At 35.6% G+C, this 115,343-nt stretch carries 106 protein-coding genes and 3 pseudogenes; 80 read left to right on the forward strand and 29 right to left on the reverse strand.

Features of this window, described 5'->3' with window-relative positions:
* Positions 1–90 precede the first annotated feature (90 nt).
* The 26 genes and pseudogenes from recA (at position 91) to BN1066_RS16335 (ending at position 28,992) form a co-directional block, all read left to right on the forward strand.
* A complete protein-coding gene (gene recA / locus BN1066_RS16215; protein ID WP_077320486.1) occupies positions 91–1,140 on the forward strand; it encodes a recombinase RecA in 1,050 nt (349 codons plus the stop codon).
* 541 nt (positions 1,141–1,681) lie between these two features.
* Complete coding sequence (gene rny, locus BN1066_RS16225; protein WP_077320488.1) at positions 1,682–3,244, forward strand: ribonuclease Y; 1,563 nt, start codon at positions 1,682–1,684, stop codon at positions 3,242–3,244.
* A gap of 694 nt (positions 3,245–3,938) precedes the next feature.
* A complete protein-coding gene (locus tag BN1066_RS16230; RefSeq protein ID WP_077320489.1) occupies positions 3,939–4,736 on the forward strand; it encodes a TIGR00282 family metallophosphoesterase in 798 nt (265 codons plus the stop codon).
* 153 nt (positions 4,737–4,889) lie between these two features.
* Positions 4,890–5,150, forward strand: a complete 261-nt coding sequence (locus tag BN1066_RS16235; protein ID WP_021291504.1) for a stage V sporulation protein S — start codon at positions 4,890–4,892, stop codon at positions 5,148–5,150.
* 580 nt (positions 5,151–5,730) lie between these two features.
* Positions 5,731–7,311 (forward strand): tRNA (N6-isopentenyl adenosine(37)-C2)-methylthiotransferase MiaB, encoded by a 1,581-nt coding sequence (miaB, locus tag BN1066_RS16240; RefSeq protein ID WP_077320490.1) that lies wholly within the window; start codon positions 5,731–5,733, stop codon positions 7,309–7,311.
* Position 7,312: 1 nt separating this feature from the next.
* Positions 7,313–7,747 carry a YlbF/YmcA family competence regulator gene (locus BN1066_RS16245; RefSeq protein WP_077320491.1) on the forward strand — a complete coding sequence of 145 codons (435 nt, stop codon included), beginning with the start codon at positions 7,313–7,315 and terminating at the stop codon, positions 7,745–7,747.
* A gap of 293 nt (positions 7,748–8,040) precedes the next feature.
* A complete protein-coding gene (cotE, locus tag BN1066_RS16250; RefSeq protein ID WP_077320492.1) occupies positions 8,041–8,604 on the forward strand; it encodes an outer spore coat protein CotE in 564 nt (187 codons plus the stop codon).
* 562 nt (positions 8,605–9,166) lie between these two features.
* Positions 9,167–11,755, forward strand: a complete 2,589-nt coding sequence (gene mutS, locus BN1066_RS16255; RefSeq protein ID WP_077320493.1) for a DNA mismatch repair protein MutS — start codon at positions 9,167–9,169, stop codon at positions 11,753–11,755.
* 582 nt (positions 11,756–12,337) lie between these two features.
* The gene (gene mutL, locus BN1066_RS16260) at positions 12,338–14,194 is read left to right on the forward strand and encodes a DNA mismatch repair endonuclease MutL (protein WP_077320494.1); all 1,857 of its coding nucleotides are present in this window, start codon (positions 12,338–12,340) and stop codon (positions 14,192–14,194) included.
* 60 nt (positions 14,195–14,254) lie between these two features.
* On the forward strand, positions 14,255–14,704 hold the full coding sequence (locus tag BN1066_RS16265; RefSeq protein ID WP_077320495.1) for a Dps family protein: 450 nt from the start codon (positions 14,255–14,257) through the stop codon (positions 14,702–14,704).
* Positions 14,705–14,728: 24 nt separating this feature from the next.
* On the forward strand, positions 14,729–15,658 hold the full coding sequence (miaA, locus tag BN1066_RS16270) for a tRNA (adenosine(37)-N6)-dimethylallyltransferase MiaA (RefSeq protein ID WP_077320496.1): 930 nt from the start codon (positions 14,729–14,731) through the stop codon (positions 15,656–15,658).
* A gap of 41 nt (positions 15,659–15,699) precedes the next feature.
* A complete protein-coding gene (gene hfq / locus BN1066_RS16275; RefSeq protein ID WP_077320497.1) occupies positions 15,700–15,924 on the forward strand; it encodes an RNA chaperone Hfq in 225 nt (74 codons plus the stop codon).
* A 383-nt stretch (positions 15,925–16,307) separates the two neighbouring features.
* A complete protein-coding gene (locus tag BN1066_RS16280) occupies positions 16,308–17,231 on the forward strand; it encodes an AAA family ATPase (protein ID WP_077320498.1) in 924 nt (307 codons plus the stop codon).
* Positions 17,232–17,366: 135 nt separating this feature from the next.
* Positions 17,367–18,602: a GTPase HflX gene (hflX, locus tag BN1066_RS16285; protein WP_077320499.1), complete on the forward strand. Its 1,236-nt coding sequence runs from the start codon at positions 17,367–17,369 to the stop codon at positions 18,600–18,602.
* Positions 18,603–18,612: 10 nt separating this feature from the next.
* Positions 18,613–19,839 (forward strand): methionine gamma-lyase family protein, encoded by a 1,227-nt coding sequence (locus BN1066_RS16290; RefSeq protein WP_077320500.1) that lies wholly within the window; start codon positions 18,613–18,615, stop codon positions 19,837–19,839.
* Between the two features lie 425 nt (positions 19,840–20,264).
* Positions 20,265–20,663, forward strand: coding sequence for a MerR family transcriptional regulator (locus BN1066_RS16295; protein WP_077320501.1), 399 nt, complete (start codon positions 20,265–20,267; stop codon positions 20,661–20,663).
* Positions 20,664–20,745: 82 nt separating this feature from the next.
* The gene (gene glnA / locus BN1066_RS16300) at positions 20,746–22,083 is read left to right on the forward strand and encodes a type I glutamate--ammonia ligase (protein WP_077320502.1); all 1,338 of its coding nucleotides are present in this window, start codon (positions 20,746–20,748) and stop codon (positions 22,081–22,083) included.
* Between the two features lie 326 nt (positions 22,084–22,409).
* Positions 22,410–22,764, forward strand: a pseudogene (locus tag BN1066_RS20910) (transposase); the annotation flags it as partial.
* 155 nt (positions 22,765–22,919) lie between these two features.
* Positions 22,920–23,147: an ATP-binding cassette domain-containing protein gene (locus BN1066_RS20915; protein WP_245799813.1), complete on the forward strand. Its 228-nt coding sequence runs from the start codon at positions 22,920–22,922 to the stop codon at positions 23,145–23,147.
* Between the two features lie 60 nt (positions 23,148–23,207).
* Entirely contained in the window at positions 23,208–23,456 is a 249-nt protein-coding gene (locus tag BN1066_RS20920; RefSeq protein ID WP_425445299.1) for an ATP-binding cassette domain-containing protein, read from the forward strand.
* Positions 23,368–23,820, forward strand: a complete 453-nt coding sequence (locus BN1066_RS16310) for an ABC transporter permease (protein WP_077320503.1) — start codon at positions 23,368–23,370, stop codon at positions 23,818–23,820. The genes BN1066_RS20920 and BN1066_RS16310 overlap by 89 nt, the downstream gene beginning before the upstream one ends.
* A gap of 556 nt (positions 23,821–24,376) precedes the next feature.
* Positions 24,377–24,727, forward strand: coding sequence for a DMT family transporter (locus tag BN1066_RS16315; RefSeq protein ID WP_077320504.1), 351 nt, complete (start codon positions 24,377–24,379; stop codon positions 24,725–24,727).
* A complete protein-coding gene (locus tag BN1066_RS16320) occupies positions 24,727–25,038 on the forward strand; it encodes a DMT family transporter (RefSeq protein WP_077320505.1) in 312 nt (103 codons plus the stop codon). The genes BN1066_RS16315 and BN1066_RS16320 overlap by 1 nt, the downstream gene beginning before the upstream one ends.
* A gap of 1,171 nt (positions 25,039–26,209) precedes the next feature.
* Entirely contained in the window at positions 26,210–26,458 is a 249-nt protein-coding gene (locus tag BN1066_RS16325) for a hypothetical protein (protein WP_077320506.1), read from the forward strand.
* Positions 26,459–26,803: 345 nt separating this feature from the next.
* The gene (gene iolG, locus BN1066_RS16330) at positions 26,804–27,826 is read left to right on the forward strand and encodes an inositol 2-dehydrogenase (protein ID WP_077320507.1); all 1,023 of its coding nucleotides are present in this window, start codon (positions 26,804–26,806) and stop codon (positions 27,824–27,826) included.
* A 305-nt stretch (positions 27,827–28,131) separates the two neighbouring features.
* Positions 28,132–28,992 (forward strand): manganese catalase, encoded by an 861-nt coding sequence (locus BN1066_RS16335; protein WP_077320508.1) that lies wholly within the window; start codon positions 28,132–28,134, stop codon positions 28,990–28,992.
* A gap of 83 nt (positions 28,993–29,075) precedes the next feature.
* Here BN1066_RS16335 and lexA read toward each other — a convergent pair whose 3' ends face one another.
* Entirely contained in the window at positions 29,076–29,699 is a 624-nt protein-coding gene (gene lexA / locus BN1066_RS16340; RefSeq protein WP_077320509.1) for a transcriptional repressor LexA, read from the reverse strand.
* A gap of 283 nt (positions 29,700–29,982) precedes the next feature.
* Between lexA and BN1066_RS16345 the strand changes: the two genes are divergently transcribed.
* The 9 genes from BN1066_RS16345 to BN1066_RS16385 all read left to right on the forward strand — a co-directional run bounded on the left by BN1066_RS16345 (position 29,983) and on the right by BN1066_RS16385 (position 37,362).
* Positions 29,983–30,621, forward strand: coding sequence for a YneB family resolvase-like protein (locus tag BN1066_RS16345; RefSeq protein WP_077320510.1), 639 nt, complete (start codon positions 29,983–29,985; stop codon positions 30,619–30,621).
* A gap of 370 nt (positions 30,622–30,991) precedes the next feature.
* The gene (locus BN1066_RS16350) at positions 30,992–31,228 is read left to right on the forward strand and encodes a DUF896 domain-containing protein (protein WP_077320511.1); all 237 of its coding nucleotides are present in this window, start codon (positions 30,992–30,994) and stop codon (positions 31,226–31,228) included.
* Between the two features lie 117 nt (positions 31,229–31,345).
* Positions 31,346–33,349, forward strand: coding sequence for a transketolase (tkt, locus tag BN1066_RS16355; protein WP_077320512.1), 2,004 nt, complete (start codon positions 31,346–31,348; stop codon positions 33,347–33,349).
* 697 nt (positions 33,350–34,046) lie between these two features.
* A complete protein-coding gene (sirA, locus tag BN1066_RS16360; protein ID WP_179104420.1) occupies positions 34,047–34,502 on the forward strand; it encodes a sporulation inhibitor of replication protein SirA in 456 nt (151 codons plus the stop codon).
* A gap of 45 nt (positions 34,503–34,547) precedes the next feature.
* Complete coding sequence (locus tag BN1066_RS16365) at positions 34,548–34,769, forward strand: YneF family protein (protein WP_077320514.1); 222 nt, start codon at positions 34,548–34,550, stop codon at positions 34,767–34,769.
* A gap of 492 nt (positions 34,770–35,261) precedes the next feature.
* On the forward strand, positions 35,262–35,966 hold the full coding sequence (locus BN1066_RS16370) for a cytochrome c biogenesis CcdA family protein (protein WP_077320515.1): 705 nt from the start codon (positions 35,262–35,264) through the stop codon (positions 35,964–35,966).
* A 65-nt stretch (positions 35,967–36,031) separates the two neighbouring features.
* Entirely contained in the window at positions 36,032–36,466 is a 435-nt protein-coding gene (locus BN1066_RS16375; RefSeq protein WP_077320516.1) for a Na(+)/H(+) antiporter subunit B, read from the forward strand.
* A gap of 15 nt (positions 36,467–36,481) precedes the next feature.
* Positions 36,482–36,865, forward strand: a complete 384-nt coding sequence (locus BN1066_RS16380) for a response regulator (protein ID WP_077320517.1) — start codon at positions 36,482–36,484, stop codon at positions 36,863–36,865.
* Positions 36,866–36,891: 26 nt separating this feature from the next.
* Entirely contained in the window at positions 36,892–37,362 is a 471-nt protein-coding gene (locus BN1066_RS16385; protein WP_077320518.1) for a CcdC family protein, read from the forward strand.
* A 363-nt stretch (positions 37,363–37,725) separates the two neighbouring features.
* Here the strand turns inward: BN1066_RS16385 and BN1066_RS16390 are convergent, their stop codons facing one another.
* Complete coding sequence (locus BN1066_RS16390; protein WP_077320519.1) at positions 37,726–38,199, reverse strand: DUF2621 family protein; 474 nt, start codon at positions 38,197–38,199, stop codon at positions 37,726–37,728.
* Between the two features lie 251 nt (positions 38,200–38,450).
* Here BN1066_RS16390 and BN1066_RS16395 point away from each other — a divergent pair, with 251 nt between their 5' ends.
* Together BN1066_RS16395 and acnA are read left to right on the forward strand one after the other, a co-directional pair.
* Positions 38,451–39,569, forward strand: a complete 1,119-nt coding sequence (locus BN1066_RS16395) for an ATP-binding protein (protein WP_245799814.1) — start codon at positions 38,451–38,453, stop codon at positions 39,567–39,569.
* A gap of 390 nt (positions 39,570–39,959) precedes the next feature.
* Positions 39,960–42,674 (forward strand): aconitate hydratase AcnA, encoded by a 2,715-nt coding sequence (acnA, locus tag BN1066_RS16400; protein WP_077320520.1) that lies wholly within the window; start codon positions 39,960–39,962, stop codon positions 42,672–42,674.
* A gap of 257 nt (positions 42,675–42,931) precedes the next feature.
* Here acnA and BN1066_RS19690 read toward each other — a convergent pair.
* Positions 42,932–44,496, reverse strand: a protein-coding gene (locus tag BN1066_RS19690; RefSeq protein WP_143695864.1) for an IS3 family transposase whose coding sequence is annotated in 2 segments (ribosomal slippage) — positions 42,932–43,857 and positions 43,857–44,496 — 1,566 coding nt in all. Because the reading frame shifts where the segments join, the coding sequence is not laid out codon by codon here.
* Positions 44,497–44,655: 159 nt separating this feature from the next.
* On the opposite strand from BN1066_RS19690, the pseudogene BN1066_RS21345 reads away from it, so the two are divergent.
* Positions 44,656–44,853 (forward strand): annotated as a pseudogene (locus BN1066_RS21345) (transposase); the annotation flags it as partial.
* Between the two features lie 183 nt (positions 44,854–45,036).
* On the opposite strand, the gene BN1066_RS20925 reads toward BN1066_RS21345, so the two are convergent.
* Entirely contained in the window at positions 45,037–45,582 is a 546-nt protein-coding gene (locus BN1066_RS20925; protein ID WP_077321521.1) for a DUF6434 domain-containing protein, read from the reverse strand.
* A 635-nt stretch (positions 45,583–46,217) separates the two neighbouring features.
* On the opposite strand from BN1066_RS20925, the gene BN1066_RS16420 reads away from it, so the two are divergent.
* The 6 genes from BN1066_RS16420 to BN1066_RS16445 all read left to right on the forward strand — a co-directional run bounded on the left by BN1066_RS16420 (position 46,218) and on the right by BN1066_RS16445 (position 48,898).
* Positions 46,218–46,808, forward strand: coding sequence for a TlpA family protein disulfide reductase (locus BN1066_RS16420; RefSeq protein ID WP_077320523.1), 591 nt, complete (start codon positions 46,218–46,220; stop codon positions 46,806–46,808).
* Between the two features lie 60 nt (positions 46,809–46,868).
* On the forward strand, positions 46,869–47,012 hold the full coding sequence (locus tag BN1066_RS16425; RefSeq protein WP_077320524.1) for an FbpB family small basic protein: 144 nt from the start codon (positions 46,869–46,871) through the stop codon (positions 47,010–47,012).
* 283 nt (positions 47,013–47,295) lie between these two features.
* Positions 47,296–47,526 carry a small acid-soluble spore protein Tlp gene (gene tlp / locus BN1066_RS16430; protein ID WP_077320525.1) on the forward strand — a complete coding sequence of 77 codons (231 nt, stop codon included), beginning with the start codon at positions 47,296–47,298 and terminating at the stop codon, positions 47,524–47,526.
* 164 nt (positions 47,527–47,690) lie between these two features.
* Positions 47,691–47,927, forward strand: coding sequence for a helix-turn-helix domain-containing protein (locus BN1066_RS16435; RefSeq protein ID WP_077321522.1), 237 nt, complete (start codon positions 47,691–47,693; stop codon positions 47,925–47,927).
* A gap of 214 nt (positions 47,928–48,141) precedes the next feature.
* Positions 48,142–48,567, forward strand: coding sequence for an acyl-CoA thioesterase (locus BN1066_RS16440; RefSeq protein ID WP_077320526.1), 426 nt, complete (start codon positions 48,142–48,144; stop codon positions 48,565–48,567).
* Position 48,568: 1 nt separating this feature from the next.
* Positions 48,569–48,898, forward strand: a complete 330-nt coding sequence (locus BN1066_RS16445; protein ID WP_077320527.1) for a hypothetical protein — start codon at positions 48,569–48,571, stop codon at positions 48,896–48,898.
* A gap of 2 nt (positions 48,899–48,900) precedes the next feature.
* On the opposite strand, the gene BN1066_RS16450 is transcribed toward BN1066_RS16445, so the two are convergent.
* The 4 genes from BN1066_RS16450 to plsY all read right to left on the reverse strand — a co-directional run bounded on the left by BN1066_RS16450 (position 48,901) and on the right by plsY (position 51,234).
* Positions 48,901–49,200, reverse strand: a complete 300-nt coding sequence (locus BN1066_RS16450) for a HesB/YadR/YfhF family protein (protein WP_077320528.1) — start codon at positions 49,198–49,200, stop codon at positions 48,901–48,903.
* A gap of 19 nt (positions 49,201–49,219) precedes the next feature.
* The gene (gene yidD / locus BN1066_RS16455) at positions 49,220–49,444 is read right to left on the reverse strand and encodes a membrane protein insertion efficiency factor YidD (RefSeq protein ID WP_077320529.1); all 225 of its coding nucleotides are present in this window, start codon (positions 49,442–49,444) and stop codon (positions 49,220–49,222) included.
* A gap of 17 nt (positions 49,445–49,461) precedes the next feature.
* Positions 49,462–50,388, reverse strand: a complete 927-nt coding sequence (gene folE2, locus BN1066_RS16460; protein WP_077320530.1) for a GTP cyclohydrolase FolE2 — start codon at positions 50,386–50,388, stop codon at positions 49,462–49,464.
* Positions 50,389–50,652: 264 nt separating this feature from the next.
* On the reverse strand, positions 50,653–51,234 hold the full coding sequence (gene plsY / locus BN1066_RS16465) for a glycerol-3-phosphate 1-O-acyltransferase PlsY (protein ID WP_077320531.1): 582 nt from the start codon (positions 51,232–51,234) through the stop codon (positions 50,653–50,655).
* Positions 51,235–51,527: 293 nt separating this feature from the next.
* On the opposite strand from plsY, the gene BN1066_RS16470 reads away from it, so the two are divergent.
* From BN1066_RS16470 to BN1066_RS16595, 27 genes and pseudogenes are all read left to right on the forward strand, one after another.
* Positions 51,528–52,595 carry an ABC transporter ATP-binding protein gene (locus BN1066_RS16470; RefSeq protein ID WP_077320532.1) on the forward strand — a complete coding sequence of 356 codons (1,068 nt, stop codon included), beginning with the start codon at positions 51,528–51,530 and terminating at the stop codon, positions 52,593–52,595.
* Entirely contained in the window at positions 52,592–54,118 is a 1,527-nt protein-coding gene (locus BN1066_RS16475) for an ABC transporter permease/substrate-binding protein (protein WP_077320533.1), read from the forward strand. Before BN1066_RS16470 ends, BN1066_RS16475 begins: the two co-directional genes overlap by 4 nt.
* Before the next feature lie 16 nt (positions 54,119–54,134).
* On the forward strand, positions 54,135–54,551 hold the full coding sequence (locus BN1066_RS16480; RefSeq protein WP_077320534.1) for a CoA-binding protein: 417 nt from the start codon (positions 54,135–54,137) through the stop codon (positions 54,549–54,551).
* 608 nt (positions 54,552–55,159) lie between these two features.
* A complete protein-coding gene (gene parE / locus BN1066_RS16485; protein WP_077320535.1) occupies positions 55,160–57,118 on the forward strand; it encodes a DNA topoisomerase IV subunit B in 1,959 nt (652 codons plus the stop codon).
* A 26-nt stretch (positions 57,119–57,144) separates the two neighbouring features.
* Positions 57,145–59,601 carry a DNA topoisomerase IV subunit A gene (gene parC / locus BN1066_RS16490; protein WP_077320536.1) on the forward strand — a complete coding sequence of 819 codons (2,457 nt, stop codon included), beginning with the start codon at positions 57,145–57,147 and terminating at the stop codon, positions 59,599–59,601.
* Between the two features lie 324 nt (positions 59,602–59,925).
* The gene (locus BN1066_RS16495; protein WP_077320537.1) at positions 59,926–60,561 is read left to right on the forward strand and encodes a TetR/AcrR family transcriptional regulator; all 636 of its coding nucleotides are present in this window, start codon (positions 59,926–59,928) and stop codon (positions 60,559–60,561) included.
* A 57-nt stretch (positions 60,562–60,618) separates the two neighbouring features.
* Positions 60,619–61,761, forward strand: coding sequence for an acyl-CoA dehydrogenase family protein (locus BN1066_RS16500; protein WP_077320538.1), 1,143 nt, complete (start codon positions 60,619–60,621; stop codon positions 61,759–61,761).
* Positions 61,762–61,790: 29 nt separating this feature from the next.
* Positions 61,791–63,440, forward strand: coding sequence for an AMP-binding protein (locus tag BN1066_RS16505; protein ID WP_077320539.1), 1,650 nt, complete (start codon positions 61,791–61,793; stop codon positions 63,438–63,440).
* A complete protein-coding gene (gene accC, locus BN1066_RS16510; RefSeq protein WP_077320540.1) occupies positions 63,437–64,789 on the forward strand; it encodes an acetyl-CoA carboxylase biotin carboxylase subunit in 1,353 nt (450 codons plus the stop codon). Before BN1066_RS16505 ends, accC begins: the two co-directional genes overlap by 4 nt.
* A 19-nt stretch (positions 64,790–64,808) precedes the next feature.
* The gene (locus BN1066_RS16515; protein ID WP_425445284.1) at positions 64,809–65,018 is read left to right on the forward strand and encodes an acetyl-CoA carboxylase biotin carboxyl carrier protein subunit; all 210 of its coding nucleotides are present in this window, start codon (positions 64,809–64,811) and stop codon (positions 65,016–65,018) included.
* Positions 65,019–65,110: 92 nt separating this feature from the next.
* The gene (locus BN1066_RS16520; RefSeq protein WP_077320542.1) at positions 65,111–65,890 is read left to right on the forward strand and encodes an enoyl-CoA hydratase; all 780 of its coding nucleotides are present in this window, start codon (positions 65,111–65,113) and stop codon (positions 65,888–65,890) included.
* A gap of 18 nt (positions 65,891–65,908) precedes the next feature.
* Positions 65,909–67,438, forward strand: coding sequence for an acyl-CoA carboxylase subunit beta (locus BN1066_RS16525; RefSeq protein WP_077320543.1), 1,530 nt, complete (start codon positions 65,909–65,911; stop codon positions 67,436–67,438).
* Positions 67,439–67,953: 515 nt separating this feature from the next.
* The gene (locus BN1066_RS16530; protein WP_077320544.1) at positions 67,954–71,610 is read left to right on the forward strand and encodes a dynamin family protein; all 3,657 of its coding nucleotides are present in this window, start codon (positions 67,954–67,956) and stop codon (positions 71,608–71,610) included.
* 2 nt (positions 71,611–71,612) lie between these two features.
* A complete protein-coding gene (locus BN1066_RS16535; protein ID WP_077320545.1) occupies positions 71,613–72,476 on the forward strand; it encodes a 5'-3' exonuclease in 864 nt (287 codons plus the stop codon).
* Between the two features lie 557 nt (positions 72,477–73,033).
* Positions 73,034–73,681 (forward strand): ABC transporter ATP-binding protein, encoded by a 648-nt coding sequence (locus BN1066_RS16540; protein WP_143695866.1) that lies wholly within the window; start codon positions 73,034–73,036, stop codon positions 73,679–73,681.
* Between the two features lie 214 nt (positions 73,682–73,895).
* Positions 73,896–74,684, forward strand: coding sequence for an ABC transporter permease (locus tag BN1066_RS16545; RefSeq protein ID WP_077320546.1), 789 nt, complete (start codon positions 73,896–73,898; stop codon positions 74,682–74,684).
* Between the two features lie 205 nt (positions 74,685–74,889).
* On the forward strand, positions 74,890–75,306 hold the full coding sequence (locus BN1066_RS16550) for a PH domain-containing protein (protein WP_077320547.1): 417 nt from the start codon (positions 74,890–74,892) through the stop codon (positions 75,304–75,306).
* A 258-nt stretch (positions 75,307–75,564) separates the two neighbouring features.
* Entirely contained in the window at positions 75,565–76,488 is a 924-nt protein-coding gene (gene cysK, locus BN1066_RS16555) for a cysteine synthase A (RefSeq protein WP_077320548.1), read from the forward strand.
* 62 nt (positions 76,489–76,550) lie between these two features.
* Positions 76,551–77,216, forward strand: a complete 666-nt coding sequence (locus BN1066_RS16560) for a CPBP family intramembrane glutamic endopeptidase (protein WP_143695867.1) — start codon at positions 76,551–76,553, stop codon at positions 77,214–77,216.
* 650 nt (positions 77,217–77,866) lie between these two features.
* Positions 77,867–78,397 carry a spermidine N1-acetyltransferase gene (gene speG / locus BN1066_RS16565; RefSeq protein WP_077320550.1) on the forward strand — a complete coding sequence of 177 codons (531 nt, stop codon included), beginning with the start codon at positions 77,867–77,869 and terminating at the stop codon, positions 78,395–78,397.
* A 300-nt stretch (positions 78,398–78,697) separates the two neighbouring features.
* Positions 78,698–78,769 (forward strand): annotated as a pseudogene (locus BN1066_RS21350) (YpzI family protein); the annotation flags it as partial.
* A 193-nt stretch (positions 78,770–78,962) separates the two neighbouring features.
* Positions 78,963–80,081 carry a serine hydrolase gene (locus BN1066_RS16570; RefSeq protein WP_245799815.1) on the forward strand — a complete coding sequence of 373 codons (1,119 nt, stop codon included), beginning with the start codon at positions 78,963–78,965 and terminating at the stop codon, positions 80,079–80,081.
* A 426-nt stretch (positions 80,082–80,507) separates the two neighbouring features.
* Positions 80,508–80,714, forward strand: a complete 207-nt coding sequence (locus BN1066_RS16575; protein WP_077320551.1) for a MerR family transcriptional regulator — start codon at positions 80,508–80,510, stop codon at positions 80,712–80,714.
* 45 nt (positions 80,715–80,759) lie between these two features.
* Positions 80,760–80,969 carry a hypothetical protein gene (locus BN1066_RS16580; protein WP_077320552.1) on the forward strand — a complete coding sequence of 70 codons (210 nt, stop codon included), beginning with the start codon at positions 80,760–80,762 and terminating at the stop codon, positions 80,967–80,969.
* Positions 80,962–81,240 carry a hypothetical protein gene (locus BN1066_RS16585; RefSeq protein ID WP_077320553.1) on the forward strand — a complete coding sequence of 93 codons (279 nt, stop codon included), beginning with the start codon at positions 80,962–80,964 and terminating at the stop codon, positions 81,238–81,240. Before BN1066_RS16580 ends, BN1066_RS16585 begins: the two co-directional genes overlap by 8 nt.
* Positions 81,237–82,169: an ABC transporter ATP-binding protein gene (locus tag BN1066_RS16590; protein ID WP_143695869.1), complete on the forward strand. Its 933-nt coding sequence runs from the start codon at positions 81,237–81,239 to the stop codon at positions 82,167–82,169. The genes BN1066_RS16585 and BN1066_RS16590 overlap by 4 nt, the downstream gene beginning before the upstream one ends.
* The gene (locus BN1066_RS16595) at positions 82,166–82,939 is read left to right on the forward strand and encodes an ABC transporter permease (protein ID WP_077320554.1); all 774 of its coding nucleotides are present in this window, start codon (positions 82,166–82,168) and stop codon (positions 82,937–82,939) included. The genes BN1066_RS16590 and BN1066_RS16595 overlap by 4 nt, the downstream gene beginning before the upstream one ends.
* Positions 82,940–83,383: 444 nt before the next feature.
* Here BN1066_RS16595 and BN1066_RS16605 read toward each other — a convergent pair whose 3' ends face one another.
* Together BN1066_RS16605 and BN1066_RS16615 are read right to left on the reverse strand one after the other, a co-directional pair.
* Positions 83,384–85,903 (reverse strand): DUF4097 family beta strand repeat-containing protein, encoded by a 2,520-nt coding sequence (locus BN1066_RS16605; RefSeq protein ID WP_077320556.1) that lies wholly within the window; start codon positions 85,901–85,903, stop codon positions 83,384–83,386.
* 1,071 nt (positions 85,904–86,974) lie between these two features.
* Positions 86,975–88,516, reverse strand: coding sequence for an FAD-dependent oxidoreductase (locus BN1066_RS16615; protein WP_077320557.1), 1,542 nt, complete (start codon positions 88,514–88,516; stop codon positions 86,975–86,977).
* 119 nt (positions 88,517–88,635) lie between these two features.
* Between BN1066_RS16615 and BN1066_RS16620 the strand changes: the two genes are divergently transcribed.
* A complete protein-coding gene (locus tag BN1066_RS16620) occupies positions 88,636–88,905 on the forward strand; it encodes an acylphosphatase (RefSeq protein WP_077320558.1) in 270 nt (89 codons plus the stop codon).
* Positions 88,906–89,132: 227 nt separating this feature from the next.
* On the opposite strand, the gene BN1066_RS16625 is transcribed toward BN1066_RS16620, so the two are convergent.
* The 11 genes from BN1066_RS16625 to BN1066_RS16675 form a co-directional block, all read right to left on the reverse strand.
* Positions 89,133–89,372 (reverse strand): DUF362 domain-containing protein, encoded by a 240-nt coding sequence (locus BN1066_RS16625; RefSeq protein WP_077320559.1) that lies wholly within the window; start codon positions 89,370–89,372, stop codon positions 89,133–89,135.
* A gap of 565 nt (positions 89,373–89,937) precedes the next feature.
* Complete coding sequence (locus tag BN1066_RS16630; RefSeq protein ID WP_077320560.1) at positions 89,938–90,144, reverse strand: DUF6501 family protein; 207 nt, start codon at positions 90,142–90,144, stop codon at positions 89,938–89,940.
* A gap of 51 nt (positions 90,145–90,195) precedes the next feature.
* On the reverse strand, positions 90,196–91,170 hold the full coding sequence (msrB, locus tag BN1066_RS16635) for a peptide-methionine (R)-S-oxide reductase MsrB (protein WP_077320561.1): 975 nt from the start codon (positions 91,168–91,170) through the stop codon (positions 90,196–90,198).
* Positions 91,171–91,243: 73 nt separating this feature from the next.
* Positions 91,244–91,828, reverse strand: coding sequence for a VrrA/YqfQ family protein (gene vrrA / locus BN1066_RS16640; RefSeq protein WP_077320562.1), 585 nt, complete (start codon positions 91,826–91,828; stop codon positions 91,244–91,246).
* Between the two features lie 1,157 nt (positions 91,829–92,985).
* Positions 92,986–93,864, reverse strand: a complete 879-nt coding sequence (gene vanY, locus BN1066_RS16645) for a VanY-A/VanY-F/VanY-M family D-Ala-D-Ala carboxypeptidase (protein ID WP_077320563.1) — start codon at positions 93,862–93,864, stop codon at positions 92,986–92,988.
* Between the two features lie 473 nt (positions 93,865–94,337).
* On the reverse strand, positions 94,338–94,562 hold the full coding sequence (locus BN1066_RS16650; RefSeq protein ID WP_281250278.1) for a YozE family protein: 225 nt from the start codon (positions 94,560–94,562) through the stop codon (positions 94,338–94,340).
* Between the two features lie 15 nt (positions 94,563–94,577).
* Positions 94,578–95,333 (reverse strand): twin-arginine translocase subunit TatC, encoded by a 756-nt coding sequence (gene tatC, locus BN1066_RS16655; protein ID WP_077320564.1) that lies wholly within the window; start codon positions 95,331–95,333, stop codon positions 94,578–94,580.
* Between the two features lie 105 nt (positions 95,334–95,438).
* On the reverse strand, positions 95,439–95,630 hold the full coding sequence (locus BN1066_RS16660) for a twin-arginine translocase TatA/TatE family subunit (RefSeq protein ID WP_077320565.1): 192 nt from the start codon (positions 95,628–95,630) through the stop codon (positions 95,439–95,441).
* Between the two features lie 14 nt (positions 95,631–95,644).
* Positions 95,645–95,854 (reverse strand): twin-arginine translocase TatA/TatE family subunit, encoded by a 210-nt coding sequence (locus BN1066_RS16665; RefSeq protein ID WP_077320566.1) that lies wholly within the window; start codon positions 95,852–95,854, stop codon positions 95,645–95,647.
* A 168-nt stretch (positions 95,855–96,022) separates the two neighbouring features.
* On the reverse strand, positions 96,023–96,514 hold the full coding sequence (locus BN1066_RS16670; protein ID WP_077320567.1) for a dihydrofolate reductase: 492 nt from the start codon (positions 96,512–96,514) through the stop codon (positions 96,023–96,025).
* A 177-nt stretch (positions 96,515–96,691) separates the two neighbouring features.
* Positions 96,692–97,648: a thymidylate synthase gene (locus BN1066_RS16675; protein WP_077320568.1), complete on the reverse strand. Its 957-nt coding sequence runs from the start codon at positions 97,646–97,648 to the stop codon at positions 96,692–96,694.
* Between the two features lie 197 nt (positions 97,649–97,845).
* Between BN1066_RS16675 and BN1066_RS16680 the strand changes: the two genes are divergently transcribed.
* Positions 97,846–98,889 (forward strand): C40 family peptidase, encoded by a 1,044-nt coding sequence (locus BN1066_RS16680; protein WP_245799816.1) that lies wholly within the window; start codon positions 97,846–97,848, stop codon positions 98,887–98,889.
* A gap of 383 nt (positions 98,890–99,272) precedes the next feature.
* Here the strand turns inward: BN1066_RS16680 and BN1066_RS16685 are convergent, their stop codons facing one another.
* From BN1066_RS16685 to BN1066_RS16695, 3 genes are read right to left on the reverse strand one after another with little or no spacing between them, the layout of a single operon-like run.
* The gene (locus BN1066_RS16685; RefSeq protein WP_342745619.1) at positions 99,273–99,794 is read right to left on the reverse strand and encodes a GNAT family N-acetyltransferase; all 522 of its coding nucleotides are present in this window, start codon (positions 99,792–99,794) and stop codon (positions 99,273–99,275) included.
* Complete coding sequence (locus BN1066_RS16690) at positions 99,778–100,413, reverse strand: HD domain-containing protein (protein WP_077320570.1); 636 nt, start codon at positions 100,411–100,413, stop codon at positions 99,778–99,780. The genes BN1066_RS16685 and BN1066_RS16690 overlap by 17 nt, the downstream gene beginning before the upstream one ends.
* On the reverse strand, positions 100,413–102,083 hold the full coding sequence (locus tag BN1066_RS16695; protein WP_077320571.1) for a formate--tetrahydrofolate ligase: 1,671 nt from the start codon (positions 102,081–102,083) through the stop codon (positions 100,413–100,415). Before BN1066_RS16695 ends, BN1066_RS16690 begins: the two co-directional genes overlap by 1 nt.
* Positions 102,084–102,395: 312 nt before the next feature.
* On the opposite strand from BN1066_RS16695, the gene BN1066_RS16700 reads away from it, so the two are divergent.
* From BN1066_RS16700 to BN1066_RS16725, 6 genes are all read left to right on the forward strand, one after another.
* On the forward strand, positions 102,396–102,596 hold the full coding sequence (locus BN1066_RS16700) for a cold-shock protein (protein ID WP_077320572.1): 201 nt from the start codon (positions 102,396–102,398) through the stop codon (positions 102,594–102,596).
* A gap of 168 nt (positions 102,597–102,764) precedes the next feature.
* The gene (locus BN1066_RS16705) at positions 102,765–104,516 is read left to right on the forward strand and encodes a SulP family inorganic anion transporter (RefSeq protein WP_245799817.1); all 1,752 of its coding nucleotides are present in this window, start codon (positions 102,765–102,767) and stop codon (positions 104,514–104,516) included.
* 556 nt (positions 104,517–105,072) lie between these two features.
* Positions 105,073–105,744: a queuosine precursor transporter gene (locus tag BN1066_RS16710; protein ID WP_077320573.1), complete on the forward strand. Its 672-nt coding sequence runs from the start codon at positions 105,073–105,075 to the stop codon at positions 105,742–105,744.
* 1,086 nt (positions 105,745–106,830) lie between these two features.
* Positions 106,831–106,974, forward strand: coding sequence for a cytochrome c oxidase subunit 2A (locus BN1066_RS16715; protein WP_077320574.1), 144 nt, complete (start codon positions 106,831–106,833; stop codon positions 106,972–106,974).
* Positions 106,975–107,000: 26 nt separating this feature from the next.
* On the forward strand, positions 107,001–107,504 hold the full coding sequence (locus BN1066_RS16720; RefSeq protein ID WP_077320575.1) for a cytochrome c oxidase subunit II: 504 nt from the start codon (positions 107,001–107,003) through the stop codon (positions 107,502–107,504).
* 80 nt (positions 107,505–107,584) lie between these two features.
* Complete coding sequence (locus tag BN1066_RS16725; RefSeq protein ID WP_425445300.1) at positions 107,585–109,192, forward strand: b(o/a)3-type cytochrome-c oxidase subunit 1; 1,608 nt, start codon at positions 107,585–107,587, stop codon at positions 109,190–109,192.
* Between the two features lie 689 nt (positions 109,193–109,881).
* Here BN1066_RS16725 and BN1066_RS16730 read toward each other — a convergent pair.
* The 5 genes from BN1066_RS16730 to BN1066_RS20930 all read right to left on the reverse strand — a co-directional run bounded on the left by BN1066_RS16730 (position 109,882) and on the right by BN1066_RS20930 (position 113,710).
* Complete coding sequence (locus tag BN1066_RS16730) at positions 109,882–111,324, reverse strand: sodium/proline symporter (RefSeq protein WP_245799818.1); 1,443 nt, start codon at positions 111,322–111,324, stop codon at positions 109,882–109,884.
* 1,058 nt (positions 111,325–112,382) lie between these two features.
* Complete coding sequence (locus BN1066_RS20365; RefSeq protein WP_179104421.1) at positions 112,383–112,559, reverse strand: hypothetical protein; 177 nt, start codon at positions 112,557–112,559, stop codon at positions 112,383–112,385.
* A 302-nt stretch (positions 112,560–112,861) separates the two neighbouring features.
* Positions 112,862–113,002, reverse strand: coding sequence for a hypothetical protein (locus tag BN1066_RS20370; RefSeq protein ID WP_179104422.1), 141 nt, complete (start codon positions 113,000–113,002; stop codon positions 112,862–112,864).
* A complete protein-coding gene (locus BN1066_RS16735; RefSeq protein WP_245799819.1) occupies positions 112,995–113,441 on the reverse strand; it encodes an L-2-amino-thiazoline-4-carboxylic acid hydrolase in 447 nt (148 codons plus the stop codon). The genes BN1066_RS20370 and BN1066_RS16735 overlap by 8 nt, the downstream gene beginning before the upstream one ends.
* 86 nt (positions 113,442–113,527) lie before the next feature.
* Entirely contained in the window at positions 113,528–113,710 is a 183-nt protein-coding gene (locus BN1066_RS20930; RefSeq protein WP_245799820.1) for a hypothetical protein, read from the reverse strand.
* A 165-nt stretch (positions 113,711–113,875) separates the two neighbouring features.
* Here BN1066_RS20930 and BN1066_RS16740 point away from each other — a divergent pair, with 165 nt between their 5' ends.
* Positions 113,876–114,742, forward strand: coding sequence for a LysR family transcriptional regulator (locus BN1066_RS16740; RefSeq protein WP_077320577.1), 867 nt, complete (start codon positions 113,876–113,878; stop codon positions 114,740–114,742).
* Positions 114,743–115,343 lie beyond the last annotated feature (601 nt).

Raw genomic sequence — 115,343 nt, forward strand, 5'->3', positions numbered from 1 at the left:
GAAAAAAGGGGAACATTTATTCGTTTTTTGCTTGGCAAATAAACGAAAAGCATGTATGATGGAAATAGATTAATAAAGGAGGGCGACGTTTTGAGTGATAAAAAACAAGCTTTAGATATGGCATTAAAACAAATAGAAAAGCAATTCGGCAAAGGTTCTATCATGAAATTGGGGGAACAGGCTGAACAAAAAGTAGCAACCATACCTAGCGGCTCCTTAGCGTTAGATGTTGCACTTGGAATTGGCGGGTACCCAAAAGGCCGAGTTGTTGAAATATACGGTCCAGAATCATCCGGTAAAACAACAGTAGCTTTGCATGCAATTGCTGAAGCACAACGCCAGGGGGGACAAGCGGCATTTATTGATGCAGAGCATGCGCTTGATCCTACATATGCTCGTGCTTTAGGTGTGAATATTGAAGAGCTTCTGCTTTCTCAGCCTGATACTGGAGAACAAGCACTTGAAATTGCGGAAGCACTAGTTCGGAGTGGTGCGGTTGATATTATAGTTGTAGATTCGGTGGCTGCTCTTGTTCCGAAAGCGGAGATCGAAGGAGAAATGGGAGACTCCCATGTTGGTTTACAAGCTCGTTTAATGTCCCAAGCATTACGTAAATTATCAGGTGCCATTAACAAGTCAAAATCTACAGCTATTTTCATTAACCAAATTCGGGAAAAAGTCGGTGTCATGTTCGGAAATCCTGAAACAACTCCAGGTGGACGAGCTCTTAAGTTCTACTCTTCTGTAAGACTTGAAGTACGCCGCGCAGAAGCAATAAAGCAGGGCAACGATATGGTCGGGAACAAAACAAGAATTAAAGTTGTCAAAAATAAAGTTGCTCCTCCGTTTAAACAAGCAGAGGTTGATATTATGTATGGAGAAGGCATCTCTAAAGAGGGAGAAATCCTTGACATGGGATCGGACTTGGATATCGTTCAAAAAAGTGGTGCTTGGTATTCGTATAATGGAGAACGGCTTGGACAAGGACGGGAAAATGCAAAGCAGTTTTTAAAAGAAAACCAAGAGATAATGGCAGAAATTCATACAGCAATCAGAGAGCATCATCATTTAGATGACGAACCGAAAGAAAAAGAAGAAGATACTGTTGAAGCGTTTAGTCAAGAAAGCTTAGATGTTTAAAATGAAATCTCTTGCTATTCTAGCAGGGGATTTTTTGTTCTTGTCTAAAAAATTATATTCGTTTCTACCTTGTGGATCACTTTTAGCATATCGTCTAGCTTAAGCACTTGCGTGACTAGCAAACTTCGATCTCCTTTCTAGGTAAGTTAACATCAGCTCGAATCTAAAGGAAGGCCGACGAAAAGCGGGCTTGCCTCAGGTGTCGGGCATACTCCTGTTGCAGGGATATGTTTCTTTTGTCCTGCATTTAAAGATTCATCCGTTTTATGCTTTATTGTCACCCCCAAAAAATTAATCAACTTTCTCAATACAAAAAAAGTAGCCTGTTTTCTTTGTATTTTGTTGGTAAATTGTACCATTTATCATGTAAATCAGTAATTAAGTTGTGACGTTTCCTTGACATTCTTATCAGACACAATTAAAATTAAATTTGTATAAATTTATCATTTTCATGATATAATTTATGTTTATTCAACGCATTAAAAATTTTACATGCCGACAATAATTGATGTACAACTTTATAGCAAGAGGAGGTGAAATCATGGACAGTCTTATGCTCATCTCCATTTTGCTTGTAATCCTAATCGTCGGTATTGTTGTTGGTTATCTGATTCGTAGGTCTATTGCTGAAGCAAAAATTTCTAGTGCAGAAACATTAGCAAAACAAATTGTTGATGAGGCACGTCGGAATGCTGAAGCTTCAAAGAAAGAGGCACTTCTTGAAGCAAAGGATGAAATTCATAAACTTCGACAGCAAACAGAGGACGAGCTTCGTGAACGACGTGGTGAGGTTCAGAAGCAAGAGAATCGTCTGATGCAAAAAGAAGAAAATTTAGACAGAAAAAGTGAATCATTAGATAAGCGAGAGCTTATGTTGGAACAAAGAGAACAGTCTTTAACAGACAAACAACAACAAATTGAAGAAATGGAAAGCAAAGTGGAAGCTATTTTACAAGAGCAGCAAACGGAGCTTGAACGCATTTCAGGATATACAATAGACCAAGCTAAGCAAATTATTTTGGAACGAGTGGAAAAAGAGGTTGCACATGATGCTGCTTTAATCATTAAAGAGGCTGAAAATCGTGCAAAAGAAGAAGCTGATAAAAAGGCGAAGAACATTCTATCTTTAGCATTACAGCGTTGTGCTGCTGACCACGTTGCTGAAACAACAGTGTCTGTTGTAAACCTTCCAAATGACGAAATGAAGGGACGTATCATTGGTCGGGAAGGTCGTAATATTAGAACACTTGAAACCTTAACAGGAATTGACTTAATTATTGATGATACACCGGAAGCAGTTATATTATCTGGGTTTGACCCAATTCGTAGAGAGGTAGCTCGTCTAGCATTAGAAAAGTTGGTTCAGGATGGACGGATTCACCCTGCGCGAATCGAAGAAATGGTAGATAAAGCTAGACGTGATGTTGATGATTATATACGTGAGATTGGAGAAGAGACAACATTTGAAGTGGGTGTGCACGGATTACACCCAGATTTAATCAAAATTTTAGGTCGGTTAAAATATCGTACAAGCTATGGACAGAATGTTTTAAAACACTCAACTGAAGTAGCTTACTTAGCTGGTTTACTTGCTGCTGAACTTGGTGAAGATGAAATGCTTGCAAGAAGAGCTGGACTGCTTCATGATATCGGAAAAGCAGTTGATCATGAAGTAGAAGGTAGTCATGTAGAGATTGGTAAAGAGCTCGCAATAAAGTACAAAGAGCATGAAGTTGTTATAAATTCTATTGCTTCACACCATGGCGATGAAGAACCTACTTCGATTATCTCTGTACTTGTAGCAGCTGCAGATGCCCTATCTGCAGCAAGACCTGGAGCAAGAAGTGAGACATTGGAGAATTATATTAAACGATTAGAAAAATTAGAAGAGATCTCTGAATCGTTCGTTGGTGTAGAAAAGTCTTTTGCTATTCAAGCTGGAAGGGAAATTCGAATTATGGTAAAACCAGATGAAATTGATGATGTGGAATCGGTAAGAATTGCACGAGATATTCGCAAACGAATTGAAAGCGAGCTGGACTATCCAGGTCATATAAAAGTGACTGTAATTCGAGAAACACGTGCTGTCGAATATGCAAAATAAAAAGTGGTCCGTTGACCGCTTTTTATTTTGCTTTAAAAAAGGGGCTCTATACTGAATGTGGCGGTTTCTATTATTCCGACAAGGTTTATAATAAACCAAAAAACACACGCCTTTCCCTCTTTTTTGTTAGCCTTAAGTTGTGGAAGAAAAGTAAAAAAGAGGGAAAACGCACAATCATAGAGTAGGGATTAATGTTAAACATGTAGAGGTATGGAATATAGAAAAGGTTTCAATCATGGTTGATAGAACTTCATATCAAAGTTAAAAAACAAAATTGCTCATTCTGTAAGAAACGAACCAAGCAGATTCATAGCTAACGAACAGTCTATTTAGAGGCTAATCTTATCCAAAACAGCTGTAAAAATACTAAAAAAAGGTGGAATCGTGCTGCCAAAGTGAATGAGCCCACGGCTGATAGGTATATTCCACTACTACATTGGACAAAGAACTGTTGTTAAAGATGATAGATGTACATAGCAATTTGACCAGTGATATAGGAGTGTTGGCAAAATGAATTTTCATTAAAAATTATATACTATCGTTTACATAGCTAGAAGCAGCTATTAGCATTGTTAACTGGCTTTTTTTATAGAGCCATAACCGTAATGGAATTGAAAAAAATGGTTTTTATTTTTGACATTTATTGCTTGTTATGAAAAACTGAAGATATGAAGAAAGATAGGATGAGTATAAGATGAAAATATTATTTATTGGCGATATTGTTGGATCTCCCGGTAGAAACATGCTTGAAATCTATTTACCCAAGCTAAAAGAAAAGTATCGCCCAAACCTTACCATTGCTAATGGGGAAAATGCTGCAGCAGGGAAGGGAATCACAGAGAAAATTTACAAACAACTGCTAGAGTGGGGTATACAGGTTATTACAATGGGAAATCATACATGGGATAAAAAAGAAATATATGATTTTTTTCCAGATGCTAAAAATATGATCCGTCCAGCAAATTTCCCAAATAATAATCCCGGTAAAGGAATTGTCTATATTAATATAAATGGAGTAGAAGTTGCAGTGGTTAATTTACAGGGGAGGACTTTCTTACCTCCAAGTGATGACCCTTTTGTGAAAGCAGATACACTAATTGAAGAAGCGAAACAGCGAACCAACATTATCTTTGTCGATTTTCATGGAGAGGCTACAAGTGAAAAACAAGCATTTGGTTGGTATGTAGATGGCAGGGTAAGTGCTGTAGTCGGTACCCACACCCACACTCAAACCGCAGATGAACGGATTTTACCCAAAGGGACTGCATATATAACAGATGTAGGCATGACAGGTCCGTATGATGGTATTTTAGGCGTTGAAAGGGAAGCAGTAATTCAACGTTTCCTAACATCTATGCCAGTTCGTTTTGAAGTCCCTAAAAAGGGAAGAACGCAATTGAATGGGTGTTTTGTAAATATTGATCCAAAGAGCGGAAAAGCAATTAAGATTGAACGAATCTTAATTAATGAGGACCACCCATTTTTGGATTAAAAATTTTTACCAACAGAAGTAGAATTGAAAGGCTTTACAGATTTATTAATTGAATGTTAAGAATTATTAATGCATAATAAAGGTAATAAGCTATCATCTCCACGAATATAGTAACATTAGGACTATAATAGTTAAATGAAGGAGGTACTAGTAATGGAAGTATTAAAAGTGTCAGCAAAATCAAATCCAAATTCAGTAGCAGGTGCACTTGCAAATGTGTTAAGAGAACGTGGCTCAGCAGAAATTCAAGCCATTGGCGCTGGTGCATTAAACCAGGCGGTGAAGGCAGTAGCAATTGCACGAGGATTTGTTGCACCTAGTGGCGTAGACCTCATTTGTATACCAGCTTTTACAGATATTTTAATTGATGATGAAGAACGTACAGCGATTAAATTAATTGTAGAGCCTAGATAAGAATTAATTTCATTTAAAATAAAGTGTTGCGCCTATGCGTAGCACTATTTTTATTGTCTAGGAATTACAAAATTTGTATAACGTTTTAGCAACATTTAGCGCTAGCCCTCGGGTCATTTCCCTTCGAAAGCAACCTAACCGTAGTTCCAGCACTTGTCGAAGCTGACCAAGGCACTTGCGCTATTGTTTTGGAAACTTCGTAGTTTGTCGAGTCACTTCTCATAAATAGTTTATAAAAGAGGCAAGCAGGATGAAGTTATTCTTGTGAGTTTAAATAAATCCTATTAGACAACCACTTTAGTTTTTGTTGTTTAATTTGGATGAAGCCTTTATAATAAACTAATGGATACTAAAGCTTGTTTATCCTATCCAGAGTTAAAAAACGTGATAGACCCCTAATTTTTTATAGTTAGGACCGGATGAGTCTTATTAGATGAAGAAAGATAAAAATTTTAGCACAGAATCATTCGATGTTGCAGTGAGGTTTTTTAAAGTTTTACGAATACGTGCAACTAGGTGGTAAGTGCATTAAGGTTTGATGCCAGCCAAGTTTTCTTTAATTAAAGAAAGGAGTTTTCAAATGAACGAACAACAACGTAAAGAGCAATCACAAATTAAGCAAGTCAATAATCCAACGGACGTAAAATCCGCAGTGGATAATATAAAACGGATCAAAAATACTTCTAGTGATGAAATGATTGCCAAATACTTTAAAACCACATTTGAACCGCCAAATATAAATAAAGCGCGAAAACGAGGCCGTGATGAGGTAAAGGTGCATTATGATTTTGCTATTCCAGAAGATATGCATAACATCGGTAAAGGCAAAAAGTTTCTAATTCGTACGTATGGATGCCAAATGAATGAGCATGATACCGAAGTGATGGCAGGCATTCTAACAGAGATGGGATATGAATCAACTATAGAGACAGATGAAGCTGATATTATTCTACTCAATACATGTGCTATTCGTGAAAACGCTGAAAATAAAGTGTTTGGTGAAATCGGACATTTGAAGCCATTAAAGTTGGAAAAACCGGACCTTATTCTTGGCGTATGCGGATGTATGTCTCAACAAGAGTCAGTTGTTAACCGCATCTTAAAGAAACATCAACATGTCGATTTAATCTTTGGTACCCATAATATTCATCGGTTACCGCAGCTGATTAAAGAAGCGATGTTTGGTAAAGAAAAAATCGTTGAAGTGTGGTCCAAAGAAGGCGATGTAATTGAGAACTTACCAAAGGTTCGCAAAGGAAAAATTAAAGCATGGGTAAATATTATGTATGGATGTGATAAATTCTGTACGTATTGCATTGTTCCTATGACACGTGGAAAAGAGAGAAGCCGTCTTCCAGAGGATATTATTCAAGAAGTTCGCCACCTGGCGGCACAAGGCTATAAAGAGATTACGTTATTAGGACAAAATGTAAATGCGTATGGAAAAGACTTTACCAATCGGACATACGGTCTTGGCGATCTAATGGACGAACTCCGTAAAATTGATATTCCAAGAATTCGGTTTACCACTTCGCATCCGAGAGATTTTGATGATCATTTAATAGAAGTGCTTGCTAAAGGTGGAAATTTACTTGACCATATCCATTTGCCAGTTCAATCCGGAAGTAATGAGATTTTAAAAAAGATGAATCGCAAATATACAAGAGAATCCTACTTAGAACTGGTACGTAAAATCCGTAAGGCAATGCCAAATGCGACATTAACAACGGATATTATTGTCGGATTCCCAAATGAAACGGAAGAACAGTTTGAGGAAACGCTTAGCCTAGTAGAAGAGGTCGGGTTTGAAGCTGCATACACATTTATTTATTCACCACGTGAAGGGACACCTGCAGCTAGGAAAAAAGATAATGTATCTGAAGAGGTAAAGAAACAACGTTTATATCGTTTAAATGAATTAGTAAATACGCAATCTGCTGCTTCAATGAAAAACTATCAGGATAAAGTAGTGAAGGTACTTGTTGAGGGAGAAAGTAAAAAAGATCCAAACATATTAGCTGGCTATACAGAAAGGAATAAGCTAGTTAACTTTAAAGGACCAAAATCAGCAATTGGGCAAATTGTTGATGTCAAAATAACAGAGACAAAAACATGGTCCTTAAGTGGTGTTATGGTAGAAAATACAGTTGGGGTGGAATAACATGGCAGAATATACACGTAAGCAGGTGCTTGACGAAGCAAAAAAAATAGCGGTTATGCTTGCCAATACCGAAGAAATCGAGCGCTTTAAGCAAGTAGAAGCAAAAATTAATGAAAATAAAAAAGTACAGAGTTTAATTACTAAGATTAAAGCATTACAAAAACAAGCTGTAAACTTACAAGCTTACGGAAAAAAAGAAGCATTAAAAAAAGTAGAAGAACAACTCGATATTTTTCAAAAAGAAATTGACGCTATTCCAGTTGTTCAGGAATTTAAAGAGACACAAGTTCTCGTTAATGATGTATTGCAGTTAATCACTGGAACGATTGCAAGAGAAGTTACGAATCATATTATTGAATCAACAGGTGGAAACGTATTGACTGGTGAAACTGGATCAAAACTAAGAAGTAAATCCGGATCCGGTTGCAGCCATTAATAAAAACGGGCAGGGAATCGCTTTAGTTCCTGTCCGTTATTTCATGTTAAGAATAGACGAAATTTCGTGTAATAGTTGATTTAGACGTCCGTTTTTTTGTATGAGGGCTACTAGGAATTTTTTTAGCTACGAGTTTTCTGTAATAATCAAAAACGAAGCCTGTTATGGACATTATATATCACTCGCTTTAGCAACTTCACTATATTCCTTTTCCTCTTTTCCAAAATAGCTATGCACTTTAGGTATTTGTCTTGCATAAAATGACTATGAAAAAAGAGGAGGTAAAGGTAATCATGACTTTTTTAGATAAAGAGTATCGAGAGATTATAACAAAAGCGGTATGTGGTAAAGGTCGTAAGTTTTCGCAGGCAACCCATTCCATCTCGCCATCACATAAACCTTCTAGCATTTTAGGATGCTGGGTAATTAACCATTTATACAATGCCAAGAAGAAATCCAAAGACACAGTAGAAATCGTTGGCAGCTATGATGTTAATATTTGGTATTCATACAACGATAATACAAAAACGGAGGCAATAACGGAAAGAGTAACATACAGTGAAAAGGTTCCGCTTTCTGTTAAAGATGAGAATTGCCTAAGTGATGACTTTGATGTCATTGCCAAAGTTATTCAGCAGCCTAATTGCTTGAATTGTACAATTGAAAATAAAGGTCATAAGATTGCGGTAGAAATTGAACGGGAGTTTAGTGTACAGATTATTGGTGATACAAAAATAGCAGTCCGTGTTGATCCAAAGCGTGAGCATGTTGATGATGATGATGATGAAGTCTGGGATGTAGAACTAACAGATGATGAATTGGAAGATGTGAAACCGGATTTTGTTAATCAAGACTGATGAAATTACGAGGAATGTTGTTCCTCGTAATTTTTTCATTTGTTTATGAACGGAAAACCGTTTCTATATGGTGGATATCTTTTATGAAAACAGCTTCGTCGTTTAGCTTATACACTCAGCGACTAGCAAACTTCGATCTGCTTTCTATGATAAGTCAATATCAGCTCGAATCTAAAGGAAGGCCGACTAAAAGAGCCTTGCCGCGGGAGTCGGAATACTCCTATTTTAGAGATATGTTTTCTTTATCTCGCATGTGAGGCCCGTACTTATCGCATTTGAAAAATCCGCCTATTATTTTGCAAAACTTTAAGAGGAAAAAGGCACCTAAATGCCCGATTGGTTCAAAGGCCTTTAGGTCATACCCTCGCGGTACTAATATTTCGTGTAAAAAGCGTTCCACGAAATGAAGTTTCTCTTTATCTTGTCAGAAGTTCTACAGTTTGTATGTCGCTAAAACACACACTTCTAATTTTTGTTTTGTTCCAAATTGGATTAATCGAATGAAAATACGATTGTATGCTATAATAGCATAAGAATATTTGGGCTTTTTGGAGGATAAAATATGGCAAAACATACACCAATGATGGAACAATATTTAAGAATAAAAGCAGAGCATAAAGATGCCTTTCTCTTTTTTCGTTTAGGTGATTTTTATGAACTGTTTTACGATGATGCTATTCAAGCAGCTAGAGAATTAGAGATTACGTTAACAAAGCGGGATTCAGGAAAGGCAAAGCCAATTCCAATGTGTGGTGTTCCATATCATTCTGCGGATAATTACATAAAAATTTTGATTGATAAAGGCTATAAAGTAGCAATTTGTGAGCAAGTTGAGGATCCAAAGACTGCTAAAGGTGTCGTAAAACGAGAAGTCATCCAGTTAATAACACCTGGTACGGTAATGGAAAAGAATATGTTAAATGAGAAGGAGAATAATTATATTGCTAGTCTTTCTCATTTTGATTCCAGTTATGTGCTAGTATATAGTGATTTATCCACTGGAGAAAACCAAATTGCGGTCTTTGAACATGGTTGGGATAGCGTAATTCATGAATTATACAATCAACCGATTAAAGAAGTTGTTGTATCCTCTCAATTGCCTGAGGAATTACAAAAACAATTAAAAATGCGACTACAAGTTACGCTTTCCTATCAAGATGAAGTAAACTTTAATGGGGAATACCGTCACTTATGCGAAAACTTACATGATGAACGGCTATTAACTGCATTTAGCAGATTATTAAATTATATTCAGCATACACAAAAGCGTTCACTTGATCATATGCAACAAGCAAAAATTATTGAACTTAAAAACTATCTATCGTTAGACATGTTTTCTAAGCGCAATCTAGAGCTTACTGAAACATTAATAAAAAAAGAACGTTATGGCAGCTTGCTTTGGGTGCTCGATAAAACGGTAACTGCGATGGGAGCGCGGATGTTAAAAAAGTGGCTGGAGCGGCCATTATTGAATCCGACCCAAATGGAAGAAAGGCTGGAGGTTGTTGATGGATTTTATCGGCAATTTATGGAACGAGATGTATTAAGAGAAACATTAAAATCAGTTTATGATTTGGAACGTCTCGCCGGTAGGGTTGCTTTTGGAAATGTCAATGCACGCGACCTTCAGCAATTAAAAAAATCATTACAAAAAATACCAGAAATTAGAGTGTTATTACAGCAATTTGCCCAAAAAGAAATTCAACAATTAGCAGATCAATTTCAAGTATCTCCTGAGATTGTTGATTTACTTGAAGCAAGCATCGCTGATGATCCACCTCTTTCGATCAAAGAAGGAGATATCATTAAAGATGGTTATAATGAACAATTAGATACATATCGCGATGCTTCAAGAAATGGAAAGCAGTGGATTGCAGAGCTTGAACAAAAGGAAAAGCAGGAGACAAATATTAAATCCTTAAAAATTGGCTATAATCGAGTATTTGGTTATTATATCGAAGTTACTAAAGCAAACTTGCATTTGCTTCCTGAAGGACGATACGAACGAAAACAGACATTAACGAATGCCGAAAGATTTGTTACACCAGAGTTGAAGGAGAAAGAACAACTCATTTTAGAAGCAGAAGAAAAAAGTGTTGAATTAGAGTATCAATTATTTATTGAAATTCGCGATCGCATTAAAGAATATATTCCAGAGTTACAACGATTGGCAGAAGAAGTAAGTTATGTTGATGTATTACAAGGATTTGCTACCGTAAGTGAAGCAAACAATTATGTTCGTCCTACATTTGACGAAGAACATCTTTTTATTAAGCAAAGCAGGCATCCGGTCATTGAGCAAGTGATGGATGATGGATCATTTGTACCAAATGACATTGAACTTGATCATAATAAACATATTTTGCTTATTACAGGTCCAAATATGTCTGGAAAAAGCACGTATATGCGCCAGTTAGCGTTAACTGTAATTATGGGACAAATTGGCTGCTTCGTACCGTGCGAATCAGCACAACTTCTTGTTTTTGACCAAATTTTCACGAGAATTGGAGCAGCAGATGACTTAGTTGCAGGACAAAGTACGTTCATGGTAGAAATGTTAGAAGCAAATCATGCAATTACAAATGCAACCGATAGAAGTCTTATTTTGTTTGATGAAATCGGTAGGGGAACAAGTACGTATGATGGAATGGCTTTAGCACAAGCAATTATTGAATATATTCACAACCATATTCATGCTAAGACGCTTTTTTCAACGCATTACCATGAACTTACAGATTTGGAGAAAACCTTGCCAAATTTAAGAAATATTCATGTTCGTGCAGAAGAACATGAAGGAAATGTCGTTTTTCTCCATCAAATTAAAGAAGGGCCTGCTGATCAAAGCTATGGTATCCATGTTGCTAAATTAGCGGATTTACCACAGACCTTAATTTCAAGAGCCGGGAAAATTTTAGCAGAATTAGAAGGAAAAGAGCAGAAAAATAAACAACAGGAAGTAGCAGCTACGACAGAACAAACGGCTCAACTCTCCTTTTTCGTTGAAGATTCGAAAGAAAAGAAAGAACCAAGCACTTCCAAACTGGAAGCAATCGTTGTAAAGGAATTAAAAGAATTAGACCTGTTTGGCATGACACCGATAGATGCAATGAATGAACTCTATCGTTTGCAAAAGAAGGCTCGTAAAAGTTAGATGAAATAGTAGAATGACAAGTCAGCAATTTGTGAGAACCAAAAGGTAAAAGTGCCTTAATCAGCCCTGATAAGTGCTGGAACTCCAATAGAGGAGACTGCCTACAAGGGGCTAGTCACTTTCGTGTGCATAAGCTAGACAAAGCACTTTCAAGATAACCGCATGTAAAAAAACGAAGATGGTTTCTTAGATACTGAAAAATGGACTTTCTCGCCTTTTATCATTGTTGATTTAAATGCGCAAGGAATTTACCGGTTGCTGTGGGGACTCGCGCTCTTGTTCCATATTTATCCCGCATGTAAGGTGCCGTAAGACTTCCATTTCAAAATCTTGAGTTGATACAAGAGGTCTAAGTGTGAGAAAACGGCACCTAAATGCCTGATTCGTTCAAGGGCCTTTAGGTCATACCCTTGTGGTACTAACATTCCGTGTAAAAAGCGTTCCACGGAATGAAGTTTCACTCTACACCATAGGAAAGTATAAAATTTTAGGGTTTATAGTATAAGAAAAAACTACAGCTTTCGCTAAAGACTTGGCGAGAAGCCAAGTTTTTTCCAGTTTTTAGAAGGAAGGGATGTTTGCATGAAAATAATTCAGATGCCAGATGCGCTCGCCAATAAAATCGCAGCTGGGGAAGTTGTAGAGCGACCGGCTTCTGTAGTAAAGGAACTTGTTGAGAACAGCATCGATGCAAACAGTACATGGATAAAAATTGATATTAAGGAAGCAGGCCTTGAGGAAATCAAGGTGACAGATAATGGAGAAGGAATGTCCGAAGAAGATTGCGAAACCGCTTTTTTACGCCATGCCACGAGTAAAATTAAAAGTGAAACAGATTTATTCCATGTCCATACGCTGGGATTCCGTGGGGAGGCACTTGCTAGTATTGCTTCTGTAAGTAAAGTAACGATACAAACTTCAACTGGTGAAGAAGCAGGAACTTATTTAGCTCTGGAAGGAGGAAAAGTAACCGAAAAAAAGAAGGCATCAGCAAGAAAGGGCTCCGAAATTACGGTAACCGATTTATTTTATAATACGCCTGCTCGTTTAAAATATATGAAGACCATTCATACCGAGCTTGGTCATATTACTGACTTAATCAACCGGCTGGCTTTATCCCATCCAGAAGTGCGCTTTGAAGTAACACATAATGGAAGGGGGATTTTTCGAACAGCCGGAACCGGAGATTTATTACAGGTTATTTCTCAAGTTTATGGTATGAATGTAGCCAGGCAGATGCTTGATGTTAAACATGAAACGCTTGATTTTAGTATCGAAGGGTATATTGCGAAGCCGGAAGTGACGAGAGCTTCGAGAAATTACATCTCGACAATTATAAATGGGCGATATATTAAAAGCATTCCTTTAAATAAAGCGATCATTCAAGCGTATCATACATTACTTCCAATTGGCCGTTCACCCATTGTTGTCTTATTGATTCAAATGGACCCGATTTTAGTCGATGTTAATGTTCATCCAACGAAACTGGAAGTACGTTTTAGTAAAGAGAAAGAACTGTTTCAAGCAATTGAACTAGCCATAAAAAGTCGCTTTAAAGAGATTTCTTTAATTCCCGAAATGGAGCAGAAACCTTTACCTAAAGTAAAGACGGTTCAACATAGCATGGATTTTAGTAAACCAACATCACAACTAAGAAATAATGATCATTGGCAACAGACGATATATGAACCGACTACATCCTCTTCTTTTATGGATAAGAAGATAGAAGAGCATATAACAGCGACAGAACAAGAACCGTACTTATCCGAACCTGTTATAGAACAAGAGCAATATACAGCGAGTAACGATGAAGTTAAAATCGACGAGACAATTCATGAAACGAGACCGGAAGAACCACGCGTCCCAATTATGTATCCAATTGGGCAGCTGCAAGGAACGTATATTTTAGCGCAAAACGAAAATGGTTTATACATGATTGATCAACATGCGGCACAAGAACGAGTGAAGTATGAGTTCTTCAAGAAAAAACTAGGGGCGCCAATCAATGAACTGCAGGAATTATTAATTCCATTAACATTTGAATTTTCCAAGCAGGAATCTATTTGGATTGAACAGTATAAAGAAGAACTAAAACAAGCAGGAATCTTTTTTGAATCATTCGGTCACCAAACATATATTGTTCGTTCACACCCAAATTGGTTTCCAACCGGATATGAGGAAGATATTATCCGGGAAATGGTCGAACAAATAATGAGTGAGGAAAAAATAGATGTTGAAAAAATTCGTGAAGAAGCAGCAATTTTAATGTCTTGCAAGCGGTCAATAAAGGCAAATCATTATTTAAATCAAGACGAAATGTTTCAACTGCTTGAACACTTGCGACAGACCGAAGATCCATTCACTTGTCCGCATGGCAGACCAATTATTGTTCACTTTTCCACGTATGAATTGAAGAAAATGTTTAAACGAGTGATGTAACTATGTATAAAAATAACCACATCTTTCCAATACTAAGAAAAAATAGAGAAGGTGTGTGCTATGGAAAATCAAACACTTGTAAATTTTTTAAATCAACTCCTTTCTAATCAATTTGTATTGTATGTAAAATTACATCGTTATCACTGGTTTATTCAAGGGAAAAACTTCTTTGTATTACACAAACAATTTGAAGACATGTATGACCAAATAGCTCAAGATTTAGATGAAGTTGCTGAGCGAATTTTAATGATTAATGGAAAACCATTAGCAACAATGGTGAAATATATTAAAGAGGCGACGTTAGAAGAGGCTTCTGCTGATGATAAAGAACATGAAATCATTCAACAACTAGTTTCAGACCTTCAGCAAATGGTATCGGAAATTCAAGATCAAGGTTTACCAGAAGCAAGCCGTCTACATGACAGTCCAACAGAGGATTTACTTATAGGTATACAGGGAAATCTGGAAAAATATATTTGGATGCTTAGAGCTTATTTACAAGATAAATAATGCAGTAGAATTAGGGGAATACGAATGAAAAATAAAGTCATTGCAATAGTGGGCCCTACCGCTGTAGGTAAAACAAAATTAAGTATAGAAGTAGCCAAACGATATAGCGGTGAAATTATTAGTGGGGACTCTATGCAGGTTTATAGAGGAATGGATATTGGTACTGCGAAAATAGCGAAAGAAGAAATGCAAGGGATTCCTCATTATATGATTGATATAAAAGATCCCGATGAACCTTTTTCTGTTGCCGATTTTCAGCAGTACGTTACCCATTATATTGATATCATTACAAAAAAAAATAAGCCTCCCATTCTTGTTGGTGGCAGTGGTTTATATGTTCAAGCAGCGCTTTATAGTTATCATTTTCCAACGTACAAACGTGATGAAAAAGTAGTTGAAAAATTAGAAAATGAGATAGCCGCTTTTGGGATTGAACCGCTATATAAGAGATTACAGGAAATTGATCCTAAGCAGGCGGCTAAAATTCATCCAAATAACCATCGGCGTGTTGTTAGAGCTTTAGAAATTTACGAGACAACAGGAAAAAGAATGTCAGATTTTCAACAACAGGTGAAGGAATCACCGTATGATGTAAAATTAATTGGGCTTGAAATGCAAAGAGATGAATTATATAGACGAATTAACCATCGAGTTGACATGATGATGGAACGTGGTCTTATTAATGAGGTTGAAAAATTATATCAAAAAGGTTATACTCATGAACAATCCATGCAGGCGATTGGCTATAAAGAGTTTATTCCTTATTTGAAGGGAGAAAAAACGTTAGAGGAAGCGGTCGAAACGCTAAAACAAAATTCACGTCGCTATGCTAAAAGACAATATACTTGGTTTCGTAATAAAATGGATGTCGTTTGGTATGACGTTTCAAATGGGGCAATTAATGAAAAATTTAGAAAAATTTTAGACGATCTTGCAGGATTTTTGCATAGCTAGGTCGAACTAGATATAGTAGATAGATATGAGGAGGAAGTATAATGGCGCAAACCGTGAATATTCAAGACCAATATTTAAATCAACTTAGGAAGAACCGCATTGCAGTAACTGTTTTTCTAACCAATGGCTTTCAACTTCGAGGAGTTATCAAAGGATTTGATAATTTTACTGTTTTAATTGAATCCGATGGAAAGCAGCAATTAATTTTTAAACATGCGATTTCTACCTTTTCCCCGGCTAAAAACGTTGAATTGGAAAAGGAATAATATAAAAACCGGGTGCAGAAATGCATCCGGTTTTTGATCATGTAGGAAATTATATCCACTTCTGCATGATGCCTTTTTTAAAAGAGTGTTGTTTAGCTTAAAGTGCCATACTGTAGCAAACTGTCTAAGACAAGCCAACATGGACTCCTAACACTGTCGTCGTTTTCTTTTTTCCCGAATATAAGGTTCGTTATTTCTTCGTATTATTCTCTACAACTCTTGAATCAGGAGTCCCACAGCACCTTAGATGCGGAATAAAATTCTTTTTTACACTATAGGAATAGGAAAGTATAAAACTTTTATAGTTTTTCTAAAAGTTACCTAGGCAAATGTCACACCTTTTTGTTTTAGACGTATACTAAAACTAACTGAGGGGTGATGACATGGAAACGCAAATGATAAGAAACCGAAATGGGCAAGTGAATATTATTTTAAAGGAGAAAAGCAGCACGCATTTACCCTCTCCACGCTTACAAGGTGCAAAAAAGAAAAATCCGTTTCTCGAAATTGATCAGGCGTTTTCTTCATTTATCGGTATGAAGGAATTAAAAGAGCGAATCAAGGAAATTTACGCTACTGTTATTATAAACAAGAAAAGAAAAGAACTTGGATTAATGAACCATCAACAAGTCTTGCATATGCTATTTAAAGGAAACCCAGGTACAGGCAAAACGACGGTTGCCAGGAAGCTTGCTAAATTATATTATGATATGGAACTGTTGTCAAAAGGGCATTTTATTGAAGCAGAACGTGCAGACTTAGTCGGAGAATACATTGGTCAAACCGCTCAGAAAACGAGGGCACTTGTACAAAAGGCACAAGGTGGGGTGCTGTTTGTTGATGAAGCATACTCACTGGCTCGAGGTGGAGAAAAAGATTTTGGCAAAGAAGCGATTGATACATTAGTAAAGCAGATGGAGGATCATCAGCATGACTTTGTATTAATCCTTGCCGGATACCCTTATGAAATGGAGCGGTTTTTAACGTTAAATCCTGGTTTAGAATCAAGATTTCCATTTATTTTGGAATTCCAGGATTATGGTGCAACACAATTACTTAAAATCGCCAAGAGAATGGCTACCGAACGTGAATACCAGCTAACCAAAGATGCAGAATTAGAATTAAAAACGCATTTATTGAGAAAAACAAGAGAATATAACCGTAATTTTTCTAATGCCCGTTATGTTCGTAATATAATTGAAGGTGCCATTCGTACGCATGCCGTCAGATTATTAGAAAATGAACATTTTACGACAGACGATCTCATTTATTTAACTGCAAAAGATCTACAATTAAAACCATTTTAATCATTGGAGCGATCATTTATTTCCTTTGTACTTTTCTTGATGGATAAACTTTGGTGTATTTTTTATTATTTGATATGATAGATAGGAGAAGCTTGTATACGAGAATAGCCAAGAGAAAAGAAAGAGGTTCTGTTTGTGTCAAAAGAAAGAATTCTTATTATTGCTGTCAAACAGCCATCGCAGGATCAAGACCAATTCGACTCATCACTAGCTGAACTACAATCTTTAAGTGATACAGCAGGTGGAAAAGTCATCCATATCGTTACACAAAAGCGGGATAAGATTCATCCTGCTACATATATTGGTTCAGGAAAAATAGAAGATATAAAATCGTTGATTAAAGAAAGTGCAATTGATTTAGTTATCTCTAACGATGAGTTATCTCCTGGTCAGTTACGAAATCTAGGGAGCTTCTTTGGTGTACGCATTATTGATCGAAGCCAATTGATTTTAGATATTTTCGCACAACGTGCCCGTACAAAAGAGGGGAAGCTGCAAGTAGAACTTGCACAGCTTGAATATATGCTGCCGAGATTGCGAGGACAAGGTATTGAGCTGTCACGTCTTGGTGGAGGTATTGGAACGAGAGGGCCCGGAGAAACAAAATTAGAGACAGATCAACGCCATATTCGGAGACGAATACATGATATTAAACAGCGACTACATACAGTCGTAAAGCAAAGAGAGCAATATCGCAAGCGGCGTAAGACGAATGATGTATTTCAAATAGCTATTGTTGGCTATACGAATGCAGGTAAATCGACGCTCTTTAATCGGCTAACCAATAGTAATTCTTTGGAAGAAGATCAATTATTTGCTACCCTTGATCCTCTGACAAGGCAAATCCAGCTTCCATCAGGGATGCAGGTGCTACTTACAGATACAGTTGGTTTTCTACAAGATTTACCAACTTCATTAATCGCAGCTTTTAAATCTACTTTGGAAGAGGTCACGGAAGCCGATTTTCTTATTCATATGGTTGATGGATCACATCCGAATCTAAATAAGCAACAGGATACGGTATTAGAATTGTTAAAAGAGTTGAATGCGCATACGATTCCAATGCTTACCGTTTATAATAAAAAAGATCTTATCAAACAGGATGTTATTCCAATTAATCATCCTCACCTATTTATTAGCGCTTATGAAGCAGCTGATATTAATCGCGTCCTAACGACGATAGAACATCTATTAAAAAAAGAATGGGAATACTATGCGGTTTCGCTACCGCCGGATCAAGGCAAACTGTTACAGCAATTGGAACGAAATACAATTATTGAGAAAAAACAATTTGATGAAATTAGACAAGTATATGAAGTAAAAGGATATATGCGAAATGAGATTCCGTTAAATCGGTTATTAGAGGAGTAACAGAAATAAAATGGTAGAACAGTTAGCAAAACAAGCAGAAAAAGATTGTAAAGAACAGCATGAAGAAATAAATCGAATGGTTGAAGTTAATCAAAAACGGGTATTAGATGCGTTTCGTCAACATCGAGTAAGCGATAGTCATTTTCATTCGACCAGCGGTTATGGGTATGACGATCTGGGCCGTGAAGTATTAGAAAAAATTTATGCAACGGTTTTTGGCGGTGAAGACGCTCTTGTTCGACCGCAAATCGTTTCAGGAACTCATGCTATTACAACTGCCTTATTTGGGGTGCTTCGTCCTGGTGATGAGTTGATTTATATTACGGGAAAACCTTATGATACCTTAGAAGAAGTTATTGGAATACGGGGGAGCAATGCTGGCTCTTTACGCGATTTTCAAGTTGATTATCAGCATGTGGATCTATTGGAAAATGGTGGAATTAATTTTCCTGCTGTCAAACAAGCAATAACGGAAAAAACAAAAGTAATCGGCATTCAGCGCTCAAAAGGTTATGATGATCGACCTTCTTTTACGATCGAAGAAATAAAGGAAATGATCCAATTTGTCAAATCCATTAATCCGCATTTAATTGTATTTGTGGATAATTGTTATGGCGAATTCGCTGAGGTACAAGAACCGCCACATGTAAGTGCTGACTTAGTCGCTGGTTCGTTAATTAAAAACCCTGGTGGAGGATTAGTGCGAGCAGGTGGTTATATTGTTGGTAAAGAAGCATTGATTTTGCAGTGTGCAAACAGATTAACTGCTCCAGGACTGGGAAAAGAAAGTGGCGCTACTTTCAATGTTCTGCAAGAAATGTATCAAGGCTTCTTTCTTGCTCCACATGTAGTTGGCGAAGCGTTAAAGGGAGCTATTTTCACGGCTCGATTTATGGAATTGGCTGGCTATATATCTTCACCAAAGTTTAATGAAAACAGAACTGATTTAATTCAATCGGTAACATTTAATAATAAAGAAGAGATGATAACTTTTTGTCAAGCCATTCAGGAAAATTCACCTGTCAACTCCTATGTTAAGCCTTATCCAAGCGAAATGCCTGGATATGAGGATGAAGTAATCATGGCTGCTGGTACATTTATCCAAGGTGCTAGTATTGAATTATCTGCAGACGGACCATTGCGCCCGCCGTATATTGCCTTTGTTCAAGGTGGATTAACATATGCCCATGTTAAGATAGCGCTAATCGAGTCATTAAGAAAATTACAAATAAAGTGAAACTTCATTCCGTAGAACGCTTTTTACACGGCATGTTCGTTAAACGAATCGGGCATTTACTTGCAGTTAGATCCTCCCACCTAACCTCCTAGTTCTTTCCTCGTAGCAGGAAGTGGAGGTCTTACTGCAAGTTACATGCGGGATAAATGGTTTGTAATGGAATAGTTAAGGGAAGTAATAAAAGAGCGGGAAGGTGGCGACCTCTAAAAGTTAGACTTATCATTCTAACTTTCGGGGGGTTGGTACTGTGATAACGCTCTTTTTTACTTTTCTATTAAGCAAACCATATCCTTTATGGTAATATATTCATAGCTACGTGAAAACTTAAATTTGGGAAAATGCGTGTAAGAAAACCTAACATGTAATTGACATGTTAGAATACATAACATATAATGAAAAAGAATTATTTTTTAGGGGGTCATGAATTGAATGATAAGGATCGTCGTTCGATGCCTTTATTTGCCATAGGTATTGTGATGAAGTTAACGGAATTAACAGCAAGGCAAATAAGGTATTATGAGGAGCACGGTTTAATTCACCCAGAAAGAACAAGTGGTAATCAACGTTTATTTTCGTTTAATGATGTGGATCGTTTGCTAGAAATCAAAGATTACTTGGATAAAGGTCTCAATATTGCTGGTATTAAGTTGCTTTTAGAAGAAGATAATACTAAGCAAAAAAATGATAAAAAAGTTTCAGAATCATCCAATCTATCTGATAGAGAATTGCGTGAAATTTTAAGGAATGAATTGAAAGATCCAAGCTTTCACATAAAAACAAATTTACGGCAAGGAGAACTTTCCAGGTTTTTCATTAACTTTTAGTTTTTAAATAGGAAAACAAATGGGAATCTTCAACTATTTGTTTTCCTATTTCAAATAAAAAATATTTATAGGAGGACAATTTATGGGACAAGGTTATACGAGAGAAGATGTGGTAAGACGGATTAAGGAGGAAAATGTGCGATTCATTCGTCTGCAATTTACAGATATGCTAGGCACGATCAAAAATGTAGAAATTCCTCTGAGCCAATTAGACAAAGCGTTAGATAATAAAATGATGTTTGATGGTTCATCCATTGAAGGCTTTGTTCGTATCGAGGAATCAGATATGTATTTATATCCTGATTTAGACACATTTGTTGTATTCCCATGGACATCGGATAAAGGTAAGGTTGCTCGCTTCATTTGTGACATCTATAAAACCGATGGAACACCGTTTGAAGGAGATCCACGTTATAATTTAAAAAGAAACTTGAAGAAAATGCAAGAACTTGGATTTGATGCGTTTAATATTGGAACAGAGCCTGAATTTTTCCTTTTTAAACTAGATGATAAAGGCGAACCATCTTTAGAGTTAAATGATCATGGCGGTTATTTTGACCTTGCCCCAACGGATTTAGGAGAGAATTGCCGTAGAGACATTGTATTAGAACTAGAAGAAATGGGCTTTGAAATTGAAGCTTCTCATCATGAAGTGGCTCCTGGACAGCATGAAATTGACTTTAAATATTCTGATGCCGTGAAGCATGCTGATGATATTCAAACATTTAAATTGGTTGTAAAAACAATAGCAAGAAAGCATAATTTGCACGCTACATTTATGCCTAAACCATTATTCGGAGTAAACGGATCTGGAATGCATGTAAATATGTCCTTATTTAAAAATGGTGAAAATGCTTTTTATGATAAAAATGGCGAGATGGGATTAAGTAAAACAGCTTTTCAATTTATTTCTGGTATTATTAAGCATGCAAGCAGTTTTACAGCAATTACTAATCCAACCGTTAACTCATATAAACGATTAGTTCCCGGCTATGAGGCACCTAGCTACATTGCTTGGTCAGGTGCAAACCGAAGCTGTTTGATGCGTATTCCTAATTCTCGTGGTATTAGTACTCGTGTTGAAGCGCGCAGTGTCGATCCATCAGCTAATCCTTACTTAGCATTAGCTGCTCTATTAGCCGCTGGTTTAGATGGGATAGAAAATAAATTGACTCCGCCTCCTGCAGTCGACCGAAACATTTATGTGATGACGAAAGAAGAACGTGAAGAAAATGGCGTTCATGATCTTCCTAGTACATTAGCGGATGCATTAGAGAAATTAAAGAAAAGTGATGTGATCATTAATTCATTAGGCGATCACTTATTTGAACATTTTATAGAAGCTAAAGAAATCGAATGGGAAATGTTCAAAACACAAGTCCACCCTTGGGAAAGAGAACAATATTTGAGAATGTATTAAAGCTTGATACAGAAGGGCTTTGTTGTGTGGGCGAAACGTTTAATTAAACCTAGTTACTCGTTTCATTCACGGAACACCCACAAAAATATACAAAAAATATTTGCTGTTTAAAATACTGTTCAGATAATTTCAAACTGAGCAGTATTTTTCTGATCCATTTTTGGTGAATATAATTTTGGTATGAAGAAAATAGCAAATTTACATTTATTGCGTTACGCTCCTCTTACTTAATAATATTAAAAGACTTGTTCCTTAGCTTAGGTAAAATCGACTTTGCGGTTTTGGAAAATTGGAATATAATAAGAAATAGGATACTTTTATTTGTCAATAGGAACAAATTGACGTTCCGTTACGTATCGAATCGAACGGAACTGGTTTTACACGAATATTTAAAGTCTATGAATGTTCGGATTGTCCGTTAGGTTCCCGATGTACCAAAGCGAAAGAAGGGAATCATCGAAAAATACACGATGTTGAAAATGGGAACAACAAAAAGAATCTACTAGTCAACAGCTTTCAAAAAAGGACTGGAGAAATCTAAGCAAGCGTAAAATTGACGCGGAACCAGTCTTCAGATTTCTAAAGGCTAATTTGCGTTTCACTTAAATAAAAAGAAAGAAAAATGAACTAGGATTTGCGTTCATGGCGGTGAACTTACGGAATACACCGGCAAACACCTAATTCATTTATAGATAAATAACGACAACAATCCAACAAAAAATGGTTCCAATCATCAGTTTTTGATGTTTGGAACCATTCTTCATTATTCTCGGCTAGTTATGTCCCAACCCCATCCTTTACTTTAGATTATTGAAATTGTCGGAGGAGGAACTATGATGGATATTCAAGTCTCGCATGTCAGTAAAAGTTTTGATAAAAAGAAAGTCATAAAAGATATTACGTTCACAATTCCGACAGGTGAAATTTGTTGTTTACTTGGGCCTTTTGGTTCGGGAAAAACAACATTAATTCGCCTGATGATTGGCGCAATTATTTCAATTTGCAGACGTGCAAATGCCAAATATGAACATGTTAAAAAAGGTAGGATATATGCCGCAGAATAATGCGTTATATAACGATCTATCTGCAGAAGCCGTTTTACATTTTTTGGAGGGCTTTACCATATTGATAAACGTAAATTAGAAAATCGCATCGATGAAGTACTAGCTATAGTTGGTTTAACAGAGCATCGAAGAAAATTGGTGGCAAATATTTCTGGCGGTATGAAAAAGCGGCTTTCGCTTGCGACTGCCATTTTACATTCTCCTAAAATATTGTTCTTAGATGAACCGACAGTTGGAATCGACCCCGTTTTACGTCGTACTATTTGGGACCATTGTTCTTTATTCCATTTTTGTCCTGCAATTAATTAAGTTCCCGGGGAACATTGGTTGGATGTTGCTCGCGATGGTTTTATTAGCCGTGACAGCCGTTTTATTTGGTGCCACGATTTCCATTTTTGCTAGTTCAGAACTGCAAGTGGTACAAATGATCCCGTTTACCATCATTCCACAAGTGTTTTTTTCAGGGTTGATTCCCTTAGACTTGATTCCTTATCATCTCGGAAATTTGAGTTATATTATGCCTATTTATTACGGAGCAGCAGCAATCAAAGGTGTCATGGTTTATGGTGATGGTTTCTTTCAAATCTGGGGTTATCTTATCGGCCTAATCGCTTATTCATTTCTGCTATACCTAATAAACGCACAAGCATTGAAAAAATTCAGGAAACTTTAGTCTTGCTAAGTATTACAAACGATAAAAACTTGCCCAACTATCACTTTAATATGAACCTTAATAGACTTTATGAGAAAAATGTACTTAAATTAAAATAACGCAATTTAGTGGAACAAGTCCATCTAAAAAGTCGAATCCTCAGCGTAAGAGAATTCGACGTTTTTATGTAAAAGTAAGCTTAGCGTACAAAATTTCGAAATGTTTCCTTGTATTCTTATAACCAAAAATTTAAATAACCTATTAACGTGATTGTTCATAGCCCTCTAGTAATCATAATCTACTTCTTATGTTTAATACCTTGCTTCTGGCTTAGTTCAATGTTTTTCTATTTATTACACTATACATAATACGGAAAATAGGCTATTGTTGTCATATATAAAACAACACTTTTAGTTATTAAAGAGCCTATATTACTTCTGAAATAAAAGTGCTATTTTTTATCTTCAATCAAGATTTACTATTCCGAAAATTTACTGTTTCATTGATATTCATTAACTCAATTGATATATTGGCTATTATGTAAGGTTTTTAGTTTAGTGTAGAAGGGGGTAATTATGTGAGATTTTGGATGGGTTTATCATTCGCTGTTGCCTTTGAAGTAATAGCTGTAATTTTTTTAAGCTATTCCTACGGTCTAACTAAATTGCTCCCAAGTATCATTGCAATCACTTTTTATTTTATCTCCATATTATTATATATGTGGATTACCAGGGGTAAGGAAGTAGGAGTAGTAGGTGCTTTATTTGCAGGGCTTGGGACAGTAATAATCCTTTTAGTTGGATACTTAGCATTTAATGAAAAAATATCCACACTGAAATTAATAGGTGTTGTTCTAATTTTGGCAGGGGTTGCTAGCCTAAGTCGTAAACCTAAACCTAAACCTAAAGGAACAGGAGTGATTCAGTGATGGGCATAGTTATATTGTTGATTTCAACAATATGTGCTGTAACAGGTCATATCTTCGTAAAAAAATCCGAAGGGATGACGAACATAAAGTACACCGTTTTTGCTTTGCTTTCATTTTTTGCGGCGATTATTTTGTTATCTATAGCCATAAAATACATGAATATGGGTATAGCTTTTGCAATATGGTCAGGTCTATCTATTGTATTTAATAATTTATTTAACATTATTGTATACAAAGAAGAGTTTACATTTCGTAAGTTAAAAGGCTTAACTTTAATTGTTATAGGAGTAATTATTTTAGAAGCCTTTTAATTGTATTAGGGAAATAGTTTTTCCATATGTCAGTATAGCTATTAAACTATGTTGGCATATGTTTTGCTCTTTTAACACAATTTTCTGTCAATTAATATATAACTAAACAATTTATATATAATTATACTATATATATTTATTAAGTAAATGTCAATAATATATTCAGAGTTGTTAAAAAGGTGATCGATAGATTAGTTATTAAAAACAAGGTCAAGGCTAGCGGATTTCGGGGAAATTCCGGAGTTCTCGTTCTTTAAACATGTGTATCAATTTGCTTAAAAAGGTTTGTGAGAAAATAAAGAAATGATTTAAAAGATTTTTATAATTTATTTTATACCATTTTTCATAACTTATTCTAACGCTTACCTTATCTATAATAAGATGTAGTCGAAATGGAGGATTCATATGGAAGAGATACGTATATTCAGTTTTTTGTATTCATTTTAAGTGTTTGTAGCAAAGTCCTTGTTTAGAAGATATGAAGAAAAATTAAAACAGATAGAAGAAATATAGGATAAATATCGAAATATTTGTTTTATCTTATGCTTTTAGTGATTACAATACAACGTGAACTATTAATTTATTATTTTTGCTAATAATCTAATTCAAAAACATCGGTTCGAATCAAAAGGAAGGCCGACTAAAAGCGGCTAGCTGCTTTTTAGTCGGCATACCCCTGTTGCAGGGGCATGTTTTCTTTATCTTAGCAGAAGTTAGAAGTTCTCCAGTTGTGCGTGGTTAACCCGAGTTCTTGCTTATTCAGGACTTGGGTTGATCTACTCCTTCATGAAGAAGAATTTCATGGAATAAAGCTTATTCTTTACAAACAAAGTTTTTCTTTTATTGGAAAGTAACTAATTATTCGAGATCAAAATAATTGTATGTATAAGCTGGAATAAGATTATTGTGGTGTGGAGTACAAGCTCTTTGTCTTTTTGATATTAATAAAATATTTACAGGGGCAGTGGATTATTTCCACTCTCTTATAAACTGCTTGATTAACTGAAAAAACAATACATTTATTTTTTGGTTTGACCGTTCACGACGACGAACAGCGTTAGGAAATTCAGTATTATTTCTCTCACGCTCTTGTTTAATTCAAAATTTTTATGCATAAGAAAGAAATTGCTTTCATTTTATCGTATTATAGAAGAGAGGGGAGGTGTCCGTATTGAAAAAATATTATATAACATTTATTATGAACGATGGCTCAGAAATAGCAATTGAAGAAGAAAGAGAAAGTAAAAATGACTTTTTCTTTAGTTTAAAACGATATGATTCTAAATGGTATAAAAGTAGTAATACAATTATTAATTTAGATAATGTAAATAGTATTGTTCTACAATCCGAGATGGAAAAAAATCAACCTCAAAAAGATAATGAAGCTAACTCAAAAGCTTTAAGAAGCACAGTTTGGTGACAGTTTAGTTTCCATCCTTAGGAGCAAGAATACGTGAAAACGACATATTTTCACTATTGTTGCTCCTGTGAAAAGGATGTTTGTATGTAAATACGTAAATGATTATTTGAAGTGCAGTGGCTGCCTTATTAAAGTCGGACCACCTTTATACGTTGCTTGCAATCTTTAAAATTTGAAATAGATTGGGTAAGTGCTCTAAAATAGTTAAGCGCTTTATCCACCGCTTATAATCACAAACAATTCTGTCTATCCAATTCCTGCTAAACTATTTTTTTTGAAATCAAAGGAAAGCGCTTAACCGAGGAGTATTCTTAAAAAGGAAAGACCTAGGGGGAGAATAGAAAAATGAAGAAAATTACTGTTGGCGTGATTGGAGCGGGAAGAATTGGTCAATTACATGCCAATAATTTATTACGATCTGATGTTTATGAATTAAAGATATTAGCTGATGTTTATACAGATCATTTAAAAGAAACAAACTTCGCAAAAAATATTCAGAATATTACCAATGATGTTGAAGTTATTTTTGAAGATCCTGATATTGACGCTGTGTTTATTTGTTCTTCTACAGATACACATGTGGATTATATTAAACGTGCTGCAAGATGTAATAAACATGTTTTTTGTGAGAAGCCGATTAGTTTAGATGTTGTTTTAACCAAAGAGGCACTAAAAGTCGTTCATCAATGTGGTGTGAAACTTCAAGTTGGTTTTAATCGTCGTTTTGATAAACACTTTCGCTCCGTTCGTAAACTGATCCAAGAAGATAAAATTGGTAAATTACATGTTGTGAAAATTACTTCTCGTGACCCGCAAATCCCTCCAGAATCCTATATAAAACGTTCAGGAGGAATGTTTAGGGATATGACGATACATGATTTTGATATGGTTCGGTATTTAACGGGTAGTGAGGTAGCTGAAGTTCATGTGAAAGCTGCAAATTTAATTGATCCGGTATTTTCTAAATATGATGATGTCGATACTGCAATTATTACACTCATTCTGCATAATGGAGCCATGGCTGTAATTGATAGTTCTCGTCAGGCTGTTTATGGATATGATCAACGTATTGAGGTGTTTGGCAGTAATGGAGCTATTGAAGTAGACAACGAAGTGGAGACAAATATAAAAGTCTCGACAAAAAATTCTATTTCTATTAATCATCCAAAATTATTTTTTCTTGAACGGTATAGGGATACTTATATTGCGGAAATAAATGAATTTGCACATGTAATCGATAATAAAGCTGAACTTTCATGTAGCGGTGAAGACAGTTATCAAGCTGAATTACTAGCTATGGCAGCTTATAAATCATGGAAAGAAAATAGAACTATATCCATGTCTGAAATACTTGAGGTTTATACATAACATCATGTTTAGACATTACAATAGATAGATAATAAAATTTGTCTAACAAGCTCTAGTATGCAGTTCAAAAAAAGTTATTTCAAAATTATTATAAAAACTAACGAAACATTTATCATTATTATCTACTATAAAGTAGCTGAAGCAGGGCAGGATTAAACAATTACAATAATTAATTTTAAATGAACTGGGATATGGACAAACCAATGTAATAGGTATCTCTTAATAAAAAGAAACATAGGACAAACTACTTCCTACATAGGCTAGTTAATGTAACGTAACCAACAAACAAAGAGTAGGTGAGTTATTTGTTTTATCATGTGAAGGAATTACAGTATCATGCTAAACCAGAGCGACCAGATCCGGTATATGCAAAAAAGTTACAGGAAATACTCGGGGGACAGTTTGGCGAGATTTCAGTAATGATGCAGTATTTATTTCAAGGATGGAATATACGTGGTAATGGAAAATACAAGGATTTATTAATGGATACAGGTACAGAAGAAATCGCACACGTAGAAATGATTGCAACAATGATAGCTAGATTATTAGATGGAGCGCCAGATGTCGAATTGGAAGACGCTGCTAAAGACCCGATTATTGCTGCAATCCTTGGTGGATCGAATCCACAGCATGCGATCGTTTCCGGACTCGGAGCAATGCCAGGAGATAGTGTTGGAAACCGCTGGACAGCAGATTATATCATTGCCAGTGGAAATTTACTAGCTGATTTTAGGGCAAACTTGAATGCTGAATCACAAGGACGCCTCCAAGTAGCTCGATTATATGAGATGACCAATGATCGCGGGGTAAGAGATATGCTTTCGTGGTTATTGGCAAGAGATACCATGCATCAAAACCAATGGTACGCAGCGATTTGTGAATTAGAAGAGAAGGAAAACATTGTAGTACCAAGTACATTTCCTCGGGAGTTAGAAAAGCAGCAAGTATCTTATACACTTTTCAATTTTTCCCAAGGAGAAGCAAGTGCAACAGGAAGGTGGGCACATGGCAGAAGTATGGACGGGTATGGAAACTTTAATTATATTGACAAGCCAATTGCTTTTGGAGAAGTACCGCATCTAAAGCCGGCTCCAAAATATATTTATAATACCCCTTTATGGGCTTTAAGAACATCGGATGACTCACCTGATCCGAATATGAAATAATTCATAGCTTTCGTTAAATGAAAAAATTTTTACTTTTCGTATTTGAAAGCTAACCTAGAAAAAAACTGCCTTTTGGCAGTTTTTTAATGAATATTTCTATATAAGCCTATCACTTTACCTAAAATCGTAACTTCTTTATAGATTAAAGGATCCATCATCGAATTTTCAGGTTGTAGACGAAAATGATCTTTTTCTTTAAAGAAACGCTTAACAGTTGCTTCATTTTCCGTGGTCATGGCAACGACGATATCCCCATTTTCAGCAATGTTTTGTTGCTTCACAATTACCATATCGCCATCTAAAATACCTGCTTCTATCATACTTTCCCCTTCAATTACTAAAACAAACAGATTATCATCAGGGCTCGAACTATTTGCTGGTATTGGCAAAAATTCTTCAATATTCTCCACTGCAGTAATAGGTAAACCAGCAGTAACTTTTCCAATTACTGGAACGTAACGTGCTTCTTCCTTGTGAATCGAAGCATCTTCACCTAAATCTAGTATTTCAATTGCTCTTGGCTTGGTAGGATCTCTTCTGATATAGCCTTTATCTTCAAGCCTTGCTAAGTGACCGTGAACAGTTGAACTCGACGCTAAGCCAACTGCTTTCGCAATTTCACGGACAGACGGTGGATAACCTTTATTCATAACTTCTTCTTTAATATAATCTAAAATCATTTGCTGTCTTTTGGAGAGTTTAGTCATGTATCTATCACCTCGCACATAGAATTAATTAATCTTAGTTTACCATTAGAAAATAAGTTACGCAAACATTCGTTCGAAAAAACACTTGACAAGATCATACGTTCGTGACATACTTTGATTAAACACGCGAACAAGAGTTCTGTTATAGAATAAGGAGGCCATTATCATGTTTCAAAAACTAACGAAAACAGATGTATTTTATCTTGTAGGTTTTGCATTTACATTAGGTTTCTTATATTATTCTATTATGATTAGTTAATTTGTAAAAAAGGAGTTTAAGAAAGTGAGAGCAGTTATCTACTGTCGTGTGAGTACAGATAAACAAACACAAGAGACATCACTTGAAAGGCAAAAGCAGGAGTTAATAGAGTTAGCAGCGAATCACCAATTTACCATAGTAGAATGCATTCAAGAGCAGGAGAGTGGATACAGCATTGAACGTGAAGGAATCTTTCAACTGCTCGATTTATTTTCTGATAAAAAAGCAGATTGTTTACTTATTCAAGATGAAACAAGACTAGGGAGAGGAAATACAAAAATCGCACTGTTTCATCAATTACATAAACTAAATATTCCAATCTATACTTCCTATCATAATGGGAAATTAGAGTTATCGGAGGCAGATTCCATGGTACTGCAAATTGTTGGAATTGTAGAGGAGTATCAACGAAAAATACATAATGCCAAAATAAAACGTGGAATGAAAAGAGCAATTGAATCAGGATACGATCCAAGTAAAAATCTTTCCAACCAACATAAAGCTCCCGGAAGAGAAAGAAAGGACTTTCCAATAGGAGAAGTCATCCGGCTTAGACAAAATAATTTAACATTTGCGGAAATCGCCTCTACTTTGACTGGATTAGGTTATCCAGTATCAAAGGCAACTGTACATCGAAGATATCAAGAATACCAAAATACTTGAATATCCCATATATTATCAGTAAGATAGATGGATGAGAATTTAATTTTAGTTCTTGTCATTTTATTTTATTGTTGATTATGATTGTAAATAGATCTTGCTAGTGCATGTTCAAAAAGAGGAGAAATAGACCTGCAAAGTTCAAGGGACAGTCTCCATTAACGCAGTATCACCTGAGGTGCTAGAAACAAGCCAATTAAAAACCTTGGTCTCAGGTAAAAGCTAGACATACTTCACCCCAGAGTACTCGGGTTCCTATCTAAATCTAACGTATGTGTTAGGTTTTTTGAACATCCTCTACTAGCAGAAACCTTTAAATATACGACTATTATAGTATCATATGCTATTGCTAATTTAGTAGGGAGGAATATCAATGCTTTCAAAAGCAAAAATTGAGCGAATTAATCAGTTAGCACGAAAAGCAAAAACAGATGGTCTTACAATTAAAGAACAAAATGAGCAGAAAAAATTAAGACATGAATATTTACAAGGTGTCAGAGCCTCATTTAAGAACCACTTTAAATCAATGAAAGTAGTTGACCCTGAGGGGAATGATGTGACACCTGAAAAAGTAAAAGCTCTGCAAAAAAAGTATAATAATGGTTTTTAGAAGATGTACAGACCTACTTGGTTATAAGTGTATGATTTCACTTGTAGCAAAGTAGGTTTCGTTATAGAATGGATAGAGGGTGAAAACAGCTTTAAATATGAAAGGAGACACAACTATATGTCAAATGAGATTGAACAAAAATCAATTAATACGATACGAACTTTGTCTATTGATGCTATCGAACATGCAAATTCAGGTCATCCGGGACTTCCGATGGGAGCTGCACCGATGGCTTACACCTTATGGACAGATTTTATGAACCATAATCCAAAGCATTCCAAATGGTTTAACCGTGATCGTTTTATCCTGTCAGCTGGTCATGGATCGATGTTACTATATAGTCTACTACATTTATCAGGATACGATGTTACAATAGATGATTTAAAATCTTTCCGTCAATGGGGATCGAAAACACCTGGTCATCCAGAGGTTCATCATACAGATGGAGTGGAAGCTACGACCGGGCCATTAGGACAAGGTATTGCTATGGCAGTGGGTATGGCAATGGCAGAAGCTCATCTTGCAGCAAAATTTAACAAGGATGACTTAGAGGTTGTTGATCATTATACGTATGCATTAGTTAGTGATGGAGATTTAATGGAAGGTATTTCACATGAAGCGGCATCACTAGCAGGTCATTTAGGTTTAGGAAAATTGATAGCTCTTTATGATTCTAATGACATTTCACTTGATGGTGACCTTCATCGTTCATTCTCAGAAAATACCGAACAGCGTTTTAAAGCATATGGTTGGCAAGTACTAACTGTAAAAGATGGAAACGACGTAGATTCAATTCGGGAAGCAATCAAAACTGCTCAAGAAAATACCGAGCAACCGACATTGATTGAGGTAAAAACGATAATTGGTTACGGATCACCAAACAAATCCGCTTCCTCTGCTTCTCACGGTTCTCCACTTGGTAAAGATGAAGTGAAGTTAACCAAAGAATTTTATAAATGGACACATGAAGACTTCTATGTTCCAGAAGAAGTATACGAAGACTTTAATGAAAAGATTGTTAAAAAAGGACAAGCATTAGAAAAAGAATGGAATGAGATTTTAACTAAGTATAAAGAAAAGTATCCAGAATTAGCAAGAGAATTGGAACTAGCAATAAATAATGAACTGCCTGAAGGTTGGGATAAGGAACTGCCACAATTTGATCCGGAAGAAGCTGCACTTGCTACAAGAGCATCTTCAGGTAAAGTTTTGAATGCTATTGCTAAAGCTGTGCCTAACTTCTTTGGGGGTAGCGCTGACTTAGCTGGATCTAATAAAACAACGATTAATGATGAAGATGATTTCTCCCGTCAGAATTATGCCGGTAGAAATATTTGGTTTGGGGTACGTGAACATGCAATGGGGGCTGCATTAAACGGTATGGCATTACATGGAGGATTACGCGTTTATGGTGGAACATTCTTCGTATTTAGCGATTATTTGCGTCCTTCCATTCGACTAGCTGCATTAATGAAAACGCCTGTAACTTATGTATTAACACATGATTCCATTGCAGTAGGAGAAGATGGTCCAACTCATGAACCAATTGAACATCTGGCTTCATTAAGAGCTCTGCCAGGGTTATCACTTATTAGACCAGCAGACGGTAATGAAACACAAGCTGCTTGGCGTTTAGCATTAGAATCTAAAGATAAACCAACAGCACTTGTGCTAAGCAGGCAGAACTTACCAACTCTATCAGGGACGAAAGAGCATGCTTATGAAGGTGTTAAAAAAGGTGCATACATTATTAGTGATGCTGAAAAAGAAATACCAGATGCAATATTGTTAGCAACTGGTTCTGAAGTACAATTAGCTGTTCGTGCACAAGCAGTGCTTAAAGAAAAAAATATCGATGTACGCGTTGTTAGCATACCATCCTGGGATCGTTTTAATGCTCAAGATGAGAGTTACAAAACAAAAGTTCTTCCTCCTGAAGTTAAAAATCGAGTTGCTATTGAAATGGCTGCTCCATTCGGCTGGGAACGTTATGTTGGCGAGCATGGTAAAATAATCGGTATCCATACATTTGGAGCTTCCGCAAAAGGTGAAAAAGTGATAGAAGAATATGGATTTACTGTAGAGAATGTGGTGAAGCATGTGGAATCACTAATAAAATAAAAAAAAGAATGGTCTAGTTTTAGGCCATTCTTTTTTTGCTCTATAGGAAAGTATAAAACTTTAGGCTTTATCCCGCATGTAAGGTGCCGTAAGTTTCCCACTTCAAGTCCTGAATTGATACAAAAGAGTCTAAGTGGGAGAAAACGGCCTAAATGCCCGATTGGTTCAAGGGCCTTTAGGTCATACCCTTGTGGTACTAACATTCCGTGTAAAAAGCATTCCACGGAATAAAGTTTCACTTTATCGTATAAGAAAAACGATAGCTTTCGTCATAAAGACTTGGCTACAAGCCAAGTTTTTCTAAGTGGAGAAGTTAAAACATAGGCTGGGCTACCGGTACGGACTTTTCGTTTGTGCTATTAACCTATAAAAATTTGTCTACAGCAATACTTCGACAAAAGAAGTGGTTAATTTTTTTATAATGTGACAGTTTTTTAATCATAGAATCTGTATAATAGTTTTTACTCTATCCCATATTAAAAGAGAAAACCACTACTCTTTTCGTATGTTATTTGGAGAGAAAGTAGGGGCGATTAATGACCACTATTAGAAGACGGATTGGAGCAATAAATTGTTGGAGAGAATTTTTAAACATCTTCACGTAAAGTTACGAAAGAAAAGTAACTTCCAATATAAGATAAGGGTGAAGTGTCTAAATGGTCATGTAAAGGGATTATTAATGGAGGAGGTAAAGGCGATGTATACGTATTCTATTTATTGGTTAACTGAAGAAGTGGCGATTCGTTATTTTCACAAGAGCGGGTTGTTATATCGATTTTTAAAAGAATATATAAAGCAGCCTAATCGGATAGATTTAAGAAAACAATTTGAATATATTACGTATCGTTTTTGTCGTGAAGAGATTGTAGCATATATGAAACAACAAAAACGTATAAATTGCATCGATTATATCGACAAACGAAATATGAAACTATATAATAGAGAAGCGTTTATTACTTTACATATTGATGAGAGACAGTTAAAATTTCGATGCGAAACCTTGGAAGATGCTGAGGAGTTACTATTTCCATTGTTACGTAGATATGAACCAATGCTTTTTATAGTTGGTGAAAATATATGTAATTTTGGCTGGATAACTCCATTTCTAAAATACAGGCAAACGGAAGAAGAAGTATTGTTTTCTTTTCGTTGATTTACTATACTGTATAAGAGACAACACGAAGGAGGAAAGCTTTTCATGGAGACGATTTGGGTCGTATTAATTGCTGTAGCAGCGTTAATAATTGGTGTTGCTCTTGGATTTTTTCTTGCCAGAAAATATATGATGAGCTATTTAAAAAAGAATCCACCGATTAATGAGCAAATGCTACGAACTTTAATGATGCAAATGGGACAAAAACCATCCAAAAAGAAAATCAATCAAATGATGCGTGCAATGAACAACCAAGCTGATAAGTAAGCACTTATTGATATATTTCGTAGTGTTTATAACTTGCAAAGACTCACCCCTTACTTCACAATAGTAGGGGGTCTTCTAATGGTTATTTACCTGTATCTAGGCTTTCTAAAATTCCCACTTCAAGAATTATAAATACGAGAACGCTTAATTAAGAGTACCTAATTCGTTCGGTTAACGGGACAAGGGTATGCTCCCGAAAGTAATACATCGCAATTTTCAAAGACAAGTAAGGATTTTTGAAAAGGTATCGCATGAAGAAAAAGTGTGGCTCTTTGTTAAGAACGCCTGAAATTTTAGCCTTTGTTCTATTTCTTATCAGTAAAGGTTATGGGAGGAATCCACTGAATGAATTTTTACTTTAATCGATCGACGGAATTTTCATAATAGTTAAGTTAACGTTATGAAAGCCTTTCACTTTTTTGTCAACTATTAATAACATAAAGACAATTCTGTCTGATACAATGTACAGTAAATATAAAAAGGAGGTATATCGTGTCAGAGATCAATATATTTCTTGCTTTCGGTGCAGGCTTTCTGTCATTTATTTCACCCTGTGTTTTGCCTTTGTACCCAGCTTTTCTATCTTACATTACCGGAATGAGTGTAAGCGAATTAAAAGATGATAATAAAATGTTAAATGCAAAGAGTATATTACATACTGTCTTCTTTTTACTGGGGTTTTCTGCAGTCTTCATTATGATGGGCTTTGCAAGCTCTGGAATATCTCAATTCTTATTGGTGAACAAAGATATCATACGACAAATTGGTGCAATTGTTATCATCTTTTTTGGACTCGTTATTGTTGGTATCTTGAACTTTGATTTTTTAATGAAAGATAGAAAAATTACATTTAAAAATCGTCCTGCAGGATTTCTAGGTACTTTTATTATCGGACTAGCCTTTTCACTAGGATGGACTCCTTGTACCGGACCAATCCTAATGGTTGTTTTATCATTAGCTGCTACTGAACCAAATACCGGAATGGTTATGATGATTAGCTATATACTTGGGTTCTCTATTCCGTTTTTTATTTTATCCTTTTTTATTGGTAAGCTGAATTGGATTAAAAAACATAGTTTAAAACTAATAAAAATCGGCGGATATGTCATGATTTTTATGGGGATTGCTTTATTCTTTGATTGGATGACAGCTTTAACTTCATATTTAGCAGGATTGTTTGGGTTTTACGGCTTCTAATGGATTTTTCTCCTGTCTTATATTAAAATAAAGACTATATATGCTATATAAAGGGGCAATACATTATGTACAAATACAAAACAAATGATCTTATTTTACGAACGACCGCATCACTAATTGCCTTTATTTTATTGGGATTTGCTGTTTATTTATTATTAGCTGGACACAACTCTCCAGGTGGAGGATTTGTCGGCGGTTTAATGACATCAGGAGCTATTTTATTAATGAATATGGCTTATGGATTTGAAACTGTAAAAAAAGTATTACCGATTAATTTTGTTAAATTAATTCCAATTGGTCTTGCCGTTGCTGCTGCCACAAGTGCCGGGGCATTTTTATTTAAGCAGCCATTTTTATCTCATACCTTTGGTTACATTCACATTCCGATATTCGGTGAAGTTGAATTAGCTACTGCAATGCTTTTTGATATAGGTGTATACTTGACAGTTGTCGGTGTAATGATGACCATTATTTTAACTATTGCTAATGATAAGGACTAAATAGGGGGAAAAGCGATGGCCAAAATACTTGTGGTCGATGATGCTAATTTTCTGCGCATGACTCTTTCTACTATTTTGAAAAAAAAACAACATGAAATTGTAGGAGAAGCAGAAGATGGAGAAGAGGCAGTACGACTATATCAAGAATTGAAGCCAGATATAGTAACGATGGATATTACAATGCCAGTAATGAATGGAATTGAAGCAATTAAAGAAATCATGCAAATAGATAAAGATGCACTGATTATTGTATGTTCAGCAATGGGGCAGCAAAAAGTTGTGGTTGAAGCAATTGAATTGGGAGCCAAGGACTTTATTATCAAACCATTTGACGAGAACCGTATATTTGATACGATTGATCGTGTATTAAGTTTTAAAAGGGTGAATGATAACAAGTAATTTGGCAATGGGAGAGAGGACTTACAATGTTTTGGTTAATTGCAAGTACAATTGGAGCAGCAATTATGGCCACAGCAATGATATTTATTCGTTTAAGAGCAGCTAAAAAACCTGCTTCTGTAAAGAAGATTATTTTACCGCCCTTTTTTATGAGTACAGGGGCGCTGATGTTTCTATTCCCTGTTTTTCATATTAGCTGGTATCAAGTAATGGAGGCTTTTAGTGTAGGTATTGTTTGTTCCATTTTCCTCATAAAAACATCGAAATTTGAAATTCGTGATAATGCAATCTATTTAATACCCTCCAAAGCCTTTGCCTTTATTTTGGTTGGATTATTAATTTTTCGCATTATTTTCAAGCTTGCCATTGGAAGTCATATATCTTTTGGAGAAATGAGTGGAATGTTCTTTTTATTGGCATTTGGAATGATTTTAACCTGGCGTTTAGCAATGCTTTATAAATATTTACAAATGGAAAAGCAATTAATACAGAAGTAATTTGATTCAGAAGCGATTTAACATACCATAAGTAATAAGTTACGCTATATTCAAAAAATGAGAAATTAAATAATACGTACTTTAGGGGGGGCTATCCGTTTTAAGATATCCCCCCTAAAGTTATAACAGTATTAAAAGTTGCCTGATAGATTTATCCCGCATGTAAGGTGCCGTAAGACCTCCTACTTCAAGAGCCTTTAGTTGATACAAAAGGGTCTAAGTGGGAGAAAACGGCACCTAAATGCCCGATTCGTTCAAGGGCCTTTTGGGTCATACCCTTGTGGTACTAACATTCAGTAGGAGATGGAAGAAAACTCCTACTGAATACAAGTTTCACTTTATAGAAAAAGCAGTTCTGAAAGATTATGATTTGTGTTTTTGCTGCCAATCTGGTGCATAATCGCTCCGAGATTGTTGAAAGAATTGCTCATAGGGTGCTGTATCAATATTTTTTTGGGCCAGTTTTTTTCGTAAAAATTTATGATCTCGTTTAGGTGTTGCAATGATATAGCCTTCAATTAAAATTTCCCTCGTTATTTTTTGATTGTTCTTTTTTAGCGCTAATTCACCAATTTTACCAACGATTTTATGCCTAGCTACATCACGAAATAACTCTGGCACTGGAGAAACTAATTCCTCTAATAACTCTTTTTCCTCTGTACCCCACATATGTTTTGTTTTATTTACATAATAGTCTTCCCAATCCATCATGGATTTTCCGTCTTTTTTTGGTAACCGTTTCAGAAATTTACGAAACATAAAATATCCACCAATAGCCATAATTCCAATCATGAAAAAACCCCAAAGAATGGTTAAATAATCAACAAAAACCGACATATTATTACGCTATTCCCCCCTTTTTCCAATATTTCGTAATAATTTGACAAAATATTTAACTATTTAATTTATTTTTTTAAGCAATTATAGTAAGATTACTAATAATTGGATAGTTAACTTAAGAACGAGATTTACTATAAGTATATGATGAAAAACTTTTTCAAACAAGCGTCATATTCTCAAGAAATTAAACATAGGATAAATTGAAACGAAAGGATTTGTTGATATTTGCAAAAAAAGGGGGAAACATAATGAATTATGATAAGAATACAAGAAATCATGAAAAACTTATTCATATAACTGAAACGAAGCCAACAATGCAAACACAAGGTTTTAATTTATCAACGTTATCTCCATTTATGCTTGCATGGATAGAGAAGAATTGTCATGATGTTATTCTCGTTCTAGATGAAGATGGAAAAATGCTTTATATTTCCGATTCTGCTGAACGAATTCTTGGTTATCAACCTTCTCAACTAGTCGGAAAAGCTTGGTATGAATTTGTTTATCGGGAAGATGTAAAATATGTAAAAGAGAACTTGAAGCAAATATCTTCAACCAACCAATTCTATGAAATAAATGTTCTTAATAGTGAAGGTGAATATATCTGGTCAGAATGTACGCTAACTAAATTAAAGGAAGAAGACGAAAAGATCTATTATATCGCTATTGTTGCAGATATTCGTGATAAAAAAGAAGCAGAGGAATTTATGATCCAATCAGAGAAAATGTCAGTTGCTGGACAATTAGCTGCTGGGATTGCTCATGAAATTCGTAACCCTTTGACATCACTAAAAGGCTTTTTACAATTACTTCAAGCTGGTGTAAATAGAAAAGAAGAGTATTACAATATTATGGTAGAAGAAATTGAAAAGATGGAGACCATTACATCAGAGTTATTATTCATTTCCAAGCCATTAACTGAGAATAAAAAAGTACAACTCGTTGAATCTATGATTCATGATGTCATTGTACTGCTAAGACCACAAGCGAAAATGAGAGGTGTTGTCATCGAGTATTCAGCTTCTGGGGGCGAAAAAATTTACTGTGATCGTTCACAAATCAAACAAGTTCTCATTAATTTAATTAAAAATGCTATTGAGGCAATGGAAAATGGTGGAAAGATCCAAGTTAATACAAGTTCATCTGACACGCATGTACATATTAGTGTTATAGACGAAGGTCCTGGAATTCCAGAAGACATTATAAATAGGTTAGGTGAACCCTTTTTTACAACGAAGCAAAGCGGCACTGGATTAGGACTTATGATAACAAAGCAAATTTTGGAACGTCATCAAGCATTCTTGGAAATAAAGGCAAATGAAGGAGCCGGTAGTACATTTCGTATTATTTTTCCTGCTCCAGCATAACAGGTATAGTTTACTAAAAGTAACGCACTTATTCAAGATTATTTATACAAAATTTAAAAAAGATGATTTTTGCAAGTTGTTGTTGCAGGTTGTAAAAGTTGCCAATAAAAAGAAAAAACAGATAAGCGTAACATAGAACAAGCTAACCCTTTTATTACTGTTAATAGAATAGATGTTATAATTATAATTAGCAATTGTTTTATTTTTAATTTTAGATAATTTTTTGTTATCACTTCACATAACTATTTACTATATGTAATGAAGGGCTCAATGGTTTGTTTTATGCTGCGTTTTCTTATAAGATAGAAGGAGTGAGAGGTTTTTTACTTGCATGAACAAAATCCGTAGTATGTTGTAACTACGGGGAAGCATGAAGAAAGGGGTACGAACATGGGGAAGAGTAATTCGTTTAATGCAAAGAAACAATTTGAACTAAATGGAAAAACGTACAACTACTATGAATTAAAAGCTGTAGAAAATGCTGGGTTAGGAAAAGTATCACGATTACCGTTTTCAATTCGAGTACTTTTGGAATCGCTTATTCGTCAGCAAGATGGTCATCAAATTAAGGAAGAACATGTAAAAGGACTTGCTAAATGGGGCACAAAAGATGGCAAAGGGGTAGATGTTCCATTTAAGCCGTCCCGTGTTATTTTACAAGATTTTACTGGTGTCCCAGCTGTAGTAGACCTTGCTTCTTTAAGAAAGGCAATGGTTGATATGGGGGGGAAACCAAGTGAAATCAATCCGGAAGTACCAGTAGATTTGGTTATTGACCACTCGGTACAAGTAGACCAATATGGTACACCGGATGCTTTAAAAGTAAACATGGAATTAGAATTTGAACGAAATGCAGAACGCTATGAATTTTTGAACTGGGCTCAAAAAGCATTTGATAATTATCGTGCTGTACCTCCGGCAACGGGAATTGTTCACCAAGTAAACTTAGAGTATATTGCAAATGTTATTCATGGATTAGAAAATGAAAGTGGGGAGTATGAGGCATTTCCGGATACGTTAGTCGGCACAGATTCGCATACTACGATGATTAACGGCCTTGGTGTTTTAGGTTGGGGTGTAGGAGGCATTGAAGCAGAAGCAGGAATGCTTGGTCAACCTTCTTATTTTCCAGCACCTGATGTTATTGGTGTGAAATTTACTGGCAGTTTCCCGAATGGAACAACTGCAACAGACTTAGCGCTAAAAGTAACTCAAGTGCTGCGTGAGAAAAATGTAGTTGGTAAATTTGTTGAATACTTTGGGCCTGGATTAAAGGATATGCCGCTTGCAGATCGGGCGACGATTTCCAATATGGCTCCGGAATACGGTGCTACTTGCGGATTTTTCCCAGTTGATGATGAGGTGTTAAGCTATTTAAAACTTACAGGTCGATCACAAGAGCAAATTGATCTTGTTGAAAAATATTGTAAGTTAAATAATCTATGGTATTCTTCCGATGAAGCGGATCCAAAATATACAGAAGTAGTAGAAATAAATTTATCCGAGTTACAGCCAAACCTTTCTGGACCAAAACGTCCACAGGACTTAATCGCTTTATCCGATATGAAGAAAGAATTTAATAAGGCCATTACAGCACCTGCAGGAAATCAAGGTTTTGGCTTAGATAAATCTGAGTTCGACAAGGAAGTAGCTGTAGAGCATTCAAATGGCAACACTTCCATAATGAAAACTGGTGCAATAGCCATTGCAGCGATTACATCTTGTACAAATACATCCAACCCTTATGTGATGTTAGGTGCTGGGCTGCTTGCAAAAAATGCAGTCGAAAAAGGGTTAAATGTGCCGGATTATGTAAAAACATCGCTTGCTCCAGGATCTAAAGTGGTTACTCGTTATTTGGAAGACTCAGGTTTAATGCCATACTTAGATAAACTAGGCTTTAACCTTGTGGGCTATGGTTGTACAACTTGTATTGGTAACTCAGGTCCATTACGTGAAGAGATTGAGCAAGCAATTATTGATAATGACTTAACGGTAGCATCGGTTCTATCGGGTAACCGTAACTTTGAAGGAAGAATTCATCCACTAGTTAAGGCGAACTACTTAGCTTCTCCTCCATTAGTAGTTGCCTATGCACTTGCTGGTACCGTGGATATTGATTTGACAAAAGAACCATTAGGTACAGATAAAGATGGAAAACTTGTCTATATGGATGATATCTGGCCTTCAATGGAAGAAATTAAACAACAGGTAGAAGCAGTCGTTCAGCCGGAAATTTTCCGTAAAGAGTATGAAGATGTGTTTACCTCCAATGAACGCTGGAATCAAATTGATACAACAGATGAACCTTTATTTGAATGGGATAGTGAATCAACTTATATCCAAAACCCGCCATTTTTTGAAGGATTATCTAAAGAAGCAGGTTTTGTGGAGTCATTAGAAGGCTTACGAGTCATTGGAAAATTTGGGGATTCTGTTACAACTGACCATATTTCTCCAGCTGGAGCAATTGCAAAAGATATGCCAGCAGGAAAATATTTGCAGGAGAAAGGTGTATCCCCACGTTATTTTAACTCTTACGGATCTAGGCGTGGAAATCATGAAGTGATGATGCGCGGTACATTTGCCAATATACGTATTCGTAACTTAATTGCACCTGGAACGGAAGGTGGTTTTACAACTTATTGGCCAACGGAGGAAGTTATGCCGATCTATGATGCCGCAATGAAATATAAGCAAGATGGAACCGGTTTAATTGTAATAGCTGGAAAAGACTATGGTATGGGGTCCTCTCGTGACTGGGCAGCTAAAGGTACTAATTTATTAGGAATTAAAACGGTCCTTGCTGAGAGCTTTGAGCGAATTCATCGTTCGAACCTAGTAATGATGGGAGTACTACCACTTCAATTTCAGCCAGGTGAAAATGCAGAGAAGCTAGGCTTAACCGGTAAAGAGACCTACCATATAGATATTAATGAGAATGTGAAAGCCCATGATTTAGTGAAGGTAATAGCTGTTGATGAATCAGGTAATAAAACAGAATTCCGTGCCATTGCTCGTTTTGATAGTGAAGTAGAAATTGATTACTATCGTCATGGTGGCATTTTGCAAATGGTTTTACGTGAAAAGTTAGCTGCTATCTAATTATATGAAACTAGTAAGCCTCTGTAGATCTATATTTACAGAGGCTTTTTTATCTTCTGGAGATTATATCCGTATTGAGAATAACCTTTTTGAAAAGTAATAGGCTCTAGCTTATGCGCTCAAGCGGTAGCAAACTTCGGTCTTTTTCCTACGCTAAGTCAACATTAGCTCCAATCTAATGGAAAAGAGCTTCTTTCATCCAACCGAATACTTGAACTGCCCCCTGTCAAGTAGACAGTGGAAATAATAAAAAAGATTTAAGTGGCTTTAGCTCTATATTCCATAGGGCTAAGGCCGTTTAATCGCTTTTGATACCTTTCATAATTATAAAAATGAATATACTCATCTATCGCAGTAGTAAGTTCCTCAAATGTTTTATATTTATGTAAATAATACTTCTCACATTTCAGTGTCCCAAAAAAAGACTCCATTGGTCCATTATCAATACACCGACCAACTCGTGACATGCTTTGTGTCATCTCTGCCGCATCTATTTTACGTTTGAACCCTTTAGAGGTGTATTGGAATCCACGGTCACTATGGATAAGAGGCTGTTCTTCATTCAATAGTACTGTGGCTGGATCAAGTGTCTTAAATACAAGTTGATTATTGTTGGAATGTCCTAGAACATAACTTATAATGGATCCGTCATAAAGATCACGAATCGCACTTAAATAGGCCTTTTTTGATTGGTCATACTTAAATTCTGTAACGTCCGTTACCCATTTTTCATTTGGTTTTTCGGCTTGGAATTCACGATTTAATATATTGTCTGCCACATGTTGAGGTGTAGAGCGTTTATATCGCTTCTTCTTGACACGAATGACAGAGCGTAATCCAGCCACTTTCATCAACCGATAGATTCTTTTATGATTAAGTTTCTCCTCGAACTTTCTATTCATGTGAAGGGTCATTTGACGATAACCAAATATACCACCCACTTTTTCATGGAGTATTTGCACCTCTTTGATAATTTCTTTATTCTGTATTTCTCTGGATGAAGGAGTACGATTTAGCCACTTATAGTATGCAGAACGTGCAATTCCCGCGATTTCACAAAGTAAACGAATGCTTAACCCTTCATTCTGGTGAAGCTCTTGAATAGCGACATACTTATCCTCAAATCGGATTTGGCTTATTTTCGCCTCCTTTCGATCTCCTCTAACTTTTTTAAGAAAGCATTCTCTGCACGTAAACGTTCGTTCTCCTTTGCGATTCGATGCATTTCTAACTTCATTTTTTCTTCGGAAGTTAACTCATTTTCACTTTTAGAACGTCCTCTTCTATCCTGTAACGCATCCCATCCACCATCTTCATATTTACGTACCCATTGATATATTTGTTGGTAAGACACTTGATGATTATCCGCAGTTTGTTGATAATTCTTCCCGTTCGCTAAGGCATCTTGTACCATCTCAATTCGTTCTTTCCAAGTTGTTTTTCTCCCTTTAGTCATCGAGCTCGTTCTTCCTTTCGACGTATCCTTTAATTCTCTATGACTATTATACTGCTTTATCCATTTTCGAAGTACGGATGTGCTAGATATTTTATACTTGCGAATGACCTCCCGTTGAGAATACTCCCCTGATATATAATCTTCTACAGCTGCTTGTTTTAAATCTTTAGAATATGACTTCCATGTCCTTGAGTTCTCCAATCCATTGAGACCGTATTTCTCATATTTATTAGCCCAATCATACAGAGTTACCTCCGAAATTCCGTATTTTGAACATAATTCTATTAGCGTATAATCTTCATTCTTATATGCCTTTAACACTTCATACTTAAACTGTCTAGAGTAAAATTTATATTTATTGGACATAAAAAACTCCCCTTAAGGTAATAACAGATTTTTATTTTTTAATCTGTCTACTTTAAGGGGAGCATATCAACTATTAAAGGCTGTTTTGTATAAATTGTTGCTTTCTTGACCAAATTCCTTAAAAGTTTATATAACAGGGGAGAGGAGGCGTTCAGTTATGTGCCCCAAACAATTTGCATCGTTTACACTATGAAACAAGGCTTGTTTCCAGAAGCGCAGATAAAATCGCTTAAAACCATCCGTGAGGCTTCGTCTGTGTTCATTGTGATAGTGTAGTCTGTAAAACGTAATGGTAAATATCGGTCAAGACAACGCTCTTTATGTAAGGATTGCGGAAAGACTTTCAATGATTTAGCACGTTAATAACTCTCATAACCGTTTAAAAGGATGATTGGGGAAAGCTTTCAAGACGTAGCAACCTATATTAGTTTCGTTGGGATTTAGGCAAACAAATAGCATTTGTCGAACGAGTCAAAAATGCTTGTTTCTGCCTGTCGAAAGTTAAATCACACCACAGTTGAAATGTTGAGAAGTACTTAACTAATTATTAGACGTATATTTATTGCTTCCAGGTAGTTTCTTGATTTCATTCCAGGCTTCAATCGCTTCTTCACGACGTTTTCCTTGATTTCTCGGGTCAGCAAAAAAGTCACGTATGAATTGATTGTATTCAAATTGAGGTGCAATGTTTTTCTTATACGAAGAGTCTTTTTTTCGTTCTATTTCCTCATACCAAGCGTCTACAACATCACGATATGTTTTTCCGACATTGTTTTTAAAATAGTTTTGGATATAGGTGGAAAAATGAAATTTTGGAATAATAGACTTAAAAAATGCTCTTACATTTTGGCTACAACGATGGTTTTCTGTAATGACTGTATCAAGACTTAAATTTGCTTGAGGTTGTATTTTCTTATTCGATTTAAGTTTTCTGGTAGGTTTTTTAATCTCCCCTGTCCGAATAAATGTCTCAATCCTATCGGAAATCTCTATTTTAGAACCAGAAGCATTTATTCCATTTTCTCTACAAAAGGATAGTAATTCTTCCTTTAACCAGTAATAATTTTTAAAACTTTCTACACTTATATCTTTAGTTAAATTAGGTCTCGTAAATTACACCTCCATATTTAATTATGTTCATTATGGAACATTTGTTCTTGTGAAGCAAAAATAATTATAGTCAAAAACAATAAAGTTTATGAAAAACAGGCAAATATGAAGGTCTAGCAAAGATAGTTAGGTGTCTATTATTTAATCACTGGAAACTGTGTTGAATTATCAGACAAACGTTTTACTTTTAACTTTAGATTGTGACACTTAATCTATTTGGTTTAGGTTATTTACATAGCAATAATCAGTAAAGATAAAAGGGATTAAAAATAAAATTAACACCTATCCTTTATAAGAACATTGGATAGTTTTTTAGTTATATCTTAAACCACAAACAGTTACCAAAAAATTTAGGACTCTCAAACGTTTGGGTTATCAAAAAGATGTACTTATATTAGTAAATACATTCTTACAGTCCACAAGAAGCGTTTTGATTGAATTTTTTTCTAGAGAGACTAACTTATATAAACGGCAAAGCATTTCCTAATTTTAGACTTCCTTAAAATTACTGCTCATTCCTTTACATTTGTATCGAATTTACTTACGATGAAATCAGTGTAAATTATTAGATAATGCTTTTACAATAATTAAAAAGGGGCAAGGGGATCAGAATGTATAAAAAAATGCTAGGCGTTGCTATAATAGTGGTGTTAGCTGGTATTGTGTTATTTAATTATGTTCAAAAAAAAGAAGATTCGGTTTTAGATACTCCAAATTCCAATATTAGTGATGAAATGAATGCGAAAGGTGGAATGATTACGTCTAAAAAAAAGGGAGAAACCCTTGAAGTTGGTAATCCTGCACCAGACTTCGAATTAAATACATTGAGTGGAGATAAACTCACATTAACAGATTTACGAGGCAAAAAGGTAATTTTAAATTTTTGGGCCACCTGGTGTCCACCATGCCGAGAGGAAATGCCTGAAATGGAGAAGTTTTATAATGATGCCAAATCAGATGTCGAAATAGTAGCTGTAAATTTGACCAACTCAGAGAAAAATGAAGAAGATGTAAAAGAATATATAGACAAATATGGATATACATATCCAGTTCCTCTTGATGGAAAAGGTAAGGTTCGCAATACGTATCAAGTTATCGCTGTACCAACAACGTATTTTATTGATGAAGAAGGGAAAATTATAAAGATTCACCCCGGTCCTATGAATTATGAATTAATGGAAGAAACAATTGAAGCTATGTAAAACAGATGTATACTTTGATTAGAAATTGGCCATCCTGCTTTAAAAAAGGAGGGGACGGCCATGTCCTTAAAGAAAAGAAGAACGTTTGATGACTTAGTTCAGGAAAATCGTCAAAAGATTTTAAAAGATAAGCTGCTGATGGAAAAAATCGAACAACAAATAGAGCAAAAACAGAAAAGGATCAGACAGAAAAAAGTGCAATGAAAATCGTAACCGCTAGATTGTAAAGCGGTTACTATTTTTTATACTATAGGAAAGTATTAAATTTTAGGGTTTATCGTAAAAAGAAAAACGATAGCTTTTTGGTTTGAGAAAGTATATCTGTTTGTACATAGTTGATAACTATTTGCAAAGTAGCGTCGTCTAGCTTATTCGCTTTGTTCGGTAACTAATAGGAAAACAGAATGACACATTTATTATACGTTGAATAATTTTGGATAGATTAGGAAAACTAGGAAAGCAACCTATAATGAAAGGAGTCATGGTGATGACAGATAATAATCAACCAAAGCCAGACGATCGCAGTGATAACGTAGAAAGATTACAAGAAATGGTTCAGGATACAATCCAAAATATTGAAAAAGCACATGAAACAATGGAATTTACATCTGGTGAAGAAAAAGAAGCCATTAAAGCTAAAAATAAACGAAGAGAGCAAGCAATCGAAGGAATGCGAGCCGAAATTAAAGATGAATATAGAAACCAAGAGGATCAATAGAAGTAAACCAAAAAATTCTAAGTGATATGCTCCCCTTAAGGTAGACAGATTAAAAAATAAAAATCTGTTTTCCTTAAGGGGGAGTTTTTGTATGTCCAAAAGATCTCATTCAAGTAAATTAAAATATAAAGTACTAAAGGCTTATAAACAATGAGAATTATACAATGAATGAGTTATGTTCAACGTATAAAATTAATAAATCAACTCTATATCGCTGGATTGAAAAATTTGAGAATGAAGGAATACGTGGTTTAGAAAAATCAAAAACATGGAAACCGTATTCTCAAGAATTAAAAGAAACAGCCGTAAGAGATTATCTTCCAGGTGAATATTCTTTACGTGAGGTTATAAGAAAGCATGGTATATCTGATACAAAAGTTCTCCAATTTGTACGTTGCTAACCAAGTGCATCCAGCCTTTTGTTCTAGTAAAGTAAAGAGAGAGGATCACTAGTTATGTTTCATTCAAATGTAAAAATATTGGATTTTCTTTTCGCAAAAGAAATTATGTTTAATGTTTACCAATTCGAACATTTTTTGAAAGGTTTAACGAGAAGGATCACTTAAGATATGATAAGCTTAATAGAGAAAATATTAGCTTAGGAGGAATTTTTCGTTGCATAAAGAGAAAACACCAATCGAAGTAAGATATCAGGAAACGGATCAGATGGGAGTTGTCTATCACGCCAATTATTTAGTCTGGTTTGAAATTGGCAGAACTAAATTTATTGAATTTCTCGGTTTTCAATATAAAGAAATGGAAGAGCATAACGTTGTTTCTCCGGTTACAAATGCAAATATTCAATTTAAAAAACCAATTCGCTACGGAGACAACGTCACAGTAGAAACATGGCTTGAAGCTTATAACGGGATAAGAACTGTATATGGCTATCTTATTTTAAATGGGGAGGGAGAAGTTGCTGTAAGTGGAACAACCGAGCATGTGATCGTAAACAAAGATACATTCCGTCCATTGTCATTAAAAAAAACATTTCCAGATTGGCATAAAGCATATAAAAAACAATTAGAAGGAGATAGCTAGAGTGGCGTTTGGAATTACTAAGAAAGAGCTGATCACTTGGAAACAACAAGTAAAAGCCGGTGAAATTGCTTTTATAACCCACTACTGGCTGGATGAGCGATTTCCAGATTGTACTACCGTAACCAAGGTAGGATGTAGTGATCTGGATAAACTACTTACATGGGGGAAAAAGTATCAATTGTTAGCTGAATGGATTGATTATAAGAACAACCATTACCCACATTTTGATTTATTTGGTGAAAGACAAAAATACATACTTGAAAAAGAAAACCAGTGGGAACAATTAAAACGTTTTAATTTATTGGAGAAAAAAATACATAAAAAGAGCTAATTTTAAGCTCTTTTTATGTATTGTATGTTTGGCTCCTGTTTTTTTCTGCTAAAACTAATTTTTAAATCATGGTCTTCAAAATACCAAGCATCTTTTGCCTCAATAAAGAAAGTAATATTATCGACATCGTTGGAAGCGTAAACTTCAACCGGCTTTTCATTACTAACCCCTAAAGAAAAGCCAGGAACGTTTCCCCCAAATCCACCATATCTGACAAAAAAACGCACATATGCTTCATTTTCTTCAATGTCTAGTTCATCTCTATACCATTTTGCTGCCTCTTTGCTGATTTGGATATTCATCTGAAAAACAGCTCCTTTTTTATTTCTTTTTCTTTTCTGGTACTAAATCAATCCCGCCAGGATGAAAAGGGTGGCATTTGCTGATTCGTTTTACTGTCAAATAGGTGCCTTTAAAAAAGCCAAATCGGCGATATGCTTCCAACCCATATTCAGAGCACGTCGGATAAAAACGACAGGTTGGGGGTTTAAATGGGCTAATCGCAACACGATAAAATTTAATTAATCCGATAAAGATATACTTCATAGGAACCCTTCTTTTATTTAATTCTTTGTTTTATCATAGGTAATTGTTGCAAATGCATCATGCATATGAATGGATTCCTCATTTTGACAGCTTACTTTGAACTTGGTAATAAACGGTGTTTCATATAAATCTGCAGCTATTAATCGTACCATGTCTTCAACGAATCGTGGATTTTCATAGGCTTGTTCGGTAACCCTCTTTTCATCCGTTCGTTTTAAGATTGGATGTAATCTTGCGCTCGCATTACTTTCTGCAGCTTCAAGCAATACTTCCTTCCAATCAAACTCCGTTTCAGCAAATTGTTCATCAACTGATATATCGATTGTTACATTTCCGCGCTGATTATGAGCACTATATTCGCTAATTTCTTTAGAACAAGGACACAGCGTTGCAATAGCTACAGTGAGTGCAAGTTGAATATTCACCCCACGATCTTCATCGTATTTCATCTTTATACTAGCATCTGCATGATTAAGACCTGCTAAACCTGTATCAGGGGCTTGTCTTTCATAAAACCACGGAAAGCTAACTTCCATATAAGCATCAGGCTGTTCGAGGCGATTAGCTAGCTCTTTTGTAAAGCTTTTTAATACATTCAAATCCGTTGAAAAGCCTCTTGCATGATAATCTGCTAATTGTTCATTAAAACGGCTCATATTCGTTCCTTTATTCGTTTGCTTTAGACTAGAAGTAAACGTAAATGAACCGATACTTGTTTGAGTGTAAGGTGCAATCGTGCTATTTATCATAATCGGATGCTTTACCTTCGTTATCCCAACTGCATCCAAAGCAAATAAGAAATCCTTTTTTGTATTCTGTAAGTCCGCCATATACTTTTTATCGACAGGTTTCGATTTTGGGGCTGGCTTTACAGAACCAAATAATTGATGGCGCTCCTGTTTTGTTGGTAATTTTTTAACTGGAAAAGTTTTTGTGTTGTCCATCACATCGCCCCCTTTCTCTTTACTTCTAAAGTATACGTTACGATAAAGCGAGAATCAATCTATAGGTTTTATCCCGCATGTAAGGTGCCGTAAGATTCCCACTTCAAGAGCCTTGAGTTGATACAAAAGGGGTTAAGTGGGAGAAAACGGCACCTAAATGCCCGATTCGTTTAAGGACCCTTTAGGTCATACCCCCTGAGGTACTAACATTCAGTAGGAGAGGGAAGCAAACCCCTACTGAATGAAGTTTCACTTTATCGGCGATTACATCCAAGTTATTTTTGGCTCTGTTTTATTTTTTATTCGTTTTAAGTTCTCACGATGCCTGTAAATCACAAAAATGGTTAGGATCGAGGTAACAATAATTAGCCCCGTATTTTTAAAGATAAAGGATAATATAACAGTTACGATGCCAGTAATAATAGATGAAAGTGAGACATATTTCGATATATATAGGCTAATTAAAAAAGTTGACACCATTAGAACAAATAATAATGGATTAATACCAAGAATGATGCCGCCGGATGTGGCAACTGCTTTTCCTCCTTTAAATTTTGCAAACACAGGATACGTATGACCGGCTACTGCGAATAATCCGATGATCAGCCGATAGACATCGGCGTCAAAAAACAGCGGAAGAAGCGTAGCCATCGTACCTTTTAAAATATCTGCTAGTGTAACAATAATCCCAGCTTTTATTCCTAATACACGAAAGGTGTTTGTTGCTCCGAGGTTTCCGCTGCCATGCTCACGTACGTCTTTGTTATAACCAATCTTTCCGACAATCAAGGCAGACGGAATCGATCCGAGTAGATAGGCAATAATTGCAAATACTAGATACTCCATAATGCTTCCTACTTTCCTCTTAATTATCTTCGCACCTATTGTAATTATAAATAAGGACGATACTGCCTTTTATTTTAGCACGAAGTTCCTATTTTAAGAACCATTATTAAATAGATGTTTGTTATTAATTGTATCTGGGAATAAACTATATTATTCTAGCAATAGTAATTTCTTAAAAATAAGTTCAAAACGTTAAGCAAAAGTGATGCCGAATTTTTCCGTACCTAAACATGGTCTGTTCGTTTAAATGGATATCACTCGCTTTTTATAATACGTATTAAAGGGGAAAGTACATGATTGAATTTAACCAAGTAAATAAAGTATATCAGGACGGGACCGAAGCTGTTAAGAATATTTCCTTTCATGTGAACCAAGGTGAAATGGTTACGTTTATTGGTCCAAGCGGCTGTGGTAAAACAACTACATTGAAAATGGTCAATCGTCTAATGGAACCAACATCTGGATCTATTTACATATGTGGAAAAGACATCCAAACATATCCGATTCATGAATTGCGCTGGAACATTGGTTATGTGCTTCAAGAAATCGCATTATTTCCACATCTGACGGTAGAACAAAATATTGCCATTGTTCCTGAATTAAAAAAGTGGAAACAAAAAGAAATCCAAAATCGAGTGACGGAATTGTTGGAAATGGTTGGATTAAACCCAAAGGTATTTAAGAAAAAATTGCCAAGAGAGCTTTCAGGAGGACAACAACAGCGGATTGGTGTTATTCGGGCGTTAGCGGCTGATCCTGATATTATCTTAATGGACGAGCCATTTAGCGCTTTAGATCCTATAAGTAGAGAACAGCTACAAAAAGATATTCAAGCATTGCAAAAAGAAATTAAAAAAACGATTCTATTTGTTACGCATGACATAGATGAAGCACTTCATTTAGGAGATAGAATTTGTTTAATGAAAGATGGGAGAATTGAGCAGTTTGCTGAGGCTGATAAATTGATATCAGAGCCACATTCACAATTTGTTAAAGAATTTATCGGGAAACGTCAATCACCTTGGGAAATTACCGTAGATAAAATTTCTAATTCATCACAGGAGTATATATTAACAAGGTCAGCCTTTCATAATAGCACCTATCGGATTGATAAGACGTATGTTTTAGTGGAAGAACGTAATCAGTATGTCGGTCTCGTTGTTAATGGACAACTAACCCAACGTGTTTATTTAGAAAATGATCTCTCTTTGTATCAAGCAGTGGACATGATCCAAGACACCGACCAGGAAATTTTTCCTGTTTTAAAGGCTAGTCAACTTGTAGGTATTATTCGTTACCGTGATATCGTACAGTTTTTAAAGCATAATACAACCGTAGAAAACGGGAGGCTCCAAACGTGAAAGAGTTTATTACTGTATTTCAAAATCGCCAGGCAACACTTGTAGAAGCCCTATGGGAACACTTGCAAATATCATTAACTTCACTCATCATTGCCATTTTGATTGCAGTACCTTTAGGATTAATACTGACGAGGTATCCTCGAGTAGCTGAACCAATCATCGGATTATCAGCTGTACTACAAACGATTCCAAGTCTTGCTATCCTAGCTTTTCTCATTCCATTTTTCGGGATTGGCACCTTCCCTGCAATTGTTGCACTAACAGCATATGGACTGCTCCCAATTCTACGTAATAGTTATACAGGCATTAAAGAGGTAGACCCTGCATTAACTGAGGCGGCAACAGGAATGGGAATGAATTCATTGAAACGCTTAATGAAAGTGGAATTGCCGCTTGCTATGCCAGTAATTATGGCAGGAGTTCGCACTTCTATGGTGTTAATTGTTGGAACAACCACATTAGCTGCATTAATTGGGGCAGGAGGACTAGGTGAATTAATTCTTTTAGGTCTTGATCGTGGAGCGGATGTGAGTTTAATATTGTTAGGTGCAATTCCCGCGGCTTTACTAGCGGTTATTTTTGACGTTATTTTACGGTGGGTTGAACGACTCTCTAAACGAACGGGAATCAAATCGTTCATCGCTATGTTAATCGTTGCGGTTTTGATCGTTATTTCTCCTTTTCTTTTTAATAATAAGAAGCAAGCAGATTTAGTTATTGGTGGTAAATTAGGATCAGAACCAGCAATTTTAATTCATATGTATAAGTTATTAATCGAAGAAAATACCGATTTAAGCGTAAAATTAGAACCAGGGCTAGGAAAAACTGCTTTCTTATTTAATGCATTACAACAAGGAAGCATCGATATCTATCCAGAATTTACAGGAACGGCGATTGTTACACATCTTGAGCAAAAAGCGGATAGTAACAATAGGGAAGATGTGTATCAGCAAGCTAAACAGGGGATGGATAAACAATTTGATATGGCATATTTACTGCCTATGGCCTATAATAATACGTACACTGTTGCCACAACAGAAGAACTAGCCAATCAATTTGAACTAGAGACAATCGATGATCTTAAAAAAATAGAGGATCAATTAACTGCTGGTTTTACACTGGAGTTTAAAGACCGATATGATGGGTATGTAGGTATGCAGGATGTATATGGTTTAGATATTGCAAATGTACAAACCATGGATCCAGGTCTTAGACAAGAAGCGTTAACATCCGGTCAGGTAAATATCATTGATGCATATGCAACAGATAGTTATATGGAAAAGCTAAATTTAATTTCTTTGGAAGATTCAAAGCAGCTATTCCCTCCATATCAAGGGGCTCCACTAATGCGCAATGATACACTGGACAAGTATCCTGAACTTGAAGGTATTTTAAACAAGCTCGCGGGAAAAATAACTGACCAACAGATGAGACAAATGAATTACCAAGTAGATTATCATGATGAATCACCAGAAAATGTAGCCAGAGAGTTTCTCATAGAACAGGGGTTACTTGAAAAATAAAAAGGGGGAAGCTATAATGGCATGGGAAAACCCAACCAATGAAGAATTGAGAAGAATTTTAGCTACGGCGAAAACAATTGCAGTTGTAGGCTTGTCAAACAATCCGGAACGTACTTCTTATCAAATTGCTAAAATTATGCAACGAGAAGGTTACCGTATCATTCCGGTTAATCCTACAGTACAAGAGGTCTTAGGTGAACAAGCCTATCCTTCATTAGCTGAGGTTCCGGAACCGATAGATATTATAAATGTGTTTCGCAGGTCAGAGTTCTTACCGGAAGTTGCGAAGGATGCTGCTCAAACGAATTGTAAAATCTTTTGGGCGCAGCAAGGAATCGTTAATGAAGATGCGTATCATTATTTAAAACAACGTGATTTTACCGTAATTATGGATCTTTGCATTAAAGTGGTCCATGCAGTATTGCTGAAATAATCGAACGAAAAAGGGTGGCGGTACGATTAGTCATCCTTTTCTCATGTTTTAAAGCAAGCGTAGATATAAAAGCGGGAGGCACGTTTAGCGACGTACTAAATGAAGAACTTCTGTGCTGACATGTCATAGAAAGAAGCAATATAAGCTAGACAAAGCTACCTTCAAAGTTATTACCATATAGAAGGGATCATTTTCTAGACAATTAAAAATTTGGTTATTTCCAAAACACGGCACAAGCCTGGTTGACTCTTAAACATTACGTTCTTAACGTGTGTTACGATATGGTCTGTTAACATAATTATATAAGCTTGTTCCTCTTATGCATGTATCAACCTCCAATGAACAATAACTTCAATTGTAAATTAACTTCATTGACGATTTTTTTGTGTTCTTGCAATACAAGCTTGATGTAACTATAGTATACTTAGTAACGTGAGAGAAAGGGTTACTCCATGACTAAAAATAAAAGCTTTAAGGAAAACCTGTTATTTATGAATGGTTTATAGGAAAAAATACAACTTTCATGTGTATTATCGTTTGTTTTATCTTTACACAAACAAACGTTTGTTCTATTATAGTACGTACAGAAAGAAAGGAGCAAGTACGGAGTGACAAAACAACCGATTTCATATAGTGATGACTCAATCCAAGTACTGGAAGGTCTGGAAGCAGTACGAAAAAGACCAGGTATGTACATAGGTAGTACAGATGCCCGAGGACTGCATCACCTCGTTTTTGAAATTGTTGATAATGCGGTAGATGAAGCCCTAGCAGGATTTGGAGACATCATTAAAGTGACTATACATAAAGATAATAGCATTTCCATCACAGATCATGGGCGTGGTATTCCAACTGGTATGCACCGTTCTGGAAAGCCAACACCTGAGGTGATATTTACTATATTGCATGCAGGTGGAAAATTTGGACAGGGTGGTTATAAAACTAGTGGAGGTCTACACGGTGTAGGTGCGTCCGTAGTCAATGCTCTATCTGAATGGTTAGACGTCACAATCCATCGTGATGGTCATATCTACTTTCAACGATTTGAAAATGGTGGAAAACCTGTCGGCTCTTTAGAAAAGAAAGGACCAACGAAAAAAACTGGTACCATCATTCATTTTAAACCGGACCCAACGATTTTTAATACAACCGTTTACAACTTTGAAACATTATCCGAACGGTTACGAGAAGCTGCCTTTTTACTAAAAGGATTAACGATTCAGTTACAAGACCTTCGAAATAATCAGACAGAAGAATACCAATATCCGGAAGGACTAAAGGCTTTTGTACATTATCTGAATGAAGAAAAAGATACCCTTCACCCTGTTGTAGCTTTTGAAGGTGAACAGCAAGGAATTGAAGTTGATTTTGCTTTTCAATTCAATGACGGTTATGCAGAAAGTATGCTATCTTTTGTTAACCATGTTCGTACGAAAGATGGAGGAACGCATGAATCTGGAGCGAGAACAGCAATTACGAGGACGTTTAACGACTATGCCAGACGAATCGGACTTTTAAAAGAAAAAGATAAAAACCTGGAAGGTTCAGATATAAGAGAAGGCTTCACTTCTATCGTTTCTGTTCGTGTACCAGAAGATAAACTGCAATTTGAAGGGCAGACGAAAGGAAAACTAGGTACGCCGGAAGCTAGATCCGTGGTTGATGCAGTTGTTTCGGAAAAGCTTTCTTATTTTTTGGAGGAAAACTCAGATGTTTCTAATCTTTTAATTAAAAAGGCGATTAAAGCAAAAGAAGCTAGGGAAGCGGCCAGAAAAGCGAGAGAGGACGCTCGAACAGGAAGAAAAAGAAGGAAAAAAGATACGATCTTAAGCGGCAAGCTTACGCCTGCTCAATCAAAAAATCCAAAGCGTAATGAACTATACTTGGTTGAGGGGGACTCTGCAGGCGGATCAGCAAAACAAGGCAGAGATCGAAAGTTTCAAGCTGTACTTCCATTACGAGGAAAAGTAATTAATACAGAAAAGGCAAAGCTTGAGGACGTTTTTAAGAATGAAGAAATATCGACCATCATTCATACTATTGGTGCTGGTGTTGGTGGCGATTTTCATTTAGATGATGTGCAATATGATAAAATAATTATTATGACCGACGCAGATACAGATGGTGCACATATCCAAGTGTTATTGCTTACGTTTTTCTATAGGTATATGCGACCATTGATTCAAGCAGGTAAGGTGTATATTGCACTGCCACCTTTATATCAAATCTCCAAGGGAAAAGGAAAAAATAAACGTGTGGTTTATGCCTGGGATGAAGAAGAAATGAGGAAAACAATTAAGGATTTTAAAAACGGCTATACCTTACAACGCTATAAAGGTTTAGGAGAAATGAATGCAGATCAGCTGTGGGAAACGACCATGAATCCAGAATCCAGAACTCTTATCCGGGTAACCATCGATGATTTAGCACGTGCAGAAAGACGTGTGACGACATTAATGGGTGATAAAGTGGAACCTAGAAGAAAATGGATCGAAAATAATGTTGAATTTGGTTTGGATGAAGAATCTAATATCCTAGAAAACGATAGAATTCATACAGAATTATAATAAAAATCATATAAGGGGGGGTTGGTATGACACAACCAGGAACATATTTAGACCTTCCGTTAGAAGAAGTAATAGGAGACCGATTTGGAAGGTATAGTAAATACATTATTCAGGACAGGGCGCTTCCCGATGCGAGAGACGGATTAAAGCCCGTTCAGCGAAGAATTCTTTATGCGATGCATGAAGAAAAAAATACCCATGATAAAAACTTTCGTAAATCAGCTAAAACAGTTGGTACTGTTATTGGGAATTACCACCCTCATGGTGATTCTTCCGTATATGAAGCAATGGTCCGATTAAGTCAAGATTGGAAAGTTAAAAATGTGTTAGTTGAAATGCATGGGAATAACGGAAGTGTTGATGGGGATCCACCGGCTGCCATGCGTTACACAGAAGCAAGATTATCCAGTATTGCTTCTGAATTATTAAGAGATATTGAAAAGGATACGGTAGATTTTATTCCAAACTTTGATGACACAACAACAGAACCTGTAGTGCTGCCAGCTAAATTTCCAAATTTACTCGTTAATGGATCAACTGGGATTTCCTCAGGTTATGCTACAGATATACCACCTCATAATCTAGGAGAAGTACTCGATGCAGTTATCCTTAAAATCGATAAACCTTCTGTAACGATAGAAGAATTAATGAAAGTGATAAAGGGTCCTGATTTTCCAACCGGTGGGATTATCCAAGGAATTAATGGAATTAAAAAAGCTTATGAAACTGGTCGCGGTAAAATTATTGTACGAGGTAAAACACGTATAGAAGAAATTCGCGGTAATCGAGAGCAAATCGTTATTGAAGAAATTCCATATGAAGTAAATAAAGCTAATATGGTCAAAAAAATAGATGAGTTGCGTATCGATCGAAAAGTAGAGGGGATTGCCGAAGTTCGAGATGAGACCGATCGGACTGGTTTACGAGTTGTCGTTGAACTCAAGAAGGATGTAAATGCAGAAGGTGTTCTAAACTACTTATTTAAGAACACAGACTTACAAGTTACGTACCATTTTAATATGGTAGCTATTCAGGATAAAACACCAAAATTGTTATCGCTAAATGAAATATTAGAATCGTATATTTCCCACCAAAAAGAAGTCGTAATAAGACAAACGGTCTTTGATCTGAAAAAAGCAAAAGATCGAGCACATATTGTTGAAGGTCTAATCAAGGCGATTTCTATATTAGATGAGGTTATTAGCACAATTCGTTCTTCTAAGGATAAGCAAGACGCCAAAAAACGCCTTATTACCAACTATCAATTTACCGAAGCCCAAGCAGAAGCAATTGTTATGTTGCAGCTATATCGTTTAACGAATACCGACATCACCTCGCTTCAACAAGAAGCGAAAACGTTAGAAGAAAAAATTAAGGAACTTGAATTAATCTTACAAAGTGAGAAAAAACTATTTCAAACGATTAAAAAAGATTTAAGGAAGTTGAAAAAAGCATATGCAACACCTAGGCAAACAGCTATTGAAAATGAAATAGAAGAATTAAAAATTGATATTGAAGTGATGGTAGTTAGTGAGGATGTATTAGTATCGGTTACACAGGCCGGTTACGTGAAACGAACTAGTCTACGTTCCTATAGCGCTTCAAATGGAGAAGATTTTGCCATGAAGGAAGGTGACTATTTAGTTAGCTTAGCAGAACTGAATACGACAGATAAGGTTCTTCTTTTCACAAATAAGGGAAATTATATATACACACCGGTACACGAATTGCCGGATATTCGCTGGAAAGATATTGGTCAGCATATTTCAAATTTCGTGCCATTGGAAAAAGATGAACGAATTATTACATGTATTCCTGTTCGTGATTTTACGGAGGATAAGTACTTAATCTTTTTCACGAAAAAAGGGATGGTAAAGAAAAGCAAACTGAAACTTTATGAAGCGCAGCGTTATTCAAAAGCTTTAATTGCTCTGAGATTAAAAGATGATGATGAGCTGATTAATGTTCATTGTACAACAGGTCATTCCGATGTATTTATTGCTTCGGATAAGGGATACGGCTTATGGTATCATGAAAGCGAGATTTCTGTCGTAGGACAGCGGGCTGCTGGTGTGAAAGCCATTCATCTTAAAGAAGATGAACAAGTTGTTAACGGAGAGTTGTTTGATGAATTATCGAAACCTTCTTTAGTTGTTCTTACCCAGCGTGGTGCTTGTAAACGAATGAAATTAAGTGAGTTTGAGAAGTCCAATCGAGCAAAAAGAGGGTTATTAATGTTGCGTGAACTAAAAAGTAAACCTCATCGAATTCGTGGATTCTTCCTAGTTAATGAGCATGACACGATAAACTTTAAGACAAACAATGGAGAGATACATCGTGTATTTCCATTAGAGTTATCCAATAGTGATCGCTATAGCAATGGTTCTTTCATTGTGGATACAGATACAAAAGGAGAAGTAATTTCTGCTTGGAAAAATGTAGATTATGAAAAACCGTTCGAACATCTAGATGAAATTAAATAAAGTCTAACAATCGCTAGCCATGAAAGCTTTGAATTTCTTGGCTAGTTTTTCTTTTGCTTAAACTCTACGCTTTTTGGAAACAAGTGATGTTCAACTCATGGATAAATAAAACTTGAGGCAAAAGGATGTTTTATTTTACTGATAGGAAGTAGAACAAAGGCTTAAAATTTTAGGAAATCTTGAAACCACGGTGATTGCTGCTGCAGCTTTCTTCCTGTTATATGCTGACTTTGATTTTTACTTTAATAAGCTCCCATTCGTATAAACACTTTAAATTTTCTGGAAACTGTGATAATGTAATATTATATTATTAATGAGGAGGGGATCAGAACGGATTTACGGGAAAAAATCATTCAATCCTCTTTACTGCTGTTTGAAAAGAAAGGATTTCATGGAGTAACGGTTAATGAAATTGTTGCAGATGTTGGCACTTCAAAAGGCGGTTTTTACCATCACTTTACTTCAAAGGATGAATTACTCTATGTCATTCATGATATGTTTATTACCTACGTACTGGAAAAAGCAATGTATGCCATTAATTTGTATGAATCACCGACTAGAAAACTACGAGCTATAATTAAAGATTTTGTCAAAGTATTTGATATTTATAAGCCGCATATTTCTGTATTTTATCAAGAAAGTATTTATCTGAAGCATGAATATGAGGTGATCATTAAAGAAAAGCGAGATTGCTTTAAGAAGCTGATCTTTCATACCATCAAGGAAGGGCAAGAGTGTGGAGAATTTCGCAAGGATCTACCTGTTGAAATAACAGGGATGGCTATTTTAGGAATGGTCAATTGGACGTATAAATGGTACCATCCAGCAGGGAGAAATACAATTGAAGAAATTAGTGACATCTTTGTTGATCTGATTTTGCATGCTGTTGTAGCAAAGGAAACATGGAACCAACTGACTTCCAACGAGCTGTCTGCTGACAGAACAATCCTAAGCGATTAACTTGTTTTCCAGATTACAGACCAACCAGTCGGTCTAATCCAATAAGGGGGAGAAATAATGAATTTTGAGTTGACCAAAGAGCAAGCAATGATAAAAAAGATGGTACGGGATTTTGCAGAATCTGTAATAAGGCCACGTGCCATCGAAATTGATACAACTGCTGCTTTTCCAATTGACATTTTTGAACAAATGGGAGAGTTAGGTCTATTAGGGATACCTTTTCCAGAGGAATATGGTGGTTCTGGAGGTGATACATTATCCTATGCACTTGCAGTTGAAGAAATTGGGCGTATATGTGGCAGTACGGGATTAAGCTATGCGGCAGCAGTTTCTTTAGGTGCAAGCCCTATTTACTACTTTGGTACAGAAGAACAAAAGCAACAATTTTTAACCCCTTTAGCAGAAGGAAAGGCACTTGGCGCATTTGGTTTAACTGAACCAAATGCCGGATCAGATGCTGGTGGTACGAAAACAACTGCTGTAAAGGAAAATGATGAGTTTGTTATTAATGGGGAGAAATGTTTTATAACGAACGCTAGTTTTGCGAAAACACTAATTGTAACCGCTGTCACAGATAAGGATGAAAAAGGTAAAAAGATTATTTCTGCTATTATTGTGCCAACAGATACAGAAGGGGTAGCGATTACGAGTAACTATGACAAAATGGGTGTTCGCGGTTCTGATACAGCTGAAATTGTCCTTGATAATGTTCGTGTACCAACAACAAATCTTCTTGGTGATCCGGAAAAAGGATTTAAACAATTTTTATATACACTAGATGGGGGCAGAATTTCCATTGCAGCACTAGGAGTGGGGATTGCACAAGCATCGTTGGAAAAAGCTTTAAACTATGCCAAAGAAAGAAAGCAGTTCGGCAAACCTATTTCTGATTTTCAAGCAATCCAATTTAAACTAGCAGATATGACGATGGAAGTTGAATTAGCAAGAACAATGGTACATAAAGCAGCATGGTTAAAAGATAATAACAAACCTTTCAGTAAAGAAGCTTCTATTGCTAAACTCTATGCTACTGAGACATCATTTCGCTGTGCTAATCAAGCAATTCAAATCCATGGTGGATATGGCTATATGCGTGAGTATGAGGTTGAACGCTATTTACGTGATGCCAAACTATTGGAAATTGGTGAAGGCACCTCAGAAATCCAACGCCTAGTTATAGCTCGTCAGCTAGGCTGTTAAAGAATTGAGTATAGGGGAGTGAGTCTTTCATGGCACTTTTACATGTTACGATTGGGGAATTACTTGAAAGGCAAGTTGAGTTATACCCGGATCATGAAGCCGTTATCTACCCAGAATTAAACCTTCGAAAAACGTATAAAACCTTTAATGACACTGTAAATATAGCCGCAAAAGGGTTGATGGCGTTAGGAATTGAAAAAGGTGAACATGTTGCTATCTGGTCAGATAATAAACCGGAATGGCTGATTACACAATTTGCAACCGGTAAAATGGGTGCTGTTTTAGTTACAGTGAATACAAACTATCAAGCTAGTGAATTACATTATTTATTAGAACAATCTGATGCAACTACATTAATATTGGCAGAAAGCTATAAAGGAACATCGTATATTGATATTTTAAAGAAAATTTGTCCGGATCTGGAAACTTCCAAGCGAGAAAATCTTCAATTAAAAGCACTGCCTATGCTAAAAAAACTTATTGTTCTCAGTGATCAAACATACCCTTTTACCTACAGTTGGTGGGAGGTGCTTGATTTAGGGCGAAAGATAAGTGATAAAGTATTACAAACACGAAAATCAAGTTTAGGTGAGCATGAAGTAATTAATATGCAATATACATCTGGAACAACTGGATTTCCTAAAGGAGTTATGCTGACCCATCATAACCTTGTAAATAACGGAAAACAAATTGCCGATTGTATGAAACTGACTCATCAAGACAGACTTTGCATCCCAGTTCCATTTTTTCATTGTTTCGGTTGTGTATTGGGAGTTTTAGCGGCTATATCGAAAGGGGCAACAATGGTTTTATTAGAGCAATTTCATCCGGAAAAAGTTTTGAGAGCTGTGTCTTCAGAACAATGTACAGCGCTGCATGGAGTGCCGACGATGTTTATTGCTGAGCTAAATCATCCCAATTTTGATCAATATGATTTATCGAGTTTAAGAACCGGAATTATGTCTGGTTCACCTTGTCCAACGGAAGTAATGACTAAAGTGATGAACAAAATGGGAGCAAAAGAAATCACAATCGCTTACGGTCAAACCGAAGCTTCTCCAGTAATTACTCAGACAAAAACCGATGATCCGATTGAACTCCGAGTGAACACGGTAGGGGCACCACATCCAAACGTGGAAGTGAAAATTGTCATTCCCGGAACGAATCAACAGCAAAAACCCGGCTTACCTGGCGAATTATTAACCCGCGGCTATCTTGTAATGAGGGGGTATTATAATAACCCGGAAGCGACGAAAGAAGCAATTGATGAAGATGGGTGGCTTCACACCGGGGATTTAGCCATTATGCGGGCAGACGGCTATTTGGAAATCACCGGTCGGATGAAGGATATGATTATTCGTGGCGGAGAAAATATTTATCCGCGGGAAATTGAAGAATTTCTTTACCAGCATTCGGATATATTGGATGTACAGATTATAGGTGTGCCTGATAAAAAATACGGTGAAGAAATTATGGCTTGGATTATTCCAAAAGAAAACAGTAATCTAACAGAAGAAGAAATCAGAGACTTTTGTAAAGGAAATATTTCTTGGCACAAAATACCGAGATACATTGAATTTGTAGAAGAATTCCCAATGACAGCAAGTGGTAAAATTCAAAAATATAAGCTGCGAGAAATGGCTCTGGAGCAGCTAGCGTATGAGGGAGGAAAACCATGATTTCTAAACTAGTAATTGCTAATCGGGGAGAGATTGCTGTACGGATCATTCGTACTTGTAAAAAATTAAACATAAAGACGGTAAGTGTCTATTCAGAAGCAGATAAACATGCACCACATGTGAAGCTGGCGGATGAAAGTTATTGTATTGGACCTCCACGGGTTAATGAAAGTTATTTAAACGTAAATAAAATAATAGAAATAGCAAAACAAGCGAAAGCAGAGGCCATTCATCCAGGTTATGGGTTTTTAAGTGAAAGTGCGACATTTGCAGAACAATGTGAAGAAGCAGGGATTCTATTTATTGGGCCATCTAGCAACGTTATTCGGCAAATGGGCAGTAAAATAGCTGCGAGAAAAGCGATGCATCAAGCTGGTGTCCCGATAGTTCCTGGAACCGAGGAAGCTGTCGCCTCCACAGCAGAAGCGATTAGGCTGGCAAACCAAATTGGTTATCCGGTAATGGTAAAAGCATCTGCCGGTGGTGGTGGGATTGGAATGCAAACGGTTTATTCTGAAGCCGAACTAACGAAAGCATTTGAAAACAACGCAAAACGAGCTAAATCATTCTTTGGCGATGGATCCATGTTCATTGAAAAAAAGATAGAGAATGCACGGCATATTGAAATACAAGTACTAGCCGATCAGTTTGGTCATGTTATCCATTTATTTGAAAGGGAATGTTCGATTCAACGAAGGAATCAGAAAGTTATCGAAGAAGCACCATCTCCATTTATTTCCGAACAGACTAGAAAAGAGATGGGGGAAAAAGCTGTTCAAGCAGCCGAAGCTCTTCAATATACAAATGCTGGAACGATTGAATTTTTAGTGGATGAACAAGAGAACTTCTACTTTTTAGAAATGAACACTCGAATTCAAGTAGAACACCCGATAACTGAAGAGATTACAGGTATTGATATTATTGAAAAACAAATTGACATTGCTAATGGGAAACCATTAACAATTGAACAACGTGATTTAAATATAAATGGTCATGCAATTGAAGCACGAATTTATGCAGAAGATCCACGGACATTTTTTCCATCACCTGGTCAGATTGAGGTGTTTCATCCGCCATCAGGAGAGAAAATCAGAAATGAAGTGGGAGTAACAAATAATTATCTGGTTACACCGTTTTACGATCCGATGATTGCTAAATTAATTGTCCATGGTGAAACGAGAGAGAAAGCAATTACTTTATTAAAACAAGCATTAGATCAATATGAGATTACGGGTATTAAGACTAATTTATCAATGCTTATGCAAGTCATTGATCACGAACAGTTCAAGACTGGAAATACGACAACAAACTTTATTGAAAATTACTATCTACCAAAGAAAATCCATTAAAAACAAGGAGGAAATGAATATGGAAATAAAAGCAACGATGGCAGGAAGTGTTTGGAAGAAAACCGTAGAGCCGGGTGAAGCAGTAGAGGAAGGGCAGGATGTTGTTATCTTGGAATCAATGAAAATGGAAATTCCAATTGCAGCGGAATCCAGTGGAATAGTAAAAGAATTTAGGGTTAATGAAGGCGATTTTGTTAATGAAGGCGATACGATTGCCATTATTGAATAACTTTTAAGAACCAATTTTTTCATAGTATTTCCAACATCATTAAATGCGGAAAAAACCATATTTCAGTTTTATAGATACAAGGGGGCAGATTTGTGGGAAGGTTCGTTGAATTAGAAGTAACCGATTCCATTGCAATTGTTAAGCTAAACAGGCCAGAAGCTGCCAATGCTATGTCACAAGCCTTACTTGAAGACTTGCGCACAACTGTAAAAACAGTTGAACACGAAGAAAGCATTACCTGTACCATCATTACTGGAAGCGGTAAAAAAGCGTTTTGTGCCGGAGCAGATTTAAAAGAACGCGCTGGAATGAATGAACAGGAAGTAATCGCAGCTGTAGCATTTATTAGTGAGACCGTAACGATGGTAGAAAACATGTCTATGCCTGTTATTGCTGCTTTAAATGGAGTGGCTTTTGGCGGTGGACTTGAGTTGGCACTTGCTTGTGATATTCGCATAGCAGCAAATCATAGTCAACTGGGTTTAACAGAGACTTCCTTAGCCATTATTCCGGGGGCAGGAGGGACACAACGCTTACCGCGTTTAATAGGAATAGGGCAGGCTAAACGCCTGATATATAGTGCCGAACGAATAACAGCAAATAAAGCATTAGCAATTGGACTGGTAGAAGAAGCGGTGGAAGCAAAGGATTTAATGGAAACTGCTCGTAAGTTAGCAGAAATGATCGCAAAAAACGGTCCTATTGCCTTAAAACAAGCAAAGACAGCGATAAATAAAGGGTTAGAAACAGATTTAGCAACGGGATTAATTATTGAACAACTCGCCTATCAACAAACAATTCCAACAAATGACAGGGTAGAAGGGTTACGAGCCTTTCGCGAAAAACGAACACCGACTTATCAAGGAAATTAAAACGGGAGGCTAGTTATAATGGCTTATATGAATGTATTTCATGAACATGTAGAAAAAATTGAACAAGGTGGAAAGGAAAAATATCATCAGAAAAATACAGAAAAAGGCAAGCTGTTTGTCCGTGAAAGATTACAACGATTATTTGATGACAATATCGAAATAGAAGATGCTTTTTTTGCCAATTGTTTAAATGGAGATTTGCCTGCAGACGGTGTGGTAACCGGTATTGGCAAAATAAATGGGCAATCGGTCTGTGTCATGGCGAATGATTCGACTGTAAAAGCAGGGTCTTGGGGAAAACGAACGGTAGAAAAAATAGTAAGAATCCAAGAGACAGCAATGAAATTAGAAATACCAATGATTTACTTAGTCGATTCTGCAGGTGCAAGAATTACCGATCAAGTGGAAATGTTCCCGGGTAGAAGAGGGGCAGGGAGAATTTTTCATAATCAAATAAAATTATCCGGTCGTGTGCCACAAGTATGTTTATTATTCGGTCCATCTGCTGCTGGAGGAGCCTATATTCCAGCTTTTTGCGATATCGTTATTATGGTGGACGGGAATGCCTCCATGTATTTAGGTTCTCCACGCATGGCAGAGAAGGTCATTGGAGAAAAAGTGAGTCTGGAGGAAATGGGTGGTGCAAAAATGCACTGCTCTGTATCTGGTGTTGGCGATGTGTTAGTAAAAACAGAAGAAGAAGCAATCGCCTATACCCAAGCATATATGAGTTATTTTCCAGCTAATTTCAGGAAAAAACCACCAGTAAGAGAAGCAAAACCGGTCAAGCAATTGAAAAAAAGCATGATTGATTTAATTCCAGAAAACCAAAATGCAGCCTTTAATATGTATGATCTAATCGATCGATTGATTGATGGGGATAGTTTTTGTGAAATAAAGAAGAAATTCGCTCCTGAACTCATCACTGGGTTAGCACGAATGAATGGACGCTCGATTGGAATCATTGCCAATCAGCCACGCATGAAAGGGGGCGTCTTATTCCCGGATTCCGCAGATAAAGCAGCTAAATTCATCCAGCTTTGTGATGCGTTCAATATTCCTTTACTGTTTTTAGTTGATGTCCCTGGGTTTATGATCGGGACGAAAGTAGAACGTGCGGGTATTATTCGTCATGGTGCAAAAATGCTTGCAACCATGAGTGAAGCAACGGTACCTAAAATCTCTGTCATTGTCCGTAAAGCTTATGGAGCTGGGCTTTATGCAATGGCAGGACCAGCCTTTGAACCGGATTGCTGTTTGGCTTTACCAACTGCACAAATTGCGGTAATGGGACCTGAAGCAGCTGTTAATGCTGTATATGCGAATAAAATTCAGGAATTACCAGAGAAAGAACGAATTACCTTTATTAAAGAAAAGCAGGAAGAATATAAGGAAGATATTGATATTTATCGATTAGCCTCAGAAATGGTAGTAGATGCCATTATTGATCCGGAAAAACTACGGGATGAATTAATTAGCCGTTATGAGTTATATGATTCCAAACATGTTACGTTTACAGAAAGAAAGCATGGCGTCTATCCCGTATAAATAATTCACTTACCCACAAAACCTTGATTGACTAAGGTTTTGTGGGTAAGTTTTTATGTGAAATGACTTCATTTGCAACGTATTCGAAAAAGAAGAGATCTTGCTGAAATATTATCGGAAGAACTATTTCATAAACTAAATTAGCAAACAGATAATACCCGATAACGTTGCAATATTGTTATTAGGACATTCACTAAATAGGAGTTGTTTGGGAAAATAACGAATTATCGAAAGTTAAAAGCCATCCCTTTTCTGAAGCAGCAAGGGATAAGGCATATTTTACACAATAATTAAATTAACCATAATATTATTATGTAAACTAAAAGCAGGATAATTTAATTTGAATCCATTACATGATATTCTTTACAGAGAAAATATCTGAAAAGGGTAGTATGTTGAAATCTAGACAGAGGAGTTTATGGGGGTGCAATAGATTGTTAGAGCTTATGTAGCATTAAACAGAGTTATCTCGTATAATAAACGCTAATAGCATAATAGGGGGATGCGTGAAAAGTATGGGGAGCACAACAACAATCAGTTCCGCGCCACTGATGTTTGAGAAAATAGCATTTGCATATCAAAAAATGCTAGACCATCAAGATCAGGTAAGCGCGGAGAAAATACTGGATTTATATAAAAAATACAAAGAACAGGAGTTGATGATCTGTTTTGCCGGACATTTTTCTGCCGGTAAATCATCCATGATTAATACACTATTGGATCATGATATTTTACCAAATAGTCCTATTCCAACGAGTGCCAACATTGTTAAAGTCACATCCGGAGGTGGATATGTCCGCGTATATTTTAAAGATCAAGAACCGGAAGAGTATGCTGAAACAGTGGATGTAGAGTTAATCAAGCAATATTCCATGGACAAAGATAGAATCGTCAAAATCGAAATTAGTACATCGACAAAGTTATTGCCTAGAGGAACTGCTTTTGTCGATACACCGGGTATTGATGCAGCTGATGACGCAGATCGATTAATGACAGAAGCCTCTCTCCATCTTATGGATGCTCTTTTTTATGTTATGGATTATAACCATGTCCAATCAGAGGTTAATTTACAGTTTTTAAAAGATGTACAAGATAAATCGATCCCTTTTTACATCATTATTAATCAAATTGATAAGCATGTTGAGGAAGAATTGTCTTTTTCAGATTTTGAAGATAGTATCAAACAGACGTTAGCATTATGGGAGATCGAACCTGAACAAATTTTTTATTCTTCCTTATACGAACCTAATTTGGAAAAGAATCAATTAGAGGATATAAAGGAAACTTTAAATAACCTATTAACAACTAGGAAGTCCGAGTTGTTAAGTAGTGATCATACACTTCAAGAGGTTATAAAGCAGCACGATTCCTTTCTTCGCGTACAATATGAAGAGAAGCTCGAAGCTTATCGCATTCCAACGGAAGAACGGGAAAAATTAGCTGAAATAAAGACAAAACAAATAGAACTCCAAGAGATGGATAGAAAAGAACAGCAACTAAAAACCGATTTTCAAGCTATTTTACAACAAACAGTAAAGAATGCTTATCTGATGCCAGCAACATTAAGAGATAAAGCGGCAGCATTTTTAGAATCTCATAAGAGCGATTTTAAAATAGGGTTGTTTGGTGCAAAGAAAAAGACAGAAGAAGAAAGAAGAAAGCGCACACATGATTTTTTAGCCGTTTTACAGCAAACAGTTGAAGCTACACTGCAATGGAAGCTGCGGGATAAATGGCAGCAGTTGTTTAAGGCAAATAAAGTGGATGATATACACATACGTGACTACATCCAGGACTTTTCCATTATCGTAGACCAACAAGATATTATTGAAGTGATCAAACAAGGTGCTACTGTAAGTGGAGACTATATCCTTCATTATACAAATGATCTTGCTCAAGCTATAAAAACAAAGGCAAAGCATTCTGCAAATACATTATGGGCAGACATTGAAACGTATTTACAAAAACGAAATCAGCCGATCCGGACTAATCTGTTAGGTCAATTAACAGAGCTCAAAGAAATACAAAAAACGTTAAATCGCTATGATCAATTAAAGGATGAGCTGGATAAAAAGCAAGCAGCTATTAGACAAACAAATGACGCAGCTTATTCGCTAAAAGAAGCAGCAATTGTACTGATAGAAGAAGCTTTGCAAAACCAGCACAACCGAATAAAACAAGTGACACAGCCTAAGAGAATACCAATAGCAAATAATCTAGAAAATATGCCATTTTCTAGTGATAAAAAAGTTACTTCTTCCAATGAGACAAAACATCATGCTAATACGATAGAAATGACGATTGATTCCATAGAAAAAACAATGCAAATCGTTGATCAATTGCCAGGATTTAAAACATTGATGCATGATTTACAAAGGAAAAAGCAACGATTAAAAAATCGTATATACACAATAACATTATTCGGCGCATTTAGTGCCGGAAAATCTTCGTTTGCCAATGCTTTGATGGGAGAAGGCGTACTGCCAGTATCCCCAAACCCGACAACAGCAACAATAAATCGAATCAATCCTGTCGATCATGATCATCAGCATGGTACAATTATCGGCAAAGTTAAATCACATGAGAGATTAGTAGATGAGCTTACCACAATTACAAAGAAATTCTCTCCGGCATTTTCTAACCTTGATGATTTAATCGGTTGGATAAAACGGGAAAAAATATATTGTAATGAATCCTTGGCAAACACATACCAATCGTATTTAAAAGCAGTCATAAATGGCTATAAATCTATAAGACCGAACATCGGTCATACGATTACCTTATCTTTAGACGAATTTCCAGCTTATGTAACAGATGAATCGAAAGCTTGCTTCTTAGAAACAATGGATTTATATTACGATTGTGAATTGACTCGTCAAGGGATCCGTCTTGTGGACACCCCAGGGGCAGACTCAGTTAATGCTCGACATACAGATGTTGCTTTTGACTATATTAAACATGCCGATGCAATTCTCTATGTTACGTATTATAATCATGCATTGAATCGTGCTGACAAAGACTTTTTAATGCAATTAGGCAGAGTAAAGGACTCTTTTCAATTAGATAAAATGTTTTTTATTGTAAATGCAGCTGATTTAGCAAAAGATGAAAGAGAACTAACACTCGTTACGGATTATGTACAGGAACAATTATTACAGTTAGCTATACGTTTTCCGCGATTATATCCTGTCTCAAGCAGAAATGCACTCATAAATAAACAAAAACATCAACATTTGGATACCTTAATGGTTAAATTTGAAACGGAATTTTATCAATTTATTCATGAGGACTTAACCAAGTTAATGGTAGCTTCCGCCTTTCGTGATATAGAGCGAATGGAGCAGCAACTAGAGCACTTTATCGCTTCACAGAAATTGGATCAACAAGAGAAAGAAGTATTTAAGCAGTCCATTCTAGATAAACAAAGCCAATTACAGCAAGTTATTGATGATCTAGATTCAGCACCGTATTTGAATCAAATCAAACAAAAAATTGAAAAACAGCTGTATTATGTATTAGAGCGATTAGCTATTCGCTTCCATGATTTGTTTAAAGAAACATTCAACCCTGCTACGATCACAGAAAACGGGAGGCAAGCAAAAAAGCAGCTTTGGGATTGCTTGGAAGACCTTATTACCTATTGCCAAACAGAGCTAATCAGAGAATTACAAGCAGTTTCTCTACGGATGGAAGCATTTATCCATGATATAATGATAGATGCGTACAAAGAGATGGAAAGACAAAGTAAACAAATTGATACTTCGTTTTTATTTGCTGAAGCAGAAATAAATGAGTTAGCATCACCGGATTTTTCAGAAGCATTTCAAGATATGGATAGAAAATCATTTGATCGAATCATAAATATGTTTAAAAATACAAAAGCTTTCTTTGAGAAAAACGAAAAAGAGCAAATGAAAAACGCAATTTATACAGTACTTCAACCATTTGCACAACAATATATGGAAACCAATGAACAAAGCTTGGGCAATTTTTATAAAGCGCAATCTCAGGACATGATCGATTATCTTCGGGAGAATGTGACGGAACAATTGCAAAACCATATCCAACGGAGTTTAGCGACGATGACTTCTACTATATCTGTGGACCAATTAATAAGCAAACAACAAGAAATAAGAGAAATTATTGCAAATAGTAGATGGAAAGAAGGATAAACATGAACAAACATCAAATTATGCTAGTTGATGGCATGGCACTATTATTCCGCGGCTTTTTTGCTACAGCATTTCGCGGTAATTTTATGAAAACAAGTGAAGGCATACCGACAAACGGTGTCTATCAGTTTTTACGTTATTTCCTTGATGCAGTAAAGACATTTACTCCAACGCATGTCATTTGCTGCTGGGATATGGGAAGCAAAACGTTTCGTACAGAAATGTATGCAGATTATAAAGCAAATCGGGATGAACCACCAAAAGAATTAATACCGCAATTTGATTTGGTAAAAGAAGTGGTAGATAGCTTTGATATCGCAAATATAGGAATAGAAAATTTTGAAGCAGATGATTGTATCGGAACTCTAGCAAAACTTTATGCTGAGGCTCATGAGGTATTGATTCTTACGGGGGATCAGGATATTTTACAATTAGTTGATGAAAGGATTCAAGTAGCTATTATGAAGAAAGGACAGGGGAATTATGAAGTATATAATGAAACTAATTTCTATGAAAAGAAAGGGATTTCCCCAAATCAAATAGTAGATTTAAAAGGATTAATGGGAGATGCATCTGATAATTACCCAGGGGTAAAGGGAATTGGCGAAAAGACAGCAATGAAGCTAATACAAGCCCACGGATCAATCGAAAATATTTTAGAAAAAATCGATGAATTACCAAAAGGGGTGCAAACGAAAATAAAGATGAATATCGATATGCTTCATTTATCACGTCGTCTTGCTACGATAAACTGTAACGTTCCAATTCGTTGTGAGTTAGATCATACATTATGGAATTATGACAGGGGAAAGATAATAAATACATTTAAAACCCTTGAGTTTAAAAATTTAGAAAAATTAGTGTGATCCTATCATGTTATTAATAGCTCATATTTTATGGGCTATTTTTTTGCTTTTTTAAGAAACGATATTGTTTTTACATGGGGAAATCTTTTGAACGTAGCTTTGTCGTTTAGCTTAAGTGCTCAAACTATAGCCAACTTCGATCTCCTTCCTGCAATGAGTAACATCGGCTTCAATGTCGTCATCTCACATAAAGTGCTGTATTTCTCATGTTTTTAATTATCCTGGAGTCATTGTGAGAGAAATACCAATTACCCAATGGGGGTATCGTGAGCAAGGTAAGGGGGTATCCGTTATACCTATATAGGGTATTCATTTCGTCACAGGGGGGTTCTGCATGCACGTTGTTGGGGTGTTTTACCCCTATAAAAGGCAATACCGTGTTACGGTCATTAAATTTGGAGATGACATGAAAATAATTTATAGTAAAAGAGAAATACGAAAGAATATTTTTCTCTATTAACAAAAGACGCGGTTACAAAAGATGGTTCAAACCATAACATTGTAAAATAAGGAAACCTCTTGATACAATAAAAAATCAGGCTATGAGGGTGGTAGTAATGTCATTGTTTCGTGTAGAAAGTTTAAAAGTTAATGGGATTTTAGAAATGGATAAGTTAGAAATACAAGCAAATAAAATAATTTGTATTATTGGTAAAAGCGGTAGTGGAAAATCGACTTTTCTGCGGCTATTAAATCATTTAGATTCCCCTGATCAAGGGAAAATTTTATATCATGGAGAAGATATTTCAAGTATGGATCCAATAAAGCTAAGAAGGAAAATTACGATGGTTCCGCAAACACCTGTTATTTTTCCAGGTACAATTAAAGAAAATTTGCTAATTGGTCAAAAATTTTCCGGTATAGAGTTAGCAGATGATGCTTATTTAAAGAAAGTGCTTAACCGAATATCCTTACATAAATCGCTGGAAACCCCGGCAGAAGATCTGTCAGGAGGAGAAAAACAGCGATTGTCCTTAGCAAGAGCAATGTTACTCGATGCAGAAGTATTTTTATTAGATGAACCGTCTTCTGCATTAGATAGAGCAACAGCAGATGACGTTGTCGGTGCATTTATCGATTTTATTAAAGCTGAAAATAAATCGATGCTTATGATTACGCATGATCTTGAAATAGCAAATCGTATAGCAGATGAAACCATTGATATGGATCAATATAGTAAAGCTACAGCCATGAATCAAAGTTAAAGGAAACGTTACGAGATAAGAAGTTTGAGGATGTTCAAAAAATCTGGTTTCTTTACTCGAGGGCATGCCAATCGGAGCTACAAAAGGATAGTGCGGAAGGGATACATCGCTATCTTTCCTAGGACGTTGTTCCGCCCACTTCGTCGATCACGGTCTCTCTTAACCCCTTTTTGAACATGCACTACGAGATAAACGTTGAAAGGAGTAGTAAAAAATGAATTCCACAACAGACTTGACTTTTTGGCAGCTATTATTTGCTTATGTATTTATGGTTATACTATGGATTATTGTTCGTGTAAAAGGGATACCTCGAGAAAAATTGATTATCATTTCCACATTACGGATGACTATTCAATTAATTTTAGTTGGGTATTTATTAATGATAGTGTTCAAAAATCCGCATCCACTTACCACACTAATCATTGTTCTGTTTATGCTCGCCTTTGCTATTTATAATGTTTATAAGCGAGCAAGTGTAGTGATTAATTTATCCGTAAAAAAGACAATTGCTTTATCGATGGCACTAGGTATATCGATTAGTATGATTTACTTTTTGTTTGTCGTTTTACAATTAGAACCGTGGTATAATCCGCAACTATTTATTCCGATCAGCGGTATGATTATTGGAAATGCGATGACAGGGATTACCTTAGGGGTTAATCAATTATTAATTGGTATGCGAGAGCAAAAAGCAAAAGTAGAAGGTGCTTTAATGCTTGGAGCAACTCCAAAGGATGCATCTAACTCGATTATTAACGAGGCGTTTGATTCTGCCATGCTTCCGACAATCAATTCTATGGTTGGTATGGGGATTGTGTTTTTACCGGGGATGATGACAGGGCAAATTATCGCTGGCGCTTCCCCGGTAGATGCGGTTAAATATCAAATTGCTATTATGCTTGGTGTAGCCGGTACAGTCGCAATTACAGTTGTGATCTTTCTGCATTTAACATATAAAACATTTTTCAATCATCGTGCACAATTAACTATTTCGCATGAATAAAATACTGTAGTAACAAAGACGCACTCCTTTTTTAGATGATTGACATAAGTAATCTAGAGGATAATTTAATTCTTACGCAACTTCACAACTAGTAGAAGAATATAAAGGAAAAACGAGCACATCATATTTTGCCTTCCGATAGACGGGGTTGGAAAATGATCAGATTACTTCTATAATAGAGAAAAAGTATACAGGAGGAAAAATAATGATATTTCCTTCCAAAAAAGATCGATGGATGGCTGTCTTGTTATGGGGTATTGTCCTTTTAGGTGTTTTCATACCGATGATTATGGGGAATTTTATATCTGCATTGCTTATTCTTCCCTTGATATTATTGTTATTATGGTTTTGGTTTCGTACAGATTACTGTATTATCGATAACCAGCTTAAAATCCGTTACGGACCAATTCGACAAACCATTGATATTAATAAAATTAATACCATTTTTACAGCAAGCAAGAACCCGCTAGCTGTTGCTCCTGCTTTATCGCTTGATCGGATTGTTTTGGATTGCGGGAAGTTCGATGTAACTACAATCTCGCCACTGAATAAACAGCAATTTTTACAAATACTTATTGAAATCAATCCAAATATAAAAATCGAAAAAGGGCTTAAATCATAAAGTACCTTCAATCATTAGGGGTTTCTTTTATCCCCATCCAAAGGATCTCAAGCTAAAAGCGCGGGCGTCCTCGAAAAAGGAAACCGCTTTTTCTTCGTGCGATGCTCCTTCAAGGAAGCTTTCCTTATCCTGTTGGCCCGAACCAAACGGGGATTTGACTTGCATCCTCTCGTAGCATGGAAGTAGAGGGCTTAAGACGAGTTATATGCGAGATCATAGACCTCTTGATTTAACTGCATAAAAGGAGGATGACGAACGATGCGTGTCGTTAAAAATGTTAGTGAACTAATCGGGGAAACACCAATGGTCAAATTGAATAAGCTTGTTCCTGCTGAGGCAGCAGATGTTTATGTGAAATTGGAAATGTATAATCCAAGTCGAAGTGTGAAAGACCGCGCAGCATATAATATGATTAAAGTAGCTGAGGAGAAGGGGCTACTTAAGCCGGGAGATACGATTATCGAGCCTACTAGTGGAAATACCGGTATTGGCTTAGCGATGAATGCTGCTGCAAAAGGGTATAAAGCGATTATTGTTATGCCTGACAACAGTACAGAAGAACGCAGAAACATTTTGCGAGCATACGGAGCAGAGATTGTTTTAACACCAAGTGAGAAGAAAATGCCCGGTGCTATCAAAAAAGCGTTAGAACTGCAAAAAGAAAATCCAGGCAGCTTTATTCCGCAACAATTTGAAAATGAAGCAAATTCGGATATCCATCGAAGAACAACAGCTTTAGAAATCTATGAGCAGATGGAAGGCGAACTGGATTCCCTTGTATGTACAGCAGGAACTGGAGGAACGGTAACCGGCACAGGTGAAATTTTAAAAGAAAAGCTCCCAGATCTTCATATTGCTGTGGTAGAACCAAAAGGATCTCCAGTACTGTCAGGTGGAAAGCCAGGAAAGCATAAACTGGTCGGCACCAGTCCAGGATTTATTCCTGATATATTGAATACATCGATTTATGATGAGATTATCCAGATTGCGGATGAGAATGCAGTGGATTTGTTTAAACAACTTGGTCAAAAAGAAGGTATTTTTATTGGGCTTTCTGGTGCAGCTGCTGTTTTTGCTGCTATTCAAGTAGCAAATAAACTTGGTAAAGGGAAAAAAGTGGTTTGTATTGCACCAGATTCAGGGGAGCGATATTTAAGCATGAATTTATTTGCAGAAGAGTGAAGATATCATATAAGAGAGAATTACTTTCTTATGATAAAGTCATATTATCTCGGGGGAAAGAAGTGCGCAAACGAACGACATTTATTATAATTAGTACCATTTTTACCTGTTTGCTCCTTGCTTTTATCGAGCATGGATTAAACACCAATTATGCAATGAAATCAATTAGTAAAATAGGTTTATTTTTACTAAACATTTGGCTATATCAAGTATTATTTAAAGACTTTCGCTTTTTAGATGTATTAACCTTAAAAAAGTTTAACCAGCGTGATTTGCAGCGATTGTTATTTTTAGGCGTCTTATCAGCAAGCATTGTTCTTGCTGCCTATTATTTCTTTCAACCATATTTTACAATTAATCAAATTAAAGGAGATTTAACGAATCGCTTAGGGATAACTACTATAGGTTTTATTTTTGTCGGACTGTATATAACTTTAATCAACTCATTTTTAGAAGAGTATTTCTTCCGAGGATTTGTTTTCTTTTTGCTTCCGAGAAAAATGGCTTATCTATTTAGTCCGCTATTATTTGCCACGTACCATATTCCCATGATTGCTTTATGGTTTAGCCCGATATTGATTGGCATTTGCTTTATCGGGTTATGGCTCATTGCAATTATTTTTCATAGGGTAAATGAAAAAGATCGTACCATTTGGTCTTCCTGGATTATTCATATTTGCGCTGATATAATGATTATTTCAATCGGTATAACATTTTTCTATTTCTAAGCATAGTTTGCTGTTAGTTGCATATAAATTTACAGCAATGACCTGATTGGGTTACATCATTCATTTCAGTTTAAAGATAATCAGCCTTTGTTTTTTAATCTTTTTTCAACTGTGGAATTGAATAGTCAATAATAGCCATAGAGAACCTTGATTGCAAAAAACTCACATTTTCTTTTTTATACTATAGGAAAGCATAAAGTTTTTAGGTTTATCCCGCATGTAAGGTGCCGTAGGGCTTCCACTATAAGATCCTGAGTTGGTACAAAAGGGTCAAAGTGGAAGAACGGCACCTAAATGCCCGATTCGTTCAAACTAACATTGCATGTAAAAAGCATTCCACGGAATAAGTTTCACTTTATCGTATAAGAAAAAAACAGCTTTCGCTAAAGACTTGGCGACAAGCCAAATTTTTCTAAAAATATGCCTATCTCCCTTTGTAAAATCATTCCATTTATTCTTATACTGTATGGCGTTAATAAAAATCCAGAAATAAAATTCACAGACAATACATTGATTTCAATAACTATCATTCATTTCTAACAGTAAACGAGATTTGTTTACCTGTTAATAACAATTCCTTTATAAAAACTTTGGATAATGATATAGTTTATCATGTATGTTTTAAGTTAAGCTTTTGGAGGTTATAGAAAATGAACAAGGAAATTAAAATACGTTCTTTAGAGCGTGAAGATTTACAATTTGTTCATGAACTAGGAAATGATGCAAATATTATGGCCTATTGGTTTGAAGAACCATATCATTCTTTTGTAGAGTTACAGGATATATATGATAAGCATATTCATGATCAAAGTGAGCGGCGGTTTATTCTTGAATCAAAAGAAGGTGAAAGGCTCGGTCTCGTTGAATTAGTAGAGATTGATTATATTCATCGAAATGCGGAATTTCAAATCATTATTAAACCAGAGCATCAAGGTCGGGGCTATGCAGTAACTGCCGCGCGGTTAGCAATGGATTATGCTTTTTCCATATTAAATTTGCATAAACTCTATCTGATCGTTGACAAGTATAATGAAAAAGCAATTCATGTTTATAAAAAAGTCGGTTTTAAAGTCGAAGCTGAATTAAAAGATGAATTCTTCGTTGAAGGCAGTTATCATAATGCTTATCGAATGTGTATTTTTCAACATGAATATTTAAACATGAAAAATAAGCCCTCATAGAGTTAATCACAGTATTGCAAGGGGTATTTTATCGAAGCGATCCTGTAATAAACCAACTATAGTAAGTTAAAAAACTTCCGTTGAGTGGGAGTTTTTTATATGTCAAGAAGTACAGCTTATGGAAAATGAATTTTGCTGATTTATATAACCTGTTCTAATCATTAACTTTAAATCGTCTTAAGCTGCAAAATCGGTAAAAGCAGTTATCGTAAATAATATAACCTTCTTAATTAATTGTAAAAGAAATGAATAAACGATTAACAATGGCCATGTTAAGTAATACTGCAGGAGGAGCTTAACATGGGGGAAAATCGACAAGAAAGGAAGCTTAAAGAAAGTGGACGTGTGGAGTCAGATCAGGATGTTGGTCTACGTTAGGGTCTGCCATGATGTCGAGTTCAGAAGAAGCAGAAAACTAAATAACGGTGAAAAAATAATCCTAAAGCTATCGTAAATGTCGGTCGCTTTAGGATTATTTTTGAATAATTATCAGGTTTTCCTTTCAAACATGTTAATCTATATATAATTCACCTATATACAAAATGAGCAATTGGAGGATGGATAATTGGCATTTATTATTATAACAATCGTAGGTATTATTTTATTTGCAGGAATCGGAATGTGGTTATTCAAAATGAAAATAATCCGTGCTGGTCCAAAATATATTATCCAATTTATTACGGAAAATACGCAAAATAAGCGTGCAGCATTATCCATTCATTACAATGGAACAAAGTGGGCAGATATAAATGCAGATGAACTGCTTCCTTTAGCAAGCACGGTTAAAATTATTGTTGCTATCGAATACGCTAGACAAGCTGCAGAGGGAAAAATTGACCCCAATCAACTTGTACTATTAGAAGAGCTTGATACGTTTTATATCCCTAATACAGATGGTGGTGCTCATGAAGCATGGATTAATGGATTAGATAACGGGAAATTGACCACAAGTGTTCCCCTAAGCGAAGTTGCTAAAGGTATGATTGCCTATAGTTCAAATGCAAATACAGATTATTTAATAAGAGTGTTAGGATTAATGGAAATTAATAATTTGCTAAAAAGCCTGGAAATAGATCATGAACCGTTATATCCAATTGTTAGTGCCCTGTTTATTCCACTACAACTAATGAATGAAGAAAATTTATCCAAACGAGAAGTTTATCATGTATTGAAGCACATGAGTATGGATGAATACAGAAAGCGAGCAATAGACATACATCATAAATGGATAAAAAATCCACCATCCAATCAAACAAAAAAACAGATATTAAAGTTGTTAAATATGAAAGTTCAAAAAGTTTGGTCTGATCGTCTGCCCAGATCCACTACGAAGTCATACGTATCTATTTTAGATAAATTGAACCGAAAAACCTACTTTGATCGAAAAGTTTATCAGTACCTTAATTCTGTTATGGAGCAATTAATGAATAACCCTAATAATCAAAAATGGCTACTTCATGCCGGGCAAAAAGGTGGTTCGACAGCATTTGTACTGACGATGGCTATGTACGCTACGGATAAAGAAAATAACAAGACGGAATTGGCATTGTTTGCAAACAATTTATCCTATATAGAAAATATCAAGCTTAAAGCAAATTTAAATGAATTTCAGTTAGCCTTTTTAACAGATAAGAGATTTCGAGAGTTGGTTAAAGCAAGTTTGACTAGTATACACTCACTATAACGAAGACTTCCATAATTTGAGTATAACATTGCGTTTGTTTCTAGATCTTCTATTTTAATACACTAAAATGGAATGATTAAATTTAATAGTAAATTTTTTAAGACATACGCATTACTATAAATTTGTATTTGTTATATTAGTTAGGTAAGAAGAATAAAAAGATAAATAGCGAGTGAATCTGGAGAAGTCTATTATACTACAAGCCTTAGAGAAAAGAATAATTCACTATCAAGAACATCTATTCGCAATGGAGTGAATAGATCTTTTTAAATAGAGTGTTCATAAAATGATCTCGAAAATTTCTCTAAATTTTATAAGGTTTTATGATTAAGTGTAACTCAAATATTTATTTTGTAAAAAAGCTTGAATCGAACGTTACGTGTTATTTTATACTTGAGTTAGCAAGCCAAAAAAGGAGACGAACAAATGTACACCATAGGGGAATTATCTAAAAAGACGGGGGTTACAATTCGAACCCTTGATTATTATGATGAAATCGGTCTGTTAAATCCTGCTTCTACGACAAAAGGGGGACACAGACTATATGGGGAAGCGGAACTACTTCGACTAGAACAAATTTTATCATTAAAATTTTTAGGATTTTCATTGGATAAGATACGTTACATTTTGTAAGAACCTTCAGCTTCATGGGAGGAAGCACTTGGTGAACAATTATTAATGGTGGAAGAACAGAAAAAGCATATCGAAGAATTAGAACAATCTTTACGTGCTATCTTATATACGATTGAAATTGAAAAGGAAATAAAATGGGATTTAGTTTTTGGCATCATGCATTTATTTCAAAAGAAGAACAATGAGATCGATACGATACTGGATCGTCATATGAGTAAAGAGCACAAGGAAAAGATGCTGTCGGTTAATGGATGAAGATAAATTGGAGATATGGGTGGAGCTTATTAATGAAATAAAAGAGCATTTACATGTCGCTCCCGAATCCGAAATCGCTCAAAAGCTTGTAGACCGTTCAATGGAAGTTGTTTATGACATGTTTGGCAATGATGAAGCATTTCTTGATAATGCCTGGAATGCAATTAATGAAGAATGTGATGGTATTATGTTTTATCCAATGACGAAGGAGGTTGTAAATTTTATAAATAAAGCAAGATTGCAAAAGAATAGGGGGAGACGTTTAAAGTGAAAAATGCTGTTGAAATGAAAAATGTAACGAAAACATATGGTAAAAAAGTAATCGCATTAAATGGCTTATCGTTAACGATTAAAGCAGGAATAACGTTTTCCTTGCTTGGTCCAAATGGTTCAGGAAAATCAACAACAATTCGTATTTTAACTTCCTTAGCCTATCCAGATGAAGGAGAAATTCGAATTTTTGGTCAAAAGAAGCTAGATAAACATTTAATTGGTTGCGTTTCCCAATCGTCTGGCGTCGATCCGATGGGAACGGGAAGAGAAAATTTAATGCTTCAAGGAAGAATTTATGGACTTAAAGGAAAACGGTTAAAAGAGCGAGTGGACGAATTACTACATGCGTTTCATTTACAAAAAGATGCTAATCGATTAAGTAAAAACTATTCTGGTGGCATGAAAAGGAAGCTCGATCTGGCAATGGGGATTATCCATCGGCCAAAACTGCTGTTTCTAGATGAACCGACTACAGGATTGGATCCAGAAGCACGGAAGGATCTATGGGCTACCATTAAGCAGTTACAACATACAGAAGAAATGACAGTCATTCTTACTACGCATTATATGGAAGAGGCAAACGAATTATCCGATTGGATTGCTTTTATTAATGATGGAACTGTTGTCGTAGAAGGAACAGCAGAGGAGCTAAAAAGTAAAGTTGGTAAAGATACTGTTACTATTAAATGCGATGATGAGAAACGCGCATATATCATTTTACAAGCATCGTATAAAACAACATTAAAGGATAATAATCAATTGCTGATTATGGTGACGGAAGGGGAACGGAAACTGGCGGAAATTTTGGAAAAATTAAAAGAAAACGAAATTAATGTTTCTTCTATCACCGTTTCCAAGCCTGATCTAGGAGATGTATACCTTCTATACACAGGCAAAAAATTAAAGGTAGCGGAGGAAAAAGAATGAAACGATGGTCGGATACACTATGGATCTTTATTCGCTCTATAAAAATTTATTTTCGTGTCCCGTTTATTGTCTTAATGACGATTATCCAGCCCATATTATGGATGTTTCTATTTGGTGAAGTATTTTCAAGTATGGCAGATATTCCAGGATTTGGCGGTGAATCCTATATTGAATATCTAGGACCTGGTATCGTTATGATGAGCACGATGATGGCTGGAGCTTATGCTGGTTTAGGGATCATTAACGATCACAGAGAAGGGATTCTCGACCGGTTATTAATTTCACCGATTCACCGTTCTGCAATAGCGATGGGTGGTTTATTGCAAGAAGCTGCAACGATGGTTATTCAAGCACTACTTATGATTGGTGTCTCAGCTTTATTAGGAGCAACATTTTCAGGGGGGTTAATAGGAATTATCCAACTTACAATAATTGCTGTTTTATTAGGGCTGGGAATGGGGATGTTATCAACCAGTCTTGCACTATTCCTTTTAAAGGAGGAAAGCCTAACTGCTGCAGTCAGTTTTATTACCATGCCGCTGTTATTTCTTTCAGGAATGTTCATTCCACTTGAACTGGTACCCGACTGGATTGAAAAATTTGCTGCTATTAACCCGCTTAATTGGGCTGTCGAAGCTGGAAGAGAGATCATCACTACACAACCAGATTGGTCGATTGTAATACCTAATAGTAGTTACTTGCTACTCTTGTTTATTATCGCTTGTGTCCTTGTTCTTTTAGCATTTCGAAAATATCAAAAATCGTTGTAAATAGAACAGTTAAACTATTTGTTTAAATATCCATTGATCCAAGTTATTTTTAGAAAAATTGGGCAGGATCAACCGTTTCTTCATTTCTAAGTTTAAGAAAAAAATCAATAGTATGGAAGGAAGATGAGTTAGTGAAATTTAGAGATTTTTCTGCAGCACAAATACGGATAGCAAGACCTACAATAAATTTGCGGAAGTCATTCGGTTTTATGTAACTAGTAGTAATCAACCCCACTTCCATGCTATGAAGCGAACCGTGGTGGGGTGTTGAGTAACCCCCGAAGCCTGGTAATATCAACGATCCTGACCATGTGAGATTTTAAGTGGAATAACGGACTGCCACAGATTCATAATTTCAGTGAGATCATTTATGTTGTGGTCATAAAAGGTAGGTCATCCCAAAAGTAAATATACTTTAGAAGGGATGACCTTAGAAGAAAACATTTATATGTGAACTCCAGAATTTTTTACATTATAAATAATATTTGATCGTTCTATAGAGTCAATATCAATAGGGAGTAGTAAAATACTATCACCTAGAAGGGTTAACGAAGGTGTTTTTGCATTAGCTGAATTGGTAGCATTTACATGAAGTACACTTACCCCAACATAAGCTCCATCAACTATTTCATCCATTAATTGGCTGTTTGTAAGGGTAACTTTATCGGAAGTGACATTTCCTGTTGATTCAATATTTACATTTCCACTTGATATAGAAATAGATTCACTTACATCTAAAATTTCATCCATTAATTCACCTTCTGTCATTAGAACCTCGCTTGGTTGCGACCCTTTTTTGTCGAAATTTCCTGTATCATTTATAGAAACATTAACACTACTACTTGTACCGTTAGCTGCATCTACGATCTCATCAACTAATTCACCACCAATAATTTCAAGTTTATTTCCAGAAACCTTAGCTGATGAGGTCATGGTAAACTCCATAACTGTTTTGGTAAAATCATCTTCAAAATCCACAGTTTCATCAATAAGTTCACCTTCGGTAATTTTTAATTCATCACTATCTATTTTACTCGTATTGTTCAGATTTATCTTTATTTCAGAATCATAAGATAATTCACCATCCATTACCTCGTCAATTAATTCACCTTCTTCAATAAACAACTGTTTTCCATAAAAATTTGAAGAATCATTAAAATTGATTTGAATATTTGAAGTATAAAACCCCTCACCATCTAAGGTTTCATCAATTAATTCACCTTCATAAACAAATAAGACGGGACTAGTAACATTTGAAGTTCTTATTACATTAACATTTATAGTTGAGGTGGAAATACTTTCCATATCAAGTAATTCATCAATAAGTTCACCATCTTCTACTTCTAGCTTAGTCAGTACATTAACGTTTCCAGTATCCACAAATTTCACTTCAATTGCACTAGATTCAATGTCTTCAGAGTCAATTAATTCATCGATTAATTCTCCATCAATAATCGTAACTGATTCAGATGATACGTTACTAGATTCATCAACATTAAGATTTATTTTACTATTTGAAATTACTCTACCATCTATAATTTCATTAATTAATTGCCCTTTATATATTCTAAGTATTCCCATGTTTGTATCTAAGTTTGATTTGATGTTAGCACTATTCGTAATATTAACATTAATATTTTCAGCGTTAATGGTCGTGGAATCTGAATCAGAAGGTATGTTTATAACACTTTCAATCAAACTTCCACCACCAATATGTAATGTGGAGTCATGATTAGCTAAAGTAACATTTGCTGAATTATTGATATTTACGTTTACGGTACTTTTAGAAGCGATAGTCCCAATGATTAAATCTTTAATTAAAGCTGGCTCTATAGAATAAGTATCTTCAAGAATATTATTACTTTCATCGTAGTTTTTTTCTCCTACAATAAGAGTATTTAAAAGTTCTACATTGGCGCTATTATCAATATTTATAGTAACTGAGGCGCCTTCCCCTATATTTCTGATTAAACTAGGGATAAGTGAACTTGGGTTTGTATCGAAATGAAAATGATCAATTGTTAAATTTTTATAGTCCGAAATAGAAAGTACTATGTTTGAATATGGTTCTATATCAATTGGTGATGATGAAGTAAATGGAGTTTTTTCACCACCATCTTTTTGTATATAAATGCCCTCATACATATTACTCGTTGAACTAGGTCTAAGGGTGGAGGAGGGGGATGGGATAGGTAGTTCTTTATCATAGGTTATGTTTCCAGATCCAGTTTCTTTAAGAATTAAGTTCCCGACTCTTTTTACATTTATATCACCGGATCCATCATCAATAAAGACTTTTTGTGTAACATCTTTAACGTTTATATAACCAGCATCATCTGTAATATCAACATCACCATTCACTCTGCTGACAAGAACATCGCCGGACCTGTCTACTATTTTTATGGAACTGTTAATATTAAATAATTCAATACTACCAGAGCCATCCTCAATTTCTAATGTTTGATTTGAGATTGGAGCATCCAAAAGGTTACTATTATTTACAGTTATATTTCCAGATTTGTCTTTTATTGATAAATTCCCCGTATTTTCAATATAAATGTCTTTTTTATTATCAGTAATCGAGATTTCTCCAGAAAGATCATATAATTCGAGGCTGCTTTCTTCATCAATTATTTCGATATTTAAGTTAGGCGGCAAAGTAATTAATAAATCGATTAATTCATTTTTTCCAACCTTTGGATTGATTAATAAATAAGCGATATCCTTATCTTGAGTTAAGCTAAAGTCCATGTTATCAAGATTATTTATAGTTGTTAAATTAGCATCTATAGATGTAGCATTAGGAGTGCCTCGAATCGTAAGTTTGTTGATTGAAGAATGAATAACTAATTTTGTTATATTGTTTTGAGATACAGGCAATTGTTTGGCATAAGCAAGAGCTGGAGTTCTAAAAATAGAAGTGAACAATAAGATAATGAGAAGTGAAAATAAGAATTTTTTCACAAGACCCCTCCTGGTAATATTTATATTTAGTGTGATTATATAACAGAATATGTAAATATTTAAGATGGAAATAGTTAAAAAATGTTAATTATACAAAAAAGGAATTCGTATTAATTTTTATAATTCAAGTCACGGGTTCACTGTTTTGGAAAATTGCTTGTCAATCCAACAATATAGTGGGTTATCCTCTTTGCCCGCGCTATTTAAAATGTGGTCATAAGCCTTACAAGGAGGCATAGCTACGCGAAAATCGAAAAACGATTGATTACATATTAGAAAATAGTGGTTTGATTTTATAGAAGAATGGAAGACTTATCGTAATAAAGTCAGTTTTCCTAAAAACAGACCAATAAAGAATTGGTCCGAATAAACTTGGAATGTTAAATACAATTGGAGGTATTTTTACTGGAATTTACTCACACTAGGTTGCTTGTAGACAATTATAAAGAATATTTTGTATTTTATAGAGATGTATTGGGTTTAACGTCACTTGGGGAGATGAAAACTCTAATTATGCTAATTTCAAATTTAATGGTGCTACTCTAGGCGCTTTTTGAACGCAAACAGATAGCTGAAGCTATTGATGACGAATATTCTGTTGATATTGAAAAGGCTGATCGAACAGTGTTGATTTTTAAAGTGAAAAACGCGGAAGAGACATATCAAGAAATAAAATATAAAGTAGAGTTTATTACTAAACCAAATGAACAAAGGATTGGGGTATTAAGGGTACTCATTTTAGAGATCTTGCTGTGATCACTTTTAGAAATCGAAAGGGTCCAAGAATAATAATAAACAACTCATATATTTTTTGAAGTAACGTGTCCATTAGTGGAATGAGGATTACTAAACTGATTAAATTTTATTTCAAAGCTAAATAAAACAGAAGGGTAGATTAGAAATCAATCAAAGTAGTTTGTACATGTAAATAAAAACGTTTTATAGTTTACATAATATATATTATCGGAAGTTATTGAACGAAAAATATTTTTATCTCAAAATCAAAGTATTCTTAAGATAGTGAGACAAGACTAAAAAAATTACTATGAATCATAGTAATTTTTTTTATAGTTATTTAGTTAGTTCATCTGGGTCAATTTTCTGCAATGGTTTGCTTGCTGGTCCGTTAATTACTTCACCGGTATAAGAAAATCGTGAACCATGACATGGACAATCCCATGTACGTTCTCCTGAATTCCATTCCACTTCACAACGTAAATGTGTACAAGTTGTATCTACAATATGAACTTGATTTTCTTTATCCTTATAAACTCCAGCTCGATTGCCATTTATTCGTGTAACCGTTGCCTGATCCGATTGTAATTGTTCTATATAAGGATTTGTGTTATCAAGCTTTCCTTTTATCATATGTTTTGCTACATCGGTATTAATTTGCGTGAACTTTCGTATCGATGGATCTGCTTTAAATCGTGATGGATTAAAAACATCGGCGTATTCACTTGTCTCGTTTATAATTAAGTCACTTAATAATCTTGCGGCAACTGTGCCATTTGTCATGCCCCATTTACGGTAACCGGTTGCAACAAAAACTTTAGGTTGTGATTTTTTTAGTTTCCCGATATAAGGAATTTTATCTAATGTTGTTAAATCCTGTGCTGACCAGCGGTAATCATATGATTTTACTTGAAAATGTTCATCAGCAAACGCTTGTAGAGCTTTGTAATGCTCATGTGTCTGTTTTCCTTGCCCTGTTTTATGGTTTTCACCACTAATTAACCATAGTTTTTTTCCATTCCAATTCGTTGTGCGAACGGATCTAGTTGGTGACTCTGCATTAATATACATACCACCTGGGTATTCCTTAGCTGATTGAACAGCCAATACATAAGCCCTCTCTGCATACATTTTCGTAAAATAAAAGCTGTCTCGATCATAAAAAGGAAAGTGAGATGCAGAAATGATATAATTACATTTAATTCGATGGCCTTCTTTTGTTATAATCGAAGGATTTGTACGATTATCATCCATATCAACAGCAACCGTATTTTCATAAATATTTAAACCGTTTTTTATACTTGCATCAAGTAAGGCAGTTAAATATTTTAAAGGATGAAACTGCGCCTGGTTTTTCATTTGTAAAGCGGATTTCATTGGAATTTTTAGCGGCATCTGATCTAATAATTCACTCTTTATTTTTATTTGATCGTAAGCATTTTTTTCTTTTTCTAAATCATGCTGCCATTTTTCACAATTGGTAAAAATATATGCATGTTCTTTTCGGTAATCACATTCAATTGTTAATTCTTTTACCGTATTTTCGATAAATTGCTTCGCTTCATCCATTGCTTTATAATAAAGCATAGCCTGATCTACTCCAAAATGTTGGATAATTTCATCGTAAATCAGGCCATGTTGAGCAGTAATTTTAGCTGTTGTATGACCGGTAGTTCCCTTTAGAATAGGGTTTGCATCAATCAGTGTTACGTTGATATTATTTTTTGTCAACAAATATGCTGCTGTAATACCTGTAATCCCTCCGCCAACTATCCCTACTTCCGTATCGATGGACGTATCTAATGGCGGAAATTCTTTTATCGATGCTGTATCACGCCAATAAGAATGTGATTGAGAAGGTAATTGAGAATGAGCCAAATTTCCCCGCTCCTTTCAACTTTATTTATAACTAGTATGGACATAGCTAGTTTATTTTAGTCTCTGCAAATAGGTTTAGTTTATAAAAAATAGGTAATTTTTTAAATGAGGTGAGTATCATGCTAAAGCACGCAATACTTAGTGGACGTGTTCAGGGAGTTGGTTTTCGTTTCATGGCAAAGCAAAAAGCAGATGAATTAGGAGTTAAAGGATGGATCAAAAATAATGATGATGGAACAGTAGAGCTAGAAGCAGAAGGAAATAAAGCCCAATTAGAACGATTTATGGTGGCATTAGAAAACGGTCTTAATCCGTTCATCAAGGTTACGCATATCGAACAAAAAACTTGCGAAGAGGATAAAGGCTATACAAAGTTTTCCATCAAATAATTAAAAGTTAAAGTATCTAACTCGCCAAGGTAACATATGCTTTATCACATAAATTCAAGTATATTTCTGGAAACAACTATTTTGTTTCTCTTCATAAAAAGCAAGCTGCTCTATTCTAAGCAGCTTGCTTTTTATGAGCTGGAAAATTATAAAATTTGTTTATAGGTATCCATATCTTACGCTAGTGCCTAGCTTCTAAACGATCACTTGCGCTTTTGTTTTTATTCTTATTGTTCTTCAAAAAATTTACGATTTAGCTCAATGTATTCAGTTTCCTCTTCTGGAACTTCATCTTCCATATAAATTGCTTCTACTGGGCATACTGCTTCACATGCGCCACAGTCAATACATATATCAGGATCAATATAAAACATATCTTTTCCTTCTTCTATGCAATCAACAGGGCAAACTTCTACACATTCTCCTGATTTTTCATCTTTACAAGCTGACGTAATAACAAAAGCCAAGACGGCTCTCCTCCTTCTTTCCATTAAACCAAATATATTAATAAATAATGTACTAGTTATTATAACGTATTTTCAACAAAAAATGAAAGTAATAATAGGTTATTTAACGTTTCTTTATGAAAGAAGTATAACTAAATTTACTCTATATAATTAATCGACAAATTTTTGCCAAACTGTATGATTTCCAGTTTGAAAAGCCCATGCATCATCAATTTTACTTTAAAAGCAATGCTTAAGATTGCTTTGAGTTTTGTTCGGTATGATGCAGTTTCCAGTTGTTTATTAGTAAAACGATCCGTTCCGTTGCTTGATTAGCTGACTCACCAGTTAGAAGGTTTATTTTTTCAGCAAATGGCCGAAAAAGTCAGCTGCATGTATATATATGGACTAGGAACGATGTAATTGACCTTGTCCATCTGCAGAACAATGACAAACCAAAAAATTTGTTTCTGCAACTTATTTAAGTATTTCAAACGTAAACCAAACTCCTAATGACCATGAACTAGTGATGAGCATGGGATTCAATAAAAAAGACTTGAAATGAACAAAACAAGCTCTTCCTCAGCTAATTAACCTCTTCAAAATATTCTTTGCGAAACCCGCCAATACGATTACTGTTATCAATAATAAAATAAAACTCATCGGTCTCATTTTTAACATCATACATTTTTCCTGGTGTTAATTTTCTATTCACAATATATTTTTTAGCATTGGTATGAACACATTTTAATTGCTTCATTGTTTCTCTGTTTTCCCAGTTTAAATGGATCATTATAATGACACTCCTCTCCGCTATTAGTTTACATAATAATTTTATTGTTAACTAAACTTCATCAACATCAAACAAACGTTCATATTCTTCGTAGCCTTCTTCTTTAAGCTTCTCCTTAGGGACAAATCGCAGTGCTGCAGAATTAATACAATAACGAAGTCCGCCTTGGTCTTTTGGACCGTCTTCAAATACATGACCTAAATGCGAATCAGCATCCTTGCTTCTTACTTCTGTACGTATCATCCCATGTGATGTATCCAGCTTTTCTTTAAGCTGATAATCGTCTATCGGTTTCGTAAAGCTTGGCCAACCACAGCCAGCATCATACTGATCTTTTGACGAAAATAGTGGTTCTCCTGAGACAATGTCTACATAAATACCTTCTTGATCATTGTTCCAGTATTCGTTTTGAAACGGTCTTTCCGTTCCGTTTTCCTGGGTAACATGGTATTGGATCGGTGTCAACTTCTTTTTTAAGTCTACCTTATTTACCTTGCTTTTCCAATGTTTATTGATAAAATCCTCCCTGCCGGAACCTTTTTTATAAAGACGATAATGAAAAGATTGTTTTTTATAATATTCCTGATGTTGTTCTTCAGCTGGGTAAAAAGGTTTTGCAGGAAGAATTTTCGTCACAATTGGTTTGGAAAACTTACCACTTGCTTCTAATGCTTGCTTTGACGCTTCGGCTTGTTGCCTCTGTTGTTCGTTATGATAAAATATTGTAGTATGGTACGATTCACCTCGATCATTAAATTGTCCATTAGGGTCTGTTGGGTCAATTTGCTGCCAAAAGGTATCTAATAACTTTTGATAAGGCATCATCGTTGGATCAAACTCTATTTGTACTGCTTCCACATGACCTGTAGTATTTGAACAAACCTGTTCATACGTAGGATTTGGCACAGTACCTCCTGTGTAGCCTGATGTTATCCGGATGACCCCAGGACGATTATCAAATGGTTCAACCATACACCAAAAGCAGCCCCCAGCAAATGTTGCATATTCTTTCGTTGTGTCACTCATTATCCATCATCCCCTCATTCTTTTCCTCTATTTTTCCCTGAATAGAAGAAAAAATCAAGCTGGGCGCATTATTTTAAATAAATAATTTCGGTACAGATTTTCCTTTTTGTTGTTCATCCTCTATTATAGACGGTTCATTTGCTTTTTCCGATTCTAATTCGGTTTGATCTGATTTCGGTAATTCCGATTCGTCTTTTTTATTTTCTTCCGTTTCTTCCTTTTCTTCTTCATCTGTATCATCTTCTGTATCGTCTAAGGATTTAAAAGCCTTCATCATGCGAAACATTGCTGGTAAATTCTTTACCATGGGTCCATATTCCTTTACAATAGGAGCAGCATTTTGTACGACATTTATAACCTGTTGCATATTATCTAATGCACCGCTTAAGCCACCAATTCCTTTACTAACACCCCCTCCAGCACCCGTGCTTGCTCCGGATTGTGGCTGTAACAAACTTAATAGATTTTTTAATTTACCTCCTTTCGTAGCTGCCTGTTGCATCCCCGAAAAATTGCCTCTGGAAAAAGGACCAGCTTGAAAGGGTGCATTTTGAAAATTACGCGGTTGAAGTTGTTGAAATGGTCTAAAATTATTTCCCATATTGCCTTGTTGCATATGGAATGGAAAGTTAACCGATCGTTGTGGGGAAAACACCATGTTGATATGCCTCCTTTCTTTATGCTATTACCTATATTAGTGTACGTAGACCTAAAGAAAAAGTGTAGGCATTTATTGAATTACTATGGTTTACAGAGGAATTATAAAGTTTAGCATGAAGCTGTTAGACGAATGAGGAGTTGTTACGGATTTAGATAAACGAAGCATAAAAATTAGTCAATCGAAAAAAATAGCGACTTTTTCTTTGCTGAATATTTCCCGGGCAACCGCATATAGCTACAGCATTTGCAAATAATTCGTATTCATTTGCCGAATATTGCAGAAGATCACAGTAATAGGTATGTAACTAAGAACAAAATTTAGGAGCACTCACTTATTAGCGTACAAACTGGGAACTGCTGCTGACAGGATAATGTGCAACTTCATGAAGGGTTCCTTTCTTTTTTTCATCTTGAAACAGATAAAGTTCATTTGTAGACTTCCTTAAGAAATCTCGGTGCATTGCTATCGCAAGTATACCCCACTTCTATTGCAACGCCTTTTAGTCGATGTTAAAAATTATTCAGCATATAAAATTAACTGTATTTTTCTTAATAGTAAAAAATTAATCAAACGTTTGTTTGAAACTTGAGTAATTAGGAATAGTGTTAGGAAAATGCGGATTAACAATATTGAAAAGTCCAACCTCCCCACTAATTCATAGAGAAATTGAACTTTTTCATTGCTTTATTAAAGTGCCCTTTAACGATCGGGAATTATTCAATTTGAAAGCACCTATAGCCAAGCAAGTCTCCAGAGGTATTCAGTAGAGATCATCCACATCAAAACTTTTGATATAAAAAACGACCTGTAAACATTCAAAACGAAAACTCAAGGATCGAGCTAACACGCCTATGAATGACATTTCATTGTTTTTAGACAACAATGAAAATATTACCAAATTTTATACGATAGGTAGACAGGTTCTGAATATAATTTAATATGGATTAAAACAGAATTAAAATTCCCAAATGCAACCGATTCAAGATATGATCGGGGTTTCCAAGATTTTTCTGAAGTTAATAGCAGAGAAAAATAACATGAATCAATTCAAATTTGAATCGAATGATTTTGAATAAAGCATACACGAACAAGGTAAATAGTGTCATTTCCTTCGTTCCATTCTCATCCTCACCTTTATGAGCTTCGGGTGCTGATTAGGGAAATACTGTTACAATTACACCATCCATATTGTTACCTGATATTTCATAACGAAGATTGGTCGGCACATGAATGGTAGTATTCTTAGGAACAGGATGATAAAAGATCTTATATTTTTCTCCATTTACATTAGCAGAAATGTTTTTTTCTTCTTTTAGGTAATCCATATATTCTTCTAGAGCAAAATTCTTTTTTTTCATAATCGCGCTGTGAGGCAAACCAACATAACGGATATGCCATGGTTCATATTTAATTCCAGTAATATCAGTTTTATCCTGTGGATACCGTAATATAAAGCCGTATTTCCAGGCATTTTCTTTCAGCCACTTTCCTTCAGGTGCCCGATCCATTTTCGTTAAGCTTGATCCTACATCAAGTGATAAGCCTGAATTATGTTCACTATAACCTGCTGGCAAGGCATAATCCGCCCCCATTTCTTGGTAAAGCACACTTTGCTCAACAAAGTCTCGAAAGCCACTACTAATTAAAAAATGACTAACCCCTTCCTTTTCAGCATCATTGATCATCTGTGAAAATTTTTGTGTTATTCCTTTTGACAGATAAATATTCGTATCAAGCAACCCGTATCCATTTATCAATTCTTTATGTTTAGATAAATTTACGATATCTAATTTCACACTCTCTTGGCGAATAGGATATTTACTGTTGATTAAGAGCAGATTTCCTTGATAGATCTGTTCTTTTGAAATCTCTTCCTTCTGGAGATTTTCAGAAGTCCCTATATTATCTTTATGATTTTGATCATATTTTTGAATAACTACTTTATCCTGAAAAAACAGTGCTTTATTAATGAAAGTAACTCCTGCAAAACCTAAACATAATAAAAACAACAATAAATATCCCCACTTCTTCATTTTCAGTTTCCTCCTTGATCTTATATACTTAAAGGATAGGAAAAACTATTTAAAAAAAGAGTGGGGTAAATTTTAAATTTTTCTTAAATCTTTTTTAGCTTGATTATTTGGTTCACTTTTTGTGGTAAACCACTTCAAAAATCGTACGTATTAAAACTACTTTGGACAGTAATCAATCTATTATGTTGCTCAACAATATTTTTAGCAATGAACAAGCTAAGACGGTAAACGAATTGCATCATGTATGTGTCAACCCTAGAGTGGGGACATAACGGTTTACTAGAAGAATACCATTACAATTCAGAGAAAGTAGTCTCATTAGATTCTCTAAGACAACTGCAAGAAGCTGTTGTAACGAGATCTCAAGAAGGTAGACACTAAGTACTTAAGTGTTAAACGATAATGTTAATTTCAAAAAGATACCCAACATTCCCAATAAATAGAAAAACTTGAGGTATATATCCTCAAGTTTTTTACTCATCATGTAACGTATAAATTTCCCATAATTCATCAAAAACAGGTAATGCCGTAGGAAAAGGACTATTCCATTCTAAGTAGTTGCTAATTTCATCATAATTCGTGGACTGCTTGGGGAAATTGTGATCGGAAAATGCCCAATCAGCTAATCGGCACGGATCATCAGGCGGTTTTTTTCCTCGGAAAGTCATTAAAAAATGATAAAAGGATCGTGATTGCAATTGCCTCTCCTCCTTTTATTCAGAGTTATTCATAAATGCTTCATGTTTTCGTTGTTTTTTTCGATGTACAATTGTAGCGAGATAAATGCTGATTTCATATAAAATGATTAATGGAATAGCAACGACAATTTGTAATACAAAATCGGGCGGCGTTACAATAGTACCGATGATAACAAGAATAAAGTAAGCATATTTTCTAGTCTTTCTCATAAACTGTGGTGTTAAAATACCTAAGGCGGTTAAAAACATAGCAATTACTGGAATTTCAAACAAAACAGCAAAAGGGACAGTTACACGAATTAAAAATCCAAAATACTTGTTAACTGTAAACATTTCATTAAACATCCCATCGTTTAATGAAAGTAAAAAAGGCAAGATTAATTTAACGAACATAAAATAACCAAACACTAATCCGCCAATAAACAGTAAAAATACTGCTGGGATATAGGCAACCGTTGCTTTTCTCTCATTTGCTGTCAGACCTGGCCTTACAAACAACCAAACTTGTAAAGCAAAAATAGGCAGTGTACAAGCAATTGCTACTACACTGGCAAGCGTAAAATAAATCCAAATAATTTCCCCGGGACTAATAACTGTTAGTTTAAAACCTATATCACCTTGGAAAAAAAGATATATATCCTTTGAAAATATAAATCCAACAAGGAAAAATAGGATAAAAAATATTGCAGTTACAATAATCCTGTTTCTTAATTCAGCCAAATGACCCGTTATGTTCATTTCTTTCTCATCAATAGTTTGATTCTTAGACATCCTGTCACTCTCCCACACCATACAGCAAAATAAAATGATTGGTTAACAGATTTAAAAGTAAAAGAAGATGCAAGGATTTCACCTTACACCTTCTTTTATCCGTTTTTACTTTGATGTATGGTTTTCAGCGTTTCCTGATGAATCCCCGTCGGAAGCAATGCCCTTTGTTGCATTTTTAAATTCTTTTAACGAATTACCAAATGCCTTACCTATTTCCGGAAGCTTTGCTGGTCCAAAAATGACTAAAGCAATAATAAGTATTAAGACTAACCCGGGTATACCAATATTTTGAAACATCTCCCCACGCCCCTTTATTTGTTGTTGTTTTCTTGCTCTGAAATTATTTTCTTTGTCTCATTGATTTCCTCTTTTGCATCGCTTGTCAAATCATTTGCCGACTTTTTAAACTCTCTTAATGTTTGACCAGCCGCTTTACCTATTTCCGGTAATTTCTTGGGACCGAAAATGACTAAAGCAATAACCAAAATTAAAATCAATCCAGGAAAGCCTATATTAGACATTTTTACACCTTCTTTATAGAATGATTTTCTTCAACCTGTGTGTTCAAAAAGAGAGTTCGTAACGAAATTAATTATAAAGCGCTTTAAGTGTAACATGTTTTTATATAATGAGACAAGCAACATACGCTTTATATTGACAGATTATTAATTCTGGAAATCCCTCCCGTATTACTTTTTTCGATCATACTGAAGAAAGTAAAAATCATATGGGTTTTTCTCATCTTTTTCCTCTCGCTCTTTGGCAGTTAGCTCCCATTCTGCTTCAGAGAATTGCGGAAAATACGTGTCACCTTGAAACGCATGATCAATCCAAGTAATGTACATACGATCAGCGAACGGCAACATTTGTTCATAAATTTTTGCACCACCAATTACAAAATACTCCTTCTCCGGGTCCGCTTGATTCCATTCTAGAATTTTATTGATATCGGAAACAACTTCTATTTCCGGGGGGAAATCTCCCCCACTCCTTGAAAGAACAATATTCTTACGGTTTGGCAGTGGTTTTCCAATTGAATCAAACGTTTTTCTGCCCATAATTATTGTTTGATGCGTTGTCTTTTCTTTGAAAAAGCGTAAATCTCTGGGCAATCGCCAAGGGAGGCGGTTATTCAAACCGATCACATGATTTTTATCCATTGCAACAATGAAGGATATCATCGATCCACTTCCTTTCCTATTTATCCCACATCTAACTGGCAGTAAGCCCCCCGCCTCGAGGAGTAAGAGGGTTCAAAGAAGTCTAAGTAGGGGATAACTGCCTGTAAATGTCCGATTGGTTTAACTAACCTCATGAGTAGTGGATGAGAAAAAACCCCCACTCATGGAAGTTTCACTTTATACTGCAATTGGTGCTTTAATAGCTGGATGTGGGTCATAACCAATAATTTCAAAATCAGTAAGGTCAAAATCAAAAATAGAGGATTTTTCCTTATTTATTTTAAGTTGTGGCATGGCTCTTAACTCTCTTTTTAGTTGGGTCTTCACTTGTTCTACATGATTCACATAAATATGTGCATCTCCAAGCGTATGAACAAATTCTCCAGGTTGTAAATCACATTCATGAGCAATAAGATAGGTTAACAACGCATAACTTGCAATATTAAACGGAACTCCTAAAAACACATCACCACTTCTTTGGTATAGTTGACAAGACAGCTTCCCATCTGCAACGTAAAATTGAAATAACGTATGACAAGGTGGAAGTGCCATAGATGGAATGGCTTCTGGATTCCATGCGGAAACAATATGTCTTCTGGAGTCTGGTTTTGTTTTGATGGATTCAATAACGTCTTTTAATTGATCAATCGTCTCGTTTTGCGATGTTTTCCATTTACGCCATTGCTTTCCATAGACATCACCCAGATCACCATAGGTCTTTGCAAAAGTATCGTCTGTTAAGATCTTACTTTTAAAAATCTCCATCTGCTCTTGATAGCGTTCATTAAATTCAGGATCTGTTTGTGAACGGATACCGAAATTCGTCATATCCGGACCTTTATAATCACTGCTCTGAACCCACTTGGCAAACGCCCACTCATTCCAAATATTATTGTTATGCTGTAACAAATATCTAATATTTGTATCACCTTTAATAAACCAAAGCAGTTCACTGGCTACTAATCGAAAAGGAATCCGTTTCGTCGTTAATAGCGGAAAGCCTGCTTGTAAATCAAATCGCATTTGATAGCCAAATACGGAATAAGTACCTGTATTCGTTCGGTCTGTTTTTTTAATACCAGTTGTTAAAATATGTTTACATAAGTTCAAGTAAGCTGCTTCACCACTAACCATATGTAATTCCTCCAAACTTCTATATCTTATCTGTCTCATTGTACCATAAAAACAAAACTTGTCTCTAAGTTTGTAATATAAACGTAATTCATAAACAGCAAAATCCTACATAATCCTATAACAAATATAGAATTATACGATTCATCTTAACTACTTCAATAATCTTACCTCACGGAACTATGGAAAGGGGAGTGTGTATGAACAGTCAACTAGAGTATGCAGTGAAACGTTCTTTATTGTATGGTTTTGTATTAACCCAGCCGTTTGTCAATTATGTCGGGGCATACCCGGAGCTGCAAAATAAAACTTCAACCGATCAATTAGAAGTTAGTAAACACGAAGAATCCGACCGTACAGTACAAAGAAAATTACATACGTTACCTTATTTTGATCAGAAAACCAGTAACTTTGATAACAAGTTGAAACAGATGATTGTCCATTCTCACAATGAGTACCAATTATCTGTTAATGGGAAAATAAATAAAACAACAACATTCATACCTAGAGACGCAGAAACGGAATACAAAAAGCAACTACAAAACTTTGCACAAGAATTACAACCAGGGGTGCATCATGAGAAAGTAAAAATCATCCAAAAATCCTTACAATATTTTGGCTACTATGAAGGAAAACTAGATGGTATTTATGGACCATTAACAAAAACAGCTTTAGAAATTGCGGAGGATGAGCTTGATCTAGAATTAATTTCAAATTCTGAAGCAAGTGCTTCTACTCCACAAGCGCAAACAACCTCTTCTGCCTTTGTACCTAGTAATAAGGAAACGAATAATCAAGCTAACAATAAAGAGATAAAAGCGGAAAAAACGGTACAGGAGGTTAATAAACCTAAGGAAGTCAAAAAAGCTGAAGTATCAGGTGTCAATGGTTCTTCCATCATCGAGGAGGCTCGTGCCCAAATCGGCACTCCGTATGTTTGGGGCGGCTCTTCTCCAGGCGGCTTTGATTGCAGTGGTTTTATTCAATATGTTTTTCAAGCAGAAGGCATTACTATCCCTAGAACCGTAAGTGATATATGGAATTTTTCGAAGCCGATTTCTGAACCTTCCATTGGTGATCTTGTTTTCTTTGAAACGTATAAGCCCGGTCCATCACATTTAGGGATTTATGTAGGTAATGGCAACTTTATTCATGCTGGAGAGTCAAGAGGAGTTGAAATAAGTGAATTAAGTAACCCGTATTGGGAATCACGCTACTTAGGCGCTAAACAAGTAAAGCAATAATAATTCATTTTATTCATTAGAAAAACTCGGCTTATCGCCAAGTCTTTATGGCGAAAGCGATAAGCCGAGTTTTTCTTATACGATAAAGTGAAACTTCATTCAGTAGGAGTTTGCTTCCTTCTCCTACTGAATGTTAGTACCACAAGGGTAGGATCTAAAGGCCCTTGAACCAATCGGGCATTTAGGTGCCGTTTTTCTCATAAAGTTGCAAAATGATAAGCAGATCTATGAAATGTGAAAAATATGGCTCATTACATGCGGGATAAACCCTAAAATTTTATACTTTCCTATAGTACTATAGTACAAAAATACAAAAAATAGAGCGTTTTTAACAAGTTGGATAAACACCCTCTCCCAAGGAAACGCTCTATTTTGGCAAACGTTTAATACTCTGGATTTGTCCATGTATAATGAATAAACTTTACGAATTCACCGTACATTTCAAATGAGTTCTTTTCTGTTTTTTCATGAATAAAGCCGTTTTTTTGTAACACTTTTTGAGATGAAATATTGTTCATCGTTGTTTTAGCATGTAGCTGCCTTAGACTCGTTGCAATGGAATCTTTGAGTAAAAGACTTAATGCTTGAGTAGCTACTCCTTTTCCTGTATGAATTTTGCCAATACGATAACCTAAGTGTCCAACTTTTCGATTGTCATTCAGATCAACTATATTTATTCTCCCTAAAATATTATGACTATCTTTAATTAAATAAAAACTTGCCCTCCCTTCACTTTGGTCCTCAAGCAATGCTTCATGTCTAACTAAAAAGTTTGGTATATGATAATACTCATCGCCACGGCTTGGCACCATTGTTTCAAAAAATGCTCTGTTTTCTGCTTCAAACTTTAATAATGCTTCGGCATCTTCAGGCTGAAGCAGCTTTAATTTAATAATGATGTTCAACATCCTTTCTTGCTAACGTTATCTCACCATCATTCCATTCCTTGTAAAACTGCTCTAAAAATTGTTCCATCATTTGGTGACGTTCCTTGGCAAAATGTTGAGCTGTTTTTGTATGGAGCGTATCCTTAATAAGGAGAAGCTTGTCATAAAAGTGCTTAATCGTATGATTATTGAATTGTTCATGATAAAAATGCCTGCCCTTTGTTGCTCCATAGGCAAATGCACGTGCAATTCCGATAGCGCCGATTGCATCTAGCTGATCAGCGTCTTGAACTATTTTTCCTTCTAAACTTTTAGGAATCTTTCCTTTACGAAAAGAAATATCAGTTATCGCTAACTTTATTTGGGCTATTTCTTGTTTAGATAAATCAATCGATATGAGAAGTCGTTCTAATTCTTTTTTTATCTCTGTTGGATTAGTGAATAATTTTTCATCCACTACATCATGTAACCAAGCTGCTGTTTCACAAATAAATCTATCTGCATGTTCTTTTTCAGCAATTAATTTAGCTAAGTGAGCAACCCGCTTCATATGATAATAATCATGTCCGGTAATATCATCTTGAAATAAGTGACGCACAAACCTTTTTATCGTAAGTAATTGTTCCTGTTGTTTCATTAAAACAAACCCTTCGCTTTTCCGTCCTCTCCTACATCCATTTGTAAAGCAGCAGGATTTTTAGGTAATCCGGGCATTGTTAAAACATCTCCTGTTAAAGCCACAATAAACCCTGCACCAATAGATGGACGTAATTCCCTAATTGTGATAGTAAATCCAGTTGGGCGCCCTAATAAAGTTGGGCTATCAGATAGCGAATATTGTGTTTTAGCCATGCATACGGGTAAATTCCCCCACCCTTGTTGTTCATAAAGCTTTAGCTGTTCACGAGCTTGTTTCGTAATCTCAATATCATCTGCACCATAAACCGTTTGTGCGATCTTTCTCATTTTTTGTTCTAAAGACTCATGCATCTCGTATAAAGGTCGATAAGAAGTGGACACCGCTTCTGCTTTTTTAATCACTTTTTCTGCTAAAGCTATCCCACCTTTCCCTCCATCAGCCCATACGGTTGTAAGTGCTACATCATATCCTCTATCGTCGCACCACTGTTCAATAAAAGCCGTCTCTTGTTCTGTATCTGTCGGGAATTGGTTAATAGCTACAACAAATGGAACATGAAATGCTTGAATGGTTTCAACATGCTTTTGTAAATTCTCCATCCCTGCTTCTAAAGCTGCTATATTTTCTGTTTTTAAATCATCTTTTAACATTCCACCGTGCATCTTCAACGCCCGGACTGTAGCAACAATCACAACTGCAGCTGTATTTATATTTCCTGCTTGTGATTTAATATGAAAGTATTTTTCAGCACCCAAGTCTGCTCCGAATCCAGCTTCTGTGATCGTATAGTCAGCAAGCTTGGCAGCTGTTTTCGTAGCAATAATGCTATTGCACCCGTGGGCAATATTTGCGAAAGGGCCTCCATGTACGATCGCTGGTGTGTTCTCCGTTGTCTGTACTAAATTAGGCCGTATTGCCTCTTTTAATAATAAAGTCAGAGCTCCTTCTACTTGTAGATCTTTAACTGTAACCGGTTCGTCATTGTAGGTATAGCCAATTACAATCGAAGCTAAACGCCGTTTTAAATCTTTTAAATCCATTGCTAAACATAAAATTGCCATTATTTCTGAAGCTACCGTAATGTGGAAACCATCTTCCCTTGGCATTCCCTGCTTAGCGCCGCCTAGACCGATGATTACTTGTCTTAATGCGCGATCATTCATATCCAGTGCACGCTTCCAAACGATCTTTCTAGGATCTATTCGTAATGCATTTCCCTGATGAATATGGTTATCAATAAATGCCGATAATGCGTTATTTGTCGTAGTAATTGCATGAATATCACCCGTGAAGTGAAGGTTAATATCTTCCATTGGTAAAACTTGCGAATAACCGCCACCAGCAGCTCCACCCTTTAGTCCCATAACTGGACCTAAAGAAGGCTCACGTAAAGCGATGACCGCTTTTTTCCCCATTTTACGTAATGCTTGTCCTAGTCCTACCGTAACAGTAGATTTCCCTTCACCTGCAGGGGTTGGATTAATTGATGTCACAAGGATAATTTTTCCATCTCGCTTATTACTTAACTTTTCTAATAATGCACCAGATAACTTTGCTTTTGTATGTCCATATGGCTCCCAATCTTCTGTCGATAAATGGAGCTCTTCTGCAATCTTATGTATTGGAAATAGTTTTGTTTTTTGGGCAATTTCTATGTCTGTATTCATGACAATACTCCTTTCATTTTAGAAAAACAAGGAATCGCTTTCAATTTCTAACTAACCTATTTAAATAATAGCTGGAATATGAAAAAATGTCGAGTTATCCTCCCCTCTTTTCTTGACGTGACTAGTTAAATAAGCTATATTAGAAACAAGCAAAGAAGATGTACGGATTCATTCATGCAGACAGCTTCTATAGAAGTGGGTGTACAAGTGATCCTACACTTCTATGGGAACTGTCTATTTTATGTTCTGTTTATCTGCTTTGCATTACCACGTTTTACAAGGGAACGTGAAGCTTTTTAGGAGGATTAATAGATGGAAAACGGAGTAGTTAAATGGTTTAACGCTGAAAAAGGTTATGGCTTTATTCAGCAAGAAGAAGGAAACGATGTCTTCGTTCATTACTCAGCAATTCAAGAAGAAGGTTTTAAAACACTGGAAGAAGGTCAAGAAGTTACTTTTGATATCGTTGAAGGTGAACGTGGTCCACAAGCAGCTAATGTCGTTAAAAAATAAATAGTCCAAAACACATAGATAAAGCGGTAATCTATTTTAAGATTACTGCTTTTTTTGCGACTGATCCGTTGAGCCTAAGAACAAAGGCACATAAGCTGGCGAAATTAGTTTCAATAAATATAACACAAGAAAAGTTTTTAAAAATATGATTAGGAGAGATCAGATAAGTTGTTCAAAGACGAGCGCTTCAAAAGCGTTTCAGCTAATGATTTAAAACGTGATATTATTGCAGGGATAACGGTTGGAATTGTTGCCATGCCGCTTGGGATGGCATTTGCTATCGCCTCAGGAGTAAAACCGGAATACGGTCTCTACACGACCATTATCGCAGGTTTTTTAGTTGCTCTTTTCGGTGGTTCCAAATTCCAAATTGCTGGTCCAACGGGTGCTTTTATTCCTATCCTGCTTGCGATTGTGTTAGAGCATGGTTATGAAAATTTATTAATTGCTGGATTTTTGGCAGGAATCATGCTCATTATAATGGGCATTTTCAAATTGGGAAAGTTAATTAAATATATTCCGCGATCCGTAACGATTGGCTTTACTTCTGGAATAGCTGTAATTATTTTCAGCGGGCAAATCGGAAACTTTCTTGGTCTGGAAGAGCTTGAAAAAAAACAATATTTTCATGAAAATATGATCCAGATTGCACAGAATATTTCTACGATCAACTGGTATAGTATATTAACTGCTCTGATTGGGTTAGTAGTTATTATTTTTATTCCTAAATTATTCCCAAGAGTACCTGTACTTTTAGCAGCACTTCTTCTGCCAACTGTAATTGCTGTTCTTTTTTATCCAACGCAAGTAGCGACAATAGGTACTGTATTTGGTGGAATTCCCCAATCATTACCAGGCTTACATTTTCCTAATATAACATGGGAAAAAATAGTGGTACTTTTGCAACCAGCCTTTGTAATTGCCATGCTTGGCGGAATCGAATCACTATTATCTGCAGTAGTTTCTGATGGAATGACAGGTACACGACATCATTCCAATCGCGAACTTATCGGTCAAGGAATAGCAAACATAGTAACTCCTTTATTTGGCGGTATACCTGCAACAGGCGCAATTGCTCGAACAGCTACAAATATTAAAAGTGGTGCTGTTAGTCCTTATTCAGGAATCTTTCAAAGTATATTTGTTTTAATTACACTATTACTTTTCGCTCCATATGCATCAAGTATTCCTCTAGCAAGTATGGCTCCTATATTAATGGTTGTTGCCTATAATATGAGTGAATATAAATCTTTTACACATATTCTTAAATTAAGGTCCAGCGACTCTCTCGTTTTAGTAACTACTTTTTTATTAACCGTGTTTGTTAACCTAACTGTGGCTGTTCAAATTGGTTTACTGCTTGCAATGGTTTCGTTTATTAAACGAATGAGTGAAGTTCTTCAAGTAAGAAGAGTAATTCCGGATATGATGAAGGAAACAACAAATGATCGTAATTTTGAATCGCTCACATCCGTTTGTCCACAGCTTTCCTTTTATACTATTGCAGGCCCTTTATTTTTTGGCGCTGCTGATAAGTTTGAATCTATCATCACTCGGTCCATTAACAAACGCCCAACAGCGCTTATCTTGAAAATGAAGCATGTTTCCACATTAGATGCTACAGGTGCAGCAAACTTAGATTCACTGGTAACCGATTTTAATAATATTGGTGGAATTACAATTATATCAGAAGCAAATGATGATGTACTTGAAATGTTACAAATAAGTGGGCTGTATGATAAAATTGGCGCAGAGAACATCTTTAAACGTTCAGAAGATGCAGTCAATTATGGACTGCAGCTGATTCAAGTAAGTAAATGCTCTATTTGCGCAAAAGAGAAACGAAATACATGTAAAGCATTTAGAGAAAGCAGCGATTTATTAGAAGTAACGGAAGGAATAAAATATCCAAATCGTTAACAATTTTTGAAACTTTTCGTCCGAATAAGTGAATAAACAAGGATGTTTTCCCTTGCAGACTATCGAGAACTTTTCGATAGTCTTTTTTATCTAGGAAACTATAAAACTTACATGGTTGGATAATTTATTCAGCTTCAACGCCGAAGCCCCTTTGAGATCGGCTTCACTCTCCTTGTGACTCGGGTAGCCTTCTCGTCGGAATTTAAGTGATCGAGCAACGAATAAACTTCGATCTCCTTCCTGCGAGTTTAGGTCCATCCTTGTCGATGGCGAGCTTGGCATTTTCCTTTTTATTTTAAAGTATGAACAAACAAGGTTAAAATCTCCCTATCGTATACTTCTTTGTTGTTTATGTTTTATCTTTGTTTGATAAACCTGTCATATGTTCATAAAGTACGGCTTCTCATTTCAAACCTTCCTTTTATTTATGCTTGAAAGATTTTTAGGAAAAAAGTCAAGCTTCCTTGCGTTTTGTTCATTTGCTTCGGTATAATAGCTGTTGTATTTTCACGGTTCGAGAACCCCCCCTCGTCATCAAAACTAAGGAGGAATTTTATTGGCTAATGAACTTATTTGGATTATACTTGCAATCGTAAACTTCACACTACTACTTCTTTTTTATAAATGGTTTGGTAGAACTGGTCTTTATATATGGATTGGTATGGCAACAATTTTAGCCAATATCCAAGTATTAAAGACAGTTGATCTGATCGGGTTCACGGCAACTCTTGGTAATATTTTATATGGTACGGCTTATTTAGCGACTGATATTATTAACGAAAAATATGGTAAAGCAGAAGCAAAAAAAGCTGTTTGGATGGGGTTTGCAACCTTAGTAACAATGACGTTATTAATGCAGGGTACACTGGCATTTGAGCCTAGTGCAGATGATGTTGCCCATGAAGCACTGGCAACGATATTTAATTTAATTCCTCGCATTGCTGCCGGTAGTCTTGCTGCTTATTTAATCAGTCAATCTTTTGATGTCTGGATGTATGATAAAATAAGAAAATTATTTCCGTCTGATCGACATTTGTGGATCAGAAATAACGGCAGTACTGGCATAAGTCAATTATTGGATACGATTGTGTTTTGTACGATTGCCTTTTACGGAACTTATCCGACTAATGTTTTTATGGAAATCTTTTTTACTACGTATATCATTAAATTTATTGTAGCGTTAGTCGACACACCATTTATGTATATAGCTAAAAGGATGAAAGGATAATACAAGCTTACTAGCACAGTCTTATTAGCTAAGCGTTAATTATGTACTTAAATAAAGTAGCATCATAAAAAGATAGTGAAAAGACTTAAATATAGACGGTATTTCCGTGCATTGACGGAGATTAGGACACAATACTTTTATGGATCCATTTTTGGTCTTCCTAGAAAGTAATGAGTGGCAGTTTGGTGTGGGAAGTTACCAGGTACATGAAGAAGGCCAATAAATCACGGCCATCAATGTGTTGAGAAAAACCGTCGAACCAAAGATGTGAAGTAATCTTTTTTATCTTCTTAAGTAAACTTGTTTCCCCTGTTTCTTTACATCCACACAGCAATTGTTTTATTAGGATTTTCCTTTCATGAATTTTATTGCAATGAAAAAAGTAATGACAAAAGTAAAGATTAAAATCGATCCAGTCTCTCCAAAAATGATACGTTTCTAAAAACTTCTCTCCCCTCTTCAGCTATTCATTCCTTTTACGATGCATAATATACTAGGGAATTACCCAAGAATTTAATGAACATTTAGAGCCCGGACGTAATGAAACTGTCTATGCAATTACGATATCCAAAACAGAGAGGTAGGACAGAAATAAAGGCGTATTTGCAGAATGAAAGAAAGATAATATGAAGACTGTTAAGAAAATAAAAACAACCTTAATTAGTAAGGAGCTTGTAATAAGCTACTGCTAATCTAATACATATTCTTATCTAGTTTTTATTTTATACATTGATCAAATTATCACCAAATGGATATTTCACGAATAAGTAATGGAATTCATTGATTAGCATATCTTTCCCCTGTCAACCACTTTTAACTCTATAAATCCCTTTCCTTCCGTTCTCAAAACAAACAACTTTTTCCTCGTTTTAACCGTAGCCTTTATTAAAAAGACAATAATTAGTAACGATTCCGTTAAAATTTTGTCAAAAACTTTCCAAACAAAAAAGTATGTAAAATTGCCATATCAACGAACAATTAGATAAATGAACAAATTATGAAAACGTTATCAATTCACCTTTTTTTACTATTTTCCTTTGTATAATGGAACTAGGTCGGAATTCTCATCAAAAGGAGGGGGTTAACATGAGTACGATGAACAAAAAGAAAAAGTCTGAGCAACAGCATAAAGAGCCCAATTTAAAAGGTACGCTAATCTCGGTATTCCTACTAGGTCTATTTATTATCGTCGCATGGTTCAGCGTATTTTATATTTTTATTGATCGGTAAGGTTAAAGATAAGGGGAGTGATGGGAATGCATTTTCATAAATATGAGAAAATCTGGCTTGTATTTGGAGTTGGTTCATTAGCACTTTTTTTAACTATTCTAGGATTTGGGGCATTTTGGAAAGGAACACATCCACAGAGCCACGGGGCGACCATTGATCCAAAAAATATTGAAGCACATGAAGCGTTTAAACAAGAAAATCTCGGCTTAACCAAAGTAGAAGATAATAAGTATATCGTTAATATGGTTGCTTCTGCATTTAATTATGATTTTGGATTAGACAATGAAGGAAATCCAGTCAGAAAAATAACAATTCCTAAAGGCTCTACGGTATTGTTTCAAATAACGACGAAGGATGTTATCCATGGTTTTAATATTACTGGTACCAATGTCAATATGATGGTTGAGCCAGGGTATATAAGCCAAATGGAAACAGTTCTAAAAGAGCCTGGTGAATATACCGTTGTATGTAATGAATACTGTGGTGTTGGTCATCATTTAATGTTTGCTACTGTGGAGGTGGTTGAATAATGGCTTTACCAAAGACATTTAAGGTAATCAATGAGGCACCAAAGCTTTTCCCTTTTTCCAACAAAGAGGCAAAACTTTATATGTCCTTTATGTATGTTACATTTATTTCTTTACTAATCGGCGGATTGATGGGATTTTTACAAACACTTGTTCGTTCTGGTACGATCACATTACCCTGGGGAATTGATTACTACCAAGTTTTAACTGTTCACGGAGTTATATTAGCACTCGTTTTAACTACATTTTTTATCATTGGATTTCAATTTTCTCTAATGGGAAAAACAGTGGGAATATCTCAAAAGCAAAGACAAGTAGCATGGATTAGCTTTTGGATAATGCTAATTGGTACTATCATAACAGCCACAATGATTTTATTAGGAAAGGCAAGTGTTCTATATACTTTTTACGCACCATTGAAAGCACATCCTTTATTTTATATCGGCTTGGCCCTAGTAATTGTTGGTACTTGGTTTGCAGGAATGGTTAATTTTCGTCAGCTCTATGTATGGAAAAAAGCACATCCCGGACAGAAGTCGCCACTTTTAGCTTTTATGGTTACGATTAATATGATTATGTGGATTATTGCCTCACTTGGTGTAGCAACTTCGGTTCTTGTGCAATTTATCCCGTGGTCACTAGGGTATGCCGAAACAATTAACGTATTAGTAAGCAGGACATTGTTTTGGTACTTTGGCCATCCGCTTGTTTATTTTTGGTTATTGCCAGCTTATATGGCATGGTATGCAATTATTCCCAAAATTATTGGTGGGAAAATTTTTAGCGATTCATTAGCTAGACTATCGTTTATTTTATTTTTGTTCTTCTCCATTCCCGTTGGTTTCCATCACCAGCTTACGGAGCCGGGAATTGATCCGGTTTGGAAATTCATCCAAGTTGTACTCACCTTTATGGTAGTGGTACCAACCTTAATGACCGCATTTTCTTTATTTGCAACATTTGAGATCACTGGCCGTAAGAAAGGTCACAAAGGACTATTTGGCTGGTTTAAACATTTGCCATGGAAGGATGTACGGTTCTTAGCTCCTATGCTCGGTATGCTTGCGCTTATCCCTGGAGGTGCCGGAGGAATTATTAATGCTTCACATCAAATGAACGCTGTTGTTCATAATACGATGTGGGTTACCGGGCATTTTCATCTGACGGTTGCTACAACTGTTATTTTAACTTTCTTTGGGGTTGCCTATTGGTTAATTCCACATTTGACCGGCAGAAAACTAACCAAATCCATCAATAAATTAGGAATTATTCAATCCATTATTTGGGTTGTAGGAATGGCAATTATGTCAACTTCTATGCATATTCAAGGTTTGCTTGGTGGTCCTAGACGTTCCTCCTATTCGGAATATGGAGGAACAGAACAGGCTTCTGAATGGATTGGTTATCAAATTGCTCAAGCTATTGGTGGTACGATTCTATTTATTGGCGTTATTTTGATGGTGTATATTTTTATCAAATTAACCTTTTTTGCTCCAAAAGGAGTGGAAGAATTTCCAGTTGGTGAGGAAGAACCAGACGCTCAGCCAACACCAAAATTTATGGAAAACTGGAAGCTCTGGATCTGTATCACGGTTGCTCTTATTTTATTTGCTTACACCGTACCGTTTATCGATATTATTCAAAACTCTCCACCTGGGTCTCCTCCTTTTGATTGGCCTGTTGGAAGTTAATAAATGAAAAAAGTGCTGGGAGATAAGTAAATACTAAATAGCACAAACCGAACAATTATAAATGAATTGTTCGGTTTGTTTGTGTTTAGAAAGACTTGGCGTAAGCCGTAGTTTTTCTTATACTATAAACCCTAAAATTTTATACTTTCCTATAGTACAAGGACGATTATGGTTCGTTTTTTAACCAGCTGTTTTCGTTTTGTTCCAGTCTCTTTTATTCCAAGAGATTTTTTCTTCAGCATATGCCTGAATCGCAACAATAAAATAACGAAATTGGAAAAACATCCTTTAACGAGAAATCGAATTTCCATTAATTTAATGCCAATATGTAATTGAGAAGCTTAACATACTTATATGGAACTTGTTTGGTTAATAAAAATTGTGGTATAGGGTGTTTCACACCCTTCTTGACTAGTGAAAATTGCGGTGAACGTATGATTTTCGTATTTCAAAACCTTTCTTTAACTAGCCCCTATTAAAGAACCCAAAAGAACCTTTACTATCGGGGCTATGCTGAGAATTGAAAAAAGAACAATGGATTAACATTAGCAGACGCTCCTTTGTCTGTGGGCTTTTCTATCTTAAATTATCATTAAACAAGTCGGTTATTAAAAAGTTGTATCAGGCCATTACTATGCTCTAAGAATCGGAAATAGATTTTCCAATGTTAGAGAATAATTTTTTGAAAATTATGGACTGTTTTCAGGGTAACACAAGCTTATAATAATACCTCCAATGAGACAGATAAAAAATGTTGCAGCTTTGGCAGATATAATTGCTTCTAACGGGGAGATCGACCATAGTATAGAGCTGATAAATCCAATAATAATCGTAGCGATTATACCTGCCCCAGACGTCTTCTTCCAAAAGAAAGTTAATAGGATGACCGCAGAGAATGTGTTACCCACTCCCGTCCATGCAAAACTTACTATATTATAAATAATCGAACCAGATGCTAATGAAATAGCAATACCCACTACACCACTTACTATAACGACAAAGCGTGATATTTTTACTAAAGTTGTACTCTTAATAGTGATTCCCATTGCTTTATGAATAATATCTTCACTTACTGATGCTGTAATCACAAGTAATTGAGAAGATGCAGTCGACATAATGGCAGCCAAAATACCTGATATGATAATACCTGCAACCCAGTGTGGCAATAAATCGTAAACCATATAAGGTAATACCATTTCTGAATCTGCAATTTCTCCTTGTTTATACAAAACAGCGGCAAAAATAGCTGATAAAAATGCGCCTACATAAACAATTAAAGTCCAAACAATCGCAACTTTTTGGCCTGTTCTAAGCTCTTTTTTATCTCGTAAAGCCATAAATCTGGAACTTAGCTGTGGCTGTCCGCCAAGCCATCCAAAGAACCAAGACAGATTTGTGAACAGCATGGCACCCAGGGCTACTCCAGTTAATCCGCCAAACCAATTATCAGCGCCATTTCCCATTGAACTCAATGCAGTGGAAATGGATAAGTCATTTTGTCGTATTTCAATAAACCCGGAAATTGGTACGATAATAAACGAAACCAGCATCAAGAAACTTTGAATAGTATCAGTCCATACAACTGACATAAATCCTCCCATACAAGAATAAGCAATGATAATAACTGCAATAATAACCGATCCCACTGTAATATTTAACCCCGAAAAAGAGTATAGAGTTTTACCTACTCCTGAAAATTGGGCTGCGAGATAACATGTAAAAAAGAAAACTATAATGGTCGATGATAACCAGCGAATCACATTACTATGTTTGGGAAATCTTACTGCAATATAGTCTGTTAATGTATACACACCATATTTTTTCGTTTCTTTCATAAATATTTTCGCCAATACTAGCCACGAAAAAATTATTCCAAGAAACATTCCAGATAAAATCCAAATTCCTGATAAACCTGATACATAAATAAAACCTATTGCTCCAAGGAACATATAAGCCGATTCACCGGTTGCTCTTTCAGAAAAGGCAAGGGCCCAGCCAGGAAGCTTATTACCACCTAAAAAATAATCTGCATGATTTAAATTTTTTCTACTAAAATAAACACCTACTAATAGCATTAAAAGTATGTACACGATAATTTCAATAAAAATAATGGTTGAGCCCATAAAATTCATTAATTTTTAATCTCCTTTAACTCTGGTTAAACTTAGTTAAATGGTGTGTATAAAAGCAACCTGTTGATTACAATCTTGATTTTAATAATCTGCATCAGGATCCAATCAATTTTTAATTGTCGATATTTTATTTTTAAAATTACTTTGAAATAAGATCTTAACCGCTATTCCTTTTGACTATGATTAATACCACCTTTGATCTAAGAATTATCCCCACTGGAAATAGATCTTTAAATTGCATCCTATATTTCCTGTATCACTCCGTAATGAAACCACAGGTTCATTTTATTTTTTGTCACTAATATTGCATAAAAGCAAAAAATAAAGAATTGATTATTCTGATATATTATCATTCAAATAAAAAAGCTAAGCTAAAAAAACAATACCGACCTCAAGGTGTTATTGTCTATTTGGTATTATTATACAATTAAACTAATCCAAATAGTTACAATAAACCCGTTTCAAGGAATGCCCCTACGATTGAAGTGGCGGACCCAAACTCTTGCAAGTCTCCACAATGTTGCTTTAGGCAGCAAGTGATTTGTAGAAGTTTTTCAAGACTTACAAGTCCATGTAGACAAATAGGCTATTAAATTAACGCTAAAAAAAGTTGATTATGTACCGCCTGCTTACTGTACCTGAAACTATTCTTTAAATGACTAACACAACATGTAAAAATCAAAACATTCTGCGATAAAGGTCGTTAATTTCTTCAGCTGAAGATCAAAACGATTCGTAATCAGCCGAAGTAAATTCTCTTTAGAGTCAAACGAAAATGGAGCTTTACACCTGCTTTTGTTTTACGAAATGATGCCCAATTATAGCTTGTTAATTCCGGGGCACCGTACTTGAATCGATGATCTTAACCGACTTGGATATTTTGATTACAACGAACAGATGCCACGCGCTACAATTAAGAAATTCAAGACCAAGTCGCCGTTCGGCAGCTATCCTTCAGCAAATTGCTTATTCTTCGTTCGACTTGATCTCGAATACCCTTAACAATATTCCGAATATCAATTTTCCAAGTCGCCTTACCAGGTATTACATTGACTCTATTAACGGACAATCTGTCGACTGTAGTGACAACTGCAGGATACTTTGATATTTTTAATAATTAAACTTGTAATGACTAGAGCATCTTGTCGCTGATCCATCGGTATTGCTCCTGCATACTCAGCTAACCCCAATAATGTAAACGGAAGGCCATACAGATCCGGTAATCCCTGTGACACAACCTACTGCTTTATTTTGCTCTTGCACTTTACCTCGTTCAATATAAGTATTTTACTTTTTTCTTTTGCACTTGGGAGTCAATCCTTTTAGAAACCATGTTTCTTCATCGCCTGTTCTATTGAGTACTCCTTGTTGGTCTTTTCTTTTTAGTTCTTCTTCTGTTAATGTATAATGTACCTGCAACTAACTGCTTCTTATCCTTAACAGCTGTAATTTTCAATGGATGCTTCAGCCTGATACCATTCTCTTTTAAGGAATGGATGACTTTTACGCCGTTAAAACTCCTTTACTACCATCCAGACTATAGCCTCCATGTATTGTTGATTGTTTTTTCACATCTTTTTTCATCCGTATAAGAAAAACGATTAATTCTACCATTTTTTGTTTTTCCAATAGCGGCTTTTTCCCGTAAATGATTAGTTAGTCGATTAATATTAATCATTTTCTTTTTCTTCATCCTTTAGTTGAAAACGAAAATGGCACTGTCCGTGTTTGAGAAGTAATTCATCATGTACGACATTAAATTTATTGTTATATCCGTGGGCGATTGCATCATCAATTATCGTACAATAAACCAGTCCGTATTTATGCATATTGTCATCGGCCCATTGCTGACCTAGCGGACATACCTTGAAAGTCTGCTCGATCTCTCCAGTGGTATAATTCTCTTCAATTGTGAATAGCTCACTACGTCCCATATCATAGTTAGGCAAGTAGTTTTCAATTGTATTATCTTGCCCATTTACTCTTGCCCTTTGCGCTATCCCATAACCACGATTTTCACCAAATTCCCAAATTCCTTCTTGGACTGTTTCTTCACCATCGTCACCATACGTATCAACAATTACCTTTGTAATTTGTGCAAATAGCTTTGCGAACAAAGCAAATGGTGTAAGGTTAGTATATTTATTTTCTGTGTTATGATCTTTAGGGATGTAATCAAATAATGTGTGTATGTCTCCCTCAATTACTGCTTTCCGAGCAATGTCCTCAGCATCTTTATAACCAAAATTTTCAACTCCTTGTTTAAGCAGTGCTTTACCTGCTTCACCATATTTGCTAACAACTTTTTTTCTATATTAGTAAACAGCTTTGTCGTCATCACTTCCATTGAATATGGTGCAATATTATTACCAGGCAGTGTACCCAATGAAAACACTCTCCTTTTTCAGTCTTTTTAATTAATCACTTATTAATCCAATTAACTTACTCGGGGTATTCAATTGATTTTAATTATAAATACTTATTTGTATAAATCAAATGAATAATTATAATATGAATTATGAACAAAATTAATACTTGGAGTGAATAAATAATGACTTTAGTCAGATATGATATTTTTAGAACAGTAGTAGAAACAGGAAGTTTATCCAAAGCAGCAGATGTTGTTGGATTAACACAATCAGCTGTCAGTCATGCGATCTCTGGTCTTGAGTCTGACTTTGGATTCACTTTGTGTTCCAGAGGTCGTTCCGGCATTCAACTGACGAGTAACGGAGAAAAAATGTTACAATACATGAGGGAAATACTAAAATGGAATGAACGAATGATGCAAGAAATTTCAAAAATACACGGACTGGAAGTTGGTGTTGTACGAATTGGTACACTCCCAAGTGTATCTATTCAATGGTTACCCAAGATTATTAAAGAGTTTAATCTATATTTTCCCGATATCGAAATTAAACTTTTTGAAGGCGATTACGATAAAATCGACAGCTGGATAGCAGACGGAACGATTGATTTTGGTTTTTTGTCATTACCAGTATCCAAAGCATATGAAGTGCTTCCCCTAAAACAAGATCGGCTTCTATGCATACTACCGGAGGAGCATCCTCTGGCAAATCAAAAAATCATTGATTTAAAACAACTGGATAATGAATCTTTTATTATGCCAAAATCGAGTATTGATAAAGATGTACGAAAAATTTTAAAACAACATAAAATTAAGCCAAGCATCAAATATGAAATTTCAGAGGACCAGGCGATTATTTCCATGGTACAAAATGGACTGGGAATCAGTATCCTTCCCGAGATGATTCTTTATCGTCTTCCTGGTAATCTTCTAACAATTCCGTTGAAAGAAAATTATTGTCGCACAATTGGCATTGCCAGTATATCCTTACAACACATGTCACCTGGTGCAAAAACATTAATCAACTTTATCCAAGATTGGTTAAAATAAATATGTTTTTCAAACAATACAAGAGAAAAATCGTCGCGTATTATCTGCAGTCCGATTGCTCTCAGAAGAAGGCAGCCGGCGATTTTGTAAACATCAAGCACACCTAAAGAAGATATTAGCAGGACTTTTTCAAGCCTTTTGGAATCAAAAAGGCTTTTTCCTTGTGCGCCAGGCATGTTGACTATCTAGGTGGTAAAAGTCCACTGTGGGGGTACACGTCAACCAACCACTAGAAAAATGCAAGGTACTTATCGTGAGAGGGATGAAGGAAGCGTCTATCAAAATCTTGGCTCAACGAACAGAAATCTAATACAAAGGCTCTATAGGTGGATAAGGATAGCTTAGCTCCTTTGTCTGTAGGCTTTTCTATCTTCAATTATCAAGGTTGTACACAGAGCCTTGTCAAATAAACGTCTAAGACAAAGGGGTATCCCCTCTGCCTTAGACCACTATCTAAAGCAATATAAATTGAACCGCCGTATACGGAACCGTTTTGTACGGTGGTGTAAGAAGAGCGAAAGTTCTTAGCTTTTCCTCTACTCGATTTATCTATTAGTCGGATCTTTAATCAAACTGGAGTTCTGAATGTAAAGGTAATTTT

This window comes from Virgibacillus proomii (assembly GCF_900162615.1).
Lineage (GTDB): Bacteria > Bacillota > Bacilli > Bacillales > Amphibacillaceae > Virgibacillus > Virgibacillus proomii.

Excerpts from the sequence above, each read along its gene's own strand:
- rny (WP_077320488.1), top strand. The coding sequence starts at position 1,682 with ATGGACAGTCTTATGCTCATCTCCATTTTGCTTGTAATCCTAATCGTC.
- BN1066_RS16230 (WP_077320489.1), top strand. The coding sequence starts at position 3,939 with ATGAAAATATTATTTATTGGCGATATTGTTGGATCTCCCGGTAGAAAC.
- BN1066_RS16235 (WP_021291504.1), top strand. The coding sequence starts at position 4,890 with ATGGAAGTATTAAAAGTGTCAGCAAAATCAAATCCAAATTCAGTAGCA.
- miaB (WP_077320490.1), top strand. The coding sequence starts at position 5,731 with ATGAACGAACAACAACGTAAAGAGCAATCACAAATTAAGCAAGTCAAT.
- BN1066_RS16245 (WP_077320491.1), top strand. The coding sequence starts at position 7,313 with ATGGCAGAATATACACGTAAGCAGGTGCTTGACGAAGCAAAAAAAATA.
- cotE (WP_077320492.1), top strand. The coding sequence starts at position 8,041 with ATGACTTTTTTAGATAAAGAGTATCGAGAGATTATAACAAAAGCGGTA.
- mutS (WP_077320493.1), top strand. The coding sequence starts at position 9,167 with ATGGCAAAACATACACCAATGATGGAACAATATTTAAGAATAAAAGCA.
- mutL (WP_077320494.1), top strand. The coding sequence starts at position 12,338 with ATGAAAATAATTCAGATGCCAGATGCGCTCGCCAATAAAATCGCAGCT.
- BN1066_RS16265 (WP_077320495.1), top strand. The coding sequence starts at position 14,255 with ATGGAAAATCAAACACTTGTAAATTTTTTAAATCAACTCCTTTCTAAT.
- miaA (WP_077320496.1), top strand. The coding sequence starts at position 14,729 with ATGAAAAATAAAGTCATTGCAATAGTGGGCCCTACCGCTGTAGGTAAA.
- hfq (WP_077320497.1), top strand. The coding sequence starts at position 15,700 with ATGGCGCAAACCGTGAATATTCAAGACCAATATTTAAATCAACTTAGG.
- BN1066_RS16280 (WP_077320498.1), top strand. The coding sequence starts at position 16,308 with ATGGAAACGCAAATGATAAGAAACCGAAATGGGCAAGTGAATATTATT.
- BN1066_RS16290 (WP_077320500.1), top strand. The coding sequence starts at position 18,613 with ATGGTAGAACAGTTAGCAAAACAAGCAGAAAAAGATTGTAAAGAACAG.
- glnA (WP_077320502.1), top strand. The coding sequence starts at position 20,746 with ATGGGACAAGGTTATACGAGAGAAGATGTGGTAAGACGGATTAAGGAG.
- BN1066_RS20915 (WP_245799813.1), top strand. The coding sequence starts at position 22,920 with ATGGATATTCAAGTCTCGCATGTCAGTAAAAGTTTTGATAAAAAGAAA.
- BN1066_RS16310 (WP_077320503.1), top strand. The coding sequence starts at position 23,368 with ATGAACCGACAGTTGGAATCGACCCCGTTTTACGTCGTACTATTTGGG.
- BN1066_RS16320 (WP_077320505.1), top strand. The coding sequence starts at position 24,727 with ATGGGCATAGTTATATTGTTGATTTCAACAATATGTGCTGTAACAGGT.
- iolG (WP_077320507.1), top strand. The coding sequence starts at position 26,804 with ATGAAGAAAATTACTGTTGGCGTGATTGGAGCGGGAAGAATTGGTCAA.
- lexA (WP_077320509.1), bottom strand. The coding sequence starts at position 29,699 with ATGACTAAACTCTCCAAAAGACAGCAAATGATTTTAGATTATATTAAA.
- BN1066_RS16350 (WP_077320511.1), top strand. The coding sequence starts at position 30,992 with ATGCTTTCAAAAGCAAAAATTGAGCGAATTAATCAGTTAGCACGAAAA.
- tkt (WP_077320512.1), top strand. The coding sequence starts at position 31,346 with ATGTCAAATGAGATTGAACAAAAATCAATTAATACGATACGAACTTTG.
- sirA (WP_179104420.1), top strand. The coding sequence starts at position 34,047 with ATGTATACGTATTCTATTTATTGGTTAACTGAAGAAGTGGCGATTCGT.
- BN1066_RS16365 (WP_077320514.1), top strand. The coding sequence starts at position 34,548 with ATGGAGACGATTTGGGTCGTATTAATTGCTGTAGCAGCGTTAATAATT.
- BN1066_RS16375 (WP_077320516.1), top strand. The coding sequence starts at position 36,032 with ATGTACAAATACAAAACAAATGATCTTATTTTACGAACGACCGCATCA.
- BN1066_RS16380 (WP_077320517.1), top strand. The coding sequence starts at position 36,482 with ATGGCCAAAATACTTGTGGTCGATGATGCTAATTTTCTGCGCATGACT.
- BN1066_RS16385 (WP_077320518.1), top strand. The coding sequence starts at position 36,892 with ATGTTTTGGTTAATTGCAAGTACAATTGGAGCAGCAATTATGGCCACA.
- BN1066_RS16390 (WP_077320519.1), bottom strand. The coding sequence starts at position 38,199 with ATGTCGGTTTTTGTTGATTATTTAACCATTCTTTGGGGTTTTTTCATG.
- BN1066_RS16395 (WP_245799814.1), top strand. The coding sequence starts at position 38,451 with ATGAATTATGATAAGAATACAAGAAATCATGAAAAACTTATTCATATA.
- acnA (WP_077320520.1), top strand. The coding sequence starts at position 39,960 with ATGGGGAAGAGTAATTCGTTTAATGCAAAGAAACAATTTGAACTAAAT.
- BN1066_RS16420 (WP_077320523.1), top strand. The coding sequence starts at position 46,218 with ATGTATAAAAAAATGCTAGGCGTTGCTATAATAGTGGTGTTAGCTGGT.
- BN1066_RS16425 (WP_077320524.1), top strand. The coding sequence starts at position 46,869 with ATGTCCTTAAAGAAAAGAAGAACGTTTGATGACTTAGTTCAGGAAAAT.
- tlp (WP_077320525.1), top strand. The coding sequence starts at position 47,296 with ATGACAGATAATAATCAACCAAAGCCAGACGATCGCAGTGATAACGTA.
- BN1066_RS16435 (WP_077321522.1), top strand. The coding sequence starts at position 47,691 with ATGAATGAGTTATGTTCAACGTATAAAATTAATAAATCAACTCTATAT.
- BN1066_RS16450 (WP_077320528.1), bottom strand. The coding sequence starts at position 49,200 with ATGAATATCCAAATCAGCAAAGAGGCAGCAAAATGGTATAGAGATGAA.
- yidD (WP_077320529.1), bottom strand. The coding sequence starts at position 49,444 with ATGAAGTATATCTTTATCGGATTAATTAAATTTTATCGTGTTGCGATT.
- folE2 (WP_077320530.1), bottom strand. The coding sequence starts at position 50,388 with ATGGACAACACAAAAACTTTTCCAGTTAAAAAATTACCAACAAAACAG.
- plsY (WP_077320531.1), bottom strand. The coding sequence starts at position 51,234 with ATGGAGTATCTAGTATTTGCAATTATTGCCTATCTACTCGGATCGATT.
- BN1066_RS16470 (WP_077320532.1), top strand. The coding sequence starts at position 51,528 with ATGATTGAATTTAACCAAGTAAATAAAGTATATCAGGACGGGACCGAA.
- BN1066_RS16480 (WP_077320534.1), top strand. The coding sequence starts at position 54,135 with ATGGCATGGGAAAACCCAACCAATGAAGAATTGAGAAGAATTTTAGCT.
- parC (WP_077320536.1), top strand. The coding sequence starts at position 57,145 with ATGACACAACCAGGAACATATTTAGACCTTCCGTTAGAAGAAGTAATA.
- BN1066_RS16500 (WP_077320538.1), top strand. The coding sequence starts at position 60,619 with ATGAATTTTGAGTTGACCAAAGAGCAAGCAATGATAAAAAAGATGGTA.
- BN1066_RS16505 (WP_077320539.1), top strand. The coding sequence starts at position 61,791 with ATGGCACTTTTACATGTTACGATTGGGGAATTACTTGAAAGGCAAGTT.
- accC (WP_077320540.1), top strand. The coding sequence starts at position 63,437 with ATGATTTCTAAACTAGTAATTGCTAATCGGGGAGAGATTGCTGTACGG.
- BN1066_RS16515 (WP_425445284.1), top strand. The coding sequence starts at position 64,809 with ATGGAAATAAAAGCAACGATGGCAGGAAGTGTTTGGAAGAAAACCGTA.
- BN1066_RS16525 (WP_077320543.1), top strand. The coding sequence starts at position 65,909 with ATGGCTTATATGAATGTATTTCATGAACATGTAGAAAAAATTGAACAA.
- BN1066_RS16530 (WP_077320544.1), top strand. The coding sequence starts at position 67,954 with ATGGGGAGCACAACAACAATCAGTTCCGCGCCACTGATGTTTGAGAAA.
- BN1066_RS16535 (WP_077320545.1), top strand. The coding sequence starts at position 71,613 with ATGAACAAACATCAAATTATGCTAGTTGATGGCATGGCACTATTATTC.
- BN1066_RS16540 (WP_143695866.1), top strand. The coding sequence starts at position 73,034 with ATGTCATTGTTTCGTGTAGAAAGTTTAAAAGTTAATGGGATTTTAGAA.
- BN1066_RS16545 (WP_077320546.1), top strand. The coding sequence starts at position 73,896 with ATGAATTCCACAACAGACTTGACTTTTTGGCAGCTATTATTTGCTTAT.
- BN1066_RS16550 (WP_077320547.1), top strand. The coding sequence starts at position 74,890 with ATGATATTTCCTTCCAAAAAAGATCGATGGATGGCTGTCTTGTTATGG.
- cysK (WP_077320548.1), top strand. The coding sequence starts at position 75,565 with ATGCGTGTCGTTAAAAATGTTAGTGAACTAATCGGGGAAACACCAATG.
- speG (WP_077320550.1), top strand. The coding sequence starts at position 77,867 with ATGAACAAGGAAATTAAAATACGTTCTTTAGAGCGTGAAGATTTACAA.
- BN1066_RS16575 (WP_077320551.1), top strand. The coding sequence starts at position 80,508 with ATGTACACCATAGGGGAATTATCTAAAAAGACGGGGGTTACAATTCGA.
- BN1066_RS16580 (WP_077320552.1), top strand. The coding sequence starts at position 80,760 with ATGGTGGAAGAACAGAAAAAGCATATCGAAGAATTAGAACAATCTTTA.
- BN1066_RS16585 (WP_077320553.1), top strand. The coding sequence starts at position 80,962 with ATGGATGAAGATAAATTGGAGATATGGGTGGAGCTTATTAATGAAATA.
- BN1066_RS16595 (WP_077320554.1), top strand. The coding sequence starts at position 82,166 with ATGAAACGATGGTCGGATACACTATGGATCTTTATTCGCTCTATAAAA.
- BN1066_RS16620 (WP_077320558.1), top strand. The coding sequence starts at position 88,636 with ATGCTAAAGCACGCAATACTTAGTGGACGTGTTCAGGGAGTTGGTTTT.
- BN1066_RS16630 (WP_077320560.1), bottom strand. The coding sequence starts at position 90,144 with ATGATCCATTTAAACTGGGAAAACAGAGAAACAATGAAGCAATTAAAA.
- msrB (WP_077320561.1), bottom strand. The coding sequence starts at position 91,170 with ATGAGTGACACAACGAAAGAATATGCAACATTTGCTGGGGGCTGCTTT.
- vrrA (WP_077320562.1), bottom strand. The coding sequence starts at position 91,828 with ATGGTGTTTTCCCCACAACGATCGGTTAACTTTCCATTCCATATGCAA.
- vanY (WP_077320563.1), bottom strand. The coding sequence starts at position 93,864 with ATGAAGAAGTGGGGATATTTATTGTTGTTTTTATTATGTTTAGGTTTT.
- tatC (WP_077320564.1), bottom strand. The coding sequence starts at position 95,333 with ATGTCTAAGAATCAAACTATTGATGAGAAAGAAATGAACATAACGGGT.
- BN1066_RS16660 (WP_077320565.1), bottom strand. The coding sequence starts at position 95,630 with ATGTTTCAAAATATTGGTATACCCGGGTTAGTCTTAATACTTATTATT.
- BN1066_RS16665 (WP_077320566.1), bottom strand. The coding sequence starts at position 95,854 with ATGTCTAATATAGGCTTTCCTGGATTGATTTTAATTTTGGTTATTGCT.
- BN1066_RS16670 (WP_077320567.1), bottom strand. The coding sequence starts at position 96,514 with ATGATATCCTTCATTGTTGCAATGGATAAAAATCATGTGATCGGTTTG.
- BN1066_RS16675 (WP_077320568.1), bottom strand. The coding sequence starts at position 97,648 with ATGGTTAGTGGTGAAGCAGCTTACTTGAACTTATGTAAACATATTTTA.
- BN1066_RS16680 (WP_245799816.1), top strand. The coding sequence starts at position 97,846 with ATGAACAGTCAACTAGAGTATGCAGTGAAACGTTCTTTATTGTATGGT.
- BN1066_RS16690 (WP_077320570.1), bottom strand. The coding sequence starts at position 100,413 with ATGAAACAACAGGAACAATTACTTACGATAAAAAGGTTTGTGCGTCAC.
- BN1066_RS16695 (WP_077320571.1), bottom strand. The coding sequence starts at position 102,083 with ATGAATACAGACATAGAAATTGCCCAAAAAACAAAACTATTTCCAATA.
- BN1066_RS16700 (WP_077320572.1), top strand. The coding sequence starts at position 102,396 with ATGGAAAACGGAGTAGTTAAATGGTTTAACGCTGAAAAAGGTTATGGC.
- BN1066_RS16715 (WP_077320574.1), top strand. The coding sequence starts at position 106,831 with ATGAGTACGATGAACAAAAAGAAAAAGTCTGAGCAACAGCATAAAGAG.
- BN1066_RS16720 (WP_077320575.1), top strand. The coding sequence starts at position 107,001 with ATGCATTTTCATAAATATGAGAAAATCTGGCTTGTATTTGGAGTTGGT.
- BN1066_RS16725 (WP_425445300.1), top strand. The coding sequence starts at position 107,585 with ATGTCCTTTATGTATGTTACATTTATTTCTTTACTAATCGGCGGATTG.
- BN1066_RS16730 (WP_245799818.1), bottom strand. The coding sequence starts at position 111,324 with ATGAATTTTATGGGCTCAACCATTATTTTTATTGAAATTATCGTGTAC.
- BN1066_RS20370 (WP_179104422.1), bottom strand. The coding sequence starts at position 113,002 with ATGATTAATATTAATCGACTAACTAATCATTTACGGGAAAAAGCCGCT.
- BN1066_RS16740 (WP_077320577.1), top strand. The coding sequence starts at position 113,876 with ATGACTTTAGTCAGATATGATATTTTTAGAACAGTAGTAGAAACAGGA.